We start from the raw sequence: 106,214 nt of genomic DNA on the forward strand, positions 1-106,214 counted from the left end.
AAGATAGTTGGCTGGAAACGGCCTGTGAAAATAGGTAGATGCCGGCTTCTCTTTTTTATTATGGCCCGTTGGTCAAGCGGTTAAGACAGCGGCCTCTCACGCCGTTAACGTGGGTTCGATTCCCGCACGGGTCACCAAAAAATGCTCCCCAGCTTAGGCTGGGGAGTTTTTTGGTGCTTCCGTGCGAGGAATCGAACAGGACGGCCGCCCGCAGGCGGCAAAAAACAATCCTGCGGATTGTTTTTTAGTCCGCGGGAGATGGACGCACGGGTCACCAAAAAGCTCAGCCTTGAAAGAGGCTGGGCTTTTTCTTTTATGAAGAATAAATATTTGAACAGAGGAGTGTGGGAATCGAAAAGCCCTGGCCCCGCGGGAGATTCCCCGCGCGGTGCGGCAGTTTGCCAAACGGAAACACGCGGCAAACCGGAGACGGCATATAGAACAAACCGGCCGCGGGGCGTCGGGGCCCCGCCCCTACAGGGAGAAAACAGAAAGTGAACAGGCGGATTTGTTGGCCGAACAACGGAAAAATGGCGGTTAGTGTGGTATACTGGAGCCGTAAAAGACAGATACTGAAGGGGACTGGGGGAAAATTTTATGAAAATTATTTTTTATGGCACGCGGGAGTATGACCACTACTATTTTGATGTGCTGGCGGCGGACCCGGAATATGGGTGCGGAATCAAATTCCTGACGGCCAATCTGGACGCGGATACTGCAACGCTGGCGCATGGCGGAGATGCGGTGTGCGCCTTTGTCAATGCGGACTGCTCGGCGCCGGTGCTGGAAAAGCTGGCGCATGGCGGTATCCGCTGCCTGCTGATGCGCTGCGCGGGCTACAATAACGTGGATTTGGCGGCTGCCAAACAGTACGGTATCACCGTGCTGCGCGTGCCGGGCTACAGCCCGGAGGCGGTGGCGGAGCACGCCATGGCGCTGGCGCAGGCCGCGAACCGCCGCATCTGCAAGGCCTATATCAAGGTGCGCAACAACAATTTTGCGCTGGACGGCCTGTTGGGCTCGAACCTGTACGGCTCCACGGCGGGCATTGTGGGCACGGGGCGTATTGGCGCGGCTATGGCCCGTATCTGCCACGGCTACGGCATGACGGTGCTGGCTTATGACCAGTACAAAAATCCAACGTTGGAAGGCCTTGTGCGCTATGTGGAGCTGGATGAGCTGCTGCGCACCGCGGATCTGGTCAGCCTGCACTGCCCGCTGACGTCCGAAACACACCACATGATTAACGCGGATACCATCAAAATGATGCGGGACAGCGCGGTGCTGGTCAACACGAGCCGCGGCGGGCTGATTGACACCCGCGCCCTGATTGACGCGCTGCGGGCCCGCAAGTTTGCGGGCGTGGGACTGGACGTATACGAGGATGAGAATGGCCAAGTATTTGAGGATTTCTCCGATGATGTGTTGAAAAATGAGGTAGTGCCCATCCTGATGAGCTTCCCGAATGTGGTGGTGACGAGCCATCAGGCGTTCTTTACGCGCACAGCACTGCAGAGCATTGCCATCGTCACGATGGAAAATGCGCGCGCCTTTGCCCGGGGCGAGAAGCTGGTCAATGAGGTAAAATAAGCGCGATACAATGAACAAACAAAAAAGCCGCTGCTTTTTGGGCAGCGACTTTTTTGTTTTATACAGCAACTTGAGGATGGCAAGAATTATTTGTTCTTCTCTTCGTCGAGGCGATCCAGCAGGTCCCAGACGCCCAGCATATACTGTACGCCGAGGGCACGGTCATACTTGCCGTAGCCGGGGCGGCAGTTGCCGGGGCCCTCCTCCCACAGCTGACGACCGTGGTCGGGACGGATGCAGCCATCAAAGCCGCAATCGTGGTAGGCACGCAGAATCTCGATGATGCCGGTCTCGCCGCAGCAATCGCGGTGGGCAGCCTCAGAGAAGTCACCGTTCTCAAAGTGGTGGATGTTGCGCACGTGGGCGAACGGGATGCGGTCGCAGTGCTTGCGCACAATGGCGGCCACGTTGTTGTTGGGGTTGGCGTTCAGGCTGCCGGAGCAGAGCGTCAGGCAGTTGTACGGATCGTCAACCATCGTCAGGAAGCGGTCGATGCTCTCGGCGTCCACCAGCAGGCGGGGCAGGCCGAAGATGTCCCATGGGGGATCGTCCTGATGAATGGCCATCTTGATGTCGCACTCGCGGCAGGTGGGCATAATGGCTTCCAGGAAGTACTTCAGGTTATCCCACAGCTTCTCCTTGGTGACGGGGGCGTAGGCCTTGAACAGCTCGTCCAGCTTGGCCATACGCTCCGGCTCCCAGCCGGGGAAGGTCATATTGTACTTCTCGGTGAACTCGAGAATGTAGTTGGCCATGCCCTTGTAATCGTCCTGAATCAGGTCCTTCTGATAGAACAGGGCGGTGGAGCCGTCGCCGACAGGATGGAACAGGTCGGTGCGGGTCCAGTCAAAGATGGGCATGAAGTTGTAGCAGATGGTCTTGACGCCGAACTTGGACAGATTGCGAATGCACTGCTTGTAGTTCTCGATGTACTGGTCGCGGGTGGGCAGGCCAATCTTGATGTCATCGTGAACGTTGACGGACTCGACAACGGTAGCGCTGAAGCCGTAGGAGTGAATCAGGTCAACGACCTCTTTGATTTCGTTCTCCTCCCAGATTTCGCCGGGCATCTTGTTGTGCAGGGCCCAGACGATTTCCTCAACACCGGGAATCTGCTTAATGTCGCTGAGGGTGATGGGGTCATTGCCCTCACCATACCAGCGCCAACCCATTTTCATAGACATATGGTGCTCCTTTATGTTTGAAGTGTTATTGTTAAATGGCTTCCCTCTTGGGGGAAGCTGTCACCGGAGGTGACTGATGAGGGGAAAGTCCGCGATGATTGACCGTTGACGGCAGAACGCGGAAGCCTTGCCCTCATCCGGCCCTTGTGGGCCACCTTCCCCCGGAGGGGAGAAGGCAAATCAGGCGTTCACAGCCTCGTGCAGGGTCTTGCGGACGGCGCCGGGGCCGGCAATCTCAGCCTTGAAGTAGGCCTTGATCTTGTCTGCCAGAACGGTCTTGGTCAGGTCGCTGCCGAAGATGGAAGCGTTGGACAGGATGCCGTCCAGCTGGTCGGTGACAGTCTCGGGCTTGCCGAACTCGATGCCGGCGAGCTTGGCCTGCAGGTCGTCCTTCAGCGGGTCAGCGGAAACCTCAAAGGCATTGCCGTTGTCATCGATGGCCAGCAGGTAGCGCAGCCAGCCGGCGATGGCCAGAGGAATGGAAACGAGGCTGTTCAGGTCGCGGCCCTCGGCGATGTAGCTCTTGATGGTCTCGCCGAAGCGGATGCCGACCTTCTGAGAAGTATCGGTTGCGATGCGCTGCGGCGTGTCGGGCATGAAGGGGTTGGGCAGGCGCTGCTCGATGACCTCGTCAATGAAGGCCTTGGGGGCCAGAATCTTCGGGTCAACGACGACCGGCAGGCCCTCGACATAGCCCAGACGCTTGATGAGGGCAACGATGTCCTCGTCCTTCATCTCGGCGCAGATCAGGTCGTAGCCCAGCATGCAGCCGTAGACGCTCATAGCGGTGTGCAGGGGGTTCAGGCAGGTGGTGACCTTCATGCGCTCGGTCTTGTTGACGGTCTCGCGGTCGGTCATATAGACGCCGGCCTTCTCCAGAGCAGGGCGGCCGTTGGGGAACTTGTCCTCAACCACCAGATACTGCGGGCGCTCGGCGTTGACGAAGGCCGCAATGAAGGTGTTCTTGGAGGTGACGATGGGGGTCATACCCTCAATGCCGTCCTTCTCCAGAGACTCCTCAACAATCTTGTGGGGGCGCGGGGTAATCTTGTCAATCATGGACCAGGGGAAGGTAATCTTGCTCTCGTCAGACAGGTAGTCGATGAAGTCCTGGCCGACAAAGCCCTTCTCCAGCCATGCCTTGGCAACGGTCATAACGCTGGTCTGCAGCTTCTCGCCGTTGTGAGAGCAGTTGTCCATGCTGACAACTGCCAGAGGGTAAGCACCGTTCTGGAAACGCTCCAGCAGCAGGGCGGCGACCATGCTCATAGCGTGGCGGGCGTGGGCGGGGCCCTCGTCAATGTCGGCCTGCACAACGGGCATCAGGCTGCCGTCCGGACGGTACAGTGCGTAGCCCTTCTCGGTGATGGTGAAGGAAATCATCTGCAGGCTGGGGTCGGTGAAAATCTGCTTGAAGCGGGCCATCATCTCGGCATCGGCGGAGTTGGCGCGCAGACCCTCGGCCACAGAGCCGATAATCTCACGGCTGGTGGTGCCGTCCGGGTTCAGGGTGACGTTCATCGTCAGATTGTCATAGGGGGTGTAAATCTTGTCGATGATGTCATAGTCGAAGGTGTCGGCCGCGATGATGCCGCGGTCAGCCAGCCCCTCGTTCAGCAGGCGCTGCTGCAGGGCGGCGATGAAGCCGCGGAAGATGTTGCCAGCGCCGAAGTGTACCCAGATGGGATGCTCCTTGGTGGCGGCAGTCATGGCCGCGTGGTCAAAAGCGGGCAGCTTGACGCCCAGCTTCTCCCACTCCGCCTTCTGGTTGACAATAGAAGAAGAATTCATCTGCATAATGATTTGCTCCTTTATGTTTTGTTGCTGTATGGGGTGGTCAGATACCACCCGCGATGGTTATAGTATACATCCGAACTTTTTGCAAGAAAATGACCCATGTTGCTTGAAAAATTGCGAAAATTGCGGTAAAATCGAAGTATCGTAAAAAATGGACTTTTGGGAGAAAAAACTATGTCCAATTACAACCCCTACACCAAACGCCAGACAATGATAGAGCCGGACTATGAGGTCTACCGCTATCGGTCCACCTATATGAACGAGGTGGAGCTGCATCATCATGACTTTTATGAAATCTATCTGCTGCTGCGCGGGCGGGTGGAGTACATTGTTGAGAACCAGCTCTACCGCGTGCGCCCTGGTGACTGGATGCTGTGCAGCCCGCTGGAGCTGCATCAGGCCCGCATTGCCACCGATGCCGATGCCTACGAGCGCATTGTGCTCTGGATTGCCCGGCCGTTTCTGGAAAATTTGTCGACTCCACGCACAAGTCTGACCCGCTGCTTTGATACGACCGTCCCCGGCCACACGAACCTGCTGCGCCTGCCGGGGGCGACCGGCGCACCGCTGCGCACAACGGTGGACCGGCTGTGCGCCCTGAAGGCGAACAAGGACTACGGCAGCGACCTTTTGGCCCAGAGCGCGCTGGTGGAGCTGCTGGTGGGGCTGAACCGCGCCGCCGCCGACCGCGGGGATGCGCGGCCCATCGGCACCAGTGACCAGGTGGTCGATGCGGTGCTGCATTACATCAACGAGCACTACAGCGAGACGCTGACGCTGGACCAGCTCTCGGAGAAGTTTTTTATCAGCAAGTACCATCTGCTGCGCAAGTTTGATGCACAGGTTGGAACAACGGTACATCGCTATATTTTGCAAAAGCGCCTGCTGAACGCCAAGCAGCTGCTGGCCGGCGGCGTGCCCCCGAACGAGGTCTGCCAGTATTGCGGCTTCGGCGATTATGCGAACTTTTACCGCGCCTTCCGTGCGGAGTACAACCAGACCCCGCGGCAGTATATCCAGAGCGCGAGAGGAAAGTGATGCCCCTGCGTTACAGGCAAACGGCTGCTGGCTGGCAGCCTCCCCCTTATCCGGCCCTGCGGGGCCACCTTCCCCCCAAGGGGAAGGCTTTTTTGGGAGCCTGTAGGGAAGGGGCTTGACCCCTCCGCTGTTTACCACCAAATGCCGCAAATCATCCGCTGGTTCGTAGGGGCGGCATATATACCGCCCGGCGGTTTCCCGCAAGCAGCATTTACCGGATAGCCGCCGCGGGTGGAGCAGAGCCCCGCCCCAACTGCGCTACTTCCGGAAATGGCATATAACCATATAACCATATAACAAACCAAGCCCCTTCCGTTTCCAGACGGAAGGGGCTTTACTGACCTTTATACCTTATATATAATAGAGAAACGCTTATTCAACATCCTGCAGGGCGGCGTAATCCTGCTCGCCGGTGCGGACCTTGACAACCTTGGCAACGTTGTACACAAAAATCTTGCCGTCGCCGATGTGGCCGGTGTACAGGGTCCTGGTGGCCGTCTCGATGATTTTTTCCACCGGAATCTTGCTGACCACAACCTCGACCTTGACCTTCGGCAGCAGGGTGGCGTCTACCTCGGCGCCGCGGTACTTCTCGCCACTGCCCTTCTGCAGGCCGCAGCCCATCACCTGCGTGACGGTCATACCGGTTACGCCAATCTCGTTCAGGGCGCGCTTGAGCGCCTCAAACTTGGCCAGCTGCACAATGATGGAAACCTTGTGCATACCGGAATCCAGCTCAGCGGGCAGCGGAGACTCCTTGACAACCTTGACCGCTGCGGCAACCTTCTCGGGGCTGGCCTTGGTGACATCATCCTCGCCGAGGTCGGTGTTCTCGTTGGCGTCCAGCTCAGCATAGGTGGCATCGCTAATGGCAAAGCCCGCGTAGGCGCTGGTCAGGCCGTGCTCGTGAATGTCCAGACCATCCAGCTCCTCCTTCTCAGAGACACGCAGGCCGATGGTCTTTTTGATGATGGTAAAGATGAGGAACATCGTCACCAGCACCCACGCGGCCACGCTGACAACGCCCAGCAGCTGCAGGCCCAGCTTGGCAAGGCCGCCGCCGTAGAACAGGCCGCCTTCGGTGGCGAACAGACCCACGGCGATGGTGCCCCAGGCACCGTTCACGCAGTGCACCGAAACCGCACCGACAGGGTCGTCAATCTTGGCAATCTTGTCAAAGAACTCCACCGAGAAGATGCAGAGCACACCGGCCACGATGCCGATGATGGCTGCGCCGAAGGGGTCAACCAAATCGCAGCCTGCGGTGATGGCCACAAGGCCCGCCAGTGCGCCGTTGAAGGTGAGCGAAACATCGGGCTTGCCGTAGCGCACCCAGCTGACAATCAGCGCGGCAACGGTGGCCAGCGCGGCGGCAAGGTTGGTGTTGAAGCAAATCAGACCCGCGGAAACCATCGTGTCATCGCCGGTCATGCTGACGGTGGAGCCGCCGTTGAAGCCGAACCAGCAGAACCACAGGATAAAGACGCCCAGCGCCATGGCGGTCAGGTTGTGGCCGGGGATGGCCCGCGGCGTGCCCGCTTTGTTGTACTTGCCGATGCGCGGGCCAAGCATCCACGCGCCGAGGCAGGCCGTGACGCCGCCGACAAAGTGGACGGCCGTGGAGCCTGCGAAATCATGGAAGCCCAGCTGGGCCAGCCAGCCGCCGCCCCAGATCCAGTGGCCGGAAATGGGGTAGACGATCAGGCTGATGGCGGCGGAGTAGCAGCAGTAGGCGCTGAACTTCGTGCGCTCGGCCATAGAGCCGGAGACAATGGTGGCGGCGGTGGCACAGAACACCGTCTGGAACACCGCGTAGACCCAGACCGGCAGCGTGCCGAAATCATAACTGCCGCGGATGAACGGGTCAAACCCGCCGATGAGTGCGCCCGAGCCGGCGAACATAATGCCGAAGCCTACAATCCAGTAGCAGGGTGTGCCGATACAAAAATCCATCATATTCTTCATCAGAATATTGCCGGTGTTCTTTGCGCGGGTAAGGCCAGCTTCGCACAAAGCAAAGCCTGCCTGCATAAAGAACACGAGGAACGCCGCAACCAATGTCCATGTAACGTCTGCTGAGTTGTACATACCTTGAAACCCCTCTCTCATCAATGCGATAGAAACAAGAAAAGCGCCGGGCAGAAATTACTTCTGCCCGGCGCCTTTGCCGTTCCTTCGTTGAGCTTATGCTACCACAGCAAAACGCGCAGGTCAAGAGGGTAAGTTAACATTTTGTTCACTTTTGTGGAAGCTGCTACACAAATGCCCGAAACCGCCGCGCCGGAATTGTGCAGATTGCGGTGCCCGGGCGTTGTTTTTGCCAAACCGTACATTTCCCTAAATTTATTCATTTTTTTGTAAAAAAATCTACCCAAAAATTTTTCTTTGTGCTATAATATCATCAAATGGCCTTTTTCCAAAGGCTGCTTACCAATCATAAGGAGGATCATCCATGCCCAACCTAGCTCTGCTTGCCTTGGAAGCCCGCGACGGCACCGTTGTTCTTACCAGTATTACGCTGGTTTTCGCGATGCTGGTGGCCCTGTGCCTCATTATCACGCTGGAAGGCAAGATTTTCGACGCTCTCAACAATAAGAAAAACAATAAGCCTGCAGCACCCAAGGCCCCGGCTGCCAAGGCAGCTCCTGCCGCAAAGCCCGCCGCCCCGGTGGCCAAGGCTGACAACGGCGCTATCCCCGGTGAGATTATCGCCGCAATCTCCGCTGCTGTGGCCGAGGTAATGGGCAGCAATGCCGTCATCCGCGGCATCAAGCGCATCACCAAGCCCGCTGCCGGTTCCCGCCGCGGTGCCTGGGGTGAAGCAGGCGTGCGTGAACACACCACGCCCTTTATGTAAGGAGGTACGGCAATGGGTGCTATTTTTACCAATATTGCGGAAATCTTCGCCAAGTCCGGCTGGGCGCAGATTTTCTTTGCAGAGGGCGGCTGGAAGTACGCCGTCATGATTGCAGTGGCCTGCGTGCTGCTGTATCTGGCCATTGTCAAGCAGTTTGAGCCTCTGCTGCTGCTGCCCATCGGCTTCGGTATGCTGATGACCAACCTGCCGCTGGATGGCATCTTCCATATGAACATCTTCATCAACGAGACGAACCACATCGACTGGGCGCTGCTCGGCTCCTCCGGCGGTATGGTCGACTACATCTATCTGGGCGTTAAGCTCGGCATCTATCCGCCGCTGATTTTCCTCGGCATCGGTACCATGACCGACTTTGAGCCGCTGATTGCCCGCCCGTCCAGCCTGCTGCTGGGCGCTGCCGCACAGCTGGGTATCTTCTTCACCTTTGTCGGCGCTAAGATTCTGGGCTTCACCAACCAGGAGGCCGGCGCTATCGGCATCATCGGCGGTGCGGATGGCCCGACCGCTATCTACGTTACCACCAAACTGGCCCCGCATCTGCTGGGCTCCATCGCGGTTGCCGCGTACTGCTATATGGCGCTGGTGCCTGTTATCCAGCCGCCTATCATGAAGGCCCTGACCACCGAGAAGGAGCGCCAGATCGTTATGACTGCGCCCCGCCGTGTCTCCAAGACCGAGAAGATTCTGTTCCCTATCATCGTCACCATCATTGTTGCCCTGACCCTGCCTGATGCCGCCATTCTGGTCGGCTGCCTGATGATGGGCAACCTGATGAAGGAGTCCGGCGTTGTCGAGCGTATCACCAAGACCGCCGGCAATGAGCTGATGAACATCATCACCATCTTCCTCGGCTTCTCTGTTGGCTGCACCACCAACGCCGCCACCTTCCTGAACATCCAGACCGTTGAGATTATCGTTCTGGGCATCGTTGCCTTCGGTGTCGGCACCGCTGGCGGCGTTATCCTGGGCAAGATTATGTGCGTTGTCACCCACGGCAAGATCAACCCGCTGATTGGTTCCGCCGGTGTTTCCGCTGTGCCTATGGCCGCCCGCGTTTCCCAGAAGGTCGGCCAGGAGTACAACCCCCGCAACTATCTGCTCATGCACGCCATGGGCCCCAACGTTGCCGGTGTTATCGGCTCCGCAGTTGCTGCCGGTATCCTGATCAATATGTTCGGCTAATCGGCTGAAAATACTATAACGCCCCCGCATGGCTTCCTGCCACGCGGGGGCGCTTTTTTGGCTTTTGTTTCTGTGAGGGGGCTTGCCCCCGCGGGGCGTCGGGGACGCCGCCCCCTACGGTACCGGGAACGGCATATGCCCGCAAACGGCGGCGGGGTGGGGGCACCCCGCCCTACGGATTGCCCATCAACGGTTACCCTGTAGGGGCCGGGTATGCCCGGCCCGGTGGTTTCCCGCAACTGTCCTTTCCCGGTTATTCCACCGCAAAGCGTTCGCCGTCAATCTCGACATAGGCAATGGCGGCGGGGTCAATCAAATCGTAGCTGTCTACCCGCAGCGTCATCAGGCCGGAGCTGCTGCTCTCGCGGCCATAGTAGCCCCCCTTGTAAAACTTCCCGTTCCAGCCGTAGGTCAACTCGGTGCCGTCGGCGCGGAACAGCTTCACGCGGGACTGCACATCGTATCGCGAGGTCCCGCCCAGCGGCAGACTGCCGTGGTTCATGCCACGGACGCTGACCGCCAGCGGTTCCACGCGGATCTGCTGAATATCAAACGTCGCGTCGGGGTATGCCTTGGCTTCCTCGTCGGTCAGGTCGGCGTGGAACCAGTGGCCGCCCTTCAGCGCAATGGTTTTGTCCACATCCACCGTCAGCGTCGTGGGGGCGTCGGGCAGCGTGATTTTTACGCTTGCCTTGGCGCTGTAGTTTGTCAGGTCGCCGATATACAGTGTTCGATTGTTGCTTTTCTCGTGCAAAAGAGGTATATCCACAAAGCAGGATAGCGTGTCGTTCTCGCTTGCTTCATAACGGCCATCCCACGGGCCGACGGCATAGCCGCTGATCGGCCCGACATCGGCGTTGCGTGCACCGTAGTCCCACTTTTTTTCGCTGGCGGTTTCGGGCTTGTACAGGGTGAAATTCGCGGTGTCCCACACTAAGTCATCGGGTTCCATCCCCTGCGCGTTGTCCACATCGTAGAGTATCCGCAGGGTATACTGCCCGCGCAGCAGCGCCTTCACGCTGACCGTATGCCCGCTGATTTCGGCGGTCAGCGGCGCATCCAGCACTTCGCCGTACTTCTGCACAAGGGCGTTTGCTTCGTTCGCGGTGCTCATCGGCTGGAAGAAGCCCAGCACCACGGCCCCCGCCGCCACAAGGCAGAGCGCCGCGGCGGCGATGGCGACCCGCCAGCCGCGCACCACGCGCAACTTGGGGCGGCGTGCCAGCACTTTTTCACGCAGTGCCGCAGTTTCCTGCGCCGTCAGCGGCTCGGAAAGCGGCGGGTGGTCGTTCATCCAACGTTCCAGTTCGGTCATAGGTCAAACCTCCTTCAATAGCTTTTGCAGGGCCAGCCGCGCCCGGTGCAGCCGGGTGCGCACGGTGGCGGCGGGCATATCGAACGCGGCCCCCAGCTGGGCGGCGGTCTCGCCGTACAGGTACCGGCGCAGGAAAAGCTCCCCATCCGGCGGCGGCAGAGCCATAATCTGCGCTATCAGCTCCCGGCTTTCCAGCGTGCTTTCCAGCGCCACGGCCAGTTCGGCATCGTCCCGGTCGTCCAGCGGCAGTGTCTCGCCGCGGCGCAGCAGGGCGCGGTAGCGGTCAATGGCGCACTGCCGTGCAGTCAGCACCACCAGCCGCCGCCGGTGCGCGGGGCCTGCGGGCAGTCCGGCGCCGCGCCATAGCTTGTAAAAGGTGTCTGCCTCGGCTTCCTCGGCGTCCTGCGGGTGGCCGGGCAGAATGGCCCGGCATACGGCCCGCACCGCGCCGCCGTATTCCTGCAGCAGCTTGTCCAGCTCATGCTCTGTCATAGGCGTTGCCCCCTTTCACTAAGATTATACGATAAAAACAGGGCAAGCGTTTCAAAAATTTGCGAAAAATCGCAGACTGTGCTATAATACGCATAATAATGGGAGAGTGTTGAAAAGAGGTGAACAGCTTGCTGAAAGTGACGCTTTTGGGCACAGGGGGCACACAGCCCCTGCCGGAGCGCGCGCTGGCCGCAGCCGCTGTGACGGTGGGCGGGCGCAGCGTGCTGCTGGACTGCGGCGAGGGCACACAGGTTGGCCTGCGGCGGTACGGCGTGAGCGCGTACCGGCTTTCGGCTGTGCTGCTGACCCACTACCACGGCGACCATATTCTGGGTCTGCCGGGGCTTTTGCAGACACTGGGCAGCCTGAACCGCACCGAGCCGCTGACGATTTACGGCCCCCGCGGCATAGAGCCGGTGGCGCAGGCTGTCATGGCGCTGGCCGGGGCGCAGCCATACCCGGTGCGCTGGCAGGCGATAGACGGCACTTTTGCCGTGGATACGCTGAAAATCACGCCTGTCCCATTGAAACACCGCGTGCCATGCCAGGGCTATGTGCTGGATCTGCCCCGCGCAGGGAAATTCGATGCGGCGCGGGCAAAAGCGGCGGGCATCCCGCTGGAATACTGGTCCGTGCTGCAAAGGGGCGAGAGCATCGGCGGGTTTGCGCCCGAGCAGGTGCTGGGTGCGCCGCGCCGCGGCCTGAAGGTGGTCTACGCCACCGACACCCGCCCCTGCCCGGCGCTGCAGGCCGCCGCCGAAAGCGCTGACCTACTCTGCATGGACGCCACCTACGCCGAGGATGTGGATTTGCCCAAGGCAAAGCTCTACGGCCATTCCACCTGCCGCGAGGTGGGGGCGCTGGCTGCGGCCGCCCATGTGCGCCGCCTGTGGCTGACCCATTATAGCGCCGCTGTGACCGACACCGCGCCGGGGTTGGACGCGGCCCGCGCCGCCTGCCCCCATGCCGTGGCCGGTTACGATGGCCTGACCGAGGAACTGGAATTTGACAAGGTATGACGGATAAAAAGAAAAATCTATTGTTTATCGCGGTGATTCTGGCCGTGGCCGCGGTGCTTTGGCTGGCCACGCGCACCGGCGGCACCGGGCACACCGCCGTGCTGCGCTACGGCGACCAGCAGGTGGAGCAGCGCATCGACCTGCGCCGCAACGCCGACTACGATGTGGATACCGGGCTGTACACCATCCATCTGCACGTGGAAAACGGCGGCATTGCCTTTGTGGACAGCCCATGCCCCGACCACACCTGTGAGCGCTTCGGCGTGCTGAAAAACGAGGGCGACTGGGCCGCCTGTATGCCCGCCCAAGCCAGCCTGACCGTAGAATAAATAAAAAATAAGAAATAATAAATAATAAATATGCGCCAGTTTTTTTGTTTTCGACCGCAGGGAGAAAACACCACCAAATTTATTATTTATTATTTATTCTCTATTATTTAAAAAAGGAGTCCCCATGAACCCGACATTCAAGCAAGTGACCAAAACCCGCTATGTGCAGCTTGTAGCAGAGCTGGCGCAGGAAATTTTTGTCCAGCATTACACCAAGCTGACCCCGAAGGTGGCCGCCGCACTGGCCGACAAGTACCAGAGCGATATTCTGACCGATGATGAAATCCACAGCGGCGTCATCAACTACTTTTTGATCTACCTCGGCACCGAGCCGGTGGGCTATTTTGCGCTGGACCTGGGCCCCGCGGGCGCTATGTGCCTGAGCCGCCTTTTCCTCAAGGAGAAGGCACGCGGGCAGGGCATCGGACGCAGTATCGTGGCCTACGCCCAGAAGCTGGCCGAGGGTGATGGCCGCAGCCGCTTGTATATGCGCATCTGGGCCCGCGACCTAAAGGCCGAGGGCTTTGCCAAAAAGTGCCGCTTCCGCAAGGCCGAAACCGCCCCGATGGAGGTCCTGCCCGGCACCACACTGGACATTACCACGTGGGAGAAGCTGTGGCGGTAAATACGCTGCAGGGCGGCTTCTGTTCACCATCGGCTTTGTAGGGAGGGGTCTTGACCCCTCCGCGTCCGCGGGAAGCTGTCACCGAAGGTGATTGATTAGGGCCAACCTTGCGTGGTAGACCGTTTCCGCGCAACCGCAACCATACAATCTGGAGATACAACATGAAATTTCTGCACTTGGCTGACCTGCACCTTGGCAAACGGGTCAACGGGTTTGATATGCTGGAGGATCAGCGGTTTATTCTTGAACAAATCCTTAGCCTATGTGAAAAACACGGCGTAGAAGCCGTCCTTCTGGCCGGTGACATCTATGATACCCCGGTGCCGCCCGCCGCGGCCTGCACGCTGCTGGACTGGTTTCTGACCCAGCTCTCCGCGCGCAAAATCCCGGTGCTGGCGGTGTCCGGCAACCATGACAGCGCCGAGCGCCTCGACTTTGCCAGCGGCCTGCTGGCCGGGCAGGGTGTACACATTGCCGGGCGTTTCACCGGCTGCCCGCGTCAGGTGGTGCTGTATGACCGGTTCGGCCCGGTCGAGTTCACGCTGCTGCCCTTTGTGCGGGCCGCCACGGTGCGCCACTATCTGCCGGAGGCCGAAATCACCGACTACGATTCCGCTGTCGGCGCGGCGCTGGCCGTCTGTGAGCCCGCCGCCCCGCGCCGCGTGCTGGTGGCCCACCAGATGGTGGTTTCCGGCGTGTGCCCGCCCCAACTGGCGGGCAGCGAGACCGCACCCCTGACGGTCGGCACGGTGGATTCTGTCGATGCTTCGCGGTTTGCGGGCTTCTGCTATGCGGCGCTGGGGCACATCCACCGCGCCCAGCGCGTCGGCATTGACGCGGTGCGTTACGCGGGTGCGCCGCTGTGTTACCATCTGGACGAGTGCGGGCTGCAAAAATCCGTCACCCTTGTGCGCCTTGGCAAGCGCGGTGTGGAGAAAATCGACCAACTGCCGCTGACGCCGCGCCGCGCTATGCGCCACCTGACCGGCCCGCTGGCCAAGCTGGTGGAGCACCCCACCGACACCGAGGATTACATCTGGGCCACCCTGACCGACCCCACGCCGCTGCCTGACGCGATGGCGCAGCTGCGTGCCGCCTACCCCAACGCCATGCGGCTGGACTACCAGCCCCGCGGCGCGGCGGCCCTGCCTGCCGAGATGACCCAGGCCGTGAAGGGCAAGCCCTTTGCCGAGCTGTTCCAGGACTTTTTCACCAAGATGAACGGCCGGCCGCTGACCACCGAGGAAGTGCTGGCTGTGAAAAAATTGCGCGAGGAGGCGTCGAAAACAGAATGAAACCCCAGAAGCTGATTCTGAACGCCTTCGGCCCTTATGCCGCGCACACCGAGCTGGACTTTGCAGCCTTCGGCGGCAATGGGCTGTTCCTTATTGGCGGCGATACCGGCGCGGGCAAGACTGCCCTGTTTGATGCCATCACCTTCGCCCTCTATGGCGAGGCTTCCGGCGAGAACCGAAAAACAACGATGCTGCGCAGCGATTTTGCGGCGCCGGACGTGGAAACTTCGGTGGAGCTGACCTTTACCCACCGCGGGCGCACCTACACCGTGCGCCGCTGGCCCGACCAGCAGCGTGCCGCCAAGCGCGGCAGCGGTATGGTCAAGGTGCCCGCCAAGGCTGAGCTCATCCGTGAGCCGGACGAGCCCGTCAGCGGTGCCTCTGCCGTGACCGATGCAGTGGTCAAGCTGCTGGGCATTGACGCCAAGCAGTTTGCACAGGTGTCGATGCTGGCGCAGAACGATTTTACCAAGCTGCTCAACGCGCCCTCCGCCGAGCGTGCCGCTATCCTGCGCCGCATTTTTGACACGGCAGACCACCAGCGTCTGGGACAGGCCGCGCAGGAGCACGCCCGCAAGGCGGACGAGGAATGTAAACGTCTGGATGATGTACTTTTGATGCACGTGGGCGCACTGCTGGGCGAGGGCGCGGACGAGACGACCGCCGCAGACCTGAAGGAAATACAGGCCGAGCGCGACCCCTTTGCCGCCGGTGCCGCTGCCGAGCTGGCCGGGCTGCTGCTGCAGGCCGATGAGGCCAACGAGAAGCGTGAGACCGGCGTGATGCAGGAGCTGGACGAGAAGATTGCCCGCGGTGACGCCGGACTGAAAATTGCCGAGGAGCGCGCCGCCCGCCGCCGCCAGCTGGCCGCACTGATTGCCGAGGAGCAGCGCGCCGCCGATGTGGCGCACCAGACCGACATCATTATGACCGATTTGGAAAAGCGCACGGCGAACGTGAAGGAGGGCATTGCCAAAAACGAGGCCGACCGCGCCGCGCTGAGCCAGGCCGAGGCCGATTTGCTGAAAACCGACCACCGCATTGAGCTGGCGGAGGGGCTTTCGGCTGACTGCAAGCAGCTTTTGCAGAGCCTGACCGATGCCGACCGGGCCGAGCAGGCCGCCGCCGCCCGCCAGAAGGAGTATGTGGCCGCGCAGGCCGCGCTGGACGCGGCTGAGGAAGAATACAGCACGATGCAGCGCCAGCTGAACGCCAACCGCGCCGGATTGCTGGCCAGAGAGCTGGAAAAGGGCAAGCCATGCCCGGTCTGCGGCTCCACCCGGCACCCCAAGATTGCGGCGTTGCCCAAGGGCCACATCACCGAAAAGCAGCTGGAGGAGCGCGAAAAGGAGCTGACGGCCCAGCGTCGCAGCACCGCCGCCGCCAGCCGCACCGCCGGTGACGCCGCCGCCCACGCACATGAGCTGCGCACCGCCTTGCAGCGGGACGCAGATGGATTTTTCGCCCGGCGCGGCGACCGCTACACCGGCAAACCCGCCGCCGAACTGACCGCGGACGAGCTGAAGACCGCCCTGACGACCCAGCAGGAGAGCCTGACCGAGGGGCTGCGCGGCCTGCAGGCCGACCATCTGAAGCTGAAGCAAAAGACCGACCGCGCCAAGAGCCTTGCCCGACAGGCGGAGCTGTTGAGCAGCCAGCTGGCCGATTTGGATAAGCAGAGCTTTGCGGCCAACCGCCGCGCCGCCAACGCTAAGGCGGGCCACGCCGCAGCCACGGCCCGTGTGCAGCAGATGCAGGAAACGATGCCCAAGCGGGACAACCCTGACGCGCTGGCCCAGCTGCAGGATGCACTGGCGCGCCTGCGCCGCGACCGCGCCGCGGCCATGACGGCCCGCGATGCCGCCGTGCACCGCCTGCACACAAACCGCGCCGCGCTGGAAGCGCTGCAGAAGGCGATGAAGGCCAGCGCCGCCGCCCGCGAAAAGCGCGCTATGTGGGATAACCTTTCCAAAACCATCAACGGCAACCTGACCGGAAAAATCAAGCTGCCCTTTGAACAGTACGTACAGGCGTTCTATTTTGATGGTGTGGTCGAGGCTGCCAACCTGCGTTTCACCCGCATGACGGACGGCCAGTACCGCCTGCAGCGCCGCAAGAGCGAAGCCGTGGGCGGCAAGACCGCGCTGGATCTGGACGTCTTTGACGCCTACACCGGCAAGACCCGCCCGGTGGGCAGTCTGTCCGGCGGCGAGAGCTTTATGGCCGCGCTGAGCCTGGCGCTGGGCATAAGCGACACGATTCAGCAGAACGCGGGCGGCGTGGTCATCGAGACGCTCTTTATTGACGAGGGCTTTGGCTCGCTGGACGCCGACAGCCTGGAAAAGGCTGTGGACACGCTGGCCGGGCTGGCCGGTGGGGATAAGCTCATCGGTGTGATTTCCCACGTGGAGGCACTGCAGGACCGCCTGACGCGGCAGATTCATGTGACCAAGACGCGGGCGGGCAGCAAGGCAGAGATAGAGATTTCGTAAATGATGAATGTGAAATCAACGCTGCAGCAAGAATTAGAGGCCCTCTCCGCGGCCCGCTACCCGCTGCATATGCCGGGGCACAAGCGCCGCCAGCCGCCCGCACAGGGGCTGGACTGCTATGCGTGGGATATGACCGAGATTGACGGCGCGGACGATTTGCACGATGCGGACGGCATCCTTGCCGCGGCCATGGCGCGCACGGCGGCGCTGTACGGGGCTCGGCGGTGCTGGTATCTGGTAGGCGGCTCCACGGTCGGTCTGCTGGCGGGTATCCGTGCGCTGGCACCCTTCGGCAGCACGGTCATTGCGGCGCGCAACTGCCACAAGGCCGTCTACCATGCCCTTGAGCTGGGCCGCCTGACGGCCCACTGGCTGACGCCGCCGGTCGATGCACAGTTCGGCGTCTACGGCAGTGTGCGCCCCGCCGATGTGGCCGCCGCGCTGGACGCCGCGCCCGAAGCGCGGTGCGTGATTCTGACCAGCCCGACCTATGAGGGCGTTCTGAGCGATATAGCGTCCATTGTGCAGCTCTGCCACGCCCGCGGCGTGCCGGTGCTGGTGGACGAGGCCCACGGCGCGCACTATCTGCCCTTTGCCGCGCAGTACGGCTGGCAGGGCGGCGCGGTGCAGGCCGGGGCGGACTTGGTGGTGCAAAGCGCCCATAAGACGCTGCCCAGCCTGACCCAGACCGCCTTTTTGCAGCTGAACGGCGATCTGGCGGACCCCGCCGAGGTCGAGCGCCAGCTCGATGTGTTTGAGACGAGCTCGCCGAGCTACCCGCTGCTGGTCAGTCTGGACGGCTGCACCCGGTGGCTGGCGGAGCAGGGGCCGCAGGCCTTTGCCGCGTGGCGCAGCCGCCTGACGGTGTTTGACGAGGCGGCGCGGAAATTTAAGAACATAAAAGTGCTGTGCTACGGCAGCGATGCCCCGCACCCGGACTTTTTTGCGTATGACAGCGGCAAAATTCTGCTGCAGATTGGCGCGGCCGGGGCGGCGTATCTGCGCCGGAACGGCTTTGAACCGGAGATGGTCTGCGGCCCGAACGTGCTGGCAATGACCAGCCCCAGCGACGATGCCGACGCGCTGGAGCGTCTGGCAGACGTGCTGAACGCATGGGACGAAACCGCAACGCCGCCCGCCGCCCCCGCGCATATCTTGCCCGCCCCCGGCGCGGCGCGGTGCACAATTGGCGAAGCGCTGCTGCGCCCCGCGCACACCGTGCCCCTGCGGGACGCCGTGGGGCAGACCGCGGCTGAATACCTTTGGGCTTACCCGCCCGGCGTGCCGCTGGTTGCCCCCGGCGAGACCATCACCGCCGAGCTGACGGCGGCCTGCGCAGAGCTTGCGCAGGCCGGTACAAGGGTGCGCCACACCGGCGGCAGCGACACGGAAGCTATTTTGGTGCTGCGCTGACCTATTGACAAGGCAGGCCGGATTGTGGTACTATAATAATAATTCTAAAATATACAAAGGGGTGACTGTTTTATGAAGCACATCCAGACTCTCGAGACCCGCGATATGGCTAAGAGCCTGCTGAACGGTGGTTGCGGCGAGTGCCAGACCTCCTGCCAGAGCGCCTGCAAGACCAGCTGCGGCATTGCCAACCAGCCTTGCGAGAAGACCGACAAGTAATTTTTGCTGGCTTTGATGCCGGGATGCCGCCATGGCAGCCCGGCATTTTCTATGATACATCGCAGAAATGCGCGGCGTCGGGGACGCCGCACCCCTGCGGAACCCCCAAAAGGAGCAGACAAAACTATGATTCATCAGTATAAACTCAGCGGCTACAATATTGTGCTGGATGTCTACAGCGGCAGCGTGCACGCGGTGGACGATGTGGCGTATGACGCCATCGCCCTGATTGACGCGGGCAACACGCGGGAGCAGGCCGCCGCCGCGCTGGCAAAAAAGTATGCGGGCCGCGCCGATGTAACAGAGGCCGACATCAACGACTGCCTGGATGATATTGACGAGCTGACCGCCGCCGGCCAGCTGTTTGCGCCGGACGCCTACGCCGACCATGCGTTTGACTTCAAGAACCGTTCCAACGTGGTCAAGGCGCTCTGCCTGCACGTGGCACATACCTGCAACCTGAATTGCAGCTACTGCTTTGCTGCGCAGGGCAAATTCCACGGCGAGGCCGGCCTGATGAGCTTTGAAACCGGCAAGCGCGCACTGGATTTCCTGATTGAAAATTCCGGCACCCGCCGCAACCTGGAGGTTGACTTCTTTGGCGGCGAACCGTTGATGAACTTCGAGGTCTGCAAGCAGCTGGTTGCCTATGCACGCAGCATCGAGAAAAAGTACAACAAGAATTTCCGCTTCACGATGACCACCAACGGCATCGGCATCACCGATGAGGTCATCGACTGGTGCAATCAGGAGTGCCACAATGTGGTGCTCTCCCTTGATGGCCGCAAGGAGGTCAATGACCGCTTCCGCGTGGATTTGGCGGGCAACGGCAGCTATGACCGCATTGTACCCAAATTCCAGAAGCTGGTCAAGGCACGTGGCGGCAAGGGCTACTATATGCGCGGCACGTTTACGCATCACAACGTTGATTTTACCAAGGATTTGTTCCATATGGCGGATGATCTGGGCTTCACCGAGCTCTCGATGGAGCCGGTGGTTGCCGCGCCCGATTCCCCCGAGGCCCTGACCGAGGAAGACCTGCCCAAGCTGTTTGACCAGTATGAGCTGCTGGCCAACGATATGCTGCGCCGCCAGAAGGCGGGCAAGCCCATCACCTTCTACCACTACATTCTGGATCTGAAGCACGGCCCCTGCATCTACAAGCGCATTTCGGGCTGCGGCTCCGGCACCGAGTATATGGCCGTGACCCCGTGGGGCGACCTGTACCCCTGCCACCAGTTTGTGGGCGACCCCGACTACAAGCTGGGCAACGTCTGGGACGGCGTGACCAACACCGCCCTGCGCGATGAGTTCAAGCTCTGCAACGTCTATGCCCGCCCCGATTGCAAAGACTGCTGGGCGCGGCTGTACTGCGCGGGTGGCTGCGCGGCCAACGCCCTGCACGCCACCGGGGACATCCACGGCACGTATGAGTACGGCTGCAAGGTGTTCCGCAAGCGGATGGAGTGCGCCCTGATGATGCAGGTGGCCCAACGCCTTGACCCCGAGCTGGCCCAGAACGCTGTCAAGTTCGAGAGCGACTGCGACGGCTGTGGCGAGACCGACTCCGGCTGCGATAACTAAACGATAACTAAACAAAAAAACGGCAGATGCCCGGCGGGGCATCTGCCGTTATTGTTTCCCGGGGAAAGCAGCGCGGTGCCGCCCGGGAAATCATTATCTTGCGAGGGGGGCGCACTTTGCCTTCAGCCAGACCTTTTCCTCCTCGGTCAGGCGGGGGCTGAGCATCTCATAGACATGGGCATGGTAGTCGTTCAGCCAGTTGAGCTGGTCGCGGCTCAGCTCGTCCACCAGCACGGGCTCGGTGGCAATGGGCACCAGCGTCAGCGGGGCAAAGCCCAGCCAGTGGCCGTACTGGTTCTCGCCAAGGCTGACGCACTCCAGCTCATTCTCAATGCGGATGCCGACCTCGTCTGTCTCATAGATGCCGGGCTCATCGGTGATGGTCATACCGGGCTTAAAGACAACCGGGTTGTTCGGGCGCAGGCTCTGGGGCCCCTCATGCACGCCGGAGATGAAGCCGACGCCGTGGCCGGTGCCGCAGCGGTAGTTGATTTTGTGCGCCCAGACCGGGCCGCGGGCAAAGGTGTCCAGCGCAAAGCCGGTGCAGTAATCCAGGAATACGGCGCGGGCCATATCAATGTGGCTCTGCAGCACCCACGTATAATAGCGGCGCTCGTTGTCGGTCAGCGGGCCGACCGGGTAGGTGCGGGTGATGTCGGTCGTGCCGCAGTCATACTGGCCGCCGTTGTCCACCAGCAGGAAGCCGTGGGGCTCAATGGTGCTGTTCACATCGCCCTCGGCGTGGTAGTGCATCATGGCGGCGTTGGTGCCGTAGGCGGCAATCGTGGAGAAGCTGTCCTCAAAGTAGCCGGGCATCTCAGCGCGGCGCTTCTGCAGCATCGTGTCAATGTCAATCTCGGTCAGGGTCTTGCCCTCGGCCAGCGCCTTTTCCAGATCCATCTGGAACCGCACCACGGCGATACCGTCGCGGATGTGGCACTCGCGGATGTTCCTGAGCTCGGTCTCGTTCTTGATGCCCTTCAGCGGGAAGATGGGGTCAGCGCCGAACACGGTCTTGTGGGCGGTCAGGGCCTCGTACAAGGCAAAGTTTGTGACCTTTTCGTCCACCAGGAAAACCTCCTCGGCGGGCAGGGCGCGGACGGCGTCAATCAGTTCCTCATAGCCGCGCAGCGTCACGCCGCTTTCGGCCAGCGTGGCGGCGTCAGCGTCAGACAGACGGCCCGGCGCAATAAACAGCGTGCAGGCGTCCATGGTGACCAGCGCGTAGGCCACGGCCAGCGGGGTGCAGGGCAGGTCGCTGGCGCGCAGGTTCAGCAGCCAGCCCACGCAGTCCAGCCCGGTAACGGCCAGCGCGGTGGCACCGGCCTTCTGCAGCTCGGCGCGGACCATTGCAATGCGGTCGGCGGCGGTGGCACCGGTCTGGGCGGGGGTCAGCAGCGTGCAGGGGGTGTCGGGCAGGGAGGGGCGCTCACCGGTGGCGTCCCAGATAGGCCCGGCTACGTCCTGGCTGCGCAGGGAAGCCCCCTTCTTGGCCAGCGTGTCGATGTACTCCTTGGCGATGGTGGCGGGTACGCAGCTGCCGTCCAGCAGCAGGGTCTCGCCCTCGCCAAAGTGGCTTTCCAGGTATTCGGCCACGGTGGGAACGCCCGCGGAACCGGCGTGCATACATTCAATCTCGCTGCCGGCCAGCTGCTTGTCGGCCTGCACGTAGAAGCGGCCGTCGCACCACAGGGCGCTGCCGGTCTTGGTCACCACCAGCGTGGAGTTCTCGCCGATAAAGCCGGAAAACCACGGCAGTGCGTTATAGTAGCCGGGCAGATACTCGCTGCAGTGCGGGTCACTGGTCATAAGCAGGACGCCGTCAGCCCCCGCTGCCACAGCAGCGGCACGCAGGGCGGCAATCTTTTCGTTGGTAGTCAAAATGGATCGCTCCTTTTGTGTTAGTTAGTGGTTAGGTATATAATACCACTTTTTTTGCAAATAATAAATAAGAAATAAGAAATAATAAAAAAGGTGGAGTTTTCGCCCGGGGGCGAAAACAAAATGTGGGACGCGATGCTGTTCTTTTATAAATTTTGCAAAAAATTCAAAAATTTGTGCGGAAAAAGGCGCAAAACCCCTTGACGCGTTTGCTATAATAGTATTAGCAGTTAGTGTAATAGATTGCCAACTATCTGAACATTTGAACACGTATTGAATAGAGGTACCCAATTATGGCTGAAAACAAAACCAAAATCGACATTTTCTCCGGCTTCCTCGGTGCGGGCAAAACCACCCTTATCAAGAAGCTCATCAAGGAGGCTTTCGCGGGCGAGAAAATCGTCCTGATTGAGAACGAATTCGGCGAAATCGGCATCGACGGCGGCTTTATGCGCGAGGCCGGCATTCAGGTCAACGAGCTGAACTCTGGCTGCATCTGCTGCTCTCTGGTCGGCGACTTCCGCGAGGCACTGAAGAAGGTGGTCGAGACCTACCATCCCGACCGCATCCTGATTGAGCCCTCCGGCGTCGGCAAGCTGAGTGATGTCACCCGCGCTGTCGAGGGTGTGGCCGAGTCCCTGCCGGTGGTGCTGAACAGCTTTGTCACCGTGGCCGATGTCAACAAGGTCAAGATGTATATGAAGAACTTCGGCGAGTTCTACGATGATCAGGTCAGCCACGCCTCCTGCATCATCCTGAGCCGTACCGGCAACGCCAGCGAGGAAAAGATTGCCGCCGCTGTGGCCCTGCTGGCCGAGAAGAACCCCACCGCCACCATCGTGACCACCGACTGGACCGCCCTGACCGGTGCCCAGATCGTCTCCGTTATGGACGGCAAGCGCGACCTTGTGGCCGAGCTGCTGACCGAGGCCCGCGCCGCCAACGTGGCCCACGCCGAGGAGGATGAGCACGAGCACCACCACCATCATCACCACCATGACGATGAGGACGAGCATGAGCACAGCTGCTGCCACCATCACCACGATGACGACGATGATGACGAGGACGAGCACGACCACGGCTGCTGCCACCATCACCACGATGATGATGACGAGGATGAGCACGAGCATCATCACGAGCACCACTATGATGAGCACGGTGTCTGCGCCTGCGGCCATCATCATCACCACCATGACCATGACGCCGACGAGGTGTTCACCAGCTGGGGCAAGGAGACGGCCCACAAGTACAGCCGTGAGGATCTGGAGACGGCCCTGCACGCGCTGGACGAGGGCACTTACGGCGTGATTCTGCGCGCCAAAGGCATCGTGGACGGCGGCGACACCTGGTATGAGTTCGATATGGTCCCCGGCGAGCACGAAATCCGCACCTGCGGCCCCGATGTCACCGGCAAGCTCTGTGTCATCGGCTCTGAGCTGAAGGAGCACGAAATCGCTGAGCTGTTCCACGTGTAAGCACGTCAATTTTCGTGAAAGGATTTCCCGATTATGGCTAAACAAATCCCTGTATATCTTTTTGTCGGCCAGCTGGAAAGCGGCAAGACAAAGTTCATTCAGGAAACGATGGAGGACCCTAACTTCGATTCCGGTGACAAGACCCTGCTGCTGGTCTGCGAGGAGGGCGAGGTTGAGTATGACCCGTCCAAGTTCGCCTTTGGCGGCGTGCACGTTGCCCAGATTGAGGACAAGAGCGAGCTGACCGCCGAGAACCTGACCGCGCTGGAGAAGAAGTCCGGCTGCGGCCGCGTGCTGATTGAGTACAACGGTATGTGGCTGATTCAGGACCTGTACGATGCCCTGCCGGATAACTGGCTGATTTATCAGTGTCTGGCCACGGCGGACGGCACCACCATCAAGACCTATGCGGGCGACAGCGCCATGCGCAGCCTGCTGCTGGACAAGCTGCGCGGCAGTGAGCTGCTGGTTGTCAACCGCGCCGAGGCCGTCAACGATGATGAGAGCCGCCAGCTCATCCACAAGCTGGTGCGTCAGGCCAGCCGCCGCTGCGACATTGCCTATGAGTTCAAGGATGGCAGCGTTGCCTACGATGATATCCCCGACCCGCTGCCCTTTGACGTGGACGCCCCGGTCATTGAAATCCCGGAGGAGTTCTTCGGCGTCTGGTATATGGACTGCATGGATGACCCGAAGAAATATGACGGCAAGACGGTGAAATATCTGGCGCAGGTCTGCCAGACCCCGCAGGCCGGCAAGGGCGCGTTTGTGCCCGGCCGCTTTGCCATGACCTGCTGCGTACAGGATATCCAGTTTGTGGGTATGCCCTGCAAGTACGATGGCTACAAGTCTCTTGAGCAGCGCAGTTGGATTACCGTTACCGCCAAGGTCAACGTCAAGTACCACCCCATCTACAAGGGCCAGACCCCCGATTCCACCGGCCCGGTGCTGACCGCCATCAAGATCGAGCCCGGCGAGAAGCCCGCCCAGGACGTGGTTATGTTCAGCTGAGCTTTACAGCAATAAAAATTGCGCATCACAGCGATTTGTGATGCGCATTTTTTTGTGAGCCTTACCCTCTCGTCCCCGCAACGCTGGAATCCGTGCTCCAGCCCTGCAGGTCGGTGGGGGTCAGGCTGGACAGCCAGCCCTCGCGCTCGTTCTCCCACTGGTCCCACGCGGCCTGACTGCGGATGGCGGTGCCGCTTTCAAAGCTGTCGTCCCACGGGTTGGCCGGGTCGGGGTCGGTGGGGTCCCAGCCGCGCTTTTCGGTGTCGGTGGGGTCGGTGTAGATCGTGCCGGGCTTGCCCATCGGGCCGGGGTCCTCGCTGTCATAGATGATGACCGGCGTGCCCAGCGGGCAGTTGTCATAAATCCACTTTACGTCCACAACCGCCAGCCGGATGCAGCCCAGACTGGCCACCGTGCCCAACAGGTTGAACTCATCGTACTCGACATCGTCCTTGTGCTGGCTGTAGTAGGGCACGCTGTGGAACAGGTAGCCGTCATAGATGCGGGTGGCATACTGGCCGTAACTGGGGCCAAGCAGTAGCCGCCAGCTGTAGCTGACCGGCGTGGAAAAATACCCGGTGGGAGTGCTGGTGCCGCCGCTGCACACCATCGCCATAAACGGCACGGCGTAGCGGCCGGTGGCGGTGTCCACGGTGTATACCGTCACAACGCCTGCCTGCCGGTTGACAGTCAGCAGATAGGGATAGCCCTCCTTCGCGTCCAGCGTCAGCCCCCATGCGCCGTAGTCCTTCTCCAGCTTTGCCAGCAGGGTGGCGGCGTTATTGTCCCATTCGGCGGGGTCCTTCACATCGGGGGCGTCCTTGGTGGCGTTGCTGGTGGCGCTGGCCATCGCGGGAACCAACGTCGGCTCCGGGGTTGGCGCGGGGGTGGGGGCGGGCTGCTCCGGCGTGGCGGTGGGCTGCGCTGTGGGGGCGGCAAGCTCGTCCTTCGGGGCGTTGGGCATTTCCACACAGCTGCAAAGCAGTGTCAGGCAGAGCAGCAGCGGCAAAAAGCGGCGTAAAATCGACATAAAAGCTCCTTATTGTTTGGTGGCGCCGTATTCCTCGGCCACAAAGCGTTCCAGCGCGGCAAAGCTGCGGCGTACCTTTTCGGTCTCGATGCAGTAGGCCATCCGGAAGTAGCCGGGACAGCCGAAGCTGTCGCCGGGAACCAGCGCCAAATCGTACTTCTGCGCCTTGCGGCAGAACGCCTTGGCATCCTCCTCCAGTGCCTTGGGGAAGATGTAGAAGGTGCCGTCCGGCTTGACAACGGTAAAGCCCAGTGCCTGCAGCTCGTCATAAATCAGGTTCATATTCGTCTCGTAGACGGACAAATCGCTCGTCACGTCCAGGCAGCGCTCCACGGCCATCTGAATCAGGGAGGATGGGCAGTTGTGGCCGGTCCCGCGGGAAATCTGACCGCACATCGGCACAATATACTCCGCGCCCTCGCACCGGGGGTTGGCGGCCACATAGCCGATGCGCTCGCCCGGCACGCTCAGACTCTTGGAGAAGGAATAGCAGGTCAGCGTGTCATCGTAGAATTTGGCGGGGTAGGGGGTGACCGCGCCGCCAAAGGCAATCTCACGGTAGGGCTCGTCCGAAATCAGGAAGATGTGGTGGCCGTATTTGGCGCTGGCCTCGGTCAGGAAGCAGGCCAGCTGCTGCAGCGTCTCAACGCTGTAGGCCGCGCCGCTGGGGTTGTTGGGGCTGTTGATGAGCACGGCGGCGGTGTTCTCGTCCACCAGCTGCGCAAAGGCGTCAAAGTCAATCTGGAAGTCGGCGCAGCGCGGCGGCGTAACGCGCAGGGTCAGGCCCGCGCCCTCCACATAGGGCTTGTACTCGGGGAAAAAAGGCGCAAAGGTCACGATGTTCTGCCCGGGCACGGCCACGCAGCGCACGGCGTGGGCCAGCGCGCCCGCTGCGCCGGTGGTCATAAAGATGTGGTCGGCGGTGTAGTCCATGCCGAACCGGCGGTTCAGGCTCTCGGCCACGGCCTTGCGGGTGGAGGGCAGCGTCAGCGTCGGTGTGTAGCCGTGCAGCGCCACCGGCTCGGTGTGGGCCAGCAGGTCCTCACACGCGGCGGTGAACTGCGGCGGGCAGGGCACGGACGGATTGCCCAGCGAGTAGTCAAAAACATTTTCGTAGCCAATTTCCTTGCCGCGTGCGGTGCTCCACTCGGACAGCTGGCGAATCACCGACTTGGCACCCAGCATATCTTTATAGTGCTGTGCAATCATAGTAACAGCTCCTTTCTAAAATGTTTGTCACATTGGCGCGGGCCGTTCAGCCCAGCACAATTTTTTCCAGCGCGGCGGTGTCTGCGGCCAGATACTCGGCCCCGGCCGTCTGCAGCTCCTCCCGCGTGCGGAAGCCCCACAGCACGCCGCAGCAGGGCAGCCCGGCATTGTGGGCGGTCTCCACATCCACGTTGCTGTCGCCCACATACAGGACGCTGCCGTCCGGCTCCACGCCGAGGCGCGCCATCAGCGCCCGCGTGCCCTCGGTGGCGGGCTTGGTGGGTACATCGGGCAGGGCACCGCGCACAACCGTAAACAGGTCGGCGTCAAAATACCGCGCCACCACGGCCCGGGCAAACTCGTCCGCCTTGTTGGAAAAGACGGCCATCTGCACGCCGGCCGCCTTCAGCCGGGCCAGCATAGCGGGCATACCGGGGTAAGGCGCGGTCTTATCGTGCATATGCGCGCCGTAGACCGCATCAAACTCCGCCAGCGTTGCGGCCAGCTGTGCCGGGCTGCGGCAGTCCGCGGGGCTGAAGCGCTCCACCAGCTTGGGGATGCCGTTGCCCACAAAATAGCAGTACTGCGCCGCTGTGTGCTGGGGCCAGCCGTGCGCCGCACAGACGCGGTTGGCGGAATCCGCCAAATCGTCAATCGTGTTCAGCAGGGTTCCATCCAGATCAAACAGTACGGTTTTATACATAACTCCTTACCTCTTTGTACAAGAAATCACTCCTATTATAGTGGCATTTGACGAAAACAGCAAGCCGCCGCGCCCAATTACCGTAAAAAAGATGTAAATTCTTGCAAAAGCGTTCCCATTTTCCAAATTTATGATACAATAAGATAATAGCAAAGCAAGGAGGCGTCCTGTCAATGGAACTGTTTTTAGACTTACTGCGCTCGGTAATCTATGGCATTATCGAGGGTATTACCGAATGGCTGCCCATCTCCAGCACAGGCCATATGATTCTGGCCGAGCAGGTGCTGAAATTCAGCCTGAGCGCCGAATTTATGGAGATGTTCCGCGTGGTCATCCAGCTGGGTGCCATTCTGGCGGTTGTGGTGCTCTACTTCAAGAAGCTGTGGCCCTTCTGCATGGACAACGGCCGTGACTCCGGGCTGGCCAAATTCATCCGCTGGCCGGTTATGCGGCTGTGGTTCAAGATTATTGCGGCCTGCCTGCCCGCCGCCGTGCTGGGCCCGCTGCTGGACGATTGGATGGACGCCCACCTGTACAACAGCGTGGTGGTGGCCATTATGCTGATTGTCTACGGTATTGCGTTCATTCTGATTGAGCGCCGTCCCCGCGTGCCCACTACCACCAAGCTGAGCCGCATTACCTACAAGCAGGCAATCATCGTGGGCCTGTGGCAGGTGCTGGCGCTGATTCCTGGCACGTCCCGCAGCGGTGCCACCATCATCGGCGGCCTGCTCTGTGGTATGAGCCGCGCCTGTGCGTCCCAGTTCACCTTCTTCCTCGCCATCCCGGTTATGGCGGGCGCGTCCGGCTTGAAGCTGGTCAAGTTCCTGGCGGGCGGCGGCGTGTTCACCGTCGGCGAGGTCAGTGTCCTGCTGTTGGGCTGCATCGTGGCGTTTGTGGTTTCGATTCTGGCCATCCGCTTCCTGATGGACTACGTCAAGAAGCACACCTTCACGGTCTTTGGCTGGTACCGCATTGCCCTCGGCATCCTGGTGCTGGGCATCTGGGCGGTCCAGACGTTTGTGCTGGCGTAAAGCAGTGCTTGCGGGCGGGCATTGCCCGCCCAACTCTGACAACTTAACCAAAATCGGCGCTTCCGTTTTGTCGGAAGCGCCGATTTTTTACTTTTTCGGGAAAGTCACCCGGATGGTGGTGCCGGTGCCGACCTGACTTTGCAGGTCAATGCGGGCATCGTGCAGCAGGGCAATGTGCTTGACGATGGCCAGCCCCAGACCGGTGCCGCCGGTGGCTTTGGAACGGCTCTTGTCCACGCGGTAGAAGCGTTCAAACACGCGGGTCTGGCTGTCCTGCGGGATGCCGATGCCGTTGTCCTCGACCTCAAAGTAGGGGCAGCCGTCACTGCCGGTGCCGCAGCGCAGCTCCACATGGCCGCCCGGGCGGTTGTAGCGGATGGCGTTGTCGCACAGGTTCTGGGCAAGCTCGCTCAGCTGGTCGCGGCTGCCGCGCACGGTGGCGGGCTTGGCGTCATATTGCAGCGTTATATAGGCCCGGCGGGCATTCATCGTCATATTCTGGGCGGTCTCCTTGACCAGTGCGGCCAGATCCACCGGCTCCATTTCAGCCACCGGCTCGCGGCTGTGGTTGGCCTGCGTGCTGTCCAGCTCGCTCAGCTGCAGAATATCGCTGACCAGCGCAATCATCCGCTGCGCTTCCTTGTGGATGCGGGCGGCAAAGGTCGGCACGTCGGCGGGCTTGGCCATGCCGGTTTCAATCAGCTCAGCATAGCCGGAGATGCTCGTCAGCGGGGTTTTCAGCTCGTGGCTGACGTTGGCGGTAAACTCCCGGCGCAGGGTCTCGTTGTCCTCGCGCAGCTTGCGGTCGGTCTGGATGGTCCGCGCCAGCGGAATCAATTCTTCGTAGGGCACGTCGGCCTCGATGGTGTCCAGATGCTCGGCCAGATGGTTGATGGGCTGCACCATGCGGTGGGTCAGCCACCAGCTGAACAGGGTAGCCGCGGCCAGAATCAGCACCACCGCACCGAAAAGCAGTGGCAGGGTGTCAGCGCTCAGCCCCCAGATGTTGGCCACATCCTCGCTCACGCGCAGCACCTGCGCGCCCTCCGGCGTGTCGATGCGCACGGCGTAGTAGTGGGTCTCCTGCTGCAGGGTCTCGCTCTCGCGGGTGATGCTGGCGGAACCGTCCGCCATGGCCTGCCTGAACTCCGGCCGGTCGGCGTGGCTGGGCAGGTCAGCCTTCATCACGCCGTATACCTCGCCCGCGGCATCGTAAATCACGGCAGTATTTTTGCTGTCAAACAGCACTGTACCGTCCGCGTCAATCAGGGTAAAGCGCGGTGTGCTGCGGCCGGGCAGCAGCTTTACCAGGGTGGTGGCATCGTGGGTGTCCTGCGCTTTGTAGGCGGCGGCGTAGCCGTCACAGATGTCGGCCAGATAGGTGTCAATGCGCTCGGTGTAGCTGCGCTGAAACAGCACGGTGGCGGCGGTCAGCATGGCCAGCACGCAGAGCACGCCGGTCAGAATCAGCCCGCGGCGATAGCGGCGGGTCATGCTCTGCGGCTTGGCGGTGCGGCGTTCTTCCTCAGTCATCACTACCCTCCGTGCTCAGCTTGTAGCCGACCTTGCGCACGGTGCGGATGGCGTCCCCCGCCGCGCCCAGCTTCTGGCGCAGGGTGCGCACGTGCATATCAATCGTGCGGGATTCCAGCAGGTCATCGGTGTCCCAGACCTCCTTCATAATGCGCTCGCGGGCGAGAACCTCCTCGGGGTGCTCCAGAAAAAGATGCAGCAGCGAGTATTCCTTGAAGGTCAGCTCCACCTGCGTGCCGCCCACGCGGACGGTGCGGGCGACATCGTCCAGAACGATGTCACCGAAATGCAGGGTGGAAGCGGCGGGCGCAGGGGCGGCGGCTGCTGCGCGGCGCAGCACGGCCCGCACGCGGGAGATGAACTCCATAATGCCGAACGGCTTGCAGACGTAGTCATCCGCGCCGTGGTCAAGCCCCTTGACAACGTCAATCTCGCTGGTTTTGGCCGTGACCATAATCACCGGTGTGGCGGCGGTGGCCGCGTTGGCGCGCAGCTTGGCCAGAATCTGGTAGCCGTCCTCGTCGGGCAGCATCACGTCCAGAATGACAAGCTCCGGCTGGTCATTCTGCAGCGCGGCCCAGAAGCTGGCCGCATCCTCGCAGCCCTTGGTTTCGTAGCCGTTGGAGGCCAGCGCGTATTGCTCCAGCTCACGGATGCTGGAATCGTCTTCGACAATGTAAATCATAAAATAAACCTCTTTTTAGATAATAGATAAAAGATAATAGATAATAAAAAATGTGAAATTTTTGCCTGACGGCAAAAACAAAAAGAGCGGGGGACGAACCCCCGCTTATCAACAACCGAAAAAGGGGTTGCCTTTGTATTTCTAAATTTGCGCGTTTGACGCGCATCCATATTTTTTATCTTTTATCTATTATCTTTTATTTTGAATCGGGCACTTCGGCGCTCGATTCACTGTACGCCTCCGGCGGGAAGGTGTAGCGGCCGCGGTATTTCTCGTAGCGGCGCTCAAATTTTACGCTGCCGCCGTGCTTGACGTTGTTCAGGTATTCGTGGGTATCAAACTTGTCGGCGGCAACCTCAATCATGGCAACCGCAATGTTGGAACAATGGTCGGCAATGCGCTCGTAGTTGGTCAGCAAATCATCCAGCACAAAGCCGTACTCAATCGTGCAGACCCCGGCCTGCAGGCGGGCAATGTGGCGGGTCTTGACCTCACGCACAAGGCCGTCCACAACCTGCTCCAGCGGCTCAATCTTGGCGGCGGCGTAGGTGTCGCCCTTCTGGAAGGCGTCCACCGTGCGGTTCAGAATATCCTGCACGGCGGCCTCCAGCACGGACAAATCATTGAGGGCTTCCTCGCTGAACTGGATGTTCTTGGTGCGGATTTCCTCGGCGGTCTTGATGATGTTGACCGCGTGGTCGGAGATACGCTCAAAGTCGCCGATGGTGTGCAGCAGGGTGTTCACCGTGCGGTTATCCTCGGCGGAAAGGTGCTTGGCGCTCAGCTTGACCAGATAGGTGCCCAGCACGTCCTCGTAGTGGTCAACGGCGTCCTCCTTGCGGTCAACCTCGTCCGCGATGGCGTCATTCCAGGCGCGGGTGGTGGACATAGCCTGCAAAAGGGCGGTACGGCAGATTTCGGCCATATCGCTGCCGGTCAGCATGGCGCGGCCCACAGCCACGGAGGGGGTGGTGAGCAGACGCTCGTCCAGCAGGGTGTTCTCCTGCTTTTTGTCGGCGGGGGAGTCGGGCACGGTCAGGATGGCCAGCTTTTCAAGCAGGCGGTTGAAGGGCAGCAGAATGGCGGTTGTTACCACGTTGAAAACCGTGTGCACAATCGCAATGCCGAAGGTGTTGGCCGTCTCATTGAAGAAGGCAAAGCCAATCAGGGCGTTCAGGCCGTAGAAGCCGCACAGGAAGATAACGGTGCCAATCAGGTTGAAGTAGAGATGAACAAAGGCGGTGCGTTTGGCGTTCTTGTTGGCGCCCGCGGAGGAAATCAGCGCGGTGACGGTGGTGCCGATGTTCTGGCCCATGATGATGGGCACAGCGGCCGAGTAGGTGACCGCGCCGGTGCTGGTCAGCGCCTGCAGAATACCGACAGACGCCGACGAGGACTGCAGCACAGCCGTGAGCACAGCGCCCGCGATAACGCCGAAGATGGGGTTGGAGAAGCTAAGGAACAAATCCATGAACCACGGCTCGTCCGCCAAGGGGGACATAGCGCCGGACATGGTGTTCATACCGGCCATCAGGATGGCAAAGCCCAGCAGAATCTTGCCGACCCCGCGTTTGCGGTCCTTGCCAATCATATACATCCAGATGCCGATGAAACCCAGAATAGGGCTCCACGCGTTGGGGTTCATCATCCGGGTGATGAAGCTGTCACCCTCTAGACCCGACAGGGACAGCAGCCAGCCGGTCACGGTGGTGCCGACGTTCGCACCCATAATGACGCTGATGGCTTGATGGAGCTCCATAAGGCCCGAGTTGACGAAGCCGACGGCCATAACGGTGGTGGCACCGCTGGACTGAATGACGGCGGTTACGGCCATACCCAGCAGAAGCCCGCGGATGGGGCTGCTGGTCATGGTGGACAGGATACCCTGCAGCTTGCTGCCGGCAGTCTGTTCCAGCGCTTTCCCCATCAGGTCCATGCCATACAGGAACATGGCAATGCCGCCCATCAGGGTGAACACATTAAAAATGGTCATCCGGTGTTACACATCCATTCTCTGTTTTGTTTTCACTATACCGCCTTCTATTATAATGTATGCGTACAAAGCACACCACCACGGCAAAGTAAATGTTGTGTAAAATTTGTGTAAAGTGGCGAGCCTTGCGGGCGGACAATGCCCGCCCCTACGATGAGACGCCGCGTTGTAGAGGCCGATGCTCGCAGCGGCCCGCGGGCGGAGCAGAGCCCCGCCCCTACCGTGTGCTTATTATACGCTGCGTATGTGGATTTTTCCATTTCTTTACAAACTTTACCCGCACTACACAAAATGGGGCGCAGCTTTGCAAAAGCTTTACCGCGATTGTACCCAAGCATGGTCGAAACCGGCAAAAAAGCGCGGTACAATAGCATTGTTCCGAGAAAGACACATCCGGACGCTATACCAAAACATATGGGTAAAAGGGAGAATACAACACAATGAAACGTACTTCTGTTATCGCCGCCGTGACTGCCGCCGCTATGGCTATGAGCTTAGCCGCCTGCGGTTCCGCTGATTCCGCCGCTTCCTCGGCTGCCCCCGCCGGTGACTTTGACACCGATCAGGACATCACGGTCATCTCCCGTGAGGACGGCTCCGGCACCCGCGGCGCTTTCATTGAGCTGACCGGCGTTGAGGAGAAGAACGCTGACGGCCAGAAGGTGGACAACACCACCGAGGCTGCCGCCATCCAGTCCAGCACCAACGGCGTTATGACTGCCGTTGCCAACGATGAGACCGCCATCGGGTACATCAGCCTTGGCTCTCTGAATGACACCGTCAAGGCCGTCACGGTCGGCGGTGTGGCCGCTTCTGCCGAGACCGTCAAGGACGGCAGCTATGTGCTGGCCCGTCCCTTCAACATCGTCACCAATGGCGAGGCCACGGACCCCGTTGCCGTCGACTTCATCGCCTATGTCCTGAGCAAGGATGGCCAGGCACTGGCTACCGACAACGGCTACATTGGCAATGACGGTGCGGACTTCACCTCCGCCCAGCCTGCCGGTAAGATTACCGTCGGCGGTTCCTCCTCTGTCTCTCCTCTGATGGAGAAGCTCATCGAGAGCTACAAGACCGTCAACCCCAACGCGGAGCTTGAGCTGCTGACCACCGACTCCACCACCGGCGTCTCCGGCGCACTGGACGGCACCTACACCATCGGTATGGCCAGCCGCGAGCTGAAGGATTCCGAGGTTGAGGGTGGCGCACAGGCTACCGTGCTGGCTCTGGACGGTATCGCCGTGGTTGTCAACCCCGCCAACACCACTGAGGACCTGACTGTTGACCAGATCAAGGGCATCTACACCGGCGAGCTGACCACCTGGGCTGACGTGCAGTAAAACACAGTAACGCCGTAGGGGCGGGGCAGAACCCCGCCCCTACCGTGCGATTCCCATTGATTTAAAGGAGTATAGGAAAAATGACCTCCAAGCTGAAAGAGGGCGTGATGCAGGTTGTGTTCACGCTGTGCGCCTGTGTGTCAATTCTGGCGGTGGCGCTCATCTGTATCTTCCTGTTTGCAAACGGTGTACCGACGCTGTTCAAAATCGGGCCGCTGAAATTCCTGCTGGGCACCACATGGAAGCCCGGCAATGACATATTCGGCATCCTGCCGATGATCCTGGGCAGCATCTACGTCACGGCGGGTGCCATTATCGTGGGCGTGCCCATCGGTGTGCTGACGGCCATCTATATGTCCAAGTTCGCCTCGCCCCGCATCAACCGTATTATGCTCCCGGCGGTGCAGCTGCTGGCGGGTATCCCCTCGGTTGTGTACGGCTTCTTCGGTATGATTGTGCTGGTGCCTGCCGTGCAGGCCATGGTCAGGATGCCCTTCTTCAAGGACGTGCTGGGCGTCAAAAGCGGCAAGGGTATGAGCCTTTTCACCGCCGCGGTGCTGCTGGGCATTATGATTCTGCCCACCATCATCACGGTCAGCAAGACAAGCCTGGACGCCGTGCCGGACAGCTACTACGAGGGCAGCCTGGCACTGGGTGCAACCCATGAGCGCAGCGTGTTCTTCTCGGTGCTGCCGGCCGCCAAGTCCGGCGTGATGTCGGCGGTGGTTCTCGGCATCGGCCGCGCTATCGGCGAGACAATGGCCGTGGTTATGGTGGCCGGCAACCAGACGTGGATGCCCAAGGGGCTGTTCCAGGGCCTGCGCACGATGACCTCCAACATCGTCATCGAGATGGGCTATGCCGCAGACCTCCACCGTGAAGCGCTGATTGCCACCGGTGTGGTGCTCTTCGTCTTTATCCTGCTCATCAACCTCTGCTTCAGTCTGGTGAAAGGAGGCAGCGACCATGCCTGAGATTGCCGCAACAAAGGATACTGCGTCCATGACCCAAGCCGCACCCCATGCCATTATGCCGCACGGCGGGCAGAACCGCCGCGCCGCCCGGATGCAGGCAGCCGCCCTGCGCTGGCTTGTGCGTCTGGCGGCCCTGCTGACCGCCGCCGTGCTGGTTTTCCTCATCGGCTACATTCTGGTTATGGGCATCCCCAACCTGAAGCCCGAGCTGTTCGCGTGGGAGTATAACTCCGACAACGTGTCCCTGACGCCTGCGCTCATCAACACGGTGCTTATGACCGGGTTTGCACTGTTGATTGCCACGCCGCTGGGCATCTTTGCGGCCATCTGGCTGGTGGAGTATGCCCACCGCGGCAGCAAGCTGGTCAAGGTCGTGCGTGTCACCACCGAGACTTTGCAGGGCATTCCGTCCATCGTCTACGGCCTGTTTGGTATGCTGTTCTTTGTGCAGCAGCTGCACTGGGGCTACAGCCTGATTGCCGGTGCGTTCACGCTGGCGATTATGGTGCTGCCGGTCATTATGCGCACCACCGAGGAAGCGCTGATTGCCGTGCCGGACTCCTACCGCGAGGGCAGCTTTGGTCTGGGTGCAGGCAAGCTGCGCACGGTGTTCACGATTGTGCTGCCGTCGGCCATGCCCGGTATTCTGTCCGGCGTCATTCTGGCCACGGGCCGCATCGTGGGCGAGACCGCTGCGCTGATTTACACCGCAAGCTCGGTGCCGAAGATTGCAGGCAGTGTGTTCAGCTCCGCCCGCACGCTGGCCGTGCATATGTATCTGCTCTCGAACGAGGGTCTGTACATCGGCCAGACCTACGGTACCGCCGTGGTCCTGCTGGTGCTGGTGCTGGCCATCAACGCCCTGTCCGGGCTGGTAGCCAAGAAGCTGACGAAGAAGTAAAAAAGCCTTCCCCCGAGGGGGACGCCTTTGCGCCGCCCAAGTCCGACGTGCAGCATCAAAGAAGAACGAGGTCATTTTATGAACAAATTTGAGGTCAAGGGCATGGACCTGTATTACGGCAGCTTCCATGCGCTGAAAAATGTCAACATCAATATCCCGGAAAAGGAGATCACCGCCTTCATCGGCCCCTCCGGCTGCGGTAAATCCACCTTTCTGAAAAGCCTGAACCGGATGAATGATTTGGTCGAGGGCTGCCGCATCTCCGGTGATATCCGGCTGGACGGCGTGGACATCTACAAGGACAGGATGGACGTCAACGTCCTGCGCAAGCGGGTCGGCATGGTGTTCCAGAAGCCCAACCCCTTCCCGATGTCCATCTATGACAATATCGCCTACGGCCCCCGCACCCACGGCATCCGCAACAAGGCGCAGCTGGATGAAATTGTGGAGAAATCCCTGCGCGGCGCGGCTATCTGGGACGAGGTCAAGGACCGCCTGAACAAGAGCGCGCTGGGAATGTCCGGTGGCCAGCAGCAGCGCCTGTGCATTGCCCGCGCGCTGGCTGTGGAGCCCGAGGTGCTGCTGATGGACGAGCCCACCAGCGCACTGGACCCCATTTCCACCTCCAAGGTGGAGGAGCTGGCCACCGAGCTGAAGGAAAACTACACCATCGTTATGGTCACCCACAATATGCAGCAGGCTGCGCGTATCAGCGATAAAACGGCGTTCTTCCTGCTGGGTGAGCTGGTCGAGATGGGCCCCACCGAGCGCGTCTTTGCCACGCCGGTGGACAAGCGCACCGAGGATTACATCTCGGGCCGCTTCGGTTGATAAGGAGGGGGACAAAATGGGTACAAGTGTACGCAAGCTGTACGATGCCGAGCTGATGCAGCTGGACACCATGCTGGCCCGGATGGGCCACGCGGCGGGTGGCGCGATTGAAAGCGCCATGACCGCACTGCGCACCGGCGATGTGGAGCTGGCCCGCAGCGTGATTGCCCGGGACAGCGAGATAGATTCCGCCGAGCATGAGATTGAGCACCGCTGCCTGACGCTTTTCCTGCGCCAGCAGCCTGTGGCAGGCGATTTGCGCAAGGTGTCCACCGCGCTGAAGATGGTCACCGACATTGAGCGCATTGCCGACCAGGCCAGCGATATTGCCGAAATCACCCTGCATCTCCACCCGGACGGTGCGCACACGGTGGGCGTGCTGGATGATTTGTACGTGATGGGTGACATTGCCCTGCGTATGGTCAAGGACGCCATTGCCGCCTATGTGCAGGTGGATTTGTCCACCGCTGCGCAGGTCATCGCCCGCGATGATGAGTGCGATGCTATGTTCAGCCGTATTTCCAAGGAAATTGCCGTCTACATTGCCGCCCACCCGGATGACGCCGGCACTGCGCTGGATTTGTTTATGATTGACAAGTATCTGGAGCGCCTGGGCGACCACGCCGTGAACATTGCGGAGTGGGTGGAGTTCTTAAAGACCGGCGTCCACAAATCCCGCAAAATCGTGTAACGCGGGAATACAAAGCCATTCTCTTATTTTCCTATACCAACCAAAACGGGGCCTGCACAATGCAGACCCCGTTTTGGCGTTTTTGATTTGGTTTTGTGGCTGCCTTTTCCGGGCCGGATGAGGGGAAACTCCCCGGGAAATACCGCTTGCGGGAAACCCCGCGGGCCGATGCAAGGCGGATACGCGCTGGCACTGTGGTACGGTTACTTCGCGCCGCGGCCGGCAAATACCACGTAGACGGTCTTGAACAGAATCTTGACATCATTCCAGAGGGACCAGTTGTCAATGTAGGTCACATCCAGCTTGACAACCTCCTCAAAATCCTCGATATTGCTGCGGCCGCTGACCTGCCACAGGCCGGTGATGCCCGGCTTCATGGACAGGCGGCGCTTGTGGTGGCTCTCGTACTGCTTGTACTCGTCCACTGTCGGCGGGCGGGTACCCACAAGGCTCATATCGCCGCGCAGCACGTCAAAGAACTGCGGCAGCTCGTCAATGCTGGTCTTGCGGATGAACTTGCCCACCTTGGTCACGCGGGGGTCATCCTCCATCTTGAACATCAGGCCGTTCATCTCGTTCTGGGCCATCAGCTCCTTCTTGCGCTCCTCAGCGTCAATATACATACTGCGCAGCTTGTGGATATAGAAGTAACGGCCGTTGCGCCCCACGCGCTTCTGCTTGAAGAACAGCGGGCCCGGGCTTTCGAGCTTCAGCGGAATGGCCACAATGGCAATGATGGGGATGCTGATGATGCAGCCCACCAGCGCGCCCACAATGTCCATGCAGCGCTTGGCAAGCTGGTCATGGAGTTTCAGCTCCACCGTGCCCATCGTGACAATGTTGCCTCCGGCACTGCGGCCCAGACTGCGGCTCATCCGGGCAGCGCTCGTCTCGTCGCAGCAGGCTTCCTCGATGCGGTCGAGCAGCGGCAGGTGAAAATGCACGGTCAGGCCCATCGACTCCATCTCCTCCAGATAGGGGATGAAGCTCTCGCTGCTGTCCATCGGAACGTCCACATAGACCTCGTCCAGTGCCTCGCGCCGGATCCAGTCCATAAAATCGGTGAAGGTGGCCTTTACGTCCACGCCGTAAAGCTGGCTGCCCACAACCTCGGGTGTGCCCTCCAGCAGGGCAATGCCGACAATGCGGCGGGACCAGTCGCGGCTGATTTCGGCAATCAGCTGCTCGGCCCGGTCACCGGTGGTGACAATGCCGACGAGGCTTTCCATGCCCCAGCTGCGCTGAAAATGCAGCAGCAGCTTTTTCAGCGCGGTGTGGGCCAGCGGCAGCAGCAGCATATTCACGGTGGGCACCATGACGGCAAAATAGCGGGAGTCCAGCATCGTGGCCTTGGTCAGCAGCATAAAGGCCGAGTAGATCAGCCCAAGCAGGATGTTGAACTTGACGGACAGGCGAAATTCCCTGCCAAGGCTGCGGGTGGCGATATTTTCGTCCTGATCGAAGCAGAAGAAGGTGGCCACGAAGGACAAAAACACAAGACTGATGGTTTGCATCCAGTCCCGCGGCTCGTAGGGGACGATGACGTTCAGCAGGCCATCGGTGATAAGCCATGCCAGCACAATGCTGACGGTCAGCGTCAGCAAATCAGTTATAAATACATAGGCGTATTGCAGCTTTTCGCGCTTTGATGTTACGTGCAAATCCGGTTTCCTCTCAATCTTTATTATTCGGCAGGCTCCGCAGGGGCGGACACTGCGTAAAGCTGTATAGTTAAGCATCTTATTATACCACACCAGAGGAATGGTTTCAACAGAGTTCGACCGGTTCTGCCGAAAATGCCGTTTGAAATGTGGTATGGCCGTAGGGAGCGGGGCTCTGCTGCCCGGCAACTGCCGATAAAAAACCGGCGCAGAGCCTATACACACGCTCTGCGCCGGGGCAATCAGTTATTCTCTGCGGCCTCCACGATTTCGGCCTTCAGCACGTCCTGTATCTCCAAAAGACATTCAAGCAGCAGGGGGTTGAACTGGCCGCAGTCGCCGTGCAGAATCATCTGCACCGCGGTGTCCGGCGGGTAGGCCGCCTTGTAGACGCGCTTGCTTACCAGCGCATCGTAGACGTCCGCCATCGAGACCACCTGCGCCGAAATCGGGATGCGGTCCCCGGCCAGCCCATCGGGGTAGCCGCGGCCGTCCCAGCGCTCGTGGTGCCAGCGGCAGATTTCGTAGGCGGTGCGCACCAGCTCCTCGTTGCGGTAGTTGCCCAGATTGTCCAGCATACTTGCGCCGATGGTGGTATGCTTCTTCATCTGGTTGAACTCCTCCTGTGTCAGTCGGCCGGGCTTGTTCAGGATTTTGTCATCAATCGCAACCTTGCCGATGTCATGCAGCGCCGAGGCCAGCACAATCAGCTCCTGCTTCTCGGGCGGCAGGTCGTACTTGTCAGTTTTCTGGGTCAGGCGCTCGAGCAGGCGCTGGGTCAGCGTGCCGATGTGCTGCACGTGGGCGCCGCTTTCACCGTTGCGGAACTCCACAATCTCGCTCAGAATCGAGACCATCATCTGGACGTTCTTCTCTTTTTCCCGCGTTTGACTGGTCACCAGCGAGATGAGCCGCCGCTGCTTGGCGTAGAGCTTGATGGTGTTGAAAACACGCCGGTAGACCACGCCCGCGTCAAAGGGGCGGCTGACATAGTCCGAGACACCCAGCTCATAGGCGCGGCGGACAATTGTGTCGGAGTCCTCGCTGGAAATCATAATGACCGGGATATCCTCAATCCAGTGGTTGCGGTTCATGACGTTCAGCACTTCAAAGCCGTCCATGACCGGCATGACAATGTCCAGCAGAATCAGTGCAATGCCGGTATCGTACTGGTCCAGCATGGCCAGACACTCGCGGCCGTTGGCGGCCTCGATAATATTGTAGTCACTGCCCAGAATCTCGGCCAGAATGGCGCGGTTCATCTCGGAGTCATCGACAATCAGGATGTTCTGCCGGGTTTGGCTCTCCCGCCCGGCGGCAGTGGAAGTGTTTGTGGCGGCGGTGGCCTCGGTCACCACCATATTTTTGCGGTTTTTGGCCTGGTACATCAGCCGGTCGGCGCGGGCCACAGCCTGTTCCATCGTCTCGCCGGGGCGGGTCATCACGCCGCCGATGCTGCTCGAAAGATGCAAACGGCTGTAGCCCGGCACGGTGGCGGCGTGCAGCTGGTGGCAGATGCGCTCCAGCTTGGCCTGAAAGGCTGCGCCCTTAATGCCCGGCAGCACCAGCAGAAACTCGTCGCCGCCGTACCGCACAAGGAAATCGCTCTTGCGGATGCAGCCGTGCACCACATCCACGGCGGTGCGCAGGGCCATATCGCCCGCACGGTGGCCGTAGGTATCGTTGTACAGCTTGAAATCGTCCAGATCGAGCATCGCCACACCGGCGGGCTCGGTTTTGTTTTTCAGCACATCCTCAAAATAGCGGCGGTTGTAGCCGTCCGTCAGCGAGTCACGGTAGAGCTTGACATGATAGCCGTTGATGCTGTCCATCAGGCGGTCGCCGTTTTCGGGGTCGATGAGGGTCTCGCTGTCCAGCTGCTGCACCAGCTCCATCACACAGGGGCGGCCGTCCACCTCGCGGTAGACCGCCGTGACCTGAAAGACCTCCCGGCCCATATATTCCAGCTTAGTGCGCTGGCGGTGATCCTCCAGAACCTGCCGGGAAATGCAGTTCTTGCAGGAGGCGTCCTTCTCCCAATAGGCATAGCACTTGCAGTATTCGTGGACGTCACTGCTGCCGCCCACCTGCTTTGCCTCCAACAGCCGCACAACGGTAAAAATTGTGCGGTATTGGGCCATTTCCTGTTCGACCTGTTCTCTGGTCATAGCTGCTCCGCCTTTGATGTGTTATATATTAGAACATTATAACACCGCTTGGAAGAAAATGTCAATTTAATTTCGTTAAGGACAATACCGCACAATTCTAAGTGCTTCGCAGCCGCAGTAGTGGTGCTTAAGCCGTCAGGCGGGAATTGTGCGGTGTTGCCCCAAATGTATTTTAAAAGCAGATTCTGTGCTAAAGCCCGGCCGTACGGCATAGCCTGTACCGGGAGGGAGCCCTTATGCGCCGATTGAGCTATTGCCTTTTTATCCTTGCGGTTTTTCTGCTGGCCCCGCTGCTGGCCCTGCCCCGGCAGCGGCAGACCGACCCGGCACCTACCGCCGTGCCCACCGCCACGGCGGCACCCGCGGCGGTGCCGTACCGTGCGGTGTGGGTCAGCTATCTGGAATGGCAGCGGGTGGATTTTACGTCCGGGCAGGCGTTCCGCGCCGATATTGACAGTATGATGGACAACATCCACGCCCTTGGGGCCACCGTGGTGCTGGCACAGGTGCGGCCCTTCGGGGATGCGCTTTACCCCAGCGCGTACTTTCCGTTCAGCCACATCTGCACCGGCGTGCAGGGGCAGAACCCCGGCTTTGACCCACTGGCGCTGCTGGTGGCGGCGGCACATGAGCGCGGGCTCGAGCTGGAAGCGTGGATCAACCCCTACCGCCTGCAGGCCGGGGGTGCGCCGGCGCTGTGTGACGCAAGCCCGGCCCGGCTGCACCCGGAGTGGGTGAAATACACGGACACGGGCGCGTATCTGGACCCGGCCAGCGCCGCGGTGCGGCAGTATATTGCCGACAGCGTGGAGGAGCTCTGCGCGGGGTACGCGATTGACGGCATCCATTTTGACGATTACTTTTACCCCACCACCGACCCGGCGTTTGACGCGGCGGATTACGCGGCCAGCGGCTCGGCGCTGACGCAAGCGGACTGGCGGCGGGAGAACGTGAACGCCCTGATGGAGCGCTGCCACGCGGTCACCCGGCAGTATGGCGTGCGGTTTGGCGCGGCCCCGGCGGGCAACCCGGAGCAGAGCTACGCCCTGCAGTACGGTGATGCGGCCCGCTGGCTGCGGCAGGGCACGGTGGACTATCTGCTGCCCCAGCTGTACTGGGGGCTGGAATATGTAAAAAACGGCGATGACACGCAGAGCCTTGCCAAGCTGGCCGCCGCGTGGGCGGCCCTGCCGCGTGCGGCGGGGGTGCGGCTGTATGCGGGGCTGGGGGCGTATCGCATCGGCGCGGGGGACGGCTCCGACACCGGGACGGAGTGGTACACCGGCCACGCGCTGGCCGACCAGCTGGCGGCGCTGGACCGTGCGGGCGTGCAGGGCGCAGCGCTTTACCGGTACGGCAGCCTGTTTGACAACGCCGATGCTCCCGGCCTGTCCGCCGCCGAGGTGGAGGGTGTGAAGAAGGCGTGGGGGGTGATTGTTCCGTAATGGTACTCGCAAACGGCATTTGCGGGGCAGGAATCCCACCGACCTTGCGGCACCGCCATTTTATGGCTTGTCCTGCTCCTTCGTGTAACCTTTTGGCCAAAAACAGCCCTCGACGGTTTCTGCGGGGGGCGGGGCGGTATACTCCGAAGCGAGCCCGGGAATGGACAACCTGAGAGGAGGAAACAGCCTATGAAAAAACGTCTGTTGGCTGTGCTGCTGGCCTGTTGTATGGCGGCAAGCATGGCCAGCGCGGTCTTTGCGGATGAGCCGCCCGCACTGACCGAACCGCCCGCCGCGGTGGAACCGGCAGACTCCGACCCGCCCGCGCCGTCTGGGGAAGCAATACCCGCCCCGGCGGTGGACGAACCCGCCGCGCCGACCCCTGCGCCGGAACCCGTCCCGCTGCCGACGGCTGAGCCGCAGCCCACCGCGGCCCCGGCGGAGGAAGCCACACCGGAGCTGACCACAGAGCCCATGGCTGCACCTGCGGAGCCGACTGCCGCGCCGACCGAAACCCCGCCCGAATTGCCACCCGAAATATCAGAAGAAGCCCCGGAGCAGACCCCCGCGGCAACCCTGCCGCCGGAGCCTGTGGCGTCCCCGGAGCCGACAGAACCGACCCCGACACAGGCCCCTGTGCCGACAGAAACCCCGGAGACCGCCGCCCCGGACCACGCGCCTGCGCTGCAGGCTGCGCCCGCCGCGTCTGTCACCGTGGAAAGCGTGGAGCTGCGCGACACCATCAGCGCCGATGGCTGCTTTACCGCCGTGGTCAACGGCAGTGATGCGCGTCAGCCCGGCCTGACCTACACATGGTACCGCAGCCGGGACGGCCAGAGCTGGGAGGCGGTCACGCCGCAGCAGTGCTCGGGCAATGGGTGGAACATTACCCCCGGCAGTGAGCAGCGGCTCAACGCCGCGCTGGACTCGCTGGCGGCCAAGCCCGGCGACACCGAGCGCTTGTGGTACCGGGTCGAGGTCACCGGCGATACCGCGCTGACCTCCGCCGCCGCACAGGTGCCCTATTACATCCAGCTGCAGAACGGCGGCTTTGAAACGCCCGCCGTGGCAGGCAACAGCGGCCTGCTCAGCTACCCCAACGCGCAGAAGCGCTCCCACTTTATCCAGGCGCCGGACGCCGCCACCGATGCGGGCATTGTCTGGCGCACCACCGGCACGGCACCCCACTGGAACACCAAGGTCGATGGCCGCTACATTGAAGTTGTGGACGGCACGCGCCGGGCCTACACCGATACCATCAACGGCCGGCAGAGCACCGATGCCAATGACCCCACGGTCTGCTACCATGCCGAAAGCGCCCACGGCGGCAACCAGTTTGCCGAGCTGAACTGCGAGGCCTACGGCGCTTTGTATCAGGATGTGCTGACCGTGCCGGGTGCCACGCTCTACTGGTCGCTGTCCCACCGGGGCCGCACCGGGGCGGACAGCATGGTGCTGCTGATTGCGCCTGTTGCGATGGCGGATGCCATTACGCAGGAGCTTTCCGGCTGCGCAGGCGGCAATGTGGCCGCGGCGCTGAACAGAACCGTGACGGTGGACGGCGAAAGCCACACCATCAGCGAGTACATCGTCAAGGAGGGCAGCGGCAACGGCATCCTGACCGACGGCAACACCGCGTGGGCTGTCCATGGTGGCACCTACACCGTGCCCGCGGGGCAGTATGTCAGCCGGTTCTTCTTTCTGGCGGTGTCCACGGCGGGCGGCGATAAGTGCGAGGGCAACCTACTGGACGATGTCTGGTTCAGCACCCAGCCCGCCCCGCTGCAGCCCGATGAAGCCGCCCTGCGGCTGACCAAACAGCTGGACGGCACCCTGACGGACGCCGAGCGTGCCGCCATCTGGCCGCTGGTGGAGTTCACCGTGACCAACGGCGCGGGTACAGCCGTGGCCACCGTGCGCGGTGACGCCATGGCGCAGGGCAGCACCGATGCCGAGCGCACCCTTGTGCTGCATCTGCCCCTCTCCGACAGCACCGGCCGCACCGAGCGCTACACCGTGACCGAAACCGCCCACGCCGCCCCGGCGGGGCTGCTCTATCTGGGCAGCCGCACCGCCCTGAACGGCGAGGACTGGCAGACGGCGGGCAGCACGCCGCAGCTGGCCGACCTTACGCTGAACACCACGGCGGAAACCGTGGCAGCCTTTGAAAATACCTACGCCCGCCAGACCGGCAGCCTGCGCATTACAAAGGCGGTGACCGATGAAACCCTACGCACCGAGGCCAATGCCGTGACGAACGTCTTTGCGGTGGACAGCCTGCCGGTGGGCCGCTACACGCTGACCTATGACAGCGGCACGGTCGAGACGCGGGAGCTGACTGCCCCGGGCGTGCTGGAGATTGCCATGCCCGGCGTGCAGAGCGTGACCGTAAGCGGCGTGCCGGTGGGCCGCTACACCGTGACCGAAACTGCCCACCCGGATCTGGAAAGCTACTACTGCACCACCGCAGAAGCCTCTGCCGCGGTACAGGTGCCGTCCGGCGGCGTGGGCGAGGCCGTTATTACCAACACCTATGCACCCTTCCTGACGCTGACCGTGACCAAGCGTGTGACCGGCGGCATGGGCGATACCCGCCGCGGCTTTGCCTTTACGGCCACGGTGGACGATGTGCCTGTGACGCAGGCAAGTGAAAGTGTGACCGTCTCCGGCGGCGCGGCGCTGACAGCCGAGGGCTTTACAATACCCCACCGGGGCAGTGTGACCATCGGTCGCCTGCGGCCCGGCCAGCGCGTGGCGGTAACGGAAGCGGCGCTGGCGGATTATGAGACAAGCATTGATGACGGCAATGCGGTGGCCCTTGGCACAAGCTATGCGGGCACGATGGGCGCTGAAAATACCGCGCTGACCGTAGTCAACAACAAAGATGGCGTGCCGCCCACCGGCCTGCACGTTGACCGTGTGCCCGGCTGGCTGGTGCTGGCCGCGCTGGCCTGCCTGGCGCTGACCTGCCGCAGAAGGAGGCGTACGCCGTGACCGAGACAAGCCGCCGCGCCGCGCTGGCGGATATCCGCGAGTTTCTGTTCCGCGCCGGGGCGCTGGCCGTGCTGCTGGTGCTGCTGTTCGGTGTGGTGTTCGGGCTGGCGCTGCAGCCGGACGATACCATGCACCCCCACATCAAGCCGGGGGATCTGCTGCTCTTTTACCGGCTCCCACGCGGCTATACAGCCGGGGAGGTTGTCGTGCTCGACAAGGATGGGCGGCGGTACACCGGCCGTGTGGCCGCACGCGGCGGCGACACCGTGGAGGTGACGGCGGCAAACAGTCTTGTCATCAACGGCAGTGTTGTGGCCGAGTCCGATATCTACGAGCCGACCCCGCCCTATGAGGACGGCCCTGCCTACCCGCTGACGCTGGCGGAGGGGGAATATTTCATCCTCTGCGATGCCCGCGCCGGTGCCCGCGACAGCCGGTGGTTCGGCCCGGTGCAAACCGGGGAGATACAGGGCCGGGTCATCGCGATTATGCGGAGAAACGGCATTTGACACGATACCCATGGACGATTTTACCCACACATCTGAGAGGAGCCACCCTTATGAACGCAATCAGACTTTCTGCTGTACTTACCGCTGCGCTGCTCACCGGCGCTGTGTCCGCCACGGCCCTCGCCGCAGAGGTCGAGCCCGCCGTGCTGCCGGTCACCGATGCCAGCATTACCTTTAAAAAAGGTATCAGCCTGGAAAATGCCCCCGGCGCGGGCGGCATACAGGGCAGCATTGCCCTTGCCGTCAGCCCCGCGCAGCAGGGTGACTTGCCGCCAACGCCGGAGGACGGCGCCCAGCTGGGCACGGCTGACCAGATTAAAACCGGCACGGTCACGGCGGCCTTTACGGTGGACGATACCGGCGTTGCCAACGCGGACAGTGACGTTACCGTGGACTTTGACCTGACCAAATTCACCACGCCGGGCGTATACTACTACCGCCTGACCGAGCAGGACCACGGCATTACGGGTCTGTCCACCGCGCCGGTCCATCTGCTCAAGGTGCGGGTGGTCAACGCCAACCCCTCCGACCCCGAGAACACCGAGCTGAAGATTGACTATGCCGTGCTGGCCCCGCAGGCGGGCGGCGATAAGGTGGACGAGATTGAGAACGTCTACACCACCTACGGCCTGACCGTGACCAAGCAGCTGGCGGGCAACTTTGCCGACTATGGGGACGAATTCGCCTTCACCCTCCACTTTGACGACCCGGACGAGACTGCGCATATGGCCTCAGTCACGGTCAAAACCGGCAAGGCGGACGAAACGCTGGCAAACAGCGCGGTGCTGAAATTTGTGGACGGCAAGGCCGACATTACCGAGACCATCAAGGGCGGCGAGGTGATTGAGGTCACCGGTCTGCCCGCGGGCACAACCTATACCATCACCGAGAGCGGCACCGATGCCGCCAACTACACCACCGCATGGACGGACGCCGCCGGTGCATCGCTGGGCGAGGGGAAGGCCCTTGACCAGCAGACAATGCCCGCCGCCGACACTGCCCTGACCGTGACCAACACCCGCAATGCCGCCACACCCACCGGCCTGCTGCTGGACGCCGCACCCTACGGTGCCATGCTGGCGCTGGCCGCGGGCAGCGGGGCCGTGTTCTTCCGCAAGCGCCGCCACACTGACCGATGAGCCTTGCGGCCCGGCTGGCCCGGGCGGGCAGTGCCGTTGTCAGTGCGCTGGCAGCGGTGCTGATGCTGGGGCTGCTGGCCTTTGCGGGGCTGGCCCTCTGGCAGGATGCCGCCGTCAGCCGCGGGGCGTTTGCGGGCGCAGAGCTGCTGCGCTATAAGCCCGCCGTCCTTTCCGCCGCCGCCCCGACCTTAACGGAGCTGCAGGCCGTGAACCCCGATGTGCGCGGCTGGCTGACGGTGGATGGCACCCACATCGACTACCCCGTTGTGCAGGGCGCCACGAATATGGACTACATCAACCGGGACGTCTACGGTGTGTTCTCGCTGTCCGGGGCAGTCTTTCTCGACAGCCGCAACGCGCCTGATTTAACCGATGCCTACAGCATTTTCTATGGCCACCATATGGAAAACGGCGCAATGTTCGGCGATGTATCGAAATTTGCCGATGCCGCCTACTTTGACGCCCACCCCGACGCCAGCGTGGTTGTGCCCGGCGCGGCGTATACGCTGGAGCTGTTTGCCTGCCTGGAGGCGGACGCCTATGACCCGGTGCTTTACACGCCGGAGCAGTATACCGACAGCGTGCAGACCCTGCTGGACTACGCGGCGGCGAACGCGGTGCAGTGGCGGGACATTGGCGCGGCGGCGGGGGACAGGCTGGCGGCGCTGTCAACCTGCGCCGGGGCCGAAACCAATGGCCGGGTGGTGCTGCTGGGGCGGCTGTGCCCGGTGCAAGAAGGAGATGAGAGTGAATGAGTTTTGCCACAATGGCCCGGCGGGCTGCTGCGGTGGCGGTGCTGGCCCTTGCGCTGGCGCTGCCGGTAGCGGCGGCGCAGGCGGGGGCGTCTGTCCCGGTTACGGTGCGCACCGACGGCGCAGGCAGCACGGCGGTGTACACCGTCGGCATTACGCCGCAGGGCACGGCCCCCGCCCCGGCGCAGACCAGCCTGCAAATCAAAAACGGCGGCACGGCGTATTTTACGGGGCTGTCCTTTGACGAGCCGGGGGACTACACCTACCGCGTGGCGCAGGCCAAGGGCAGCGCCCCCTACACAAGCTACGATGCCCGCGCCTACACCGTGACGGTGCGGGTGACAACACGCCCGGACGGAACCTTGCGCACCGAGCTCTGGGCCGTGCGGGACGGCGAGACGGCCAAGGCGGACAGCCTTGTGTTTGTGAACCGCTATGACCCGCCCGCACGCCCGGCCAAACCCAAAACGCCCACCCTGCCGCAGACCGGTGATGACTTCCCGCTGGAAGCGCTGGCCGCGGCGATGTGCGCCGGGGTGGTGGGCTTCGGCACGGCGTTCAAAAAGCGAAAATAGCAAAAAATAGACAAAGAATTGCCCCCATCCGGTTGCGGCTCCGGATGGGGGCTTTAAGGGTATCGGTTTGTGTGAGGAGGAATCATGTTCCAGCGTTACGGTTGCGGCTCCGTAACCCTGTGCTTATATAGTATCGGATAACTGCTAAAAAACTATGTTATTCCTATGAACATTTTGTAAATTACCCGCGGGGCCATTCTTTTTGCCCTGCGGGGCTTTTTTGTGCGCTTATTTGTAATATGGGTTGGTTCCGCAGTATAAGGAACACAAATCGACAAAACGAAAGGGGGCAGCCTTGCCTTTACGGCCCGGTATCCCTAAACACAACAAAGCGGGAGCTGTCCATTCCGGGCAGCTCCCGCTTTGTGTGCAGAGAGGAAAAATCAGATTACATTATACTCTTTCAGCAGCTTCTCAACCTCGGTGCCCTCAATCTTCTTCAGGGCCTCCTTCATGGCGAGCTTGCCGACCAGCGGCATCTCCATGTCGGTAATCTTGCGGCCGTCGCGCAGCTTGACGGTGGCATCCAGCAGGCAGCGGATGTCATACACGCTGCCCCAGACCTCGGGCACGCCACGGTCAACGTTCAGCAGGGTGTACACGGCCTCCATGCCGGTGCGGATGGAATACTCGGTGGTGAAGATGGTGTCGCGCTTCGTCTCGGCAAACTGGCCCAGGAAGGCGAAGTTCACAGCGCCCTCGGGCACGATGTCGGGGCGGTCACCCGCGGTGCGCGGCATAAAGAAGGCGTCGATATACGGCATCATGCAGGGCACGGTGTTGGCGCTGTTGGCGGCCATATCCTCAATCTGGTCCTCAGGCACGCCGATGTGGTACAGCCACTCCATGCAGATTTCCTTGCCGGTGCAGTCACGCATCGGCTTCTTGACGAAGTCGCCGGGCTTGTCGGTGAACAGGCCGTAGACCCAGACGCAGAGCTGGTCCTTGGGCTGGTCACGGAACTGCTGCTGACGGTTCAGCGTCCAGCTGAGCAGCCAGCCGGAATCCTGCACCGTGACAATGCCGCCGGTGACAACCTTGCCGCTGAACGGGTCGCGCTTGCAGATTTTCTTAATATAGGGCACGATGCGCAGATCCAGCGTGGTGATGGTGGCGCTCATCCAATTGGAGAGCTCGGGGTCATAGCAGAACTTGTCGGGATGGCCGAAGCTCGGGTCCTGCGCGGCAATCTTGCGCCACAGGTCCCAGCCGCCGCCTTCCTTGATTTCGGGCTTGTAGGGGGCGGGGGTGTTCTGGCTGCCGAGGGTGGAGTTCTCGACACAGCCGCCGTTGGTGATAAAGACGAGATCATTCTCGGTCAGGTCGATGCTCTCCTCCTGGCCGTCATGCAGCACGTCGATGCGGGTGGCCTGCTTCTTGCCGCCGGCGCAGTCAAAGGCGATGTTGGTGACCTTGGTGTTGTAGTGGAACTGGACGCCGAAGCCCTCCAGATACTTGACCATCGGCAGAATCATCGACTCATACTGGTTGTAGCGGGTGAAGCGCAGGGCGGTGAAGTCGGGCAGACCGCCGATGTGGTGGATGTAGCGCTGCAGATAGCGCTTCATCTCCAGCGCGCTGTGCCAGTTTTCAAAGGCGAACATCGTGCGCCAGTACATCCAGAAGTTGGAGTTCAGCACCTCATCATCAAAGAAATCGGTGATTTTCTTGTCATACAGACCCTCGTCCGGCGTCATGAAGAGCTTCATAATCTCCATGGCGGCCTTGTCGCTCAGACCGAACTTGCCGTCGGTGTGGGCATCCTCGCCGCGGTTGACGGTGGCGCGGCAGAGGCTGTAGTTGGGGTCGGCCTTATTCAGCCAGTAATACTCGTCCAGCACGGTGTGGTTCTCGTCCTCGATGGAGGGGATGGAACGGAACAAATCCCACATACATTCAAAGTGGTTGTCCATCTCGCGGCCGCCGCGCATCACGTAGCCCAGGTCCTCGTACTTGTAGCCGTCACAGGCGCCGCCGGGGATGGGGTCCTTTTCCAGAACGTGGACGCGCTCGCCCTTCATCTGGGCATCGCGCACCAAGTAGCAGGCCGCGGACAACGCCGCCAGACCGGAGCCGACAATATAGGCAGACTTGCTGTCAACACCCTCGGGCTTTTTGGGGGTGGCAAAGGCTTCATAGTTACCGCTGGAATAATACATAGTGTACCTCCTGTGATGATACGGCGTTGGCGTTTGCCGCGCCGTTTGTTGTTTGCTATGGCCTTAGTATACCCGGCGGGGGCAACGGTTACAATCAGCAAAAAATCCCCTTTGATAAGAATTTTATCAAAGGGGAGGAATTGTATAGATTATGGAGAAAATGTGAAGAAAACAGCTGTCAATGGCATAGAGGCACGTAGGGCGGGGGGACCCCACCCCGCCGAAAGCGCGCGGCGGGATGCCGTTCGCGGGCAATCCTGCCTATAAAACCACTACTCTTTATCAATCCGGCAGGCATTCAGGGACTTGGTGATGTCGCCGTGTATCAGGGTCGAAACGCGCTCCACAAGGTCGGCGGGGGCGGTTTTCATGCCGGTGCGCACCCATTCCAGCGTCAGGCCCACAAAGGCGTATTTGTAAAAGTTGGCGATGAACTCCTTGTCCTCGGGGCGCACCGTCATACCGGCGGCCTTCTCCTCCACCACGCCAATCATCAGGTCATAGGTCAGGCTGTAGAGGTAGCTTTCCAGATGCTCGCGGCTGATGGAATGATAGACCTTGGTAAAGAAAACCTTGTCCTTCTGCACGGCTTGCAGTATCTGCAAAAAGCCCTGCTGCCATGTATCATAGGTTTTCTGCCCGGCCAGCGCGCGGGCGGCGCTCTCCACACAGGCCCACTCCACCAGATCATAGATGTCCTTGAAATGGTAGTAGAAGGTCATACGGTTCACACCGCAGTGCTCGGTCAGGTCGGTCACGGTGATTTTGTCCAGCGGCTTCTCGGTCAGCAGCTCCTTCAGGGATTGAACCAGAGCGCGTTTGGTCATTTGGGACATAAGGCAGCTCCTTGTTAAAAGTATACCCTGATTATACCGGAAATTTATGAATTTTTAAACCCCCATACCCGGTCATACAGCGCTATAACGCGCTCCCGCGGGAGAAAATAGTGGATGAGCAGCGCCGCAATGCCCAGCCCCAGAAACAGCGCCAGCCGACGCGCAAGAAAAAATTGCGCGGCGGGGCGGTTTGTGGTATAACGTGGGTACTACTTATATGTAAGGGAGTGCTTACCAATGCCCGAAATGCTGGATATTGTGGACGAGAACGGTCTGCCCACCGGCCGCGCTGTGCCGCGCACGCAGGCCCACGCCGAGGGACTGCGCCACCGCACAAGCCACGTGTGGATTCTGCGCAAAAAACAGGGGCGCGTACAGGTGCTTTTGCAGATGCGCTGTGCCGCCAAGGATTCCTACCCCGGGTGCTATGATATTTCGTCAGCCGGGCACATCCCGGCGGGTGCTGAGTTTGTGGAATCCGCCCTGCGGGAGCTGAAGGAGGAACTGGGCGTGGACGCCACCTCCGCCGACTTGCAGGAGTGCGGCCTGCGGCGGTTCCATTTTGAGGCGGAATTTCACGGCAAGCCGTTTAAGGATAACCAGGTCAGCAAGGTGTTCTGCCTCTGGCTTGACCGCGAGGCGGAGGACTTTACCGTGCAGAAATCCGAGATAGACTATGTGCGGTGGTTTGACTTGGACGAGGCCCTCCGGGACGTTGCACAGGGCGCAATACCGAACTGTATATTTATGGAGGAGCTGGAGATGGTGAAGAAGGCCGCGGAAAGGGCTAAATTGTCTGGCGGGAAATAAAAGGCGGATAAATCGGAAGTTGTGGAGGTGCCTATGAGCAGGAAAGTTAGATTGTGCGCAATTATTGTGTTTATAATAGCTTTAATCATTTCAATAATCCGTATTTTGATTGATTTCAATTATGGAATAGAAAGAATCAGTCCACTTATCCCGGTACTTGATATTGCAAGTGCTATTGTGTGGGTAATTTGTATTGTTGTTAATTGCGTTCTGTATCAAAAGAAAGATAGATGACAATTCAAGTTTGTAGCACGCTTTCGGCGGGGTGGGGGCACCCCGCCCTACGGATGTCCATCAACGGTTGACCGGCCACTATGGGCGGGATCTCACCCGGCAGTGGGCCGCTGTTGGACATCCCTTGTGTTGCAAAAACTGCAATTTTATGTTGCCTATAAGAGAAAGCCGTGGTATAATACAGGTGTCGGCAGGGTGAATACATATACTGTTGCATATTTTTGCAGCGAAACCGCGCATAAATGTATAAGTATCCGTTAATTTGCCCAAAAACAACCCAAAAATAGAAAATCCTTTGGCGGATTTACTACTTGCAAAATGTATAAAAGAGTGTATAATATACAGCAATGAATGAATAAATATTCAAGATGCGCGGCAGGCATCCCATCCCGCGGGCCTTGATAAATACCAGAGAGGGGAATATTATCATGAAAAAGGATAAGAAAGACATCAAAAAAGTGGTTCTGGCCTATTCCGGCGGTCTGGATACCTCTATCATCATTCCCTGGCTGAAGGAAAACTACAACAACTGCGAGGTTGTCGCGGTTTCCGGTGACGTGGGTCAGGGCACCGAGCTGGACGGTCTGGAGGAGAAGGCCCTCAAGACCGGCGCCTCCAAGCTGTATGTCCTCGACCTGAAGAAGGACTATGTGGAAAACTACATCTGGCCCTGCCTGAAGGCTGACGCCAAGTATGAGGATTACCTGCTGGGCACTTCCCATGCACGTCCCTGCATCGCCGCCGCGCTGGCAGAGATTGCCAAGAAGGAGAACGCGGACGCTATCTGCCACGGCTGCACCGGCAAGGGCAATGACCAGGTGCGTTTTGAACTGACCCTCAAGGCACTGGCCCCCGATATGGCCATCATCGCCCCGTGGCGTGAGTGGAATATCAAGAGCCGTGACGAGGAGATCGACTACGCCGAGGCCCACAACATTCCGCTGAAAATCAACCGTGAGACGAACTATTCCAAGGACAAGAACCTGTGGCACCTGAGCCATGAGGGCCTTGACCTCGAGAAGCCGTCTCTGGAGCCGCAGTACAACAAGCCCGGCTTCCTCGAGCTGGGTGTCTCCCCGGAGCAGGCCCCCGACAAGCCGACCTACGTCAAGATTCACTTTGAGAAGGGCATCCCCACCGCCGTGGACGGCGTTGAGATGGACGGCGTCACGCTGATTGAGCACCTGAACAAGCTGGGTGGTGCGAACGGCATCGGCTTGCTGGACATTGTTGAGAACCGTCTGGTCGGCATGAAGAGCCGCGGCGTCTATGAGACCCCCGGCGGTGCCATCCTGTACAAGGCACACGATGTGCTGGAGACCATCACGCTGGACAAGGAGTCCATGCACTTCAAAACACAGCTGGCCCAGAAGATGGGCGAACTGGTCTACAACGGCCAGTGGTTCACCCCGCTGCGGGAGGCCATCAGCGCCTTTACCGATGATCTGCAGAAAACCGTCACCGGCGATGTGACCTTGAAGCTGTACAAGGGCAATATGATCAACGCCGGCGTCACCAGCCCGTACACCCTGTACGATGAGCAGACGGCCTCCTTCGGTGAGGATGACGATTACAACCAGGCCGATGCAAACGGCTTCATCAATCTGTTTGGTCTGCCCATCGCCGAGCGCGCTAAGCTGGCGAAGAACTGGCCGACCGAAGAATAAGCGAACGAACGCCAAATAAGCAACCGCCAAGGGGCGTGCAAACCCTTTGGCGGTTTTGGTGTTACTAAAAAAGATAAAAGATAATAGATAAAAGATAATCAAAAATGTGGAGTTTTGGCCTGAGGCCAAAAAAGCGTAGGGGCGCATTCCATATGCGCCCGTCAACAGGCAGACGATCTGCGGGCACATATAGAATGCGCCCCTACGGAGGCAGAGAATTTTTGAGCGGAGCGCAGCGACGCGATCCACCAGATTTATTATCTATTATCTTTTATCTATTATCTAAAAAACGGAGGTTTCACTATGCCCCAACTTTGGCAGGGCCGGGCCAGCAAGGCCGTTGACAGCCGCGTAAACGATTTCAATTCCTCCATCCGCTTTGATGCGCGGATGATTGAGCAGGATATACAGGGCAGCCTTGTCCACTCGGCCATGCTGGGGCGTCAGGGCATTATTTCCCAGCAGGATGTGGACGATATTCACAAAGGCCTGCACTCGATTCTGGACGATTTGCACAGCGGTGCGCTGGAAATTGACCCCAACGCCGAGGATGTGCACACCTTTGTGGAACAGACGCTGACTGCCCGCGTGGGCGATGCCGGCAAGCGGCTGCACACCGGCCGCAGCCGCAATGACCAGGTGGCGCTGGACATCCGGCTGAATCTGCGCGCGGCGAGCGAGCATATCCAAGGCCAGATCAGAGAGCTGATTGCCGTGCTGTGCGAGCAGGCCGAGAAGGGCGCGGGCTATGTTATGCCCGGCTACACCCACCTGCAGCGTGCCCAGCCGGTGACCTTCGGCCACCAGCTGATGGCCTACGCATGGATGCTGCTGCGCGATCTGGGCCGTATGCAGGATGCCACCCGCCGCATGGATGCCGAGTGCCCGCTGGGTTCCGGCGCGCTGGCGGGCACAACCTACCCGCTGGACCGCTTCTATACCGCCGAGCAGCTGGGCTTTGCCGCGCCGTGCGGCAACTCGATTGACGGCGTCTCTGACCGGGATTTCTGCATTGAGCTGTGCAGCGCCATGGCCACCTGCATGATGCACCTCTCCCGCCTGAGCGAGGAGATTATCCTCTGGTGCAGCTGGGAGTTCAAGTTCATCGAGCTGGACGATGCGTTTACCACCGGCTCCTCCATTATGCCGCAGAAGAAAAACCCCGATGTGACCGAGCTGATTCGCGGCAAGACCGGCCGCGTCTACGGCGATTTAAACACGCTGCTGGTTATGATGAAGGGCATCCCTCTTGCGTATGACAAGGATATGCAGGAGGACAAGGAGGCTATTTTTGACGCGGTGGATACGCTGGAGCTCTGCCTGCGCACCGTCACGCCGATGCTGGCTACCATGACCCCGCTGCCCGCCAATATGCGCCGCGCCGCCGCCAAGGGCTTTATCAACGCCACCGACTGTGCCGACTACCTGACCAAGAAGGGGATGCCCTTCCGCGATGCCTACAAGTGCACCGGCACGATGGTGGCTGCCTGCATCCGCGAGGGCAAGACGCTGGAAGAGCTGACGCTGGACGAGTTCAAGCAGTACAGCGATTTGTTTGCCGAGGACGTGTATACGGCCATTGACCTGACCACCTGCTGCGAGGGCCGCACCAGCTACGGCGGCCCGACAAAGGCGAGTGTGATGGAGCAGATTCGTGCGGTGAAGGAGAAGCTGAAATAAAGCCTTCCCCCGCAGGGGGGAGCCGATAGGGAGTGGACAAACTATGGGAAAGTACAAAATTTTCGTCGATGGGTCCTCCGGCACGACGGGGCTGCGGATTGCGGACCGGCTGGCGGAGCGTGAGGAATTTGAGATACTGAAAATCTCGGCGGCGGACCACAAGGACGTCCACGCCCGTGCGGCGGTCATCAACGAGAGCGACCTCTCGTTCCTCTGCCTGCCGGACGATGCGGCGCGGGAGGTTGTGCCACTGCTGCGGGAGGATGTGCGGATTCTGGACACCAGCACGGCGCACCGCACCGCACCCGGTTGGATATACGGCCTGCCGGAACTGCACAGCACCCGCGAGGCACTGAAAACCGCCACCCGCGTGGCGGTGCCCGGCTGCCACGCCACCGGGTTTATTGCGCCGGTGGCCCCGCTGGTCGAACTGGGCATTATCCCCAAAACGGCGCATCTGAGCGTGACGAGTCTGACCGGGTATTCCGGCGGCGGCAAAAAGATGATTGCCGAGTACGAGGCCGAGCGCGTCAACACCGCGCTGAACGCCCCGCGCCCCTACGGTCTGGCCCTGCACCACAAACATCTGCCCGAGATGGCCGCGATTACCGGCCTTGCCACGGCACCCAACTTTGTGCCTGTGGTGGCCGACTATTACGCGGGCATGGAAACGATGATTCCGCTGGATTTGACGGCGCTGGGCATCTCGGCCCCGAAGGTGGCCGCGGCGCTGACCGAGTATTACGCCGGGCAGCCGATGATTAAGGTGCACCCCCTGTGCGAGGGCACCGACGGCGGCTTCCTTGCGGCCAACAAGCTGGCCGGTAAGGACACGCTGGAGATCTTCTGCCTGGCCAACCCCGACGAAACCCAGATGCAGCTTATCAGCCTGTTTGACAACCTTGGCAAGGGCAGCTCCGGCGCAGCCGTGCAGTGTATGAACCTGATGCTGGGGCTGGAGGAGACGAAAGGGCTGGCAAGATGAAAAAAGGCTTCCCCCAAGGGGGAAGGCATTTTAGAAAGTAGAGGGGATACATATGGCAAACTTTAACTCCATTCCCGGCGGCATCTGTGCGCCGAAGGGATTTTCGGCGGCGGGCGTGCATTGCGGCATCCGCCATAACCATTCCAAGCTGGATTTAGCGCTGATTAAGGCGGACGTCCGCTGTGCGGGCGCGGGCTGCTACACCACCAACAAGGTCTACGGCGCACCCATCACGGTGGACCGTGAGCATCTGCAGGACGGCTATGCACAGGCCATCGTTGTGAACAGCGGCAACGCCAACACCTGCGCCCCCAACGGCGTGCAGCTGGCCAAGGATACCTGCGAGATTGTGGCCAAGGAGCTGGGCATTTCCGCCGCGGATGTGCTGCCCTCCTCCACCGGCGTTATCGGGCAGGCCATGAGCATTGAGCCGTTCGCCAAGGGCATCCCGGAGGCTGCCGCCAAGCTGGCCGCCACCGAGGCCGGCAGCCATGATGCGGCTACCGCCATTATGACCACCGACACCCACCCGAAGGAGATTGCGCTGGAGTTCACCGTGGCTGGCAAGCCGGTGCGCATCGGCGCGATTGCCAAGGGCTCGGGCATGATTCACCCCAATATGGCCACGATGCTGCTCTTTATGACCACCGATGCCAAGGTGGCCCCTGCCGTGCTGCAGAAGGCGCTGTCCACCGTTGTGCCCGCAACCTTCAACCAGATTTCGGTCGATGGCGACACCTCCACCAATGACACTGTGCTGCTGCTGGCCTCCGGCCTGTCCGGTGCGGAAATCGCCGAGGGCACGCCCGACTATGACACCTTTGTGGCCGCGCTGACCGAGGTCGCCGAGCACCTGAGCCGTGAGCTGGCCGGTGACGGCGAGGGTGCCACCAAGCTGCTGGAATGCACCGTGACAGGCGCGCCTGATCTGGCGACCGCCCGCGCTGTGTCCAAGAGTGTGATTCACTCCACCCTGTTCAAGGCCGCCATGTTCGGCGCGGACGCCAACTGGGGCCGCGTGCTCTGCGCCATCGGCTACACGCCCGGCGATTTTGACATCAGCAAGACCAGCGTGCGCCTCAAGAGCAAGGCGGGCGAGGTCTTTGTCTGCGAGAACGCCGCCTACCACCCCTACAGCGAGGACGAGGCCGCTGTGGTGCTGAAGGAGGACGAGATTGATATTCTGGTCGACCTTGGCAGCGGAGACTACACCGCCAAGGCATGGGGCTGCGATTTGACCTATGACTATGTGAAGATTAACGGGGACTACAGAACCTGAAAAGGTGGCTGCGAGAAGGGAAAAGGAGCGCTGATGTAAATAATAAATAAAAAATAAAAAATAATAAATGCGGAGCGCCGCCCGCGGCGGCGCGTTTGAAATGATGGCAGACGCCGATTGAGTGCGGGATAGTAAAAAATACATCCCGCTTGCCTGATTTTGTTTGCGACCACAGGGAGCAAAATCCACCAAATTTATTATTTATTATTTATTATTTTTTATTTGTAAAGGCCTCCTGTATGGGGGAGTAACTGCAGATGAAAAACGAACAGATGGCCCTGCTGTTCAGCGAGGCTACGCCATATATCCAGAAATACCACGGCAAAACGCTGGTGATTAAATACGGCGGCAATGCCATGGTCAACGATGAGTTGAAGCTGGCCGTTATGAACGATCTGGTCACGCTCACCCTGCTGGGGGTGCGCGTTGTGCTGGTGCACGGCGGCGGGCCTGCCATCAATGCCATGCTCAAGCGGGTGGGCAAGGAGTCCAAATTTGTCAACGGCCTGCGCTACACCGACGAGGAGACGATGGGCATTGTCCAGCAGGTGCTGGCCGGGCAGGTCAACAAAGACCTTGTGGCCCTGCTGAAGGGCCGCGGCGTCGGCCTGTGCGGCATGGACGGCCATATGATTATGTGCAAGCGCAAGAGCGATGTGGATTTGGGCTATGTCGGCGAGATTGAAAAGGTCAACACCACGCTGATTGACCACCTGCTGACCGATAGCTTCATCCCGGTTATTGCCACGGTGGGCATGGATGACAACGGCGTGCCCTACAACATCAATGCCGACACCGCCGCCGCCGAGATTGCGATTGCCCTCCATGCGGAAAAGCTCGTCAGTATGACGGATATTGTAGGCTTGCTCTACAATAAGGACGATGAATCGACGCTGATTCCCGAGGTTGAGGTCTCCGAGATTGAGGGCTACAAGGCCGCGGGCGTCATTGCGGGCGGTATGCTGCCCAAAATTGAGGGCATGGCCGACGCGATTTACAAGGGCGTACATGAGGCGGTCATCATTGACGGCCGCGTGCCGCACTCGATTCTGCTGGAAATGTTCAGTGACCGCGGCGCCGGTACGATGTTCTATAGAAGAGGGAACCGGTGAAAGAGAAATAAGAAATAAGAAATAATAAATAATAAATCAGGTGCGCCGCCCGCGGCGGCGCGTTTGAAATAGCGGCAGACTTGTTTTGAAATGGCGGTGAAAAAGCACTGTGCGGCATCCCGTTCCTGCTTTTTGTTTGCGACCGCAGGGAGCAAACTCCACCAAATTTATTATTTATTATTTATTCTTTATTATTTATAAAAAAGGCAAAAAAAGAGGCGGCAGCTTATGAATACTGAAAAGGTTATCACCCGCGACAATGAAAATATCCTGCATACCTATGGCCGCAGCCAGATTGTGCTGGCAGAGGGCCACGGTATGACGGCCAAGGATGCCGACGGTAAGACGTATCTGGATTTCACCTCCGGCATCGGCGTCAACTCTCTGGGCTACTGCCACCCCGCGTGGGTCAAGGCCGTGGCGGAGCAGGCGGCCACGCTGCAGCACACCTCCAACCTGTACTACACCGCCCCGGACGGCAAGCTGGCCAAAAAGCTCTGCCGCCGCACCGGGCTGGACGCGGTTTTCTTCGGCAATTCCGGCGCCGAGGCCAACGAGGGTGCCATCAAGTGCGCCCGCAAATACAGCGTGGACACCTACGGCGAGAACCGCAACAAGGTCATCACGCTGGTCAACTCCTTCCATGGCCGCACGCTGGCAACCCTGACCGCCACCGGGCAGGATGTGTTCCACCATGACTTCGGCCCCTTCCCGGAGCATTTCGACTATGTCCCGGCGGGGGACTTCGCCGCGCTGGAAAAGGCCGCCGACGAAACCGCCTGCGCCGTTATGATGGAGCTTGTGCAGGGCGAGGGCGGCGTTGTGGCGCTGGACGCCGACTACGTGGCCAAGGTCGCGGCGCTCTGCAAGAAAAAGGACATTCTGCTGATTGTGGACGAGGTGCAGACCGGCGTGGGCCGCACCGGGCGTTTTCTGGCGTGTGAGCACTTTGACCTGCACCCGGACATCGTCACGCTGGCCAAGGGTCTGGGCGGCGGCCTGCCCATCGGCGCGGTGGTTATGAGCAAAAAGGTGGCCGACCATATGGGCCCCGGCTCCCACGGCTCGACCTTCGGCGGCAACCCGGTCTGCTGTGCCGGTGCGCTGGCCGTGCTGGACACGATGGACGAGGACTTCCTTGCCAACGTCAACGAGCGCGCCGTCCAGCTGCGCGCAGGGCTGGTAAAGCTCCCCCACGTGCAGGAGGTCAGCGGTCTGGGCCTGATGGTGGGCATCGCCTTTGACGAGGGCATCAAGGCTGCGGATGTCCGCGCTGCCTGCGAGAAGGAGGGCCTGTTGGTGCTGACCGCCAAGACCCGCCTGCGTCTGCTGCCGCCGCTGATTCTGACGCCCGCCGATGTGGACACGGCGCTGGAAACCCTGCGCAAGGTGCTGGAGAGCTGCGTATGAAACATCTGTTGAAGCTGGGCGGTCTGACGCCCGAGGAAATTCTGCACATTCTGGATGTGGCCGATGACTATAAGCGGCTGCACAAGGACGGCATTGACCCCAAGGATTTGCAGGGCAAGGCGGTGGCGCTGGTCTTTGCCAAAAACTCCACCCGCACCCGCACCAGCCTGGAGGTGGGCATCTACCAGATGGGCGGCTTGGGCACCTACCTGAGCGCCAACGATCTGCAGACCGCCCGCGGCGAGCCTGTGCAGGACACGGCCCGCGTGCTGGGGCGCTACTATAACGCGATTGTCTGCCGCACCTACAAGCAGACTACACTGGACGAACTGGCAAAATACAGCGGTATACCGGTAATTTCTGGTATGACGGACTACGCCCACCCGCTGCAGGTGCTGACCGATCTGATGACCGTGCGCGAGCGCAAGGGTACGCTGGAAGGCCTGCGGGCCGGGTTCATCGGCGATGGGTACAATATGGCCAACAGCGTGATTGTGGGCTGTCTGGCCGTGGGCATGACGGTGACGGTGGCCTGCCCGCCGCATTACCGCCCCGCCGCCGATGTGCTGATGCTGGCGCAACGGTACGGCGATAAGTTTACGCTGACCACCGACCCCGATGAGGCGGCCCGCGGCGCGGATGTGCTCTTCACCGATGTGTGGGTCAGTATGGGCATGGAGCGCGAGGCCGAGCAGCGCCGCCGGGATTTCACCGGCTTTACGCTGGACGCGGCCCGCATGGCGCTGGCCAAGCCGGACTGTATGGTGCAGCATCCTTTGCCTGCCCACCGCGGCGAGGAAATCGCCCCCGATGTGCTGGAGGCCCACGCCGACGAAATCTTTGACGAGGCCGAGAACCGCATTTACATCGAAAAAGCCGTGCTGGCCATTTTGCTGGCAGGGAAATAATTGCGGCTTGTGGCAGGGCACACGCCCTGCCTTTTTTGTGCAGCTTGACGCGTGTGGTATACTGGTTGTATCACTGCCCTTGAGGTGCACTTATGCAAAAAACAACCCTGCAGCAAAAAATCCGCGGTGCGCTGCGCCGCTTTACGGCAAAGCGCATAGCCCTTATTTTGCTGGGAACCGCCATTCTTTCCTTCGGCATCCACAATATCCACCAGCGCACCGCCATCACCGAGGGCGGCATCATCGGGCTGGTGCTGCTCATCAACCACTGGCTCGGCGTTCCGGCATCGGTGGCCTCGCCCCTGCTGGACGCGGCCAGCTATGCGCTGGCGTTCCGGTTCCTGGGGTGGGATTTCCTGCTCTCGGCCGGGCTGGCCAGCGTCAGTCTGGCGGGCTTCTACCGCCTGTGGGAGTGCCTGCCCCCGATGCTGCCCGACCTGACGGCGTACCCGCTGGCGGCGGCGCTGCTGGGCGGCGTTTTTGTCGGTGTGGGCGTGGGGCTCATCGTCCGGCAGGGCGGCTCCAGCGGCGGCGATGATGCGCTGGCGCTGGTCATCCACAAGCTGACCGGGTGGCGGCTCTCCCGCGCCTATCTTTTCACGGATTTAACGGTGCTTTTTGCCTCGCTGTCCTACATTCCGTTCCGGCGCATTGCCTTCTCGCTCGTCACGGTCACGGTGTCCTCACTGCTGATTGACGCGATAAAGGAGTGGAACGGCGGCGGGGGAGGCTGACCTGTGCGAGGGTGCCTGCGGATAACCGGCGGGCCGATGCGAGCATCGGCCCCTACAGAGCAGTGGCTTTGGAAAAATGTAAAAACATCTGTGAAAACCGTGCGCTATGCTTGTACTTGGCGGCAATTTGCAGTATAATACTCTATGTATTGTTGCAACGCACCCAATGGAGGTTTACGATATGAAGCTATCCCGCAAGCTCGCGGCGCTGGCCATGGCCGTGCTGCTGGCAGTTTCCCTGACCGCCTGCTCCCCGAAGCAGGTCGCGCAAGATTTGGTTGTCAATCTGGTTCACAAGCTGGGTCTGGTGGAGGAATCGGACGATGACGAGACCGACACCATCACCAAGGCTGCGCCTGGCGGCAGTGTGGAGTTCCCGGCGGATATGGACACCGAGGCGGCCCGCGTGGTCAGCTACCCGGAGGACGGCACCCTGTATGTCTCCTTCAACGGCATTGCCAACCGTTCCACCGAGTATTTTGTGGCGGGCGGCGACAGCATGACCGTGACCGGCTACGCCACCACCGAGGCCAGCAGTGAACGGTATATGTACTTCAAGATTGCGTTCTGGGAGCTGTCTGACGATAAGACGATGACCAGCTACGTGCCCGGCTCCACCATTTACTACTATGCCGACGGCAGCGCGTCCCAGTATACCGTGACGGGGCTGACGGCGGGCAAGCAGTACAAAATCACCATCAGCTACGACAACGGCAACAAATACTACGTTACCGGCGGACTGAAGGTGGAAGGTCTGGGCAGCGCCGAGCTGAACACCTACGGCGACGATACTGCAAACAGCTGATAAAAAGGCAAAGATGCCGCCCGCGCCGCAAAATGGCCGGGCGGCTTTTTTGGTAACGTAAGGGGAATAGGAAAGTATGGACAAAAAACAGATGCGCAACACACTGCTGCTGGTCGGCGCGGCCTTTATCTGGGGCACGGCCTTTGTGGCGCAGAGCGTGGGCAGCGGCTACGTGGGGCCGTATACCTTTCTGGCAAGCCGCAGCTGGCTGGCCTGCGTTTTTCTGCTGGGGCTTATGGCGGTGCTGCGCAAAATGGGCAAAACCAACAGCGCGGCGCAGGGCTTCTGGCAGAACAAGCCGGTGCTGATTAAAGGCGGTATCTGCTGCGGTGTGGCGCTGTTTGCGGCGTCCGCGGCGCAGCAGATGGGCATTGGCACCACCAGCACGGCCAAGGCCGGTTTTATGACGGCGCTGTATGTGGTGCTGGTGCCGGTGGCGGGGATTTTCCTCGGCAGCCGTCCCGGCGTCAAGCTGTGGTGCTGCGTGGCGGCCAGCGTGGTGGGGCTGTATCTGCTCTGCCTGGCGGGGCGCGATACCCTGAGCCTGACCGGCGGCGAGTGGCAGTTGCTGCTCTGCGCCTTTTTGTTCACGGCGCAGATTCTGCTGGTGAACCACTTCAGCCCCAAGCTGGACGGCATCCAGATGAGCTTTGCGCAGTTCTTTGTGGTGGCGGTGCTCTCCACCGTGTTTATGTTCGTGTTCGAGACGCCGACCCTTGCCCAGCTGCGCGGCGCGGCGGTGTCCATTGCCTACTGCGGCATTATGTCCAGCGGCGTGGCGTACACGCTGCAGATTGTCGGCCAGAAGGCCCTTGACCCGACCATCGCCAGCCTGGCCATGTGCCTGGAAAGCGTGTTCAGTGCGCTGGCCGGGTGGCTGATTCTGGGCGAAACGCTGAGCGCCACCGAGCTGTGCGGCTGCGGACTGATGTTTGCCGCCATTGTGGCAAGCCAGCTGCCCGAGAAGAAGCGTGACCGCACCTGACCCCTACCCTATATAAAAGGAAGTGCCCTATGCAAGACCTGCGCATGATTTTCCGCTACGGAAAGCCGTACCGACGCGACTGCTTCGCGGCGGTGGGGCTGGTCTTTATCGAATGTGTCTTTGAAATGATTATCCCCATGCTGATGTCCACGCTGGTGGACGAGGGTGTGCCGGGCCATAATATGGCGGTTATCATGCGGCAGGGCGGGCTGATGATTCTTTGCGCGGCGCTCTCGCTGGTGACCGGGCAGCTATATGCCCGGTACGCGGCGCGGTTCTCCAATGGTTTTGCGGCTGAGCTGCGCACAGCCGAGTACGCCGCCGTGCAGCGGTTTGACTTTGCCAACCTTGACCGCTTCTCAGATGCATCGCTTGTCACACGTATGACCACCGATGTGACCGTTATGCTCAACGCGGTCAACTCCGGCCTGCGGCCGCTGGTGCGCAGCCCGGTTATGCTTTTTATGGGGCTGGGCATGGCCTGCCTGCTCAGCCCGCGGCTGACGGTGGTTTTCCTTGTCACAACGCCGATTCTGGCGGCCGTGCTGGCGTGGATTGTCACGCGGGTCGGCCCGCTGTACGGGCGGCAGCAGGGGGCGGTGGACCACCTGAACGGCCGTATTCAGGAATCGCTGACCGCCATCCGCGCCATCAAGGCGTTTGTGCGCGGTGACTACGAGAACGAGCAGTTTGACGCCGTCAACACCGAGCTGAGCGATGCCTCGACCGAGACCTTCCGCTTTGCGGTGCTCAATCTTCCGGCGTTCCAGACCGTTATGTACACGGCGATTGTCTGCATCCTCTGGTTTGGCGGCAACTTCATCCTGACCGGGGATATGACGGTCGGCCAGCTCACGGCGTTCCTCAGCTATGTGCTGCAGGTGCTAAACTCGGTGATGATGTTCTCCGGCGTGTTTCTGCAGATGTCGCGTTCGCTGGCCAGCGCCCGCCGCATCCGCGAGGTGCTGACCGAAAAGCCTGACCTTGCCAACGCCGCCGCACCCGAGACGGTGGTTGCCAGTGGCCAGCTGGATTTTGAGAACGTCAGCTTCAAATACAACGCGGCAGCGGAGAAAAGTGCGCTGTCTGACATTACGCTCCACATCCCCGCGGGCGCAACGGTGGGCATTATCGGCGGCACAGGTGCGGCCAAAACCACGCTGGTGCAGCTGATTCCCCGCCTTTACGATGCCACTGCCGGTACGGTCATGGTCGGCGGGCGCGATGTGCGCGACTATGACCTGACGGCCCTGCGCGACGCGGTGGGCATTGTGCTGCAGAAGAACCTGCTGTTCACCGGCACCATCCGGGAAAACCTGCAATGGGGCAACCCGGACGCCACGAACGAGGAGCTGTGGGCCGCCTGCCGCGCCGCCCATGCGGATGAGTTTTTGCAGCGGATGCCGCAGGGGCTGGACACTGATTTGGGCCAGGGCGGCTGCAATGTCTCCGGCGGGCAGAAACAGCGGCTCTGCATTGCGCGCACGCTGCTCAAGCACCCCAAGGTGCTGATTTTTGACGATTCGACCAGCGCGGTGGACACCGCCACCGAGTCCGGCATCCGCCACGCGCTGGCGGAGCTGACCGACGTGACCAAGCTGATTATTGCGCAGCGCATCTCTTCTGTGCAGTCGGCAGACCTGATTGTCATATTGGAGGACGGGCGGCTGCACGCCGTGGGCACCCACGCCGAGTTGCTTGCAAAGGATACGATTTATCAGGAAATTTACAATTCCCAGATGAAAGGAGACGGCGCAGATGGCGAAGGCATACGGCGGTAAACGCCCGCAGAACCTGCGGCACACCCTGCGCCGCTTTATGGATTATCTGGGCCGCCACAAGCTCATGCTGCTGGTGGTGGACTTTCTGGCAGCGGTCAGTGCGCTGGCGGCGCTGCTGGGCACCTATATGATACGCCCGGTGGTCAACGGCATTCTGGAAAACGGCAGCCGCAGCTATCTGGCCGGAGTGGTCGTGCTCACGGCGGTGATTTACGGCATCGGCGCGCTGTCCACACTGGGCTACACCCAGCTGATGGTGCGCGCGGCGCAGAAAATTCTGCAGGACATCCGCCGCGATTTGTTTGCGCATCTGCAGACGCTGCCGCTGAATTTCTTTGACACAAACCGCAAGGGCGATTTGATGAGCCTGTTCACCAACGATGTGGACACGATTTCGGACGCGCTCAACAACAGCTTTGCCATCGTCATACAGACCTTTATTCAGGTCGCAGGCACGTTGATTCTGCTCTTTGTGCTCAACTGGCGGCTTTCGCTGCTGGTGGTGGTGGGCTACATTGCCATGTTCTGGTTCATCAACTACTCCACCCAGCGCAGCCGCGCCTACTATGCGCGCCAGCAGGCCAGCCTTGGCGAGCTGGACGCCTATATGGAGGAGATGATTGCGGGCCAGAAGGTGGTCAAGGTCTTTAACCACCAGCAGGCCGATATGGCTGCCTTTGCCGCCCGCAACGAAAGCCTGCGGCAGGCGGGCACCAGCGCCCAGAGCTACGCCGCCACGATGGTTCCGGCTGTGGTCAGCATTGGCTACATCAACTACGCCGTCATTGCCGTGGTGGGCGGGCTGATGGTGATGTGGGGCTGGTCTGACCTTGGCAGTCTGGCCAGCTATCTGGTGTTTGTGCGCCAGACCACGCTGCCCATCAACCAGCTTACCCAGCAGGGCAACTTCCTGCTGGCGGCGCTGGCGGGCGCAGAGCGTATCTTTACGGTTATGGAGGAAAAGCCCGAGGTGGACGAGGGCACGGTGGATCTGGTCCGCGTGCAGGAGGCCCCGGACGGCACCCTGACCGAGTGTACCGGCAGCGCGGGCCGCTGGGCGTGGTGCGACCGCAGCCACCCGGAGGTGCCGCCCGAGCCGCTGTGCGGCGATGTGCGGTTCCATGACGTCAGCTTTGGCTACACGCCGGAGCGTATGATTCTGCAGAATCTCTCCCTCTACGCAAGGCCGGGGCAGAAGATTGCCTTTGTCGGCTCGACCGGCGCGGGCAAAACCACCATTACCAACCTCATCAACCGCTTTTATGAGGTGTCGGGCGGCTCCATCACCTATGACGGTATGGATGTGCGGCTGATTAAAAAGAATGACCTGCGCCGTTCGCTGGGCGTTGTCCTGCAGGATACACACCTCTTTACCGGCACGGTGGCGGACAATATCCGCTTCGGCAAGCTGGACGCCACGCAGGAGGAAATTGAGCAGGCGGCAAGGATTGCCAACGCGGACTCCTTCATCCGCCGCCTGCCGCAGGGCTACAACACGATGGTGACCGCCGACGGTGCCAACCTGAGCCAGGGCCAGCGCCAGCTGCTGGCCATTGCCCGCGCCGCCGTGGCAGACCCACCGGTGCTGATTCTGGACGAAGCTACGTCCAGTATTGACACCCGAACCGAGGCGCTGATACAAAAAGGCATGGACAGCCTGATGGAGGGCCGCACGGTGTTTGTCATCGCGCACCGGCTTTCCACCGTGCGCAACGCCGATGCGATTATCGTGCTGGAGCATGGCCGCATCATTGAGCGCGGCACCCATGACGAGCTGCTGGAGAAAAAGGGCGAATATTACCAGCTCTACCACGGTATGTTTGAGCTGGCGTGACAGTTGAGCGCGGCGAGCCCCCAAAAACCGCCGCGCCGCCCGCTATATGGCATCTTATGTGTCTAGATGAAGGACAAAATTATAAAAACACAGCGGAAACCATATGCAAACTTAATTTAATAAAGCTGTAACCGATTTTCGGTATTGACTTTTTTGCCGAGTGTGCTATAATTAAAAGCACGATGAAGCAGGAACTATCAAGGGCGATAGCACATGGGAACAATGGCGCTATTGCCCTTTTTTGGTACCTGCCCCGGCCCGCTGCACGGCGGCGGGAAATTTGTGGAGTGGAAAGGAAAGTAACCATGAAAAAACTGTTTGCGTTCGGTATGGCCTCCGTTATGGCCCTGTCTCTCGCTGCCTGCGGCGGCGCTGCTTCCACTGCGTCCTCCACGGCGGCTGCACCCGCTGACTCCGCCTCCTCCGAGGCTGCCTCTGCCGAGACTACCGGCAAGAAGTGGGTCATCGCTACCGACACGGTTTTCAAGCCCTTTGAGTACACCGATGCTTCCGGCAACTTTGTCGGCATCGACGTGGACATTGTCGCCGCCATTGCGGAGGATCAGGGCTTTGAGTATGAGATGAAGAGCCTTGGCTGGGATGCCGCCATTGCCGCCTGCCAGTCCGGTCAGGCGGACGGTATGATTGCCGGCGCTTCCATCACCGACGAGCGCAAGGCAAGCGGCTGGACCTTCTCGGACGGCTACTATGACAGCACCCAGACCATGACCGTGGCTGCGGATTCTGACATCACCGGCTTTGCTGATTTGTCCGGCAAGACCGTTGCCGTCAAGACCGCCACGCAGGGCGCTTCCTATGCCGAGAGCCTGAAGGACGAGTACGGCTTCAACATCACCTACTTTGAGGATTCCCCCACGATGTATCAGGCTGTGCTGGGCGGCCAGTGCGTTGCCTGCTTTGAGGATACCCCCATTATGAAGGCTTCCATCAAGGACGGCGACCTGGCACTGAAGGTTCTGAATGACACCGCCAGCGACCCCGCCCCCTACGGCTTTGCCATCTTCAACACCGACAACCAGGAGCTGCTGGATATGTTCAACGCTGGTCTTGCGGACATCAAGGAGAACGGCAAGTACGACGAGATTCTGGCAAAGTACCTCGGCTGATAACAAAACCCCACGCGGGGACGTCTTTTTTGGGGACGCCCCCGCTTTTGCGACCCCGCGCATCCTAGGGTGTAGCTGAAAAGTCCTCAGCACTGTTCAATTCTACTAAAAAGCGCATCTGCTGCGTTACTCATCCTTGCAGCTGTTGCTTTTTAGCGAATTTCCCAGCACTTTTGACTTATCAGATACACCCTATGTAACCACCACCCCGAAAGGAGTCCTGCCCCTTGGCTAAAATTCTTGCAAACTACGGCGGGCTGCTGATGGCCGCCATGGGCCAGACGCTGCTGCTGGCCCTGTACGGGCTGTTCTTTGCCTGCATCATCGGTCTGGTTGTCGGCCTGATGAGTGTTGTCAAAAACCGCGCCTGCAACATCATTGCCACGATTTTTGTCGATATTATCCGCGGCGTACCTATGATTGTGCTGGCATTCTATGTGTTCTTTGCCGTGCCGATGCTGCTGAACAACATCCTGCATCTGAACACGATGCTGGGGCTCAGCGGTTCGATTACGCTTTCCGGGCTGCAGGCCGGTACCATCTGCCTTGCGCTGAACTGCGGCGCCTATATGGCCGAGATTATCCGCGCTGGTATCGAGAGCGTGGACAAGGGCCAGATGGAGGCCGCCCGCAGTCTGGGTCTGCCGTACTGGAAGGCAATGGCCAAGGTGGTGCTGCCGCAGGCAATCCGCACGATGATTCCTTCCATCATCAACCAGTTTATCATCACGCTGAAGGATACCTCGATTCTGTCGGTTATTGGCTTCCCCGAGCTGGTCAACACCGCCAAGAACGTGGTTGGCATCACGATGAGCGCGTTTCAGGTGTGGAGCATTGTGGCCATTATGTATCTGGTGGTTATCACACTGCTGTCCCGCCTTGCCAAGCGTGTAGAGAGGAGGCTCAACCGTGGCCGTCAATAAGAACAATGTAAAAATTCACGTTGAGCATCTGAAGAAGAGCTTCGGCAAGCTGGAGGTTCTGCGCGATGTTTCGACCGATATCTATGAGGGCGAGGTTGTGGTTATCCTCGGCCCCTCCGGCAGCGGTAAGTCTACCTTCCTGCGCTGCCTGAACCGTCTGGAGGAAATCACCGGCGGTACGGTCATTGTGGATGGCCACGATGTGACCGACAAAAAGACCGACCTGAACAAAATGCGCGAAAATGTCGGTATGGTGTTCCAGCACTTCAACCTGTTCAACAATCTGAACGTGATGGGTAATATGACGCTGGCCCCCGTGGAGCTGAAAAAGGCCACCAAGGCCGAGGCGAAGGAAAAGGCGCTGCGCCTGCTGGAGCGCGTGGGCCTGTCTGACAAGGCGGATGCCTACCCGGCCCAGCTTTCCGGCGGCCAGAAGCAGCGTGTGGCCATTGCCCGCGCTCTGGCGATGGACCCGGACATTATGCTGTTTGACGAGCCGACCAGCGCCCTTGACCCCGAGATGGTCGGTGAGGTGCTGCAGGTTATGAAGCAACTGGCCGCCGAGGGTATGACGATGGTTGTGGTCACCCACGAGATTGGCTTTGCCCGCGAGGTTGCCAGCCGCGTCATCTTTATGGAGGGCGGCTACATTGTGGAGGAGGGCACCCCGGACGAGGTCATCAACCACCCCAAACAGCCCCGCACGATTGACTTCCTGAGCAAGGTTCTGTAAATTATATGCTGTTGACTCCCCGCCCGGGAATGGACGGGGAGTTTTTGGGTGGGGGTGGTTTCCCGGATGCGGCATTTGCGGGGGGGGGAGGGCTGCTTGCTCCCCTCCGTGACTGTGCTGCAAAATGCCGTTAATCCTCTTTTGCTCCGTAGGGGCCGTATATATGCGGCCCGCGGCCTTCCGGCAAGCACCCATTCCCGGGCCAACCACCGCGGACGGGCAATGCCCGCCCCTACAGGGGGATGCCGCTCCCCACAATATTTCACGCGCCCTCTTGAACTTAAAGTTAAAGTTTGCTACAATGTTTACAAGAGGCAAACCCTTGTGAAAGGAGCAGTTACAAGTGGAAAAAGTCAAGAAAAACTTTGGCTTCGGCTGTATGCGCCTGCCTATGCAGGGCGAAAACGTCGACATTGAGCAAACCAAACAGATGGTGGATGAATTCCTGGCGCAGGGGTTCAACTATTTTGACACCGCCCACGGCTATATCGGCGGCAAGAGCGAGCTGGCCCTGAAGGAGTGCCTGACCAGTCGTTACCCGCGCGAAAGCTATGTCCTGACCGATAAGCTGTCCGGAGGCTTTTTTGAAACCGAGGCCGACATCCGCCCGTTCTTTGCGTGCCAGCTTGCGGCCTGCGGTGTGGATTATTTTGACTTTTACCTTATGCACTCCCAAAATGCCGAGAATTTTCAGCAATTCAAGGCGTGCCGCGCGTATGAGACGGCGTTCGACCTCAAGGCCGAGGGCAAGATCCGTCATGTCGGCCTCTCCTTCCACGACCGCGCCGAGGTGCTGGACCGGATCCTGACCGAGTACCCGCAGATCGAGGTCGTGCAGATCCAGTTCAACTATCTGGATTACGATGACATCGCCGTGCAGAGCCGCAAATGCTACGAGGTCTGCCGCCGGCACAATAAGCCGGTGCTTGTCATGGAGCCGGTCAAGGGCGGCAATCTGGTCAACCTGCCCAAGGACGCCGCCGCTGTGCTGGAATCGCTGCACGGCGGCAGCCCGGCCAGCTATGCCATCCGGTTTGCGGCGGGCTTCCCCGGCATCATGATGGTGCTCTCCGGCATGAGCAATATGCAGCAGATGCAGGACAACCTCAGCTTTATGCGGGACTTTCAGCCGTTGAACGACACCGAGCGCGCCGCCGTTTCCAAGGTGGTGGAGATCTTCCGCAAGCAGAACCTGATCCCCTGCACAGCCTGCCGCTACTGTGTAGACGGCTGCCCCAAGCAGATCGCCATCCCCGACCTGTTCGCCATCATGAACACCAAGAGCATCCACCACGATTGGAATGCGGACTACTATTATGAGGATGTCCACACCCGCCCCGGCTCCCGCGCATCGGACTGCATCCGCTGCGGCAAGTGCGAGAAAATCTGCCCGCAGCACCTGCCCATCCGCCAGCTGCTGCAGGATGTGGCCAAGGAATTTGAAAAGTAAGCAGAAATAAACAAGCCCGGCCGCCGGAGATTTGAAATCCGGCGGCCGGGCACTTTTTGTGTGATTGTAGGGCGGGGTGACCCAACCCCGCCGCAAGCTCCCGCGTATAGGCCGTTTATGGTTCGGCTTGTAGGGGGCGGCGTCCCCGCGGTAGAACGGCTCAAACAGGTTGGCAAGCGTGCCTTCCGGCACGCCGGAGCCGTTCCTGTACGGTCATAAAAATCCCCTCCCTGTATTCTGCGACTATTGTACCGCAGATACGGGAGGGAAAGTTAAATAAAGATTAAAACGTGGGGGAAAAGGGCCCGGCGGCCCATAACGGCAGGGGCGGGGCTTTGCACCGCCCGCGACTGGTTCCCGGTAAATGCCGTTTGCAAGGAATACACGAAGTTTCTGCAAGGCAGAACAAACCGGTCTTTTCCTGCAGGGGCGAGTTGGTTACAATCAGTAGCCAACGGACTTTCAGTGCCGCTTGATCGCTGTTGATTTATTTTTCAAATTCGGCCTTGTGTTCTTGAAAAAAGTCCCATATCATACGAACGTTTTCCAAATCCGTCCAACGGCGGGTCGTAACAGGGGCGGTATCCAAATCATAAATTCGCGCTCCCTTCATGGCCAGTAAAAAAGGCGAATGGGTCGCGATAATAAACTGACAATTATAAAAGCGTGCGGAATCATAGATATAGCGGGATAATTGTATCTGGTGGTCAGGGGAAAGACTATTTTCCGGCTCGTCCAACAGATACAAGGCATTTTCGTCAATCTTCTGGCTGAACACCAGCATGGAGTTTTCCCCATTGGAACGGGTATATAGGTTCGCGGGTATTGCCCGCTGGGCTATCTGGGAATAGCTTCCACGCCGTGCCTGCATTTTCTTTTTTAGTCTGTCATAATCCTGCATACCGTGAAACTGAAATTTGTCTGCTGCAGCTTCGTCCAATTCTTCAAATAAGGCCTCTCTCCGATTGTCAATGTGGTTGTTCATGGCACGCAAATCCAGCATATATTCAAAAACATCATCGCTTGTTAAAATCATGCTGCGCCGGGGGACTTTGTGTAGCTCATGCCAACGGCAGAGATTGACATAATCATCAAAGAAGGCCGAGCGATTATACGCGGCCTGACGGCTTAACCGTAAAGCCTCGGCCATGGCATTCAGCAGCGTTGTCTTGCCGGAACCGTTCCCGCCATATAAAATGGTGATTTCTTCAAAATCAAAAGTCGGAAGAGTTCTGCCGTTAAATAATGTGAACGGATAGGCAGTATTATAACATTGCTGGCCAGCCTTCAAAGACTGATTGAGAAAAAATTCTTCTTCCTGTTGCGTTGGAAAACGAAAAGATGACAAGTAAATCATTTTTTTCACCGCTCTCCTTGAAGGTATTCTATCATAGAATTTACGTAAAGTCTACGGTATATATCTGCGACACTATCGTGGAGATTTCCCTTTTTAAGGCGCTTTAAGTTTTTGTACTGCCGCGTGGTCATTCCCGGCCCTGCTCTACACCGCAAACCTGCCCCCGGCGGTCAGCTCATTGCGGACACGGATAGACAGCAGCCGCTGGTGAATCCAATCAGTTTTGTAGCGTTTTCCGTCCTTGGGGGACTTCGGCTTCAGTTACTGACAATTTGTCAGCAACTGGTCTGCGCCTTCTGCTTTAAGTCACTGCTTCAGCTTGGCCCAGTAATTGCTGGCACTGCGCTGGTCTGGCTGTTCCGTCAAAACCGCAACCACATCCATAAATGGAAAAATACCATTCTTCCTTTTCCTCGTCCTACGCGGTGCGGATTTTCTGATTTTCAAAAAGCTGCAGCTGTTTCTTTTCCGGCTTTGTGTAGTTACCTCTTCCTAAGGCAACACCGCACAATTCCCGCCTGACGGCTTAAGCACCGCTGCCGCGGATCTCCGCGCTAAGAGCCGCCGCAAGCGGCGGTTGCGCTCCGGAGCGCCTCGCTGCGGCTCGGTGTGCGAAGCACAATCTGCGTTGCAAAAATGCTCGATAATGTCGGGTTGCGGTACCCGCATCGTGCTTCGGGGACAAAAGCCCCTCGCACTCTGCGACCGCTGCCCCTGCTTCGGTTCGCTGTATCCGCCACTGGCGGCGCTCACCTTTGCAGCATCCAGTATTATCTGCGCTTTTTGCTTAGCAGCTTGTACTTCTCGCTCGCTGCATCGGCACTTAGAATTATGCGGTATTGCCCTAAGAGTCTGTCGACAAGTATAGTATATAACAAAAAAGGTCACTTGCAATGCAAGTGACCTTGTCTCTATGTTACAAAAAAGATACCCTACAAAAGGATTAGACACGGTCGCCGTTTTAGTGATGATGGACAGCGTTCTAAAGACTGGAGCACATGCGACGAGACATTTGACACTTTGCAGTGCACGGGATTACTTATTGAAAAATGGATGACATTTCATTAAATTTTTCAACTGTAACAGTATAAATTTCCTGAAAGAAGCCATGGCTTTTATACTTTTCCAATCCGAATTGAATTGAAGTGTTTTTCTTTGCCATAACCCCAATCGAGTTTCGAATCTTTTCCCATGAAGGAATCGAACTTTCTCTATACACAACTATGAGAACAGCGCGCTTCGTAATCTCGGAAAAACTTGAATCAGGGAATATAGCGATTTGAGTGACTAGCAAGCTATTAAATGCTTTTTGGCGAATTTCTTCTGGTTTAACATTATTAAGTGGTTGATTTTTAAACTCTATATAATAGTGGTTTCCGTTATTTTCATAAAACGCATCACAGGATTTAAGAGAATTATTGTTATTCCATTTCTTAGTAGAAGCGTCTGCTATTCTATCGAGGTTAAAAACTAACTCATCTTTGAAAACCAACCTTAGTTGGTCCTTTTCATCCTTATCTTCTGTGTATGCGGTTTCAGATAAATGAACGTGATATGGTTCAAGGGATAACTTTTTGTATTCCATAATTTACAACTTCTCAAAAGGTCGATACAAAGGTTCGAATACGTTTTCAGGATTTGCAGTGAAGTCTTTTGCTACATATGTGTTCAGAGAATCACCGCTTGGGATTGTCATATACAGTTTCACAGATGCAGATGTTTCATGCCGTTCGGAATAGACCTCTATGGCACGCAAAAAATAAGGGCTGTGCGTATTTAGTAAGATGTTTATGTTGAGCGCTTTGCTAAGTTGCACAAGAAAATCAGCAAAAGCAAGTTGCCATTCGGGATGCAAATTTACTTCTGGCTCATCAATAACTAAAATGTCGCCACGTTTTAACTCACGGTTTTCAAGAAGACGCAAAATATACGCCATAGATTTAATACCGGATGCTGTATCTGAAACAGGTATATTTTCTCGGAAATCGCTATCAAAAAAAGTTACAGATCCTTCCGAAACCTTGAGTTTCCCATGCAGAATATCCTCGCTTAAGTTTTTGGCGATTGACAATGCTTTCTTTACATCATCTTCATCTGCCATAGAAACTTCACGTATTTCAGAATCGCTTGCTAATGCCGCATGCAATGCAAGTTGCGTATCGAAATCCATCATATAGAATGGAAATTTAGAAGAAATTTCATCCAGAAGATGCCGAGGCTCAATATAAGTTGGTGCATTATAAGGAGAATCAAAAATGGGGCATGCAGTAACTTGATTATTTTCAACTCTTATTGAAATGGGAGCCATTGCATCATCAGAAATTTCGATTGTCCCGGACGCAGTGCTTCCAATCGTATTAACAAAGCCTCCGAAACCATCTTGAATGCTTTTGTTTACAATAAACACAGCATACTCGGAATCCGAAAGTCTTCGATAATGTTCAACACGACTCTTTATTTCGGCAGGAGATTTTGAGTGTTTCGTTAGATGTGAATTTGTATTGGACATGGCAGAAACTAGTTCATCAGATATTTCTAATGAAGGGTTTGCAACTAAGTCACTCATTGAATTTTTTATCTGAGCGTATTCAGAAGCGGAATGGCGAAGTTGAAGGTTTGTTGCGCTCATCATACTGGAAATGCGATTATCAGATATTTTTTCGGTTAAGTTCTTGTAGGCACGAAGTACATATACCAATGCCTTACTAATCGTACTTTTCCCGGTACTGTTATATCCGGCTATAATCGTAATGCCGTTTAGTTCTATTTCGGCAGATTTGATTTTGGCAATATTTTGTACTTTTATTTTCATGCTTGCATCACCTTTTATAAACACCTTAATGAGTAAAACCAAGTTTGGAAAATTGTATATACATAGAGTGGTAAGGTATAGTACATAGTATTCCCCATGTTAACTAATATACACTATTTAAAACTATTAAGCAATACTTTCTTTCTAATAATTCCTTTTGTGTTTTTTCTTCTGTACCGCCTCAAATACCCCCTTCTCAACAATCGCCTCATGTGCGTTTTCCACCATATACATACTCAACTCCCCGCGATTCTTTTTCTGCTTCCCAGTCAAAAAATCCGACATGTAGGTCTTTTGCAACAGCAGAGTCCCCATATATTTCTCATTGCTTAGCATACGGTCGATTGTTGACGTGCTCCATTCTGCTTTTCCAGTAACCGTCCTTATGCCGTGTTCCTCCAAGTACCGCTTAATTTTGCGGACACCGTTGCCTTCTAAATACAGCGAAAATATCTTACGGACGATTTCGGCTTCTTCGGGTACAATCACTAACTGCCCTTCGGCATCCTTGGTATAGCCTAAAAAGCGAGTGTGGTTCAAAAGTGCTTTTCCTTCGCGCATGCGTTGATGAATACCAAATTTGATATTCTCACTTTTTGTGGCGCTTTCTTCTTGTGCAACGGCAAATAAAATAGAGAGCGTGGCATCATCTATCTTTAGTGTGTTGACATGTTCAACTTCGGATAAAAGTCCAATATTCATAGCTTTCAACCTCCTGATGGTGGATAGGGCTTCAAGCGTATCTCGCTCAAAGCGGCTCAGTGACTTGACGAATATATAATCAAACCGATGCCGTTTGGCATCACGTAACATTTCGCAGTAGCCACTGCGACCTGACTTTCGTGTGCCGGACACAATATCGCTGTATATTTTATAAAGTGTCCAGTTTGGGTTTTCGGTGATAATTGTATTGAAATGGAGTACCTGAATTTCAAGGCTGTGCAGCAGTTCAGGCGTAGCTTTGCTCACGTGGCAGTATGCTGCAATGCGCAGCTCTTGCAATTCAAGCGGTGTTTCCTTTTTAATAATAGCAGGATATATTGTATAAATCTGTATAGATATAAAAAGCGCCCCATGTTTACTATAACATGAGGCGCTTACAATATAAAATAAAAAGTAAAAGCTACATCCAAATTGCTTTGAATGTAGCTTTTAACTTGTCTCTATGTTACAAAAAAGATACCCTAACAAAAAGGACATCAATGCGTAAAAAAAGAGACAATGCACAGCAAACAACTTTGTAATTAAAGGATATAGGATTTCGGCTAGGGTTGTAAAAGACTGTCATGGTGTATCCGCCGACAAATTCGATTTTGATTGAATTGTGTTTTGCACCCTTAGAAAAGCAAGTTCTCCACTCAAAAAAGCGGAGAACTTGCTGATAACTTCATATATTACGTATATAATAAAATGACTGTGGAGGAGTTCTAAAATTAAAATCCTGTAACTTTTTGGGGGGAGTATATTGGATTATATGCTCTAACTTGTAAGCAACCGCTTTTTCGTGCCCTTCAAAATACTGAAAATACTCCTTTTCGGGTATACCTGCATTTTCTGACACGCGATTCCACAAAACTCGTGGTGATTCTTGGAGCACATCGGTTACAACGCACTCACCCGTTATCGCGCAGATTGGATAGGTCTCATAGATATATATTTTCCCGATTGGTTGCTTGCAGCAAACCTTTCGGAATTCATACCACTTTGACCCTTCAAATATTTTTTGAGCATACTGAGGCTTGATTGAAAACAATGCATTCATCGATTACGCACATCTTTTAAAGGCGATTGCCTCATTCAACGGGCCGTTAAAAGAATATTCCGTAATTCCCTGCTTATAGTAGTTCATGTATTCTTTATAAAGAACAAAGCCATTCTTTTCTAGCAAGGATTTGAACTCATCAATATGATATGACGATACCGTAATAATCGGCTTTGCACATTGCAATTCTTTAAACGCAATTTTTAATAACGCCGTTGCAATGCCCTGATTGCGGTAGTTTTCGGCCACTCTTAATGTGCATATCTTCTTTTCATCAGCATTTTTTAGAATGAGAACAGCAGCAACCGTTTCATTGTCCATGACAGCATAAATCAAGCGTTCCCCACTTGCTAAGCCAGGAACAACTTTCTCGTAGTACCATTCTCTAAAATTATTATACTCGCCACACAGGCCAATTAAGAACTCATATATAGCCGTGATGGAGTGCCTATCAACTGCGCTTATACGAACCCATTCCATAAGATGTCCTCCATTGTTAGTTGATTATTATACCACTCAACGAACAGAATGTCAATGCCTATTTTTTAGCTTAACAGTAAGTTTAGTAATAGGATTTTTTTTATTCAGTAACAATAGTGCAATTAAAAACAAAGCAATTAAGACCGCAAGTGCTATGAATTGCACACACACAGCGGATACCTTTAGAGCTTCTTGCGGTAATAAAGCTAGTAAAATATTAAAAGTAAGGTTACTTATTACATTCAAAAGGACTAACAAAAGAACATACGGGATGATGGTCATAGGACTACATTTTCCGGCTTTAAGTCTTGCAAAGAATTCCCAAGATCCGATGTCTCTTTTCCCATTTGCGCTGTTAGTATCCTTTGAAAGTTTTTTACTACTATGATATGCAATAATGTCTTCAGTTTTCCGTTTCTTTTTACCATTAGGGTTTACATATTTATTCCAAATGTCTTTTTCTAGTACTCTTGATGAGTCGAATTTTGCATCAACATCGACATCAACTTTTGCCATTAATAAAAAATGTAAGCCGTTTATTGGTGCAAGAGACCATCTATCCTGAGCTGTTAATTCCTGCAGCAGAGAGCAATCCATGCTACGAGTGTTATTAAATCTTATATCAACCATATATGTGGAATTAACTAATGTTTCAAAATACCGATTTGGTGCTTTATATTCTCTGACGCATTCTTTCAACGATGGTGTTCGGATTCTAAATCTTAAGTAATACTGATCACACGACACTTCGTTCTGGTTTCCCTTTATAAATTGCGGATTAAATTCTAAAAATGTTCCGCGGGATTCCTTATATGAACTTAATTGCACATCGCTATCACTTAAAAAATCCAACCTGTACAGAATAAATTCTGTCTTTTTTGAGTCACCCCCTATCATAACCTCAGCCTGTTTAGAACCGGGCGCGACATCAGCAGATCTATACGGTTCGTTAAATACTGCACCTAATAGGTTTGCGTCGTTTGATAAGCACTCGCACAGATCCTCAAGGTTTCCTTTTTCGATATGGAACGGAATGTATAGTTTTACTTTTTTGGCTTCTGACAGGTGATATAGCATTAAGCCTATATCCAAAACAGGAGTCTCATCGTCCCATCCGCACTGGGTCCAAAGATTGATGTTTACCTTTACGGAAAAATGCTCTTTATTCTCGCTGCTGTCATCGCTATTTGAGGGAATATATGCCAAAGCGAAACTGTCCAAATCCGTCACCTACCACTAAATTATCCTATCTGCGGAGTTTTTCATTTTTATTATAACATTTTCTGACGCTAATAGCAATATTTTAGATGATGAGAACGATTATTTTGTGGCGATTTGCTTTTTGAGCGATATGAAAATTAAATCATTCCTGCAAAGGGACTGCCACAGTGTATCCGCCGATGAATTCAATTTTGATTTCGTTGGCGGACACAACGTCTATTCGTTCGATGATTCTGGCAACAAGGGTATCAGAATATTCGGTAATACGGAAGTCAGAGGCGGTCAGTTGGAGATTCGGATTTGTAGCTTTCTGCCGGCTGGCAGTAAGCTGGTTGATTTGTTTTTGCAGGTTGTCGATTTCCTCGCTTGCATGTTTCAATTTTTCATCGAGAAAGGACGCATCGCATTCAAGGGACAAGTCCAGCAGGCGGTCAAACTCTTGCTGTGAGTCCGCAAGTTTTTGCTGTAATTTTTCCAGTTCTGTTGTGCCGCCTTGCAAATCATGCAGAATGCCGTTGATTTGCAAGGCGACTTCTTCGGTGTAATTGTCGGCCAGATTTTGGATGGCTCTCAGCAGGGTCTGATGCAGGGCTTCTTCCTGCACCGAGGGTGAATTGTGGCAGAATTTTGTTCCGTAGGTGACACGGTTGACGCAGCGCCAGACGATTTCCTTTCTGCCGTGAATATTCCAAGTCACACGCTTATAAGGGCTGCCGCATTCCCCGCAATACAGCCGTTCGGAAAGGGCGTACTTGCTGTTGTACCTCCCGCGCTTTTGTTTGCGTCGGTTCGCGCAGGACTTGCTGTTGCGGCGGGCGATTTCAGCTTGCACCTCGCGGTACATCTGCTTAGTGACGATGCCCTCGTGATTGTTCTCAATGTAGTATTGTGGCAGCTGGCCGGTGTTTTTCTTCGGACCGCCGGTCAGCACATTGTCGGTAAAGGTCTTTTGCAGCAGGACATCACCGCAGTATTTCTCATTCTGCATGATGCGTAGGAGCGCCTGCGTTGACCATGTGGTGTTGCCACGCACGGTTTTGTAACCGCCTGCTTCGACCTTGCCCTTTATGGTTTGCAAGCTGTCGCCGTGCAAGTAGCTGGTGTAAATCATCCGAATCAGTTCAGCCTGTTCGGGGATGATCTCCGGCTGACCGTCTGCACCTTTGCGGTAGCCGAGCATCTGCGCATAGGGGAAGGAGAATCTTCCGTGACGAAATCCCATGCGCTTTCCTCTGGAAATATTCTGCGAGATGGATTCGCTCTCAGCTTGTGCAAAGGCACTCAGCACGGTAAGGAGCATTTCGGAATTCATGGTACCGGTGTTGATGTTCTCTTTTTCAAATATGACGGTGACACCGAATTGCTTCAGCATCCGCACATATTGGATGCTGTCTACGGTGTTGCGGGCAAAGCGGGAAATTGACTTTGTAAGGATCAGGTCGATTTTGTGCTTCTTGCAGTCTTGAATCATCTGGTTGAATCCGTCACGCTTTTTGGTGTGGACACCTGAGATACCATCGTCGGCGTAAATCCCGGCAAGCTTCCATTCGGGGGTGGAATTGATTTTGTCAGTGTAGAATTCTTTTTGGATTTCAAAGCTGCCCTGCTGTTCTTCTTCCTCGGTGCTGACACGGCAGTATGCAGCAACGCGCAGCTTGGTGCGGGATTCGGCGCTTTTGGAATCTTTCCTATTGGGCTGAATGACGATGATTCTTCTCTCACGGTTCATGGGATTCTCCTTATACGACCATTCCATTTATAAGTTTCAACTGAATGGAAGTAGTTCTGTGCAAAACTATTTTGTCAGCGATGGTGTGATACAGCTTTGAGTCGAACGTATCGCAGGGCGGTGCAGCAGCGAGGGCTTCTTTGATGCGGAGAGTCATGGGGTCAGAATTTCCGGCTGTGCAGCAGAGATATTGCGTATCTGCGCGAGAAAGGACGCTTTGGATAAGTGATGCTGCATCAAATTCCCCGGCGGATAACATTTCATCGATTTCTGCTTGCTGCTTTTCGGCTTCAATGGATACTGTGTTGTGTGACAGCGGCTGGTCATTGATGCTGTCAGGATTATCCTGTAAGCGTTTCATTGTGGTAGCGATGCTTTGCAGGAGAATATCCGGCGCAATTTGGACGGAGAATGCTGCGCAGTGGCGGCAGCGCCATCGATGGCCTTTCGTCTGCCATTCCAGTCTGCTGTCGCAGTCGGGGCAGATAATGTCACCGCGAATATCCTTTAAGGCTTCTGTGTAAGTGGGGGCTTTTCGCTGGCACAGGACTTGCGCTTTTTGAAATAAGGTATATTCGACAATGGGCGGATACCTGTCCTTTCCGCAGTATGCTGGATTTTTTACGATGCGGTGGACGGTGTTCTTGTTCCAACCTGTCTCATCACTGTATGGGATGCTGTTGGCTTGCAAGTGTTTCGCGATTTCTTGCAGTGAATTGCCTGCAAGGTAGAGTTGATAAATTTGGCGGACGTATTCGGCTTGCGCGGTATCCGGGGTAATGAGGCCGTTCTGTATGCGGTATCCGTAGGGCAGGTATCTCGGCTTTGCCATTGTCAGAAAATCTCCTTAAACTTCATTCCGTTTTTGAGTTCAAAGGTACAGGATTCGGAATCGACCAGTACGCGGTTTACGGCAAATTTGAACTCATACTCATCAAATTCAGTAAGTGGCTTTAGATAGGTATAATGTTCTGCAAGCTGTTTTGTCTGTGCAAGGGTACGAAGTAAAGGATGGTTGGTAGCTGCTTTTGAAATCGTGTTTTTTACATCCGTGAGTTCACGCTCCAGTGGATTGCGCCGTTCCCAGTATTGAGCGGCGGTGATGCAGTTCTTTTCGCGCAGACGGGAAAGGTTGTGCAGCTTTTTGGCAAGCAGATGAACCTGCTGGTTGAGTTCCTGCCGCTGGCTCTCCTTATCATCGAGAATCTTTTGCGCAGCGTACAAATCATGCAGGGCGGGGGTGAAAATCTGCGCGTGGTTTACGATTAGCTTGTTGTGCATGGTGAGAAATACGTGTTGAATGCGTTCTTCTTGGATTGGTGACGTGGAGCAGTCTGCTGCGCATCGAAGGTGTGTGCGGCAGATCCAAGTCACCTGTGATGAACGATTTATTTTGCGGGAAAGCATTGAACCGCACTTTGCGCAGTAAAGCATTTTGGAAAAGGCTGTGTCTTTCCTCGGACATGGGCCTACGCTTTTGCGTTGCAGGAGCGCTTGCACTTTATCAAAGTCTGCTTGGGACATGATGCCGTTGTGGGTGTCCGGTGCATAGTAGGAAAGGACTTCACCGTTATTTTCGGTGCGTTTGAAGGGCAAGTCATCGGATGTATAACTCTTTTGGTAGAGGGAGCATCCAGCATATTTTTCGTTTTTAAGGATACGTTCGATGGTGGTATGATGCCAATGCTTATCGACATCGGGATGAAGCCGGTTTAAATCATCGGCAATTTTGGTGGTGCTTTTCCCTTGCAGGAATGCATTGAAAATGCCCTTGACGATTTCGATTTGATTGGGGATAGGAACAAGGTCGTAATTGACCTGTTTGTAGCCGTAGGGGACAGATGATGTATGGTAGGTGCCAGACTCCATACGCTTGCGGATTCCCCAGCGTAGGTTTTTGGAGATGGACAGTGACTCCTCTTGGGCGACAGCACACATCATGCCCAGCAGGAGTTCTCCTTCGGTGGAGTCGGTGTCAAAGCGCTCTTTCTCAAATTCTACGACCACGCCAAGGCTTTTCAGTTCGCGCACAGCGGAGAGAAAATCTACAGAGTTCCGTGCCATTCGGGAGGATGACTTTACAAGGATACGGTCAATCAGACCAAGTCGGCAGTCGTCCATAAGGTGGTTGAACCCGGTACGATTTTTAAGGCTGGTGCCGGAGTTACCTTCATCGGCATACACACCAGCAAATTCCCAATCTGGATTTTTCTGAATAAGGTCGGTGTAGTATTCTACCTGTACAGACATGGAGTTTAGCTGATTCGCTGACTTGCTGCTGACGCGGGCATAGGCGGCCACGCGAAGACGCTTCGGCTGTTGCTGTATCGGCTGGATGACTTGGACTTGTGGCATGACGTTCACCTCTGGATTTATCGTTGTGACACTCTTTTTGTCACATACAACATACCCTAAAAGCAACCCAAAAGCTATTCACGAGAACCACTAAACATCTCGGCACAAAACGCCGCATTTCCGGGCATAACCAACATTGGCGCGTTGGCAGATGCCCTTCGGCAGCCTGCCGTCTGCGGCGGCCGACGACAGGGCTGCGTAGGCGATTTCGTATTTCAATTCTTGCTCCAGCTTAATGGGAAGCGGGTCGATCAGCATGGAGAAACACCTCCCACGGCAGTTTTTTTCGGGTATGTCTGGTGTGGGCCAGCAGCCTGTTCTCCAGCCCGGTCAGATAAAGTTCGTATTTCAGGCTTGTCTTGGTGGTGATAATCACCGCACCGTGATTTTGCAAAAAACGCAGGATGCGGTACAGCGTTGTGGTATCGTGGCTCAGCCGGTCAAGACTCTGCACCATAACAGCGTTGACACGGCCCTGCCGCACAGCTTTAAGTATAGAAAACAGCGCCGGGCGCCAAAGTTCGGTGCCGCGTTTCAATTCCATGCTTGCATTTACCAGGATATAACCGCGCTTGTCGGCTTCGCGCATGACTTCTTCCAGCTGGTTTTCCAACGCAGTTAAATTCGGCACAGCACTGCGGGCAAACGCCCAAACTTTGTATTCTGTCATAGCGGCACCTCAGAATTGCTCCATCAGAGGGAGACGAACATCAAATCGCGGCTTGCCGAACGATGCCCGCGTGAAGCGGTCACCGACAAAGCGTTCCAGCCCGCAGTTGATGAGTTCGGCGTTCAGGTCACATTCGGTGGTGATGAGATAGACATCATTCTGACGCAGAATTTCAATAACTCCCACCAGTATGTAGCTATTGCGGCTGATTTGCTCCAAATCGCGCACCATCACGGCTTCGACCCGACCGTTCTCTACTGCGTCCAACATAGAGCGCAGACCAATGCGGTCTTTCAAGGTGTTTCCACTGCAATGGTCAAAAGACGTGCCGCGCACGAGAAAACCGTGCCCGGCGGCTTCGTCGATAAGGTCATACAGCCGGTCAAATGCGGTAGCTGCGTTGACCGATGCGCACCGCACATAAATCCATGCCGGGTGGTCCTGTCTGTAGTTCATCTTAAAGCCCCTTTTCACAAAAAGTAATCCGGGCGCTTTTGCACCCGGATAAACTGTTGTACATCTTCGATTTCGCTTGTGCTTTGGCAATCGGGCAAAGCGGCAAGCGCCGCGGCATGGTATTTGGCACCGGGTGCGGCGCGTTCATCCAGCAATGCCACCACGCAGGAGTCCTGCTCGGTGCGGATGGCACGGCCAAAGCCCTGCCGCAGCTTTTTCTGCATTTCGGGGATAATCTCGGCGGCTATGTACTCCTGCAGATTTGGGTATTTCTGCCGTTCGTAGTCGCTGACAGGGTCCGGGATTGGGAACGGTAGTTTGGGGATAATGAGCAGAGAAACCATATCGCCGGGAAAGTCGATACCCTCCCAGCAGGAACCGGCCGCGAACAGAACGCCGTTGCCGGATTCTTTGAACTGTTGAATCACCCTGCCGCCGTTGCGCCACGCCTGATAGGTCGGGTATTGCCACTGACCGTCCGTCAGCGCGCGGACCTCTGCCATTTGGCGGTAGGATGTAAACAGCACCAGCGCATGGCCGCAGCAGGCATGGACAAGCCGAACAATTTCATCTGCAAGCTGCCGGTTATCCGTGCGTTCCTTGCGGCGCTGTGGGAGGTATAATAGACATTTTTTCTTGTAATTAAACGGAGAGTCCGCGCTGAAATGGCGCAGCGGTTTGTACGTTGCAAGGCCTAAAAGCTGCTCAGTGTGGTCAAAGTTTCCCGCTGCGGCCAGCGTGCCGGAGGTTAAAATAGCCGGTTCGCCGGTGTTCCAAAGCGCACTGCGCAAAAGCTGTGGCACACGATTGCTGGCCGCACAACATGTCAGCTGACCTTGCATATCGGTTTCGATGTAGAGAATGCGTGTGGGAACCTCCAAGAGAAAAAGACGCAGTGTGCTTTCCGCCTCTCCCAGCCGGTTCCGCAAGTACCGAGGCATATCTGCCCGGCAGCCTGCAAATTGTAGCTGTGCAATACAATCGGCCAATGCCTTGCTGCGAAACGGAGTAAGCCCAAAAGGACTGCAGACGGTTTTTTCTTTCCAAGTCCGGCTATGCTGACAGGCTAAAACCAGTGTCCGGAACGCCGTGCGCAAGTTCTGGGCAATGTGAGAATAGTGCGCTTGCCGCAGAAGTATGCAAAGCTCTTGCATTTCGCGTTCTGACAAGGATTCCGTGTACATCTGGCGGGCCGCGTCCGGCAGCTTGTGCGCCTCGTCCACGACCAGCGCCTGATAACTGCGCAATAATAACGGTCTGTCCTGCTGGCGGTGTGCTGCATCTGCCAGCAAATAATTGTGGTTGCAAATCTGAATATCGGGTTTCATAGAATCCCGCAGATATTGTTGGTAGCGGCAATCCTCCTGTAAAACACAGTTTCGCGGGCAGGACTGCGGCACACAGATACGGCTGCGATCAAAGCGGGAAAGCTCCGGGAGGTGGTCCATATCCAGAAGTTGCTCAGCCATGCGCAGGCTGTTCCTCTGACGGTTTCTGGTGGTGGGAATTTGTGATTCGCGTTCTATAAGCCGAGCATCGCAGACAAAGCGTTCTTTTCCCTTGCGGATAACCGCTGTAAGCGGTGCTTGGATAATTCCTTCTTCCAGCAAAATTGCAGATAAATTTGGCAAATAGTCGTTAATAATAGCGTCCTGCAGGGTCACGCTGGAAGTGGAGATAACGATGGGCAGTTTCATCCGTTCGGGACGGTTCATCTGCCACAGGACACAGGCTACAAGATAGGCCAACGTCTTGCCGATGCCGACACCGGCCTCACACAAAGAAATTTCCTTATTGTAAAGGGTATCCAGAATTTCATGGCAAAGCGCGATTTGCTCCTCGCGCACCGCCATGCCGTGCCGGGGCAGAATCTCCCGGAAAATCTGTTCGGCCATGCGGTGGGATTCCGTATAGCCTGTCGGATAAGTTTGCATTGGTTTACACCCCTGTTTTCCATCTCGTTTAACGCAAAATAATGGGCCGCAGGTGCTTGGGAACCTGCGGCCCACGATTTGCCCTAAACGGCAAAAGTAGATAGTTAAGTAAGTGTGCCATATTTGCCGCCCGCACCCCTGACACCGGGAACACAACAGGCAGGCCGCTGGCGGCGGCCGTTCGCTGACTCTGCCGGAATCTTACTGCTTACAATTCCGGCTCGGTCACCCCCTCTGACGCGGGAGGCAGCTGGCGTATCATTGTGGCCTTTCCCTTGGCAGCTTATGGTTATGCCAAAACCACCCAATGGGCCTGCCAGGAAAGGAACGTACCTGTTATGCTGGTTATTCGGTTGTCAAGGTGCTGGGTAATCATAGCTGACTACCAAGCAAAATCGGTCAAAATTGTCTCAAGGATTTTCTTGATTTCATCAGGGACATACAGCAACGCTCTATGTAATGCGAGTGCCTGAACAGGAGTCATGTACATTTTCTTGAACAAGTGGTATCCGTCTGGTAGGGAAAGGCCTCCATTTCGGCCCCGGGCTATTTTTATTGGATAGTCCTCGTTTAATGTTGCTATGTCCCTGCTGATAGTATCTGTTGAAACATGGAATTCTATTGAAAGATGCTCCATCGTATCTTTCCGGCGCTTATCTAACAAGCGAATTATTTTCTTTTGTCGCTCGTTAGATGTCATCTTTGAAATTCCTTCCGAATTTGCTTTGCACTTATAATATCGCAAATACCCCGCAACTTTTGCGGAGTTAAACTTTAAATCCGTTCGAATTTTATCTAGATCACTATAATTTATAAATATATGAATTTCTGCTTGTTGGTTCATGTGTTTGCCCGTCAGCATTTTCTGCTGGCATTCTGATGCCACCTCACGATGGATGCCCTTGCCTTCGGCTAGCGCTTCCTACTGCTAAGCGCGTAGCATCCTTTCGCCAGTTGTTGCCCAACCGAGCACACAAAAAAGCCCGCCGCATTTTGAGATGCGACGGGCTTAGAGCTGCAGCGTGAGATTTATTTTTTCTCCTGAGAATTTGTCAGAGGCTTTTCGGGCCGGTGGGGCTGATAGGACCAAAATAAACTGCAAGGCTCGCTTGCTTCTTTACGAACTGATGCTTGGGCAACTGCACGTAAATTCTTGTGAACAAAGCTTTCGGTTGTTTTCATGGTAAAGGCCTTCTTTCCAGTTTTGATTTGGCGGTTTTCATTCGGTTTTATTTGATTCCAACCCCAATTTTAGCCAAAACCAGCAGAAATGCATCCGCAGCTGCAGCTACAATCCAAACAATGCTGTACAAAGGTTTCAGCAATAAAAGAGCCGGAATAATCAAGCAATATAATACAAGTCTTTTGCGTACCGCTATTTTCATGTCCTGCAACTCCTCGTTGCTACAATGAATCGCCGAATTATTGCAAGGAGCAAGTGTTAAAATTAGCGTAACAGAGACAATAAGCAGCATAATTGTAGCTGCTATCGTAGAAGATTGCAGTCGGTCAATCAGATATAAGCAGGCATATTCACAAAATAAAGAGGTGAGGAAGCAGGAAAATACTGTTGGCATATGAAGCCCATTTGTCTTTTCCCGTAAAAATGCCAACCCAAAATTCAAAAGAATCACTTGCGGTAACGGTGCAACAAGTGCTCCAAAGCAAACGAGAATAAAGAAACCGCCAAAGTTCATGAATTTTCGTTGTAGCGAGTATGCCATCCAATCGCGTTGACTTTCTTCAATGAGTTCGCTTTGTATACACTTCTCCACAATTCTTTCGACGATTGCTTCCATATGCAGAACCTCTGTAAATCAGAAATATCTTTATTAAAACAGAGTTTTCAGCTTTTTCATCATTTTTGTAGTGAAACAGTAGTTTTTTGTCATGAAATCAGAGTATTCGGCAGCTCTGTTGCAAATTCAAACCAGCCGTTTTCATAATCCATGGCGTAAAGCGTGTGGTACTTTTCCAATGTGGTATGAACATTTTGCAAACCATACCCATGAAAAGATGGATTTTCCTTGGTTGATGCCGGCAGCTGATTTGCAATCATATTTACCGGCAAAGATTTATTACGGATAGCATAAAACAGTTCATCTTCTTCAAGAAGTGCCTGCACATAAATTTGCCGGTCCGTTTCCGGCAGTTTTTCGCACGCTTCAATCGCGTTATCCAGTGTGTTGCTGATTACAACCGTCAAATCCACCATGTCAATCTTTATGGGAGATAAATCGTTCACACTGAACTGTATATCAATTTTACGATTTTTTGCAACAAGTGCCTTTTGATTCAGAAGTGCATCCAGTGCTGCATGGTGGGTATTGACGAGCAGGATGCGTTCGTTTTGTTTCGATTGCAGGCTATGGATATAGGTTTGTATTTTATTGATATCTATATTTTGTTGCATCAGCATTCCGTCTAACGTACTCAGATGAGCGCGAAAATCATGTGTCAGTTTACGTTGCTGAGCATATGCGGCACTCAATGCTTCGATGCTCTCTTGCTGTGCTTTTGATTTGGCTTGTAGGCTGATTGCTTCTTCACGGAAGTTGGCGTTTTGTTCCATCCAGCTGATTAAAAGTAACGCTGCTATCTGCATTACAGTAATAAATGTGGCACAGACACATAGCGGCTGAATTGATATTTGACCCTGCTGAAAGCAACTTCCAAAAAAGAAAATAAGCAAAACACTCGCAAGGGAAAGCACTGCAGGAATGGTGTACCATCTGAAATTGGTTGCTTGACTTAATTTCCCATTTCGCGCCTTTGCCTGTAAAAAGCATACTGCTATTATTACACCGTGTACAAGCATACTTTGGCATAATGCATTCCCAAGAAAAACACCATTCAGCGTTTCAGATAACAAAAGAGCAAGAGTATGCCATAAATTATCTATACAACACATCGTTGCATAAATAATAATTGAAATATATAACCCAAAAAATCTATTACTGATGTACAAAATTCTATGCACAAAATAATATAGGACAAGCGCAATTAAGATTTTCGAATAAGCAGGCAATACATTTGAGGCAATGTTCAGAAACGTTGCCCCCAAAAAAGCAAGGCTCGTCACAATAATCCAATGACGAAAACGTTCCATTTTTCTTGCTGAAAATGCATCAAATAGCAAAATTGCCGAAAAGCACTCCATCCAAGTCCACAAGTAGGTCAAGAAATAATCGCTCAACGTGCATTCCCCCAGTTTTTGTTTTTCCAACTCAGATACTGGACTTTCATTTGTGAGTACCGCTTCTGACTTACCGATAGCTCTTTTCCATCGAGGAGAATAACCCTGTCATAATTGAATTTTTTGATGTATGCCATATTGACCAGATAGCTTTTCTGAATTCGGAGGAATCCGTCTCCTTCCAATTCCGCCGCTAAGTCTTCCATTTTTCCATAAAAGCGGTCTGGTACCTGCATAGGCTTTACTGTGTACAAATATATAACTCTTTGATTACTTTCCAAGTAGAGAATATCTTTGTAGGGAATGTTAAATGACTCTGCGCTAGCTGAAAAGCGCAGAACTTTATCATCACGCGGCAATTCTGCCAATGCATCCCGGAAATAGTTGGCCAGCTTTTGCTCCAGTTCCTGCTTGAGAAGGTATCGGAACGCCCGGACTTCATACCCTTCCATCGAAAATTCCGGGTAATTTGTCACAAAAACAATTACCGTATCCAGATGTAATTCCCGCACACGGCGTGCAATGTCCATGCCGCTGCGTTCATCCATGTCGATGTCCAAGAACATGATGTGATACTGTGATAATTGCCGGTCCGTTATCTCGGCGGGATTCGAGCTTTTTGTTATGCAAATGGACGCTCCGGGCGGTACCGGTTGGCCAGCAACCGCGTCTGATATTCTCTGCAAAAAATCCTTGTCGTCATCGCAAAGTAAAATATTAATCTTCATGCGTGTATCCTTATCGTTGTTTCGCCGTAGTAGACGTCCCTCTTTGCCATTCAACATACGTTTAATTCTCCCGAAAGTCAAGTATTTTCTTAAAATAACACTTATAGTGTAATATTATATTGCTTTTACACCGTTTGGCAAGCCAAATCATTTAAAATTGAATTACCCTAAGAAGAAAATTCATTGATAAAGCAAGCTGGACAAAGACATGAAAGATACCGAGCGTCACAACTATATTGGAGATCACATTCGTAAACTGCGAGAAGAAAAAGGCTGGACACAACAAGTATTAGGCAAAAAGTTGGGCAAGAAGACTTCCACTATCAGTGCCTATGAAACGAATGCCAAGCTTCCGTCTGTCGACTGCCTTATTGAAATGGCCGAATTGTTCGATGTATCGCTTGACACACTGGTTTATGGGGATCGTTCAAATATGATTTCTATTCGTGCCTTGCGGCCAGAGCAAAAAGAACTGATTTCGGAGCTTACGCAAGTTTTTTCGGCAAGGCACACAACCGCTGAACAGAGGCTTGAATTGTTCAGCAAGATTGTTAGTCACTTATCGCAATAATTTAGAATTCTCATTTTGTGGGCCTATAGATTTTTCAACTGCCCAGGTTTAGCAACCGGGGCAGTTTTTTCTCGTATTTTATGACAAGCGACTCGGATTTTGTGTCAATTTTGTGGAAATGAAGATTTTCTTGTGGTATCTTGAAGTCAAGATAAATAGGCGCTCCCGTTACCTAGATTGAAAAGTTCTATATGTATGTAAGCATCGGTGCACAGGCGCTTGTAATTGTCCGAATACATGGAACTCTTGAAATACTGCCGAAACGTGGCGAATGTGAAAACTTTTTGGTATAATGAAGTTGTTCCAAAGAACCGCCATCCACATCTAAGGCTCAAGCATCGGTGCGCAGATGCTGAATATATCCGCCCCGAAACAAATCCGATACAAGTTTCTTTCAGAATGGAGGAATACATCATGAAGAAACTCAGCAAACGTTTTCTCACCCTTGCAATCGCCTGTGTTATGGCTATGGCTATGGCTGTACCGGCGTTTGCCGATTTTGACAACGGCACGACTCATACCTATCATATCAAGAACAACACCATTGCTGGTGACTATGTGTATCTGAACCTGTATGGCACTGGCGGTGTGTATGCATCGCGTGATGTTACCGTTTATCCCCGTACAACGTCGGATGATCAGGTATGGTACATCACGAATAAAGTTTGTGATGTGAAGAAAGTGTATAATAACCGCACGGATACAAGCGGAAACCGCTATACACTTAACATCAACACTAACACGAATAACTGCAACGTTTATCCTGATTATTCGTCGAATGATGCAGATTCCCGTGTCCAGATTATCGGCGATATGGCGCGTTTCTGCATCAAATTGGCTCGTTCTGGTCTGTATGTCCATGCGCTGACCGACTCTACTCATAATGTGCTTTGGAGTTCTTCGATCCAGTATTGGAATGAACTTTCGTAATTTCGGAACTCATTAGAACTGTTTTGGCACTAAACTAAAATGGGCAGACATAGTTTGTGTCTGTCCATTTTAGAATACTTTGAGGGAAGTTGTTATGAATAAAAACAAATTTTTATATGTGGCAGCGCTCTTTGGAATGATGGTCTTGGTTTCCTGTTCATCGCATGACAGTGCCAAGAACGTCACTGTAACCTCTGAACAAAGCGGAGCAGAATCGCAAGCTGCATCGGACATTGTCTCCAAACCGCTGACACTTTTGCAAAGTAATGATGGCTGGTCTTACGGTGCCGCAGGCGCAAAGGGCTTTTATTTTGTGAGCGCAGCAGTCCGAAGTGACGATTCCACCTCGCTGATGTATTGCGATTACGACACCATGCAGCAGCTTTTACTATGCTCCCAACCGAACTGTGCGCACAATACAGCCGCCTGTAACGGGTATCTTCCCTATTCGGCGGGCGGCATCGTGCCGGAAATTGTCGGTCAAAATCTGGTACTGTTTTATCCGGGCAATGTTCATGCCGAAGAAAACGCAACCCTGCCGCGCATCGAAACGATGGGGTTAGACGGTTCCGACCGAACCGAAACGATCACCTTTGCAGCCAACCAAGAGTTTCTGCGCCCAATGGTCACAGACGGGGATTTTATTTATGCCTGTATGTGGGAAACCTCCGACAACTCAATGGAAAGCTTTCTGGTACGCATCGACCCAACTGCCGGAACCTGCGAAAAGATGTTTTCCATGGACAGCACATGGATCAAAGGCGTTGTAGGTGATAAACTGCTTTTGAAAAGCACGTCCGGCGACAACTCGGAATGGTTCACCTATGACCCGGTCACTGGGGAGCAAGCCGTTCTCTATACAGAATCTTCCAGCGTGTTGCAACCTGCCGCCGTTTACGGTCAAACGCTGGTTTATCAAAAGGGCAATCATTTTCATCTCCTTGACCTTTCCACTGGGCAAGACACCGAATTGGCGGGGTACACGGTGCCCAATCAGGCAGTCAGCTATGTGAACCTTTACTATGCCGACGATGGCAAACTACTATTTGAGCAATGCTCAAATGCTGGTGCAGAGTCACAATATGCGGACGGATTTTATGTATTGGAAAGCGACAAGGAACCTTCCCCATGGACATTGACCTACTCGCTCTATGATAAAGATACCGCTTGCGCTGTCGTTGCAGCGAAAGATGCCGACACCTATCTCGTGGCAGCCGGAGTGCAAGATACTGCCGCTGTGCAGGCAGACGATGGTGCGTCTAAATACGTCTCGACCGGCGAGAGGCGCTATGCGCTGATTTCCAAAGCGGACTATTGGTCAGGAAATGCCAACTACCGCGATTTTGAAAAAATCGGCTGATACGCAAGCATACAAGATTTTCGCGGACAAGAACGGACGTCACTATGGACCAGATGCATGAAATCGATCTCGACCTGAACGATCTGCGCAATATCTATCTGCTGCCCGCCCCGCTATGGCATTGCACGTTTGCGTTCACACACGATTTTCTGTCGCTCGCGCAGTTTTTGCGGGTTTTAAGGGAACGTTGTGGTATCTTACATAGCACAGCAAGGGCTTCAAGCATCGGCGCGCAGATGCTGAATATATCCGCCCCGAAACAAACCTGATACAAGTTTCTTTCAGATTGGAGGAATACATCATGAAGAAACTCAGTAAGCGTTTTCTCACCCTCGCAATCGCCTGTGTTATGGCTATGGCTATGGCCGTACCGGCGTTTGCAGCGCCAAATGGCAAATTCACATCGAGTGATATTGGAGAAATAGACACCCCACACGGTCATTATTTTCATTACGGTAATTACTACCTGAACCAATGGGGAAAATCCCCCGTATCCGGTACACGCGTTACCACATGGGAAAAGACCGATGACATCACACAGGCTTGGGATATTGTGCCTACCACAACCGGACGTTGGGTTGTGACAACCAATGCAAAGCCCAACCTGGCCCTGAACATTTATCGCTCTGGCTCTCAACCGGAAGTAAATGTCGTTGCTTATATGGGAAATGATTATAATGATTGCGTTTTGACCAATGGCAAATTGACTTTGGCATATCAAACCGGAACGTACGCCAATTTTGGCGTCACAAAGACAAGCCAAAACACAAGCCCTTATAATACTTATGGTAGAATTTGCCGTTGGACGGGCAATCCCACAAACTGGACACATGTATCCTGATTTAATGGCAGCAAATTAAAAGACTGGTGATGCTCTGGCATCCATCCAGATACAATTGCGATAGGGGAGAATCATGCATAATTCATCGTTTTGTCGAATGGCTTTTACCCTTTGTATTTGTCTGCTGTTTTCCGGATGTGCAGCTTCTCTTTCCGATGCAAACGCCAAAGGAAAAGAAACTGTCACAGAAAGTACATCGCAGACGGATTCTGTGGATTTGACGCAGCCATCTGACGGAAGTTCTGATGCCGCGCAGATGAAAATCATTTCATCCGCCAATGGTATTATCGCTTCTGGCATGTTGGGAAATGAAAAGGGCTGCTACGAGGTCTTTGATCGACCTGCCAACGGCGGAAACCTACTATATACCGACTATGCTACAAAGAGCCATATTTATCTTTCTAACCAGATTAACGGTGATCACAACAATGAGTCCGATACCAGTTATCTGGAAAGTACAATTGGCGGTTGTTATCTTGCCCTAAGTGATGATCACCTTTTTATTTTCAAACTGAACACGCCATCCTTTGCGGCAGACGAAACTTCTGAGCGACAAGGGTATATTGCACGGTGTAACCTCGATGGTGCAGACCGACAAATCTTGACGAAATTGGCTGCGAATGAATCAATCGTAAGCGGCTGTGTTGCCTGTGACGGCGAAAATCTTTACTATCTTTCTTGTCTGCTTCAAGACGATGGCACAACAACCCCACGCACATTGATTCAGTTGAAGATTGCCGATGGTACACGACGGGAAATATGCCAACTCGATTCGGAATCACGACATTTCATCGTCGGAGCGCATCAAGATAAAATTATCCTAAAAAGCATTTTGAATCCGGCCAAGTTAAGCGATGACCTTTCCGCGGATGATATCGTACGCGCTGTCCAAGAGCAGGTACATCAGCTTACACTGCTTTCAACTGATGGTCAACAGCAGGAGCTTTGCCGCTGGAAGCAGGATGAGCGAAGCGAGATGTTTATGAGCGGGAATATGTACTATTGGGACAAGGAAACGAACGGTCTTTATTGCTGGGATTTGGAAAGCGATACGCCGGAATGTCTGTTCGCCGGCCCGATTCGTTTCGACGATGAAGTATCTTACGACCGGCTTTCATTAAGTGCAGATTCTTTCGATGGGCATTTGTTGGTCACTGCCGTGCAGGATTCAGACGGTCAAGCCGTTTCGTGTGCATTTGATCCAATCAGCAAGTCACTCCAAAAGCTGACTCTGACATCGGATGATGAGAAAAGTGTTTTGATTTTAGCAGAAGGATCGGAATATTTTCTTGTTAGGTATGGCCTGATGGAATATGAGGTGCCAGACTACGCTCCGGATGGACGCGAAATTACCACTACAATGCTTTTGCCAAACCTTCGCCTGATTGAAAAAAGCGATTATTGGAACAATATTCCGAACTACATACTCCTCGATGATTATGTATATAGCAGGAAACCATAACACGCACTGGATGGTTCGATCATTCTTATCTCAACCTTTTGGAACAAAGAAAGCGTATCTCTGCCATGCAACTTACATTGAACGATCTGCGCAAAACCTATCTGCTGCCCGCCCCGCTGCTGCACCGCCGCGGGCAGGGCAAACCGAAAACCAAGCAGGCTCTGGCCGGGGTGTCGCTCACCCTCGGCCCGGGCCTGTATGGCCTTTTGGGGCCGAACGGCGCGGGCAAAAGCACGCTGATCGGCATCATCACCGGCGGATTGGCCGCCGATTCGGGCGAGGTGCTGTGGTGCGGCCGCCCTGCGCGGGGCATCGCGTTCCGCCGCGTGCTCGGCTATATGCCGCAGCAGCAAGGGTTATACGAAAGCTACACAGGCCGCCGCTTCCTCGCTTACATGGCAGCGCTGAAGGAAATCCCGCGCGCTGCCGTGCCCGGCGAGGTCGCGCGCGTGGCCGCAGCCGTCAACCTGACCGACGAGCTCGACAAGAGGCTGGCGGCGTACAGCGGCGGCATGAAGCAGCGCCTTTTGTTGGCCGCTGCCCTGCTTGGCGACCCCAAGCTGTTGATTTTGGACGAACCGACGGCGGGTCTTGACCCCAAGGAGCGCGTTCGCCTGCGTGAATTGCTGGCAGATATGGCGAAAGACCGCATTATTCTTGTGGCAACGCACGTTGTTTCGGATGTAGAAACAGTAGCAACCAAAGTTATTCTTTTGCGCGCCGGCAAGATTGTGGATGCTGCGCCTGTGCCGGAGTTGATTGCCAAATACGCGCCCGGCCAAGGTCTGGAGGATGTCTACCTGAATGTGTTCGGTGAGGGGGACGGCAAATGAGCCTGTTTTTTGCTGAACTCCGCAAGGTATGGGGCGGCAGAGTGTTTCCCGTCCTGCTGGCGATACTGGCATCTGCCAATCTTTTGCTGCTGTGGATGGGCACCCGCCCCACCGCCAACCAGCCGCCCGCCGCAGCCTATCGTGCCGTCGGCGCGCAGCTCGACGGCCTGACGATGGAAGAAAAGGGCGCGTACCTGCACGGGAAATATACCGAGATTGAGAGCCTTGTCAAGATCGGCGGCTTCTACCGCGATATGGCCTACGCCGGCAGCAGCTACCTGCAAGCCTACCGCGACGAGAACGCTGCGATGTTCGACGCCTACGAGCAGGAATACAAGGACAAAAGCTATACACTGTTCACCGACGACCTGAACACCGAATATCGCCTGTTCAATCAGCTGCAGAATGAGTACGATACCGTGGCCGCCTACACCGATTTTCTGGACGGCGTGCAGACCAAGGCGACGCAGCTGGCGGGCATCTCGATTTTTCAAAACGACAAAACGGGCTACGACTTAAAGAACATCGAAGCCACGGCCAAGGTGTATGCGGGGCTGACTGCGACCGAGATCGACTATTACCCGCAAAAGGGGCTGTACACGGCAATCTCCTACGCCTTTACCGACCTGATTTTGCTGGCATCTATGCTCTTGCTGGCGCTGATCCTTGTGCGGCAGGAGCGCGACAGCGGACTGCTGAGCCTTGTGCGCAGCCTGCCGGGCGGACGGTTGAAAACAGCCCTTGCCAAGCTGGCGGCATTTGCTGCCAGCTTATTGGTCGTTCTTACGGTGCTGTATGGGGTCAACCTTGCCTATTGCTCGGCGTCCTTCGGTTTAGGCTCGCTGAATCGCACCATTCAAAGTGTTCCCGCCCTGATGCGCTGCACGATGCAGATTACGGTCGGGCAGTATCTGCTGCGGTTTTTGCTGGCCAAGTGGGTCGGGGCGTTCGTGATGGGCCTTTGGGTCATGCTGGCCGCGCTGACCGCGCGCCGCGCCGCCGCGGGCTGGATCGGCGCGTTGGCGCTGCCGTTGGCGATGTACGGCGTGCGCGCGGCTATTCCGGCCACGAGCCACCTCAACGTGGTTAAATACGCGAACCTCGTCAGCCTGCTGCAGACCAACGAACTGCTCGGCAACTATCGCAACCTGTTCTGGTTTGGCACACCGATCGGGCTGCCGCTGGTCGAGTGGACGGCGGCGGTGTTCTACGGAGCGCTGTTCGCTGCGGCGTTCTGCACGGTATTCGCCCGCGCACAGCTGCTGCCCGCCGCCAAGCGCGGCCTTGTGTTGGGGCTGACGCGCAGAACGAAAGCAACCTCTGTTATAAAGGAAGAAGGCCGCAAGCTGTTTGTGCTGAACGGCGCAGCGGTGTTCCTGGCAGCGTTCTTGGCGTTCGGCGTGTATCAGGGCGTGACGAGCGAGAGCTACATCGACGCCGACGAAATTTATTATGCCTACTACATGAAGCATATCTCCGGCCCGTGGACGGCAGAGAGCCGCGATTGGCTGACCGCGCAGGGCGAGGAGTTTGCCCCGATGCTGGCCGTGCAGCGGCGCGTGGCGCGCGGAGAGCTGAGCAACGAGGCAATGCTGGCCTACGGCGCACTGCAGCAGAAGTACAATATTTACCAGCAGGTCGTGCAAAACAATATCAACTACTACTTAAAGGAGCACCCCGGCGCGTGGCTGGTGTACGAGAGCGGCTACAAAAAGTTGTTCGGCTTCAGCGGTACCGCTGACGTGCAGGACACGCTGTGGGCCGGGCTACTGTGCGCACTGTGCTTCAGCGGTCTATTTGCGATGGAGCGTAAGGGTGGAATGGATGAAATTCTGGCATCTACTCCTTTAGGCCGGAAATACACCGTGAAAGCAAAGCTGCGGCAAAGCACAGCGGTTGCGGCAGTAATAGCTTTCGGAACGGTTTTGCCTCATCTATGGCAGGTTCTGCGCGACTATGGCCTCCCCTCTTTGCTGGGACCGGCAATGAGTATCTCCGACTTGCAGGCTGTACCCAAGTTTATAACCCTGTCGGATTTGCTGATTTTCTGGCTAATCTGTCGTTTCGCGGCCTGCCTCTGCATGAGCCGGATCACCTTATGGCTTGGACAGAAATTGGGGAATTTGCTGACTGCGCTCTTTATCAGTGCAGTTACCTATTGCCTGCCCACACTGCTGAGCCTTTCCGGAATGAAAAATGGTATCGAGTGGCTGGGATTCTATCCTCTATTCCATGCTGCAGCGCTCTGGCAAAACCAAGGCTATAACGCCAACGGAGAAAGCTACAACGCAATGTGGATTCCGATTTTTCTGGTATGCGCAGCATTCTTCCTCGCGTGGGCGATTGGTCAGGCTCTTATTGACGATTATGACATGATAGGTGTTCCAGATGAAGTACTATAAAAATCTGTCCATAGATGAATCTAACTGTACCGTTAAAAAAGAGGGCCAGCCGATTCGCCTGACTGCCATGGAGTATCAGCTGTTTGTCACATTGCTCGACTATTCCGGGTGTGTCTGCTCCCGGAATCTTCTGCTGTCATCCGCTTGGCATATCACAGCACCGATTCAGACACGGACGGTCGATGTACATATCGCGAAATTACGGAAGAAGCTGGACTTGGGGCAAAATGAATTGAAAACCGTAACGAGGCATGGGTATGCACTTTCTACGCAAGAAAGCTGTAGAGTAAATCATTCAGCCTGAGATTTTTTATAATGTAAAGTAGCGCAATACATCCGCACGATTGCCGTCAACGCTCACCTCCAGATGCAAATGGTTGCCTGTTGCCCTTCCTGTATGCCCAACATATCCGATAACCTCTCCCGCCTGCACCTGCTGACCGGTGGTGACGCAGATGGACGAACAGTGGGCATACAGTGTTTCCAGCCCGCCGCCGTGGTCGATTTGAATGTAGTAGCCGTAACTGCCGCCCCAGCTGTCAAGACTGTTGGCAACAGTAACGGTGCCGTCTGCCGCAGCAAGAATCGGCGTTCCCTCGGCGCAGGCAATGTCGGTGCCGGTGTGGGAGCTGACCTCGCCGGTGATGGGGTCCACGCGGTGACCAAACTGCGAGGTAATCGTACCCGCAACGGGCAGCGGCCATTGCAGCGTGCCAGTTGGGGCGCGTGTACCATCAGGAGACATGACTTCTCCCCCGCCCTGCTCAAAGCCGCCGAGCAATTCTGCCCACAGTTCCTCATACTGTGGGTCTTGCAGGAGCTGCAAATAGGTGTTCTGGCGGGTGGTGAAATGATAATCTGCCGCCATCTCATCGGGTGTTTTGTGGGTAAGACTTATTACTAGGACGGTTTCGGTTATTTCTGTTGTGGTTACTTTACCGTTCTTGTCCGTCGTTTCTATAACAGCGGTTTCCGCACGGGTAGAGTAGTCCACCGCGTTCATTGCCCACATAATTTCCCGCAGCTTGTCCACTTGATTTTTCGTCAGTGCCGCAACGGGCGCGCCCTGTTCGCTGCCCGCCACATACGAAGAAAAGACCGCCAGGACATCCTGCCAGCGGATGTAGTATACATCATCGTTGGCGGTAATGTCTTGGCGGTCGTGCTGTACGGTATCGGAGATTTCTTCCAGCCTGTTGCGGTATTCTGCCGTCAGGGTTTCTACGGCTTCTTGCACTGTGACAGCATTTTCATTGGGCGCATTTGCGGCAAAAAAGATGCCATAGGCCGAGCCGGACACAAACGCCACAAGGCAGATGACGATAACAATGCCCAGCGCCGCACCTGCGCCCGCTGCAAGAATCGTTATAAGGCTGTGCAAGCTGGCTAGAAAATGACGGATAACTGAGCGCACCGCCACAGCCGTTCTGCCTGTACCAGCCGCAGCCTTTTGCGCGGCAAGCCGTATTTTTTGTGCATGGGTCTGCATCCGCGCTTGGGTCGTCACACTGCGCACAGTTTCATTTGCGGCGATGCGCAGTTGGCGCTGATCTTGTGTCACGCCGCGAATGTCGCGCGGCGCGGTTTTGGCGGTGATGGCTTTTTCTTTTGCCCGTTGTCGGGGCAAATCTGCCCCACGGCGCGGGCGCGGCTCTGCATCGGGCAGCGTACCACACTCGACTTGTTTCGGGCTGACACCGCGCTCATTGGCGGCGTGGGCGCGGACGGCATCCTCCTTGTGGCGGTGCTGTCGGGCTTGGGTTTCTGCCAATTTTCGCCCCTGATGCCACACAAAAGCTGCCGACTGTTCCGCAGCCGAACCCGCAAAATCTGTCGGTTCCTGCTGTTGGGGGTCGGTGTCATTTTCATGCGCGGCGGTGCGGGTTTGTTCTTTCGTTTTTAGCCACACCGCTTTTAGCGTGGCTTTGGGTATCGTCCCCGCCGTACTTTTGTGGGTACGGTCGCGGGGCTTTTGTTTGTTTTCTTTTGGCGTTCTCATACTCTCACCTCGGTTCGGTTATGCGCTTTGCCACAATGACCACCCTGCTGTTTTTGCCGGAATCGTCGCAGGTGGAAAGCGTGATCAGCTTGTCACCATAAACAGCCGTCACGCTGGTTTCATACAGGGCGGCGTTCTTGCAGGCGTCCACATAGGCGGCAAATTCCTGCGGTGTTTCGGCATCGGCAAATTGATAATAGGCAAACAGATCCTCCGCTTCGCCCCGAAATACCGCCATTACGGTATATTCTGCCTGCGCCGTCAGGGTATCAAATTGGATAATTCTGTGCTGCTCCCAAAAGGATTCGCGCTTGTATTGCAGCAAATCAGAGAACATGCTGCCGTCCTTCATGTTGTGTCCGTACACAAGGATGTTGTCGGATGGCGTTTGCAGGTCGCAGTTTGCCTGCACATACGGGCAGCCGTGCGGGGAGTCGGCTTTTTCAAAGTTGTGCTTTAGGTAAAAGTCTGGGTCATGCTTTGACTGCATGACCGGGTAGTTGATGTTGGTTCCGTCAATCTGTATCCACCCGGCAAGGTCGCTGTTTTGCGTGTACAGCGCCTGATACTGCGGCAAAAAATTATTCCCCGTTGACACGGTGTCATCGGGGAAATTTTCTGTCTGCGCGGCAAGCTGCCGATACATTCGCACTTGCGTACAGGAGTCGGCGACATAGCGGGCAATACCTGCGGTACTTGCAAGAAAAACAGCGGTAAGAGGTAAAATCAGGAAGCGGTAGAATTTCAACATAGGGTGTCCTTTCTCGGAATCGGTTTGCAATGGAAAAACGGACGATGTATAATACAGATATGTTCAAGGACTGCGGGGTGTTATGATGAATTTGTATCTCAGTGCGGCGGAATACGATTACCACACGCTGCTCAAGGTGGCCGAGATGGCAGGGCTTGCGGGAATCATCGGTTTTCATGAGGCCGGGGACGGCTATCTGGTGACCTTCCCGCAGGGGGAAAATGTTCAGGCTTTGATAGATGACTATAAGGGACGGCTGCGGGATTTGGAAAACAATATTTGGCAGCATTAAAATAGGTCTATAAATTTGAAAAATGAAAGGGGCGAACAAACTCCGTAATGAAAAAATATCCATGTCCTTGTTGTGGATTTCTTACCTACAATGTCCCGGCAGATGGAGATTGTGGGTATATTTGTCCCGTTTGCTTTTGGGAGAATGACCCGTTCATCACTTCTGATAACGAGCCAAGCGACTCCAATCATGGAATAACACTAAAAGAAGCAAAATCCAATTTCTTGCAATTCGGTGCTTGTGTAAAAGAAATGCTACGCTATGTTCGACCACCGAGAGATGACGAAAAGGAAATATCATAGCGTCGAATTCAAGTTTGTAGCACCCCTTCGGACCACTTCGGCGGTCCTCTATTTTTGTATTGCATGGCTTTACTCCCTTTTCTCAGACGGGTTGGTCGACATCAATTTATAGAGCTTTGTATCCTTCGGGAAGGAATTGGTGAATGGAACAATATTGCCCGCGCACCGAATCAGCCCGCAGCCTGCAGGGACATTGGTGACGTAGCCGAGCTGGTTGTCGGAGATGTTCAGCAGCTTCGCCAATTCCGCGCGGTCGGTGGCGCTCTGGTTCAGCATCACCAGAAACTCTGAGTTAGCCAGCATCAGGCGGGCGGTGTCGGAGCGCAGCAGTTCGTCCACATTCTGCGTCAGCCCGGTCACAAGTCCGTTGTACTTGCGGATGCGTTTCCACAGCTTGTAGAAGAAATTGGCGCTGTACTCATAGCGGAACAAAATATAAAACTCATCGCAGAAAATCCATGTTCTGCGCCCCTTTTTCCAGTTCTGAATGACGCGGTTATAAATGGCATCCAGCGTCACCAGCATCCCCAGCGGCATAAGCTGCTCACCCAGTTCGCGGATGTCGTAGGCAATAATCCGCGCCTGCGTGTCCACATTGGTATGCCGGGCAAAGGTGTTCAGTGTGCCTGTAATGAACAACTCAGATGACAGCGCCAGCCCCTGTGCTTCGGGTTCGGGCTGCATCTGGAGCAGACGGTAAAAGTCCTGCAGCGTAGGCGGTGTGCCTTTATAGCCGTTGCGAATGTAGGGCAGGTACACCTGCTCGGTGCAGCGGCCAAGGATGGACTTTTCTTTCGCCGTCACCATGCCGTCACCGATGAGCTGCTCGAACAGCGACAGCACAAACTCCGACTTGCTGACGATGGGATTGCGCTCGTCACCGTAGGCACGGTCCATGTCCAGCGCGTTGATGTGGGTGTCGGACGTGGCCGATATGCGGATGACTTCACCGCCAAGGGCTTCGGTCAGATAGCCGAACTCCGACTCCGGGTCGAGAATGAGAATGTCATCCTCGGTGGAGAGCGCGATCTGCACGATTTCTTCCTTGGCGCTCATGCTCTTGCCGGAACCCGAAACGCCCAAACGGAAACTGTTGCCATTGAGCAGCAGCCGCCGATCTGCCACGATCATGTTCTTGCTGACGGCGTTCTGCCCATAGTACAGGCCGTTCGGCTGCATAATCTCCTGCGCCCGGAACGGAATCAGCACAGCGGTGCTTTCAGTGGTGAGCGTGCGCAAGGCTTGGATTTTTCGCAGACCATACGGCAACACCGTGTCCAGTCCGTCCTTCTGCTGCCAGCGCAGCGTGGAAAGCTGGCACAGGTGCTTGCGCGCCGTGGAGTAGAGCGTTTCGGTGTCGCTGTCGAGCTGCTCCTTATTGTCCGCCAGATGCACCAGTGTCACCAATCCGAACATCATCCGCTGGTCACGGGTGGTCAGGTCGTCCAGCATCTCCTTGGTTTCCTTGCGCTGCAATTCCATATCGTAAGGAATGGTCGCGGTAAAATTATTGTTGGCGTTCTGGCGGCGCTGCCAGTTGGCAACGTTCGTTTCCACGCCCAGCAGCGTACTTTGCAGCTGGCGAGCGGCTTCGTCTGTCGGCACCGGCAGGATGTCGATGGACAACATCAAGTCACGGTCAAGGTCGCAGAGTTCCGACACAAAGCTGTCCTTGATGTAGCTGGCGTAGTCCTGTAAGTACAGCACCCGACCATAACGGGCATCCAGCTTGAAATGGTCGGCGGCAAATTCCATGCTGTCGGGGCAGAACCAATCCTTGAAATGCTGCCCGCGCTTGGCGTGTTCGTGGATGTTGAACTCTGCCGCAGCCTGCTCTCCGGCCTTGAAAAAGTCGCGGAAAATGTGCAGGCGCTCGGTCAGCGTCAACTCCTGCGCCACCGAGGAAAGCTGCGCAAAGTGCGTCACCAGATCCGTGCCGACACGGGCAAAGTAGCTGCGGGCTTCGTCTGCATTGCGTTTTACCACGCTCACGGTCAAGTAGCGTTCCCGCACAATGCTGTTGCTGGTGCCGGTGACCTGTGCGGTCAGCATCTGGTTGAATTCGTGGCGGTATTCGTCCAGACCATCATCCTTGTTGGGCAGCAGGACGCTACGCTCGAACTCTGCCTTGTTGATGCGGCGGTTGTAAATCGTGATTTTCGCAGATGCGCCGGAGTCGAGAGCATTCAGCAGTTCCGAATAGTCGAGAAACATGGATGTTTTGTCCTCTTTGCTGGCGATGGCGTAGTTGATGTCGGTAAACGACCATGTTTTGGAATACTGGTTGCCGACTTGGAAAATCCCATCCGCAAAGATGCGGCGGATGGGGATGGCGTCCTGTACACTGCGCGGAATACGGAACTTTTCTCGTTCCATCTTCTGCGCTTTCGACAGGGTTTTAATCAAGCAGTTTCCTCGCTGTCATGGGTGTTTTTCTTCATAGGCAAACCTCTCTTTCGCTTTATGCCCGCACGGATGGCGGGCTGCATGGCTTCGTAATAGTAGCTGTCGGATTTGAACACAAGTTGTTTCGGGCAGAGGATTTCAGATTTGAACCACGCCCAAAGCACCTGTTCGGCGGTCATGCCGTGGTAGGTGAAAAAGCCACAAACCGCAAACGGCGCAGCACCCAAGATGCACATCCAGCCGATTTCTTCGGTGCCGACATACGGCTGCAAGGCAAAGTAAATGCCCACCGCTACGCCGACCGCCAGCACCGAGCAAATAAACTGCCGGGTGTTCAAGCCGAAAAAGATGTTTTCGTGATAGTCGCGGACTTCTTTCGGTATTTTGATTTCTATACTGCATTCCTTCCTTCTTTAATAAATAGGTTGAATTCATCCTATAATTCGTGTATACTATACTCAAAGGAGGCGTTGAATTATGGTTATTAACACAGACAATCTTGTATCCATCACGGAGGCCAACCAGAATTTTTCCCGTGTAGCACGGATGGTTGATGAGAACGGCGCGGCGGTCATCTTAAAGAATAATGTCCCGCGTTATGTGCTAATGGAGTTCAGCCAAGTCGAGGACGAGCAACAAGCTAAAGACGAGGACATTCTCGAAATCTCCAAGCGCCTGATTTCCAAGAACAAGCAAGCCTATGAGGTACTTGCCAAATGAAAACGCTGAGTAAGGAACAGGTTCTAAGGCTGCATAATGCTCTGTTGGAGACGTTTGGCGGTACTGCCGGTATCCGTGACGATGGTTTATTGGAATCTGCTTTGAATGCGCCTTTTGCCACATTCGGCGGGCAGTATCTATATCCATCCGTACAGGCAAAGGCGGCACAGCTTGGATTTGGCTTAGTCTGCAATCACCCATTCGTGG

The 106,214-nt window shown here is 56.6% G+C and carries 95 protein-coding genes and 1 tRNA gene; 58 read left to right on the top strand and 38 right to left on the bottom strand.

The features are described from left to right. Positions 1-62 precede the first annotated feature (62 nt). Positions 63-137: transfer RNA gene (locus NE623_RS08905), tRNA-Glu, on the top strand. Positions 138-597: 460 nt separating this feature from the next. Next, positions 598-1,590, top strand: coding sequence for a 2-hydroxyacid dehydrogenase (locus NE623_RS08910; RefSeq protein WP_256273278.1), 993 nt, complete (start codon positions 598-600; stop codon positions 1,588-1,590). A gap of 86 nt (positions 1,591-1,676) precedes the next feature. Here NE623_RS08910 and NE623_RS08915 read toward each other — a convergent pair whose 3' ends face one another. Both NE623_RS08915 and NE623_RS08920 read right to left on the bottom strand, forming a co-directional pair. After that, positions 1,677-2,774, bottom strand: a complete 1,098-nt coding sequence (locus NE623_RS08915) for a mannonate dehydratase (protein ID WP_256273280.1) — start codon at positions 2,772-2,774, stop codon at positions 1,677-1,679. A gap of 180 nt (positions 2,775-2,954) precedes the next feature. Continuing rightward, positions 2,955-4,571 (bottom strand): mannitol dehydrogenase family protein, encoded by a 1,617-nt coding sequence (locus NE623_RS08920; protein ID WP_256273281.1) that lies wholly within the window; start codon positions 4,569-4,571, stop codon positions 2,955-2,957. A gap of 174 nt (positions 4,572-4,745) precedes the next feature. Here NE623_RS08920 and NE623_RS08925 point away from each other — a divergent pair, with 174 nt between their 5' ends. Next, the gene (locus tag NE623_RS08925; protein ID WP_256273282.1) at positions 4,746-5,609 is read left to right on the top strand and encodes a helix-turn-helix domain-containing protein; all 864 of its coding nucleotides are present in this window, start codon (positions 4,746-4,748) and stop codon (positions 5,607-5,609) included. 372 nt (positions 5,610-5,981) lie between these two features. Here the strand turns inward: NE623_RS08925 and NE623_RS08930 are convergent, their stop codons facing one another. Further along, on the bottom strand, positions 5,982-7,697 hold the full coding sequence (locus tag NE623_RS08930) for an ammonium transporter (RefSeq protein WP_256273283.1): 1,716 nt from the start codon (positions 7,695-7,697) through the stop codon (positions 5,982-5,984). A gap of 364 nt (positions 7,698-8,061) precedes the next feature. On the opposite strand from NE623_RS08930, the gene NE623_RS08935 reads away from it, so the two are divergent. Continuing rightward, positions 8,062-8,466 carry an OadG family transporter subunit gene (locus NE623_RS08935; protein WP_256273286.1) on the top strand — a complete coding sequence of 135 codons (405 nt, stop codon included), beginning with the start codon at positions 8,062-8,064 and terminating at the stop codon, positions 8,464-8,466. 12 nt (positions 8,467-8,478) lie between these two features. Continuing rightward, positions 8,479-9,669 carry a sodium ion-translocating decarboxylase subunit beta gene (locus NE623_RS08940; RefSeq protein WP_256273287.1) on the top strand — a complete coding sequence of 397 codons (1,191 nt, stop codon included), beginning with the start codon at positions 8,479-8,481 and terminating at the stop codon, positions 9,667-9,669. 253 nt (positions 9,670-9,922) lie between these two features. On the opposite strand, the gene NE623_RS08945 is transcribed toward NE623_RS08940, so the two are convergent. Both NE623_RS08945 and NE623_RS08950 read right to left on the bottom strand, forming a co-directional pair. Continuing rightward, entirely contained in the window at positions 9,923-10,984 is a 1,062-nt protein-coding gene (locus tag NE623_RS08945; RefSeq protein WP_256273288.1) for a hypothetical protein, read from the bottom strand. A gap of 3 nt (positions 10,985-10,987) precedes the next feature. Beyond that, positions 10,988-11,476 carry an RNA polymerase sigma factor gene (locus NE623_RS08950; protein WP_256273289.1) on the bottom strand — a complete coding sequence of 163 codons (489 nt, stop codon included), beginning with the start codon at positions 11,474-11,476 and terminating at the stop codon, positions 10,988-10,990. A 137-nt stretch (positions 11,477-11,613) separates the two neighbouring features. Here NE623_RS08950 and NE623_RS08955 point away from each other — a divergent pair, with 137 nt between their 5' ends. The 8 genes from NE623_RS08955 (at position 11,614) to scfB (ending at position 20,452) form a co-directional block, all read left to right on the top strand. Next, positions 11,614-12,495, top strand: a complete 882-nt coding sequence (locus tag NE623_RS08955) for a ribonuclease Z (RefSeq protein WP_256273312.1) — start codon at positions 11,614-11,616, stop codon at positions 12,493-12,495. After that, positions 12,492-12,824: a NusG domain II-containing protein gene (locus tag NE623_RS08960; RefSeq protein WP_256273290.1), complete on the top strand. Its 333-nt coding sequence runs from the start codon at positions 12,492-12,494 to the stop codon at positions 12,822-12,824. Before NE623_RS08955 ends, NE623_RS08960 begins: the two co-directional genes overlap by 4 nt. A 124-nt stretch (positions 12,825-12,948) precedes the next feature. Next, complete coding sequence (locus NE623_RS08965; protein WP_256273291.1) at positions 12,949-13,449, top strand: GNAT family N-acetyltransferase; 501 nt, start codon at positions 12,949-12,951, stop codon at positions 13,447-13,449. 161 nt (positions 13,450-13,610) lie between these two features. Continuing rightward, positions 13,611-14,744: an exonuclease SbcCD subunit D gene (locus tag NE623_RS08970; RefSeq protein ID WP_256273292.1), complete on the top strand. Its 1,134-nt coding sequence runs from the start codon at positions 13,611-13,613 to the stop codon at positions 14,742-14,744. Next, on the top strand, positions 14,741-17,236 hold the full coding sequence (locus tag NE623_RS08975; protein WP_256273293.1) for an AAA family ATPase: 2,496 nt from the start codon (positions 14,741-14,743) through the stop codon (positions 17,234-17,236). The genes NE623_RS08970 and NE623_RS08975 overlap by 4 nt, the downstream gene beginning before the upstream one ends. Next, positions 17,237-18,649: an aminotransferase class I/II-fold pyridoxal phosphate-dependent enzyme gene (locus NE623_RS08980; protein ID WP_256273294.1), complete on the top strand. Its 1,413-nt coding sequence runs from the start codon at positions 17,237-17,239 to the stop codon at positions 18,647-18,649. It begins immediately after the preceding gene. A 72-nt stretch (positions 18,650-18,721) separates the two neighbouring features. Further along, on the top strand, positions 18,722-18,868 hold the full coding sequence (scfA, locus tag NE623_RS08985) for a six-cysteine ranthipeptide SCIFF (protein ID WP_078784854.1): 147 nt from the start codon (positions 18,722-18,724) through the stop codon (positions 18,866-18,868). A 126-nt stretch (positions 18,869-18,994) separates the two neighbouring features. Beyond that, the gene (gene scfB / locus NE623_RS08990) at positions 18,995-20,452 is read left to right on the top strand and encodes a thioether cross-link-forming SCIFF peptide maturase (RefSeq protein ID WP_256273298.1); all 1,458 of its coding nucleotides are present in this window, start codon (positions 18,995-18,997) and stop codon (positions 20,450-20,452) included. Positions 20,453-20,545: 93 nt separating this feature from the next. Here scfB and NE623_RS08995 read toward each other — a convergent pair whose 3' ends face one another. Continuing rightward, entirely contained in the window at positions 20,546-22,333 is a 1,788-nt protein-coding gene (locus NE623_RS08995; protein ID WP_256273300.1) for an aminopeptidase P family protein, read from the bottom strand. A 293-nt stretch (positions 22,334-22,626) separates the two neighbouring features. Between NE623_RS08995 and NE623_RS09000 the strand changes: the two genes are divergently transcribed. Together NE623_RS09000 and NE623_RS09005 are read left to right on the top strand one after the other, a co-directional pair. After that, positions 22,627-23,808, top strand: a complete 1,182-nt coding sequence (locus NE623_RS09000) for a GTP-binding protein (RefSeq protein WP_256273302.1) — start codon at positions 22,627-22,629, stop codon at positions 23,806-23,808. A 33-nt stretch (positions 23,809-23,841) separates the two neighbouring features. After that, positions 23,842-24,819: a TIGR03943 family putative permease subunit gene (locus NE623_RS09005; RefSeq protein WP_256273303.1), complete on the top strand. Its 978-nt coding sequence runs from the start codon at positions 23,842-23,844 to the stop codon at positions 24,817-24,819. A 61-nt stretch (positions 24,820-24,880) separates the two neighbouring features. On the opposite strand, the gene NE623_RS09010 is transcribed toward NE623_RS09005, so the two are convergent. Genes NE623_RS09010 through NE623_RS09020 form a run of 3 tightly spaced genes read right to left on the bottom strand, consistent with a single transcriptional unit; the run spans position 24,881 to position 27,761 of the window. Beyond that, positions 24,881-25,849 (bottom strand): L,D-transpeptidase, encoded by a 969-nt coding sequence (locus NE623_RS09010; protein WP_256273305.1) that lies wholly within the window; start codon positions 25,847-25,849, stop codon positions 24,881-24,883. 9 nt (positions 25,850-25,858) lie between these two features. After that, on the bottom strand, positions 25,859-27,058 hold the full coding sequence (locus tag NE623_RS09015; protein WP_256273306.1) for a pyridoxal phosphate-dependent aminotransferase: 1,200 nt from the start codon (positions 27,056-27,058) through the stop codon (positions 25,859-25,861). Between the two features lie 46 nt (positions 27,059-27,104). Beyond that, positions 27,105-27,761 carry an HAD family hydrolase gene (locus NE623_RS09020; protein ID WP_256273307.1) on the bottom strand — a complete coding sequence of 219 codons (657 nt, stop codon included), beginning with the start codon at positions 27,759-27,761 and terminating at the stop codon, positions 27,105-27,107. 173 nt (positions 27,762-27,934) lie between these two features. Between NE623_RS09020 and NE623_RS09025 the strand changes: the two genes are divergently transcribed. Next, entirely contained in the window at positions 27,935-28,795 is an 861-nt protein-coding gene (locus NE623_RS09025) for an undecaprenyl-diphosphate phosphatase (RefSeq protein ID WP_256273308.1), read from the top strand. A gap of 87 nt (positions 28,796-28,882) precedes the next feature. On the opposite strand, the gene NE623_RS09030 is transcribed toward NE623_RS09025, so the two are convergent. The 3 genes from NE623_RS09030 to NE623_RS09040 all read right to left on the bottom strand — a co-directional run bounded on the left by NE623_RS09030 (position 28,883) and on the right by NE623_RS09040 (position 33,006). Beyond that, positions 28,883-30,328 (bottom strand): sensor histidine kinase, encoded by a 1,446-nt coding sequence (locus NE623_RS09030; RefSeq protein ID WP_256273309.1) that lies wholly within the window; start codon positions 30,326-30,328, stop codon positions 28,883-28,885. After that, positions 30,321-31,013 carry a response regulator transcription factor gene (locus NE623_RS09035; protein ID WP_256273310.1) on the bottom strand — a complete coding sequence of 231 codons (693 nt, stop codon included), beginning with the start codon at positions 31,011-31,013 and terminating at the stop codon, positions 30,321-30,323. The genes NE623_RS09030 and NE623_RS09035 overlap by 8 nt, the downstream gene beginning before the upstream one ends. Before the next feature lie 196 nt (positions 31,014-31,209). After that, on the bottom strand, positions 31,210-33,006 hold the full coding sequence (locus NE623_RS09040) for a Na/Pi cotransporter family protein (RefSeq protein ID WP_256273311.1): 1,797 nt from the start codon (positions 33,004-33,006) through the stop codon (positions 31,210-31,212). Positions 33,007-33,446: 440 nt separating this feature from the next. Here NE623_RS09040 and NE623_RS09045 point away from each other — a divergent pair, with 440 nt between their 5' ends. The 5 genes from NE623_RS09045 (at position 33,447) to phoU (ending at position 37,743) form a co-directional block, all read left to right on the top strand. Then, positions 33,447-34,346, top strand: a complete 900-nt coding sequence (locus NE623_RS09045; protein WP_256273090.1) for a substrate-binding domain-containing protein — start codon at positions 33,447-33,449, stop codon at positions 34,344-34,346. 80 nt (positions 34,347-34,426) lie between these two features. After that, entirely contained in the window at positions 34,427-35,320 is an 894-nt protein-coding gene (pstC, locus tag NE623_RS09050; protein WP_256273089.1) for a phosphate ABC transporter permease subunit PstC, read from the top strand. 91 nt (positions 35,321-35,411) lie between these two features. Then, positions 35,412-36,221 carry a phosphate ABC transporter permease PstA gene (pstA, locus tag NE623_RS09055; protein WP_370866726.1) on the top strand — a complete coding sequence of 270 codons (810 nt, stop codon included), beginning with the start codon at positions 35,412-35,414 and terminating at the stop codon, positions 36,219-36,221. Between the two features lie 78 nt (positions 36,222-36,299). After that, positions 36,300-37,052: a phosphate ABC transporter ATP-binding protein PstB gene (gene pstB / locus NE623_RS09060; RefSeq protein WP_256273088.1), complete on the top strand. Its 753-nt coding sequence runs from the start codon at positions 36,300-36,302 to the stop codon at positions 37,050-37,052. 16 nt (positions 37,053-37,068) lie between these two features. Continuing rightward, positions 37,069-37,743 (top strand): phosphate signaling complex protein PhoU, encoded by a 675-nt coding sequence (gene phoU, locus NE623_RS09065; RefSeq protein WP_256273087.1) that lies wholly within the window; start codon positions 37,069-37,071, stop codon positions 37,741-37,743. 203 nt (positions 37,744-37,946) lie between these two features. On the opposite strand, the gene NE623_RS09070 is transcribed toward phoU, so the two are convergent. Continuing rightward, positions 37,947-39,404 carry a sugar transferase gene (locus tag NE623_RS09070; RefSeq protein WP_256273086.1) on the bottom strand — a complete coding sequence of 486 codons (1,458 nt, stop codon included), beginning with the start codon at positions 39,402-39,404 and terminating at the stop codon, positions 37,947-37,949. Positions 39,405-39,646: 242 nt separating this feature from the next. Then, positions 39,647-41,572 (bottom strand): diguanylate cyclase domain-containing protein, encoded by a 1,926-nt coding sequence (locus NE623_RS09075; RefSeq protein ID WP_256273085.1) that lies wholly within the window; start codon positions 41,570-41,572, stop codon positions 39,647-39,649. A 236-nt stretch (positions 41,573-41,808) separates the two neighbouring features. On the opposite strand from NE623_RS09075, the gene NE623_RS09080 reads away from it, so the two are divergent. From NE623_RS09080 to NE623_RS09105, 6 genes are all read left to right on the top strand, one after another. After that, positions 41,809-43,017 (top strand): glycoside hydrolase family 10 protein, encoded by a 1,209-nt coding sequence (locus NE623_RS09080; protein ID WP_256273084.1) that lies wholly within the window; start codon positions 41,809-41,811, stop codon positions 43,015-43,017. Between the two features lie 189 nt (positions 43,018-43,206). Further along, positions 43,207-46,011 (top strand): DUF7601 domain-containing protein, encoded by a 2,805-nt coding sequence (locus NE623_RS09085; protein WP_256273083.1) that lies wholly within the window; start codon positions 43,207-43,209, stop codon positions 46,009-46,011. Further along, entirely contained in the window at positions 46,008-46,520 is a 513-nt protein-coding gene (lepB, locus tag NE623_RS09090) for a signal peptidase I (RefSeq protein ID WP_256273082.1), read from the top strand. Before NE623_RS09085 ends, lepB begins: the two co-directional genes overlap by 4 nt. A 50-nt stretch (positions 46,521-46,570) precedes the next feature. Then, positions 46,571-47,659 carry a DUF7601 domain-containing protein gene (locus NE623_RS09095; RefSeq protein WP_256273081.1) on the top strand — a complete coding sequence of 363 codons (1,089 nt, stop codon included), beginning with the start codon at positions 46,571-46,573 and terminating at the stop codon, positions 47,657-47,659. Continuing rightward, positions 47,656-48,414, top strand: coding sequence for a class B sortase (gene srtB / locus NE623_RS09100; protein WP_256273080.1), 759 nt, complete (start codon positions 47,656-47,658; stop codon positions 48,412-48,414). The genes NE623_RS09095 and srtB (NE623_RS09100) overlap by 4 nt, the downstream gene beginning before the upstream one ends. Next, positions 48,411-48,986: a Spy0128 family protein gene (locus NE623_RS09105; RefSeq protein WP_256273079.1), complete on the top strand. Its 576-nt coding sequence runs from the start codon at positions 48,411-48,413 to the stop codon at positions 48,984-48,986. The genes srtB (NE623_RS09100) and NE623_RS09105 overlap by 4 nt, the downstream gene beginning before the upstream one ends. A 383-nt stretch (positions 48,987-49,369) precedes the next feature. Here NE623_RS09105 and NE623_RS09110 read toward each other — a convergent pair whose 3' ends face one another. Both NE623_RS09110 and NE623_RS09115 read right to left on the bottom strand, forming a co-directional pair. Continuing rightward, positions 49,370-51,145, bottom strand: a complete 1,776-nt coding sequence (locus tag NE623_RS09110; RefSeq protein WP_256273078.1) for an oleate hydratase — start codon at positions 51,143-51,145, stop codon at positions 49,370-49,372. Positions 51,146-51,417: 272 nt separating this feature from the next. Further along, a complete protein-coding gene (locus tag NE623_RS09115) occupies positions 51,418-51,981 on the bottom strand; it encodes a TetR/AcrR family transcriptional regulator (protein ID WP_256273077.1) in 564 nt (187 codons plus the stop codon). Positions 51,982-52,218: 237 nt separating this feature from the next. Between NE623_RS09115 and NE623_RS09120 the strand changes: the two genes are divergently transcribed. From NE623_RS09120 to NE623_RS09200, 17 genes are all read left to right on the top strand, one after another. Then, entirely contained in the window at positions 52,219-52,791 is a 573-nt protein-coding gene (locus NE623_RS09120; RefSeq protein WP_256273076.1) for an NUDIX hydrolase, read from the top strand. A gap of 662 nt (positions 52,792-53,453) precedes the next feature. After that, positions 53,454-54,692 (top strand): argininosuccinate synthase, encoded by a 1,239-nt coding sequence (locus tag NE623_RS09125; RefSeq protein ID WP_256273075.1) that lies wholly within the window; start codon positions 53,454-53,456, stop codon positions 54,690-54,692. Positions 54,693-54,995: 303 nt separating this feature from the next. Next, entirely contained in the window at positions 54,996-56,372 is a 1,377-nt protein-coding gene (gene argH, locus NE623_RS09130; protein WP_256273074.1) for an argininosuccinate lyase, read from the top strand. Between the two features lie 43 nt (positions 56,373-56,415). Next, positions 56,416-57,357 carry an N-acetyl-gamma-glutamyl-phosphate reductase gene (gene argC, locus NE623_RS09135; RefSeq protein WP_256273073.1) on the top strand — a complete coding sequence of 314 codons (942 nt, stop codon included), beginning with the start codon at positions 56,416-56,418 and terminating at the stop codon, positions 57,355-57,357. Between the two features lie 52 nt (positions 57,358-57,409). Further along, complete coding sequence (gene argJ, locus NE623_RS09140; RefSeq protein ID WP_256273072.1) at positions 57,410-58,636, top strand: bifunctional glutamate N-acetyltransferase/amino-acid acetyltransferase ArgJ; 1,227 nt, start codon at positions 57,410-57,412, stop codon at positions 58,634-58,636. Positions 58,637-58,893: 257 nt separating this feature from the next. Next, positions 58,894-59,748, top strand: coding sequence for an acetylglutamate kinase (gene argB, locus NE623_RS09145; protein WP_256273071.1), 855 nt, complete (start codon positions 58,894-58,896; stop codon positions 59,746-59,748). A 228-nt stretch (positions 59,749-59,976) separates the two neighbouring features. After that, a complete protein-coding gene (locus tag NE623_RS09150; protein WP_256273070.1) occupies positions 59,977-61,158 on the top strand; it encodes an aspartate aminotransferase family protein in 1,182 nt (393 codons plus the stop codon). Then, on the top strand, positions 61,155-62,066 hold the full coding sequence (gene argF, locus NE623_RS09155; RefSeq protein WP_256273069.1) for an ornithine carbamoyltransferase: 912 nt from the start codon (positions 61,155-61,157) through the stop codon (positions 62,064-62,066). The genes NE623_RS09150 and argF overlap by 4 nt, the downstream gene beginning before the upstream one ends. 92 nt (positions 62,067-62,158) lie before the next feature. Continuing rightward, a complete protein-coding gene (locus NE623_RS09160; RefSeq protein ID WP_256273068.1) occupies positions 62,159-62,800 on the top strand; it encodes a YitT family protein in 642 nt (213 codons plus the stop codon). A 181-nt stretch (positions 62,801-62,981) separates the two neighbouring features. Continuing rightward, positions 62,982-63,605 (top strand): hypothetical protein, encoded by a 624-nt coding sequence (locus NE623_RS09165; protein ID WP_256273067.1) that lies wholly within the window; start codon positions 62,982-62,984, stop codon positions 63,603-63,605. Between the two features lie 76 nt (positions 63,606-63,681). Beyond that, positions 63,682-64,590: a DMT family transporter gene (locus NE623_RS09170; protein WP_256273066.1), complete on the top strand. Its 909-nt coding sequence runs from the start codon at positions 63,682-63,684 to the stop codon at positions 64,588-64,590. Positions 64,591-64,619: 29 nt separating this feature from the next. Beyond that, complete coding sequence (locus tag NE623_RS09175; protein ID WP_256273065.1) at positions 64,620-66,371, top strand: ABC transporter ATP-binding protein; 1,752 nt, start codon at positions 64,620-64,622, stop codon at positions 66,369-66,371. Next, the gene (locus tag NE623_RS09180; RefSeq protein WP_256273064.1) at positions 66,349-68,205 is read left to right on the top strand and encodes an ABC transporter ATP-binding protein; all 1,857 of its coding nucleotides are present in this window, start codon (positions 66,349-66,351) and stop codon (positions 68,203-68,205) included. Before NE623_RS09175 ends, NE623_RS09180 begins: the two co-directional genes overlap by 23 nt. Positions 68,206-68,510: 305 nt before the next feature. Then, positions 68,511-69,332, top strand: a complete 822-nt coding sequence (locus tag NE623_RS09185) for a transporter substrate-binding domain-containing protein (protein ID WP_256273063.1) — start codon at positions 68,511-68,513, stop codon at positions 69,330-69,332. 227 nt (positions 69,333-69,559) lie between these two features. Beyond that, positions 69,560-70,255 carry an amino acid ABC transporter permease gene (locus tag NE623_RS09190; protein ID WP_256273062.1) on the top strand — a complete coding sequence of 232 codons (696 nt, stop codon included), beginning with the start codon at positions 69,560-69,562 and terminating at the stop codon, positions 70,253-70,255. After that, positions 70,242-70,988, top strand: a complete 747-nt coding sequence (locus NE623_RS09195; RefSeq protein WP_294829851.1) for an amino acid ABC transporter ATP-binding protein — start codon at positions 70,242-70,244, stop codon at positions 70,986-70,988. Before NE623_RS09190 ends, NE623_RS09195 begins: the two co-directional genes overlap by 14 nt. A 343-nt stretch (positions 70,989-71,331) precedes the next feature. Then, positions 71,332-72,438 (top strand): aldo/keto reductase, encoded by a 1,107-nt coding sequence (locus NE623_RS09200; RefSeq protein WP_256273061.1) that lies wholly within the window; start codon positions 71,332-71,334, stop codon positions 72,436-72,438. A 487-nt stretch (positions 72,439-72,925) separates the two neighbouring features. Here NE623_RS09200 and NE623_RS09205 read toward each other — a convergent pair whose 3' ends face one another. Further along, positions 72,926-73,795, bottom strand: a complete 870-nt coding sequence (locus tag NE623_RS09205) for an AAA family ATPase (protein WP_256273059.1) — start codon at positions 73,793-73,795, stop codon at positions 72,926-72,928. 111 nt (positions 73,796-73,906) lie between these two features. Here NE623_RS09205 and NE623_RS09210 point away from each other — a divergent pair, with 111 nt between their 5' ends. Next, the gene (locus NE623_RS09210) at positions 73,907-74,317 is read left to right on the top strand and encodes a hypothetical protein (RefSeq protein WP_256273058.1); all 411 of its coding nucleotides are present in this window, start codon (positions 73,907-73,909) and stop codon (positions 74,315-74,317) included. A gap of 517 nt (positions 74,318-74,834) precedes the next feature. Here NE623_RS09210 and NE623_RS09215 read toward each other — a convergent pair. The 17 genes from NE623_RS09215 to NE623_RS09295 form a co-directional block, all read right to left on the bottom strand. Further along, positions 74,835-75,380, bottom strand: a complete 546-nt coding sequence (locus NE623_RS09215) for a hypothetical protein (RefSeq protein WP_256273343.1) — start codon at positions 75,378-75,380, stop codon at positions 74,835-74,837. 3 nt (positions 75,381-75,383) lie between these two features. Then, complete coding sequence (locus NE623_RS09220; RefSeq protein ID WP_256273342.1) at positions 75,384-76,607, bottom strand: AAA family ATPase; 1,224 nt, start codon at positions 76,605-76,607, stop codon at positions 75,384-75,386. 144 nt (positions 76,608-76,751) lie between these two features. Continuing rightward, on the bottom strand, positions 76,752-77,609 hold the full coding sequence (locus NE623_RS09225) for a recombinase family protein (protein WP_256273341.1): 858 nt from the start codon (positions 77,607-77,609) through the stop codon (positions 76,752-76,754). A 763-nt stretch (positions 77,610-78,372) separates the two neighbouring features. After that, the gene (locus NE623_RS09230) at positions 78,373-78,849 is read right to left on the bottom strand and encodes a GNAT family N-acetyltransferase (protein WP_256273340.1); all 477 of its coding nucleotides are present in this window, start codon (positions 78,847-78,849) and stop codon (positions 78,373-78,375) included. A gap of 51 nt (positions 78,850-78,900) precedes the next feature. Continuing rightward, positions 78,901-80,070 (bottom strand): hypothetical protein, encoded by a 1,170-nt coding sequence (locus NE623_RS09235; RefSeq protein WP_256273339.1) that lies wholly within the window; start codon positions 80,068-80,070, stop codon positions 78,901-78,903. A 142-nt stretch (positions 80,071-80,212) separates the two neighbouring features. Next, positions 80,213-81,799: a recombinase family protein gene (locus NE623_RS09240; protein WP_256273338.1), complete on the bottom strand. Its 1,587-nt coding sequence runs from the start codon at positions 81,797-81,799 to the stop codon at positions 80,213-80,215. A 10-nt stretch (positions 81,800-81,809) separates the two neighbouring features. Next, positions 81,810-82,631 (bottom strand): recombinase family protein, encoded by an 822-nt coding sequence (locus NE623_RS09245; RefSeq protein WP_256273336.1) that lies wholly within the window; start codon positions 82,629-82,631, stop codon positions 81,810-81,812. A gap of 2 nt (positions 82,632-82,633) precedes the next feature. Continuing rightward, entirely contained in the window at positions 82,634-84,154 is a 1,521-nt protein-coding gene (locus NE623_RS09250) for a recombinase family protein (RefSeq protein WP_256273335.1), read from the bottom strand. 90 nt (positions 84,155-84,244) lie between these two features. Further along, positions 84,245-84,412, bottom strand: coding sequence for a hypothetical protein (locus NE623_RS09255; protein ID WP_256273334.1), 168 nt, complete (start codon positions 84,410-84,412; stop codon positions 84,245-84,247). Next, complete coding sequence (locus tag NE623_RS09260; protein ID WP_256273333.1) at positions 84,387-84,824, bottom strand: recombinase family protein; 438 nt, start codon at positions 84,822-84,824, stop codon at positions 84,387-84,389. The genes NE623_RS09255 and NE623_RS09260 overlap by 26 nt, the downstream gene beginning before the upstream one ends. Before the next feature lie 9 nt (positions 84,825-84,833). Further along, positions 84,834-85,280 (bottom strand): recombinase family protein, encoded by a 447-nt coding sequence (locus NE623_RS09265; protein WP_256273332.1) that lies wholly within the window; start codon positions 85,278-85,280, stop codon positions 84,834-84,836. Between the two features lie 14 nt (positions 85,281-85,294). Continuing rightward, complete coding sequence (locus NE623_RS09270) at positions 85,295-87,214, bottom strand: ATP-dependent DNA helicase (protein WP_256273331.1); 1,920 nt, start codon at positions 87,212-87,214, stop codon at positions 85,295-85,297. 382 nt (positions 87,215-87,596) lie between these two features. Then, on the bottom strand, positions 87,597-87,914 hold the full coding sequence (locus NE623_RS09275) for an HTH domain-containing protein (RefSeq protein ID WP_256276147.1): 318 nt from the start codon (positions 87,912-87,914) through the stop codon (positions 87,597-87,599). Positions 87,915-88,243: 329 nt separating this feature from the next. After that, entirely contained in the window at positions 88,244-88,396 is a 153-nt protein-coding gene (locus NE623_RS09280; protein ID WP_256273328.1) for a hypothetical protein, read from the bottom strand. A gap of 47 nt (positions 88,397-88,443) precedes the next feature. Then, on the bottom strand, positions 88,444-89,013 hold the full coding sequence (locus NE623_RS09285) for an accessory gene regulator B family protein (RefSeq protein WP_256273327.1): 570 nt from the start codon (positions 89,011-89,013) through the stop codon (positions 88,444-88,446). Positions 89,014-89,102: 89 nt separating this feature from the next. Further along, a complete protein-coding gene (locus NE623_RS09290; RefSeq protein ID WP_256273326.1) occupies positions 89,103-90,410 on the bottom strand; it encodes a sensor histidine kinase in 1,308 nt (435 codons plus the stop codon). Continuing rightward, a complete protein-coding gene (locus NE623_RS09295) occupies positions 90,407-91,195 on the bottom strand; it encodes a LytR/AlgR family response regulator transcription factor (protein WP_256273325.1) in 789 nt (262 codons plus the stop codon). The genes NE623_RS09290 and NE623_RS09295 overlap by 4 nt, the downstream gene beginning before the upstream one ends. Before the next feature lie 151 nt (positions 91,196-91,346). On the opposite strand from NE623_RS09295, the gene NE623_RS09300 reads away from it, so the two are divergent. The 9 genes from NE623_RS09300 to NE623_RS09340 all read left to right on the top strand — a co-directional run bounded on the left by NE623_RS09300 (position 91,347) and on the right by NE623_RS09340 (position 99,841). Continuing rightward, complete coding sequence (locus NE623_RS09300) at positions 91,347-91,709, top strand: helix-turn-helix domain-containing protein (RefSeq protein ID WP_256273323.1); 363 nt, start codon at positions 91,347-91,349, stop codon at positions 91,707-91,709. A 414-nt stretch (positions 91,710-92,123) separates the two neighbouring features. Beyond that, positions 92,124-92,639 (top strand): hypothetical protein, encoded by a 516-nt coding sequence (locus NE623_RS09305; RefSeq protein WP_256273322.1) that lies wholly within the window; start codon positions 92,124-92,126, stop codon positions 92,637-92,639. A gap of 94 nt (positions 92,640-92,733) precedes the next feature. Further along, positions 92,734-93,999, top strand: coding sequence for a hypothetical protein (locus NE623_RS09310; protein ID WP_256273321.1), 1,266 nt, complete (start codon positions 92,734-92,736; stop codon positions 93,997-93,999). A gap of 44 nt (positions 94,000-94,043) precedes the next feature. Beyond that, positions 94,044-94,268: a hypothetical protein gene (locus tag NE623_RS09315; protein WP_256273320.1), complete on the top strand. Its 225-nt coding sequence runs from the start codon at positions 94,044-94,046 to the stop codon at positions 94,266-94,268. Positions 94,269-94,300: 32 nt separating this feature from the next. Then, the gene (locus NE623_RS09320) at positions 94,301-94,840 is read left to right on the top strand and encodes an RICIN domain-containing protein (RefSeq protein ID WP_256273319.1); all 540 of its coding nucleotides are present in this window, start codon (positions 94,301-94,303) and stop codon (positions 94,838-94,840) included. A 73-nt stretch (positions 94,841-94,913) separates the two neighbouring features. Then, the gene (locus NE623_RS09325) at positions 94,914-96,302 is read left to right on the top strand and encodes a hypothetical protein (protein WP_256273318.1); all 1,389 of its coding nucleotides are present in this window, start codon (positions 94,914-94,916) and stop codon (positions 96,300-96,302) included. 65 nt (positions 96,303-96,367) lie between these two features. Next, positions 96,368-97,135, top strand: a complete 768-nt coding sequence (locus NE623_RS09330) for an ATP-binding cassette domain-containing protein (protein WP_256273317.1) — start codon at positions 96,368-96,370, stop codon at positions 97,133-97,135. After that, complete coding sequence (locus NE623_RS09335) at positions 97,132-99,537, top strand: hypothetical protein (RefSeq protein ID WP_256273315.1); 2,406 nt, start codon at positions 97,132-97,134, stop codon at positions 99,535-99,537. The genes NE623_RS09330 and NE623_RS09335 overlap by 4 nt, the downstream gene beginning before the upstream one ends. Continuing rightward, a complete protein-coding gene (locus tag NE623_RS09340; RefSeq protein WP_256273314.1) occupies positions 99,524-99,841 on the top strand; it encodes a winged helix-turn-helix domain-containing protein in 318 nt (105 codons plus the stop codon). Before NE623_RS09335 ends, NE623_RS09340 begins: the two co-directional genes overlap by 14 nt. Before the next feature lie 6 nt (positions 99,842-99,847). Here the strand turns inward: NE623_RS09340 and NE623_RS09345 are convergent, their stop codons facing one another. Together NE623_RS09345 and srtB (NE623_RS09350) are read right to left on the bottom strand one after the other, a co-directional pair. Next, positions 99,848-101,536, bottom strand: a complete 1,689-nt coding sequence (locus NE623_RS09345) for a M23 family metallopeptidase (RefSeq protein ID WP_256273313.1) — start codon at positions 101,534-101,536, stop codon at positions 99,848-99,850. Positions 101,537-101,540: 4 nt separating this feature from the next. Then, a complete protein-coding gene (srtB, locus tag NE623_RS09350) occupies positions 101,541-102,287 on the bottom strand; it encodes a class B sortase (RefSeq protein ID WP_256276148.1) in 747 nt (248 codons plus the stop codon). 82 nt (positions 102,288-102,369) lie between these two features. Here srtB (NE623_RS09350) and NE623_RS09355 point away from each other — a divergent pair, with 82 nt between their 5' ends. Together NE623_RS09355 and NE623_RS09360 are read left to right on the top strand one after the other, a co-directional pair. Further along, positions 102,370-102,579 (top strand): hypothetical protein, encoded by a 210-nt coding sequence (locus tag NE623_RS09355; protein ID WP_205505329.1) that lies wholly within the window; start codon positions 102,370-102,372, stop codon positions 102,577-102,579. A gap of 47 nt (positions 102,580-102,626) precedes the next feature. Beyond that, positions 102,627-102,881 (top strand): CPCC family cysteine-rich protein, encoded by a 255-nt coding sequence (locus NE623_RS09360; protein ID WP_256273492.1) that lies wholly within the window; start codon positions 102,627-102,629, stop codon positions 102,879-102,881. 69 nt (positions 102,882-102,950) lie between these two features. Here the strand turns inward: NE623_RS09360 and NE623_RS09365 are convergent, their stop codons facing one another. Together NE623_RS09365 and NE623_RS09370 are read right to left on the bottom strand one after the other, a co-directional pair. After that, complete coding sequence (locus NE623_RS09365) at positions 102,951-105,287, bottom strand: VirB4-like conjugal transfer ATPase, CD1110 family (protein ID WP_370866725.1); 2,337 nt, start codon at positions 105,285-105,287, stop codon at positions 102,951-102,953. Then, positions 105,284-105,682 (bottom strand): PrgI family protein, encoded by a 399-nt coding sequence (locus NE623_RS09370; protein ID WP_256276151.1) that lies wholly within the window; start codon positions 105,680-105,682, stop codon positions 105,284-105,286. Before NE623_RS09370 ends, NE623_RS09365 begins: the two co-directional genes overlap by 4 nt. Before the next feature lie 82 nt (positions 105,683-105,764). On the opposite strand from NE623_RS09370, the gene NE623_RS09375 reads away from it, so the two are divergent. Both NE623_RS09375 and NE623_RS09380 read left to right on the top strand, forming a co-directional pair. Beyond that, complete coding sequence (locus NE623_RS09375) at positions 105,765-106,007, top strand: type II toxin-antitoxin system Phd/YefM family antitoxin (protein WP_227595646.1); 243 nt, start codon at positions 105,765-105,767, stop codon at positions 106,005-106,007. Beyond that, positions 106,004-106,214: type II toxin-antitoxin system death-on-curing family toxin (locus tag NE623_RS09380; protein WP_256276149.1), on the top strand; the 211-nt coding region annotated here is incomplete at its 3' end. The genes NE623_RS09375 and NE623_RS09380, both read left to right, overlap by 4 nt.

It is taken from the genome of Gemmiger formicilis (genome assembly GCF_024462815.1).
In the GTDB taxonomy this organism is placed as follows: Bacteria; Bacillota; Clostridia; order Oscillospirales; family Ruminococcaceae; genus Gemmiger.

Bases quoted from the DNA above. Each gene is read 5' to 3' on its own strand.
- NE623_RS09320 (WP_256273319.1), top strand. From the start codon at position 94,301: ATGAAGAAACTCAGTAAGCGTTTTCTCACCCTCGCAATCGCCTGTGTT.
- NE623_RS09285 (WP_256273327.1), bottom strand. From the start codon at position 89,013: ATGGAAGCAATCGTCGAAAGAATTGTGGAGAAGTGTATACAAAGCGAA.
- NE623_RS09305 (WP_256273322.1), top strand. From the start codon at position 92,124: ATGAAGAAACTCAGCAAACGTTTTCTCACCCTTGCAATCGCCTGTGTT.
- NE623_RS09170 (WP_256273066.1), top strand. From the start codon at position 63,682: ATGGACAAAAAACAGATGCGCAACACACTGCTGCTGGTCGGCGCGGCC.
- NE623_RS09080 (WP_256273084.1), top strand. From the start codon at position 41,809: ATGCGCCGATTGAGCTATTGCCTTTTTATCCTTGCGGTTTTTCTGCTG.
- NE623_RS09125 (WP_256273075.1), top strand. From the start codon at position 53,454: ATGAAAAAGGATAAGAAAGACATCAAAAAAGTGGTTCTGGCCTATTCC.
- NE623_RS09095 (WP_256273081.1), top strand. From the start codon at position 46,571: ATGAACGCAATCAGACTTTCTGCTGTACTTACCGCTGCGCTGCTCACC.
- argH (WP_256273074.1), top strand. From the start codon at position 54,996: ATGCCCCAACTTTGGCAGGGCCGGGCCAGCAAGGCCGTTGACAGCCGC.
- NE623_RS09175 (WP_256273065.1), top strand. From the start codon at position 64,620: ATGCAAGACCTGCGCATGATTTTCCGCTACGGAAAGCCGTACCGACGC.
- NE623_RS09185 (WP_256273063.1), top strand. From the start codon at position 68,511: ATGAAAAAACTGTTTGCGTTCGGTATGGCCTCCGTTATGGCCCTGTCT.
- NE623_RS08925 (WP_256273282.1), top strand. From the start codon at position 4,746: ATGTCCAATTACAACCCCTACACCAAACGCCAGACAATGATAGAGCCG.
- NE623_RS09355 (WP_205505329.1), top strand. From the start codon at position 102,370: ATGATGAATTTGTATCTCAGTGCGGCGGAATACGATTACCACACGCTG.
- NE623_RS09280 (WP_256273328.1), bottom strand. From the start codon at position 88,396: ATGAAAACAACCGAAAGCTTTGTTCACAAGAATTTACGTGCAGTTGCC.
- NE623_RS09105 (WP_256273079.1), top strand. From the start codon at position 48,411: ATGAGTTTTGCCACAATGGCCCGGCGGGCTGCTGCGGTGGCGGTGCTG.
- NE623_RS09120 (WP_256273076.1), top strand. From the start codon at position 52,219: ATGCCCGAAATGCTGGATATTGTGGACGAGAACGGTCTGCCCACCGGC.
- phoU (WP_256273087.1), top strand. From the start codon at position 37,069: ATGGGTACAAGTGTACGCAAGCTGTACGATGCCGAGCTGATGCAGCTG.
- NE623_RS09375 (WP_227595646.1), top strand. From the start codon at position 105,765: ATGGTTATTAACACAGACAATCTTGTATCCATCACGGAGGCCAACCAG.
- NE623_RS09020 (WP_256273307.1), bottom strand. From the start codon at position 27,761: ATGTATAAAACCGTACTGTTTGATCTGGATGGAACCCTGCTGAACACG.
- NE623_RS09295 (WP_256273325.1), bottom strand. From the start codon at position 91,195: ATGTTGAATGGCAAAGAGGGACGTCTACTACGGCGAAACAACGATAAG.
- NE623_RS09300 (WP_256273323.1), top strand. From the start codon at position 91,347: ATGAAAGATACCGAGCGTCACAACTATATTGGAGATCACATTCGTAAA.
- NE623_RS09180 (WP_256273064.1), top strand. From the start codon at position 66,349: ATGGCGAAGGCATACGGCGGTAAACGCCCGCAGAACCTGCGGCACACC.
- NE623_RS09250 (WP_256273335.1), bottom strand. From the start codon at position 84,154: ATGCCACAAGTCCAAGTCATCCAGCCGATACAGCAACAGCCGAAGCGT.
- NE623_RS09315 (WP_256273320.1), top strand. From the start codon at position 94,044: ATGGACCAGATGCATGAAATCGATCTCGACCTGAACGATCTGCGCAAT.
- NE623_RS08965 (WP_256273291.1), top strand. From the start codon at position 12,949: ATGAACCCGACATTCAAGCAAGTGACCAAAACCCGCTATGTGCAGCTT.
- NE623_RS09270 (WP_256273331.1), bottom strand. From the start codon at position 87,214: ATGCAAACTTATCCGACAGGCTATACGGAATCCCACCGCATGGCCGAA.
- NE623_RS08960 (WP_256273290.1), top strand. From the start codon at position 12,492: ATGACGGATAAAAAGAAAAATCTATTGTTTATCGCGGTGATTCTGGCC.
- NE623_RS08915 (WP_256273280.1), bottom strand. From the start codon at position 2,774: ATGTCTATGAAAATGGGTTGGCGCTGGTATGGTGAGGGCAATGACCCC.
- NE623_RS09260 (WP_256273333.1), bottom strand. From the start codon at position 84,824: ATGACAGAATACAAAGTTTGGGCGTTTGCCCGCAGTGCTGTGCCGAAT.
- NE623_RS09360 (WP_256273492.1), top strand. From the start codon at position 102,627: ATGAAAAAATATCCATGTCCTTGTTGTGGATTTCTTACCTACAATGTC.
- NE623_RS09345 (WP_256273313.1), bottom strand. From the start codon at position 101,536: ATGAGAACGCCAAAAGAAAACAAACAAAAGCCCCGCGACCGTACCCAC.
- NE623_RS09150 (WP_256273070.1), top strand. From the start codon at position 59,977: ATGAATACTGAAAAGGTTATCACCCGCGACAATGAAAATATCCTGCAT.
- NE623_RS09245 (WP_256273336.1), bottom strand. From the start codon at position 82,631: ATGGCAAAGCCGAGATACCTGCCCTACGGATACCGCATACAGAACGGC.
- NE623_RS09085 (WP_256273083.1), top strand. From the start codon at position 43,207: ATGAAAAAACGTCTGTTGGCTGTGCTGCTGGCCTGTTGTATGGCGGCA.
- NE623_RS09325 (WP_256273318.1), top strand. From the start codon at position 94,914: ATGCATAATTCATCGTTTTGTCGAATGGCTTTTACCCTTTGTATTTGT.
- NE623_RS09000 (WP_256273302.1), top strand. From the start codon at position 22,627: ATGGCTGAAAACAAAACCAAAATCGACATTTTCTCCGGCTTCCTCGGT.
- NE623_RS09165 (WP_256273067.1), top strand. From the start codon at position 62,982: ATGAAGCTATCCCGCAAGCTCGCGGCGCTGGCCATGGCCGTGCTGCTG.
- NE623_RS09240 (WP_256273338.1), bottom strand. From the start codon at position 81,799: ATGAACCGTGAGAGAAGAATCATCGTCATTCAGCCCAATAGGAAAGAT.
- NE623_RS09335 (WP_256273315.1), top strand. From the start codon at position 97,132: ATGAGCCTGTTTTTTGCTGAACTCCGCAAGGTATGGGGCGGCAGAGTG.
- NE623_RS09075 (WP_256273085.1), bottom strand. From the start codon at position 41,572: ATGACCAGAGAACAGGTCGAACAGGAAATGGCCCAATACCGCACAATT.
- pstA (WP_370866726.1), top strand. From the start codon at position 35,412: ATGCAGGCAGCCGCCCTGCGCTGGCTTGTGCGTCTGGCGGCCCTGCTG.
- NE623_RS09265 (WP_256273332.1), bottom strand. From the start codon at position 85,280: ATGAACTACAGACAGGACCACCCGGCATGGATTTATGTGCGGTGCGCA.
- NE623_RS09040 (WP_256273311.1), bottom strand. From the start codon at position 33,006: ATGACCATTTTTAATGTGTTCACCCTGATGGGCGGCATTGCCATGTTC.
- argC (WP_256273073.1), top strand. From the start codon at position 56,416: ATGGGAAAGTACAAAATTTTCGTCGATGGGTCCTCCGGCACGACGGGG.
- NE623_RS09110 (WP_256273078.1), bottom strand. From the start codon at position 51,145: ATGTATTATTCCAGCGGTAACTATGAAGCCTTTGCCACCCCCAAAAAG.
- NE623_RS09115 (WP_256273077.1), bottom strand. From the start codon at position 51,981: ATGTCCCAAATGACCAAACGCGCTCTGGTTCAATCCCTGAAGGAGCTG.
- scfA (WP_078784854.1), top strand. From the start codon at position 18,722: ATGAAGCACATCCAGACTCTCGAGACCCGCGATATGGCTAAGAGCCTG.
- NE623_RS09005 (WP_256273303.1), top strand. From the start codon at position 23,842: ATGGCTAAACAAATCCCTGTATATCTTTTTGTCGGCCAGCTGGAAAGC.
- argJ (WP_256273072.1), top strand. From the start codon at position 57,410: ATGGCAAACTTTAACTCCATTCCCGGCGGCATCTGTGCGCCGAAGGGA.
- argB (WP_256273071.1), top strand. From the start codon at position 58,894: ATGAAAAACGAACAGATGGCCCTGCTGTTCAGCGAGGCTACGCCATAT.
- NE623_RS09025 (WP_256273308.1), top strand. From the start codon at position 27,935: ATGGAACTGTTTTTAGACTTACTGCGCTCGGTAATCTATGGCATTATC.
- pstB (WP_256273088.1), top strand. From the start codon at position 36,300: ATGAACAAATTTGAGGTCAAGGGCATGGACCTGTATTACGGCAGCTTC.
- NE623_RS09030 (WP_256273309.1), bottom strand. From the start codon at position 30,328: ATGACTGAGGAAGAACGCCGCACCGCCAAGCCGCAGAGCATGACCCGC.
- NE623_RS08980 (WP_256273294.1), top strand. From the start codon at position 17,237: ATGATGAATGTGAAATCAACGCTGCAGCAAGAATTAGAGGCCCTCTCC.
- scfB (WP_256273298.1), top strand. From the start codon at position 18,995: ATGATTCATCAGTATAAACTCAGCGGCTACAATATTGTGCTGGATGTC.
- NE623_RS08975 (WP_256273293.1), top strand. From the start codon at position 14,741: ATGAAACCCCAGAAGCTGATTCTGAACGCCTTCGGCCCTTATGCCGCG.
- NE623_RS08950 (WP_256273289.1), bottom strand. From the start codon at position 11,476: ATGACAGAGCATGAGCTGGACAAGCTGCTGCAGGAATACGGCGGCGCG.
- NE623_RS09220 (WP_256273342.1), bottom strand. From the start codon at position 76,607: ATGAAAATAAAAGTACAAAATATTGCCAAAATCAAATCTGCCGAAATA.
- NE623_RS09045 (WP_256273090.1), top strand. From the start codon at position 33,447: ATGAAACGTACTTCTGTTATCGCCGCCGTGACTGCCGCCGCTATGGCT.
- NE623_RS09205 (WP_256273059.1), bottom strand. From the start codon at position 73,795: ATGATTTACTTGTCATCTTTTCGTTTTCCAACGCAACAGGAAGAAGAA.
- NE623_RS08935 (WP_256273286.1), top strand. From the start codon at position 8,062: ATGCCCAACCTAGCTCTGCTTGCCTTGGAAGCCCGCGACGGCACCGTT.
- NE623_RS08930 (WP_256273283.1), bottom strand. From the start codon at position 7,697: ATGTACAACTCAGCAGACGTTACATGGACATTGGTTGCGGCGTTCCTC.
- NE623_RS09330 (WP_256273317.1), top strand. From the start codon at position 96,368: ATGCAACTTACATTGAACGATCTGCGCAAAACCTATCTGCTGCCCGCC.
- srtB (WP_256273080.1), top strand. From the start codon at position 47,656: ATGAGCCTTGCGGCCCGGCTGGCCCGGGCGGGCAGTGCCGTTGTCAGT.
- argF (WP_256273069.1), top strand. From the start codon at position 61,155: ATGAAACATCTGTTGAAGCTGGGCGGTCTGACGCCCGAGGAAATTCTG.
- NE623_RS09255 (WP_256273334.1), bottom strand. From the start codon at position 84,412: ATGCTGATCGACCCGCTTCCCATTAAGCTGGAGCAAGAATTGAAATAC.
- srtB (WP_256276148.1), bottom strand. From the start codon at position 102,287: ATGTTGAAATTCTACCGCTTCCTGATTTTACCTCTTACCGCTGTTTTT.
- pstC (WP_256273089.1), top strand. From the start codon at position 34,427: ATGACCTCCAAGCTGAAAGAGGGCGTGATGCAGGTTGTGTTCACGCTG.
- NE623_RS09215 (WP_256273343.1), bottom strand. From the start codon at position 75,380: ATGGAATACAAAAAGTTATCCCTTGAACCATATCACGTTCATTTATCT.
- NE623_RS08920 (WP_256273281.1), bottom strand. From the start codon at position 4,571: ATGCAGATGAATTCTTCTTCTATTGTCAACCAGAAGGCGGAGTGGGAG.
- NE623_RS09275 (WP_256276147.1), bottom strand. From the start codon at position 87,914: ATGACATCTAACGAGCGACAAAAGAAAATAATTCGCTTGTTAGATAAG.
- NE623_RS08945 (WP_256273288.1), bottom strand. From the start codon at position 10,984: ATGACCGAACTGGAACGTTGGATGAACGACCACCCGCCGCTTTCCGAG.
- NE623_RS09160 (WP_256273068.1), top strand. From the start codon at position 62,159: ATGCAAAAAACAACCCTGCAGCAAAAAATCCGCGGTGCGCTGCGCCGC.
- NE623_RS09310 (WP_256273321.1), top strand. From the start codon at position 92,734: ATGAATAAAAACAAATTTTTATATGTGGCAGCGCTCTTTGGAATGATG.
- NE623_RS08970 (WP_256273292.1), top strand. From the start codon at position 13,611: ATGAAATTTCTGCACTTGGCTGACCTGCACCTTGGCAAACGGGTCAAC.
- NE623_RS09015 (WP_256273306.1), bottom strand. From the start codon at position 27,058: ATGATTGCACAGCACTATAAAGATATGCTGGGTGCCAAGTCGGTGATT.
- NE623_RS09010 (WP_256273305.1), bottom strand. From the start codon at position 25,849: ATGTCGATTTTACGCCGCTTTTTGCCGCTGCTGCTCTGCCTGACACTG.
- NE623_RS09035 (WP_256273310.1), bottom strand. From the start codon at position 31,013: ATGATTTACATTGTCGAAGACGATTCCAGCATCCGTGAGCTGGAGCAA.
- NE623_RS08940 (WP_256273287.1), top strand. From the start codon at position 8,479: ATGGGTGCTATTTTTACCAATATTGCGGAAATCTTCGCCAAGTCCGGC.
- NE623_RS09340 (WP_256273314.1), top strand. From the start codon at position 99,524: ATGAAGTACTATAAAAATCTGTCCATAGATGAATCTAACTGTACCGTT.
- NE623_RS09230 (WP_256273340.1), bottom strand. From the start codon at position 78,849: ATGGAATGGGTTCGTATAAGCGCAGTTGATAGGCACTCCATCACGGCT.
- NE623_RS08910 (WP_256273278.1), top strand. From the start codon at position 598: ATGAAAATTATTTTTTATGGCACGCGGGAGTATGACCACTACTATTTT.